The organism is Segetibacter koreensis DSM 18137, assembly GCF_000374045.1.
GTDB lineage: Bacteria > Bacteroidota > Bacteroidia > Chitinophagales > Chitinophagaceae > Segetibacter > Segetibacter koreensis.
The window spans coordinates 1-115343 of the sequence record NZ_KB893319.1 but is presented as its reverse complement, the minus strand read 5'-3'; the positions used below and the strand labels follow the sequence as shown (position 1 = coordinate 115343).

At 37.8% G+C, this 115343-nt stretch carries 98 protein-coding genes (1 of these 98 running past the window's edge); 36 read left to right on the top strand and 62 right to left on the bottom strand.

The genetic code is table 11. The features are described from left to right. On the bottom strand, positions 1-715 hold the 5' portion of the coding sequence (gene mutL, locus B154_RS0107565; protein ID WP_018613094.1) for a DNA mismatch repair endonuclease MutL. It extends 1160 nt beyond the left edge of the window; 715 of the gene's 1875 nt are visible here — the first part of the coding sequence; the start codon lies at positions 713-715; its stop codon lies off the left edge, out of view. 133 nt (positions 716-848) lie between these two features. Here mutL and B154_RS27920 point away from each other — a divergent pair, with 133 nt between their 5' ends. The 5 genes from B154_RS27920 (at position 849) to B154_RS0107540 (ending at position 7064) form a co-directional block, all read left to right on the top strand. Further along, complete coding sequence (locus B154_RS27920; RefSeq protein ID WP_018613092.1) at positions 849-1472, top strand: hypothetical protein; 624 nt, start codon at positions 849-851, stop codon at positions 1470-1472. Between the two features lie 95 nt (positions 1473-1567). Then, positions 1568-4501: a serine hydrolase domain-containing protein gene (locus B154_RS0107555; protein WP_018613091.1), complete on the top strand. Its 2934-nt coding sequence runs from the start codon at positions 1568-1570 to the stop codon at positions 4499-4501. Between the two features lie 272 nt (positions 4502-4773). Continuing rightward, a complete protein-coding gene (locus B154_RS0107550) occupies positions 4774-4986 on the top strand; it encodes a hypothetical protein (RefSeq protein WP_018613089.1) in 213 nt (70 codons plus the stop codon). A 208-nt stretch (positions 4987-5194) separates the two neighbouring features. Beyond that, complete coding sequence (locus B154_RS0107545) at positions 5195-6226, top strand: aldose 1-epimerase (RefSeq protein ID WP_018613087.1); 1032 nt, start codon at positions 5195-5197, stop codon at positions 6224-6226. 19 nt (positions 6227-6245) lie between these two features. Continuing rightward, a complete protein-coding gene (locus B154_RS0107540; protein WP_026260036.1) occupies positions 6246-7064 on the top strand; it encodes an N-acetylmuramoyl-L-alanine amidase in 819 nt (272 codons plus the stop codon). Positions 7065-7155: 91 nt separating this feature from the next. Here B154_RS0107540 and B154_RS30600 read toward each other — a convergent pair whose 3' ends face one another. Continuing rightward, the gene (locus B154_RS30600) at positions 7156-7920 is read right to left on the bottom strand and encodes an META domain-containing protein (protein WP_018613083.1); all 765 of its coding nucleotides are present in this window, start codon (positions 7918-7920) and stop codon (positions 7156-7158) included. A gap of 243 nt (positions 7921-8163) precedes the next feature. Between B154_RS30600 and B154_RS0107530 the strand changes: the two genes are divergently transcribed. The 3 genes from B154_RS0107530 (at position 8164) to B154_RS0107520 (ending at position 11844) form a co-directional block, all read left to right on the top strand. Next, the gene (locus tag B154_RS0107530) at positions 8164-8898 is read left to right on the top strand and encodes a phosphatase PAP2 family protein (protein WP_018613080.1); all 735 of its coding nucleotides are present in this window, start codon (positions 8164-8166) and stop codon (positions 8896-8898) included. Between the two features lie 156 nt (positions 8899-9054). Beyond that, on the top strand, positions 9055-10437 hold the full coding sequence (locus tag B154_RS0107525; protein WP_018613078.1) for a LutB/LldF family L-lactate oxidation iron-sulfur protein: 1383 nt from the start codon (positions 9055-9057) through the stop codon (positions 10435-10437). Positions 10438-10530: 93 nt separating this feature from the next. Next, positions 10531-11844, top strand: coding sequence for a polysaccharide deacetylase family protein (locus B154_RS0107520; RefSeq protein ID WP_018613077.1), 1314 nt, complete (start codon positions 10531-10533; stop codon positions 11842-11844). Positions 11845-11909: 65 nt separating this feature from the next. Here B154_RS0107520 and purH read toward each other — a convergent pair whose 3' ends face one another. The 4 genes from purH to B154_RS0107500 form a co-directional block, all read right to left on the bottom strand. Next, positions 11910-13445, bottom strand: coding sequence for a bifunctional phosphoribosylaminoimidazolecarboxamide formyltransferase/IMP cyclohydrolase (purH, locus tag B154_RS0107515; RefSeq protein WP_018613075.1), 1536 nt, complete (start codon positions 13443-13445; stop codon positions 11910-11912). Between the two features lie 118 nt (positions 13446-13563). Further along, positions 13564-15651, bottom strand: a complete 2088-nt coding sequence (locus B154_RS0107510; RefSeq protein WP_026260034.1) for a ComEC/Rec2 family competence protein — start codon at positions 15649-15651, stop codon at positions 13564-13566. A gap of 61 nt (positions 15652-15712) precedes the next feature. After that, the gene (locus tag B154_RS27910) at positions 15713-16906 is read right to left on the bottom strand and encodes a carbamoyl phosphate synthase preATP-grasp domain-containing protein (RefSeq protein WP_083934933.1); all 1194 of its coding nucleotides are present in this window, start codon (positions 16904-16906) and stop codon (positions 15713-15715) included. Between the two features lie 132 nt (positions 16907-17038). After that, positions 17039-17629: a TetR/AcrR family transcriptional regulator gene (locus B154_RS0107500; protein WP_018613069.1), complete on the bottom strand. Its 591-nt coding sequence runs from the start codon at positions 17627-17629 to the stop codon at positions 17039-17041. 269 nt (positions 17630-17898) lie between these two features. Here B154_RS0107500 and B154_RS0107495 point away from each other — a divergent pair, with 269 nt between their 5' ends. After that, positions 17899-18822 carry a PfkB family carbohydrate kinase gene (locus B154_RS0107495; RefSeq protein WP_018613067.1) on the top strand — a complete coding sequence of 308 codons (924 nt, stop codon included), beginning with the start codon at positions 17899-17901 and terminating at the stop codon, positions 18820-18822. A 505-nt stretch (positions 18823-19327) separates the two neighbouring features. After that, positions 19328-20809, top strand: coding sequence for a regulatory iron-sulfur-containing complex subunit RicT (gene ricT, locus B154_RS0107490; RefSeq protein WP_018613066.1), 1482 nt, complete (start codon positions 19328-19330; stop codon positions 20807-20809). Between the two features lie 55 nt (positions 20810-20864). Here ricT and B154_RS0107485 read toward each other — a convergent pair whose 3' ends face one another. Beyond that, positions 20865-21485, bottom strand: a complete 621-nt coding sequence (locus B154_RS0107485) for an L-threonylcarbamoyladenylate synthase (protein ID WP_018613063.1) — start codon at positions 21483-21485, stop codon at positions 20865-20867. 348 nt (positions 21486-21833) lie between these two features. On the opposite strand from B154_RS0107485, the gene rplM reads away from it, so the two are divergent. From rplM to tsf, 4 genes are all read left to right on the top strand, one after another. After that, on the top strand, positions 21834-22277 hold the full coding sequence (gene rplM, locus B154_RS0107480; RefSeq protein ID WP_018613062.1) for a 50S ribosomal protein L13: 444 nt from the start codon (positions 21834-21836) through the stop codon (positions 22275-22277). Positions 22278-22310: 33 nt separating this feature from the next. Then, positions 22311-22700, top strand: a complete 390-nt coding sequence (gene rpsI, locus B154_RS0107475) for a 30S ribosomal protein S9 (RefSeq protein ID WP_018613060.1) — start codon at positions 22311-22313, stop codon at positions 22698-22700. Between the two features lie 95 nt (positions 22701-22795). Continuing rightward, complete coding sequence (rpsB, locus tag B154_RS27905; protein WP_018613058.1) at positions 22796-23689, top strand: 30S ribosomal protein S2; 894 nt, start codon at positions 22796-22798, stop codon at positions 23687-23689. A 225-nt stretch (positions 23690-23914) separates the two neighbouring features. Then, on the top strand, positions 23915-24754 hold the full coding sequence (tsf, locus tag B154_RS0107465) for a translation elongation factor Ts (RefSeq protein WP_018613057.1): 840 nt from the start codon (positions 23915-23917) through the stop codon (positions 24752-24754). 63 nt (positions 24755-24817) lie between these two features. Here tsf and nagA read toward each other — a convergent pair whose 3' ends face one another. Genes nagA through B154_RS0107450 form a run of 3 tightly spaced genes read right to left on the bottom strand, consistent with a single transcriptional unit; the run spans position 24818 to position 27238 of the window. After that, positions 24818-25915, bottom strand: coding sequence for an N-acetylglucosamine-6-phosphate deacetylase (nagA, locus tag B154_RS0107460; protein ID WP_018613055.1), 1098 nt, complete (start codon positions 25913-25915; stop codon positions 24818-24820). A gap of 20 nt (positions 25916-25935) precedes the next feature. Beyond that, entirely contained in the window at positions 25936-26739 is an 804-nt protein-coding gene (locus B154_RS0107455) for an amidohydrolase (protein ID WP_018613053.1), read from the bottom strand. 13 nt (positions 26740-26752) lie between these two features. Then, positions 26753-27238: a regulatory protein RecX gene (locus B154_RS0107450; RefSeq protein ID WP_018613050.1), complete on the bottom strand. Its 486-nt coding sequence runs from the start codon at positions 27236-27238 to the stop codon at positions 26753-26755. A 436-nt stretch (positions 27239-27674) separates the two neighbouring features. Here B154_RS0107450 and dnaN point away from each other — a divergent pair, with 436 nt between their 5' ends. Both dnaN and kdsB read left to right on the top strand, forming a co-directional pair. After that, positions 27675-28790, top strand: coding sequence for a DNA polymerase III subunit beta (gene dnaN, locus B154_RS0107440; RefSeq protein WP_018613045.1), 1116 nt, complete (start codon positions 27675-27677; stop codon positions 28788-28790). Positions 28791-28824: 34 nt separating this feature from the next. Continuing rightward, positions 28825-29601 carry a 3-deoxy-manno-octulosonate cytidylyltransferase gene (kdsB, locus tag B154_RS0107435; RefSeq protein ID WP_018613043.1) on the top strand — a complete coding sequence of 259 codons (777 nt, stop codon included), beginning with the start codon at positions 28825-28827 and terminating at the stop codon, positions 29599-29601. Here kdsB and B154_RS0107430 read toward each other — a convergent pair. Next, positions 29598-31043 carry a rhomboid family intramembrane serine protease gene (locus tag B154_RS0107430; protein WP_018613041.1) on the bottom strand — a complete coding sequence of 482 codons (1446 nt, stop codon included), beginning with the start codon at positions 31041-31043 and terminating at the stop codon, positions 29598-29600. The genes kdsB and B154_RS0107430 overlap by 4 nt on opposite strands. Before the next feature lie 190 nt (positions 31044-31233). On the opposite strand from B154_RS0107430, the gene B154_RS0107425 reads away from it, so the two are divergent. Next, entirely contained in the window at positions 31234-32310 is a 1077-nt protein-coding gene (locus tag B154_RS0107425) for an iron-containing alcohol dehydrogenase family protein (RefSeq protein WP_018613038.1), read from the top strand. 69 nt (positions 32311-32379) lie between these two features. Here the strand turns inward: B154_RS0107425 and B154_RS0107420 are convergent, their stop codons facing one another. Next, positions 32380-32571 (bottom strand): hypothetical protein, encoded by a 192-nt coding sequence (locus B154_RS0107420; protein ID WP_157580548.1) that lies wholly within the window; start codon positions 32569-32571, stop codon positions 32380-32382. A gap of 178 nt (positions 32572-32749) precedes the next feature. Between B154_RS0107420 and B154_RS0107415 the strand changes: the two genes are divergently transcribed. From B154_RS0107415 to infB, 3 genes are all read left to right on the top strand, one after another. Beyond that, entirely contained in the window at positions 32750-33307 is a 558-nt protein-coding gene (locus tag B154_RS0107415) for a ribosome maturation factor RimP (RefSeq protein WP_018613033.1), read from the top strand. Positions 33308-33399: 92 nt separating this feature from the next. Beyond that, positions 33400-34647, top strand: a complete 1248-nt coding sequence (gene nusA / locus B154_RS0107410) for a transcription termination factor NusA (protein WP_018613031.1) — start codon at positions 33400-33402, stop codon at positions 34645-34647. Between the two features lie 391 nt (positions 34648-35038). Beyond that, the gene (gene infB / locus B154_RS0107405) at positions 35039-38368 is read left to right on the top strand and encodes a translation initiation factor IF-2 (protein ID WP_018613029.1); all 3330 of its coding nucleotides are present in this window, start codon (positions 35039-35041) and stop codon (positions 38366-38368) included. Between the two features lie 268 nt (positions 38369-38636). Here the strand turns inward: infB and fumC are convergent, their stop codons facing one another. The 8 genes from fumC to B154_RS0107360 form a co-directional block, all read right to left on the bottom strand. Continuing rightward, a complete protein-coding gene (gene fumC / locus B154_RS0107395; protein ID WP_018613027.1) occupies positions 38637-40037 on the bottom strand; it encodes a class II fumarate hydratase in 1401 nt (466 codons plus the stop codon). A 133-nt stretch (positions 40038-40170) separates the two neighbouring features. Next, positions 40171-40947: an enoyl-CoA hydratase/isomerase family protein gene (locus B154_RS0107390; protein WP_018613025.1), complete on the bottom strand. Its 777-nt coding sequence runs from the start codon at positions 40945-40947 to the stop codon at positions 40171-40173. 142 nt (positions 40948-41089) lie between these two features. Then, a complete protein-coding gene (locus B154_RS0107385) occupies positions 41090-41509 on the bottom strand; it encodes a cobalamin B12-binding domain-containing protein (RefSeq protein ID WP_018613023.1) in 420 nt (139 codons plus the stop codon). A 42-nt stretch (positions 41510-41551) separates the two neighbouring features. Further along, a complete protein-coding gene (locus B154_RS0107380) occupies positions 41552-43090 on the bottom strand; it encodes a glycosyltransferase family 39 protein (RefSeq protein WP_018613021.1) in 1539 nt (512 codons plus the stop codon). A gap of 150 nt (positions 43091-43240) precedes the next feature. Continuing rightward, positions 43241-44872: a carboxylesterase/lipase family protein gene (locus tag B154_RS0107375; RefSeq protein WP_018613019.1), complete on the bottom strand. Its 1632-nt coding sequence runs from the start codon at positions 44870-44872 to the stop codon at positions 43241-43243. A gap of 192 nt (positions 44873-45064) precedes the next feature. Then, the gene (locus B154_RS27900; protein ID WP_169337650.1) at positions 45065-45478 is read right to left on the bottom strand and encodes a nucleoside deaminase; all 414 of its coding nucleotides are present in this window, start codon (positions 45476-45478) and stop codon (positions 45065-45067) included. Between the two features lie 136 nt (positions 45479-45614). Then, the gene (locus tag B154_RS0107365) at positions 45615-47168 is read right to left on the bottom strand and encodes an OmpP1/FadL family transporter (protein WP_018613015.1); all 1554 of its coding nucleotides are present in this window, start codon (positions 47166-47168) and stop codon (positions 45615-45617) included. A gap of 80 nt (positions 47169-47248) precedes the next feature. Further along, a complete protein-coding gene (locus tag B154_RS0107360; protein WP_018613013.1) occupies positions 47249-47980 on the bottom strand; it encodes a hypothetical protein in 732 nt (243 codons plus the stop codon). A 147-nt stretch (positions 47981-48127) separates the two neighbouring features. Here B154_RS0107360 and proS point away from each other — a divergent pair, with 147 nt between their 5' ends. After that, on the top strand, positions 48128-49606 hold the full coding sequence (gene proS / locus B154_RS0107355) for a proline--tRNA ligase (RefSeq protein ID WP_018613011.1): 1479 nt from the start codon (positions 48128-48130) through the stop codon (positions 49604-49606). 6 nt (positions 49607-49612) lie between these two features. Here proS and B154_RS0107350 read toward each other — a convergent pair whose 3' ends face one another. The 7 genes from B154_RS0107350 to B154_RS0107310 form a co-directional block, all read right to left on the bottom strand. Then, a complete protein-coding gene (locus B154_RS0107350; RefSeq protein WP_018613009.1) occupies positions 49613-50026 on the bottom strand; it encodes a VOC family protein in 414 nt (137 codons plus the stop codon). Between the two features lie 140 nt (positions 50027-50166). Further along, positions 50167-50745 carry an O-methyltransferase gene (locus B154_RS0107345; RefSeq protein WP_018613007.1) on the bottom strand — a complete coding sequence of 193 codons (579 nt, stop codon included), beginning with the start codon at positions 50743-50745 and terminating at the stop codon, positions 50167-50169. Between the two features lie 23 nt (positions 50746-50768). Further along, positions 50769-51158, bottom strand: coding sequence for a DUF7793 family protein (locus B154_RS0107340; protein ID WP_018613005.1), 390 nt, complete (start codon positions 51156-51158; stop codon positions 50769-50771). A gap of 245 nt (positions 51159-51403) precedes the next feature. Beyond that, entirely contained in the window at positions 51404-51910 is a 507-nt protein-coding gene (locus tag B154_RS0107335; protein ID WP_018613003.1) for a VOC family protein, read from the bottom strand. A 160-nt stretch (positions 51911-52070) separates the two neighbouring features. Then, entirely contained in the window at positions 52071-52373 is a 303-nt protein-coding gene (locus B154_RS0107330; protein WP_018613001.1) for a hypothetical protein, read from the bottom strand. A gap of 498 nt (positions 52374-52871) precedes the next feature. After that, on the bottom strand, positions 52872-53714 hold the full coding sequence (locus B154_RS0107315) for a DUF2971 domain-containing protein (RefSeq protein ID WP_018612997.1): 843 nt from the start codon (positions 53712-53714) through the stop codon (positions 52872-52874). A gap of 219 nt (positions 53715-53933) precedes the next feature. Then, entirely contained in the window at positions 53934-55163 is a 1230-nt protein-coding gene (locus B154_RS0107310) for an NADP-dependent isocitrate dehydrogenase (protein WP_018612995.1), read from the bottom strand. Between the two features lie 181 nt (positions 55164-55344). On the opposite strand from B154_RS0107310, the gene xerD reads away from it, so the two are divergent. Further along, the gene (gene xerD / locus B154_RS0107305) at positions 55345-56253 is read left to right on the top strand and encodes a site-specific tyrosine recombinase XerD (RefSeq protein WP_018612994.1); all 909 of its coding nucleotides are present in this window, start codon (positions 55345-55347) and stop codon (positions 56251-56253) included. Positions 56254-56321: 68 nt separating this feature from the next. Here the strand turns inward: xerD and B154_RS0107300 are convergent, their stop codons facing one another. After that, positions 56322-57146, bottom strand: coding sequence for an adenine nucleotide alpha hydrolase family protein (locus B154_RS0107300; RefSeq protein ID WP_018612992.1), 825 nt, complete (start codon positions 57144-57146; stop codon positions 56322-56324). A gap of 287 nt (positions 57147-57433) precedes the next feature. On the opposite strand from B154_RS0107300, the gene gyrB reads away from it, so the two are divergent. Further along, positions 57434-59584: a DNA topoisomerase (ATP-hydrolyzing) subunit B gene (gyrB, locus tag B154_RS0107295; protein WP_018612990.1), complete on the top strand. Its 2151-nt coding sequence runs from the start codon at positions 57434-57436 to the stop codon at positions 59582-59584. 212 nt (positions 59585-59796) lie between these two features. Further along, positions 59797-60003, top strand: a complete 207-nt coding sequence (locus B154_RS0107290; RefSeq protein ID WP_018612988.1) for a hypothetical protein — start codon at positions 59797-59799, stop codon at positions 60001-60003. Positions 60004-60400: 397 nt separating this feature from the next. Here B154_RS0107290 and B154_RS0107280 read toward each other — a convergent pair whose 3' ends face one another. The 11 genes from B154_RS0107280 to B154_RS0107230 form a co-directional block, all read right to left on the bottom strand. Further along, positions 60401-61363 carry an MBL fold metallo-hydrolase gene (locus B154_RS0107280; RefSeq protein ID WP_018612985.1) on the bottom strand — a complete coding sequence of 321 codons (963 nt, stop codon included), beginning with the start codon at positions 61361-61363 and terminating at the stop codon, positions 60401-60403. A 78-nt stretch (positions 61364-61441) separates the two neighbouring features. After that, on the bottom strand, positions 61442-62338 hold the full coding sequence (locus B154_RS0107275) for an alpha/beta hydrolase (RefSeq protein WP_018612984.1): 897 nt from the start codon (positions 62336-62338) through the stop codon (positions 61442-61444). 40 nt (positions 62339-62378) lie between these two features. Beyond that, positions 62379-63179, bottom strand: coding sequence for an NIPSNAP family protein (locus B154_RS0107270; protein ID WP_018612981.1), 801 nt, complete (start codon positions 63177-63179; stop codon positions 62379-62381). 69 nt (positions 63180-63248) lie between these two features. Then, the gene (locus B154_RS0107265) at positions 63249-64112 is read right to left on the bottom strand and encodes a sugar phosphate isomerase/epimerase family protein (RefSeq protein WP_018612979.1); all 864 of its coding nucleotides are present in this window, start codon (positions 64110-64112) and stop codon (positions 63249-63251) included. Positions 64113-64154: 42 nt separating this feature from the next. Next, a complete protein-coding gene (locus B154_RS0107260) occupies positions 64155-64712 on the bottom strand; it encodes a gluconate 2-dehydrogenase subunit 3 family protein (RefSeq protein WP_026260030.1) in 558 nt (185 codons plus the stop codon). Between the two features lie 94 nt (positions 64713-64806). Next, positions 64807-66276, bottom strand: a complete 1470-nt coding sequence (locus B154_RS0107255; protein ID WP_018612975.1) for a Gfo/Idh/MocA family protein — start codon at positions 66274-66276, stop codon at positions 64807-64809. A 127-nt stretch (positions 66277-66403) separates the two neighbouring features. Next, positions 66404-67045, bottom strand: a complete 642-nt coding sequence (locus B154_RS0107250; RefSeq protein ID WP_018612974.1) for a gluconate 2-dehydrogenase subunit 3 family protein — start codon at positions 67043-67045, stop codon at positions 66404-66406. An 83-nt stretch (positions 67046-67128) separates the two neighbouring features. Beyond that, positions 67129-68814 (bottom strand): GMC oxidoreductase, encoded by a 1686-nt coding sequence (locus B154_RS0107245; protein ID WP_018612972.1) that lies wholly within the window; start codon positions 68812-68814, stop codon positions 67129-67131. A 77-nt stretch (positions 68815-68891) separates the two neighbouring features. After that, a complete protein-coding gene (locus B154_RS0107240) occupies positions 68892-69776 on the bottom strand; it encodes a hydroxypyruvate isomerase family protein (RefSeq protein WP_018612971.1) in 885 nt (294 codons plus the stop codon). Between the two features lie 18 nt (positions 69777-69794). Next, positions 69795-71042 (bottom strand): nucleoside permease, encoded by a 1248-nt coding sequence (locus tag B154_RS0107235; RefSeq protein ID WP_018612969.1) that lies wholly within the window; start codon positions 71040-71042, stop codon positions 69795-69797. 326 nt (positions 71043-71368) lie between these two features. Next, positions 71369-72610 carry an MFS transporter gene (locus B154_RS0107230; protein ID WP_018612967.1) on the bottom strand — a complete coding sequence of 414 codons (1242 nt, stop codon included), beginning with the start codon at positions 72608-72610 and terminating at the stop codon, positions 71369-71371. A 691-nt stretch (positions 72611-73301) separates the two neighbouring features. Here B154_RS0107230 and B154_RS0107220 point away from each other — a divergent pair. From B154_RS0107220 to B154_RS0107210, 3 genes are all read left to right on the top strand, one after another. Beyond that, positions 73302-74459, top strand: coding sequence for a Gfo/Idh/MocA family protein (locus B154_RS0107220; RefSeq protein WP_033411306.1), 1158 nt, complete (start codon positions 73302-73304; stop codon positions 74457-74459). A gap of 110 nt (positions 74460-74569) precedes the next feature. After that, positions 74570-75625: a sugar phosphate isomerase/epimerase family protein gene (locus tag B154_RS0107215; RefSeq protein ID WP_018612960.1), complete on the top strand. Its 1056-nt coding sequence runs from the start codon at positions 74570-74572 to the stop codon at positions 75623-75625. Between the two features lie 31 nt (positions 75626-75656). After that, positions 75657-76064, top strand: a complete 408-nt coding sequence (locus B154_RS0107210; RefSeq protein WP_018612958.1) for a c-type cytochrome — start codon at positions 75657-75659, stop codon at positions 76062-76064. Between the two features lie 401 nt (positions 76065-76465). Here B154_RS0107210 and B154_RS0107200 read toward each other — a convergent pair whose 3' ends face one another. The 3 genes from B154_RS0107200 to B154_RS0107190 form a co-directional block, all read right to left on the bottom strand. Then, positions 76466-77749: an alpha/beta hydrolase family protein gene (locus B154_RS0107200; RefSeq protein ID WP_018612953.1), complete on the bottom strand. Its 1284-nt coding sequence runs from the start codon at positions 77747-77749 to the stop codon at positions 76466-76468. A 533-nt stretch (positions 77750-78282) separates the two neighbouring features. After that, positions 78283-79527, bottom strand: a complete 1245-nt coding sequence (locus tag B154_RS0107195) for a glutamate-5-semialdehyde dehydrogenase (protein ID WP_018612951.1) — start codon at positions 79525-79527, stop codon at positions 78283-78285. Positions 79528-79750: 223 nt separating this feature from the next. Beyond that, complete coding sequence (locus B154_RS0107190; RefSeq protein WP_018612949.1) at positions 79751-81622, bottom strand: DNA polymerase III subunit gamma/tau; 1872 nt, start codon at positions 81620-81622, stop codon at positions 79751-79753. A gap of 296 nt (positions 81623-81918) precedes the next feature. Here B154_RS0107190 and ppk1 point away from each other — a divergent pair, with 296 nt between their 5' ends. After that, the gene (gene ppk1, locus B154_RS0107185) at positions 81919-84006 is read left to right on the top strand and encodes a polyphosphate kinase 1 (RefSeq protein ID WP_018612947.1); all 2088 of its coding nucleotides are present in this window, start codon (positions 81919-81921) and stop codon (positions 84004-84006) included. A 4-nt stretch (positions 84007-84010) separates the two neighbouring features. Here ppk1 and B154_RS27895 read toward each other — a convergent pair whose 3' ends face one another. Together B154_RS27895 and B154_RS0107175 are read right to left on the bottom strand one after the other, a co-directional pair. Beyond that, the gene (locus B154_RS27895; RefSeq protein WP_018612945.1) at positions 84011-85378 is read right to left on the bottom strand and encodes a GH1 family beta-glucosidase; all 1368 of its coding nucleotides are present in this window, start codon (positions 85376-85378) and stop codon (positions 84011-84013) included. A 145-nt stretch (positions 85379-85523) separates the two neighbouring features. Further along, positions 85524-86606: a glycosyltransferase family protein gene (locus B154_RS0107175; protein ID WP_018612943.1), complete on the bottom strand. Its 1083-nt coding sequence runs from the start codon at positions 86604-86606 to the stop codon at positions 85524-85526. Positions 86607-87252: 646 nt separating this feature from the next. Here B154_RS0107175 and B154_RS0107165 point away from each other — a divergent pair. From B154_RS0107165 to B154_RS0107150, 4 genes are all read left to right on the top strand, one after another. Then, positions 87253-87855 carry a DUF47 domain-containing protein gene (locus B154_RS0107165; RefSeq protein WP_245542566.1) on the top strand — a complete coding sequence of 201 codons (603 nt, stop codon included), beginning with the start codon at positions 87253-87255 and terminating at the stop codon, positions 87853-87855. A gap of 478 nt (positions 87856-88333) precedes the next feature. After that, positions 88334-89389 carry a UDP-glucose 4-epimerase GalE gene (galE, locus tag B154_RS0107160; protein ID WP_018612938.1) on the top strand — a complete coding sequence of 352 codons (1056 nt, stop codon included), beginning with the start codon at positions 88334-88336 and terminating at the stop codon, positions 89387-89389. 154 nt (positions 89390-89543) lie between these two features. Next, positions 89544-90182, top strand: coding sequence for a DUF502 domain-containing protein (locus tag B154_RS0107155; protein WP_018612937.1), 639 nt, complete (start codon positions 89544-89546; stop codon positions 90180-90182). A gap of 8 nt (positions 90183-90190) precedes the next feature. Next, positions 90191-91156 carry a zinc dependent phospholipase C family protein gene (locus B154_RS0107150; RefSeq protein ID WP_018612935.1) on the top strand — a complete coding sequence of 322 codons (966 nt, stop codon included), beginning with the start codon at positions 90191-90193 and terminating at the stop codon, positions 91154-91156. A 75-nt stretch (positions 91157-91231) separates the two neighbouring features. Here B154_RS0107150 and B154_RS0107145 read toward each other — a convergent pair whose 3' ends face one another. The 3 genes from B154_RS0107145 to tsaB all read right to left on the bottom strand — a co-directional run bounded on the left by B154_RS0107145 (position 91232) and on the right by tsaB (position 93229). Then, the gene (locus tag B154_RS0107145) at positions 91232-91903 is read right to left on the bottom strand and encodes a rhodanese-like domain-containing protein (RefSeq protein WP_018612933.1); all 672 of its coding nucleotides are present in this window, start codon (positions 91901-91903) and stop codon (positions 91232-91234) included. A 190-nt stretch (positions 91904-92093) separates the two neighbouring features. After that, entirely contained in the window at positions 92094-92435 is a 342-nt protein-coding gene (locus tag B154_RS0107140) for an ArsR/SmtB family transcription factor (RefSeq protein ID WP_018612931.1), read from the bottom strand. A 107-nt stretch (positions 92436-92542) separates the two neighbouring features. After that, positions 92543-93229 (bottom strand): tRNA (adenosine(37)-N6)-threonylcarbamoyltransferase complex dimerization subunit type 1 TsaB, encoded by a 687-nt coding sequence (gene tsaB / locus B154_RS0107135; RefSeq protein WP_018612929.1) that lies wholly within the window; start codon positions 93227-93229, stop codon positions 92543-92545. A gap of 247 nt (positions 93230-93476) precedes the next feature. Between tsaB and B154_RS0107130 the strand changes: the two genes are divergently transcribed. The 3 genes from B154_RS0107130 to B154_RS0107120 all read left to right on the top strand — a co-directional run bounded on the left by B154_RS0107130 (position 93477) and on the right by B154_RS0107120 (position 96731). Then, positions 93477-93857: a RidA family protein gene (locus tag B154_RS0107130; protein ID WP_018612927.1), complete on the top strand. Its 381-nt coding sequence runs from the start codon at positions 93477-93479 to the stop codon at positions 93855-93857. A 219-nt stretch (positions 93858-94076) separates the two neighbouring features. Then, positions 94077-94787 carry a UMP kinase gene (gene pyrH, locus B154_RS0107125; RefSeq protein ID WP_018612925.1) on the top strand — a complete coding sequence of 237 codons (711 nt, stop codon included), beginning with the start codon at positions 94077-94079 and terminating at the stop codon, positions 94785-94787. A 114-nt stretch (positions 94788-94901) separates the two neighbouring features. After that, complete coding sequence (locus B154_RS0107120; RefSeq protein WP_026260029.1) at positions 94902-96731, top strand: CocE/NonD family hydrolase; 1830 nt, start codon at positions 94902-94904, stop codon at positions 96729-96731. A 285-nt stretch (positions 96732-97016) separates the two neighbouring features. Here the strand turns inward: B154_RS0107120 and B154_RS0107115 are convergent, their stop codons facing one another. The 14 genes from B154_RS0107115 to B154_RS0107050 all read right to left on the bottom strand — a co-directional run bounded on the left by B154_RS0107115 (position 97017) and on the right by B154_RS0107050 (position 113333). Further along, entirely contained in the window at positions 97017-97601 is a 585-nt protein-coding gene (locus B154_RS0107115) for a DUF420 domain-containing protein (RefSeq protein ID WP_018612921.1), read from the bottom strand. 30 nt (positions 97602-97631) lie between these two features. Beyond that, complete coding sequence (locus B154_RS0107110; RefSeq protein ID WP_018612919.1) at positions 97632-98357, bottom strand: SCO family protein; 726 nt, start codon at positions 98355-98357, stop codon at positions 97632-97634. A 79-nt stretch (positions 98358-98436) separates the two neighbouring features. Then, positions 98437-98883, bottom strand: coding sequence for a cytochrome C oxidase subunit IV family protein (locus B154_RS27890; protein ID WP_018612916.1), 447 nt, complete (start codon positions 98881-98883; stop codon positions 98437-98439). 31 nt (positions 98884-98914) lie between these two features. Then, positions 98915-99592 (bottom strand): cytochrome c oxidase subunit 3, encoded by a 678-nt coding sequence (locus B154_RS0107100; protein WP_018612914.1) that lies wholly within the window; start codon positions 99590-99592, stop codon positions 98915-98917. 161 nt (positions 99593-99753) lie between these two features. Next, positions 99754-100335, bottom strand: coding sequence for a cytochrome c oxidase subunit 3 (locus tag B154_RS0107095; protein WP_245542565.1), 582 nt, complete (start codon positions 100333-100335; stop codon positions 99754-99756). A gap of 30 nt (positions 100336-100365) precedes the next feature. Next, the gene (cyoE, locus tag B154_RS0107090) at positions 100366-101265 is read right to left on the bottom strand and encodes a heme o synthase (RefSeq protein WP_026260028.1); all 900 of its coding nucleotides are present in this window, start codon (positions 101263-101265) and stop codon (positions 100366-100368) included. Positions 101266-101357: 92 nt separating this feature from the next. Next, complete coding sequence (locus B154_RS0107085) at positions 101358-103184, bottom strand: cytochrome c oxidase subunit I (protein WP_018612908.1); 1827 nt, start codon at positions 103182-103184, stop codon at positions 101358-101360. A gap of 47 nt (positions 103185-103231) precedes the next feature. Beyond that, positions 103232-104347, bottom strand: coding sequence for a cytochrome c oxidase subunit II (locus tag B154_RS0107080; RefSeq protein ID WP_018612906.1), 1116 nt, complete (start codon positions 104345-104347; stop codon positions 103232-103234). A 46-nt stretch (positions 104348-104393) separates the two neighbouring features. Continuing rightward, complete coding sequence (locus B154_RS0107075; protein WP_018612905.1) at positions 104394-105629, bottom strand: hypothetical protein; 1236 nt, start codon at positions 105627-105629, stop codon at positions 104394-104396. A gap of 41 nt (positions 105630-105670) precedes the next feature. Continuing rightward, on the bottom strand, positions 105671-106333 hold the full coding sequence (locus B154_RS0107070; protein ID WP_018612902.1) for a c-type cytochrome: 663 nt from the start codon (positions 106331-106333) through the stop codon (positions 105671-105673). 21 nt (positions 106334-106354) lie between these two features. Then, positions 106355-106945, bottom strand: coding sequence for a DUF3341 domain-containing protein (locus tag B154_RS27885; RefSeq protein WP_018612899.1), 591 nt, complete (start codon positions 106943-106945; stop codon positions 106355-106357). Between the two features lie 91 nt (positions 106946-107036). Continuing rightward, a complete protein-coding gene (gene nrfD, locus B154_RS0107060; protein ID WP_018612897.1) occupies positions 107037-108476 on the bottom strand; it encodes an NrfD/PsrC family molybdoenzyme membrane anchor subunit in 1440 nt (479 codons plus the stop codon). Between the two features lie 135 nt (positions 108477-108611). Next, entirely contained in the window at positions 108612-111938 is a 3327-nt protein-coding gene (locus B154_RS27880) for a TAT-variant-translocated molybdopterin oxidoreductase (RefSeq protein ID WP_018612896.1), read from the bottom strand. A 126-nt stretch (positions 111939-112064) separates the two neighbouring features. After that, the gene (locus B154_RS0107050) at positions 112065-113333 is read right to left on the bottom strand and encodes a c-type cytochrome (RefSeq protein ID WP_018612895.1); all 1269 of its coding nucleotides are present in this window, start codon (positions 113331-113333) and stop codon (positions 112065-112067) included. A gap of 241 nt (positions 113334-113574) precedes the next feature. On the opposite strand from B154_RS0107050, the gene purN reads away from it, so the two are divergent. Continuing rightward, positions 113575-114183 (top strand): phosphoribosylglycinamide formyltransferase, encoded by a 609-nt coding sequence (gene purN / locus B154_RS0107040; RefSeq protein WP_018612892.1) that lies wholly within the window; start codon positions 113575-113577, stop codon positions 114181-114183. Between the two features lie 50 nt (positions 114184-114233). Here the strand turns inward: purN and B154_RS0107035 are convergent, their stop codons facing one another. Then, positions 114234-114704: a GNAT family N-acetyltransferase gene (locus B154_RS0107035; protein WP_018612891.1), complete on the bottom strand. Its 471-nt coding sequence runs from the start codon at positions 114702-114704 to the stop codon at positions 114234-114236. Between the last annotated feature and the right edge of the window lie 639 nt (positions 114705-115343).

Sequence of the window (115343 nt, the reverse complement as noted above, 5' to 3'; positions counted from 1 at the left end):
TGCCTACAAAACCATAAATGTTCATATAGTCGGTCTCTTCTCTTACATTTACCAGCTTTGCACTATATGCTGTTCCTAATATCTGTAAAATACGGTGTTTCAGGCTTCCAGCTTCCAGGTGAAATACTTGTTGTCCATTACTGGTAAGGGAAAAGAAAATATGAGGAAAGGCCATTGCCACTCTTATAAACTCGTCAACAATATGACGCAATTCCGCAGCATTACTTTTCAAAAAATTTCTTCTCGCAGGTACATTGAAGAAAAGGTTCTTCATACAGATGTTTGTTCCGGCAGCAGTAGCGCAAGGCTCCTGGCTTTTTACAATGCTGTTTTCGATTTCAATGCATGTGCCCAGTTCTTCATCCGTCTTTCGTGTTTTCAACTCTACCTGTGCAACAGCTGCAATAGATGCCAGGGCTTCGCCCCTGAAACCCATTGTTTTTATTTTAAAAAGGTCTTCGATATTAGAAATTTTAGACGTAGCATGACGTTCAAAAGCCATTCTCGCATCAGTCTCACTCATACCCTTTCCATTATCTACTACCTGTACCAGGTTTTTGCCTGCATCAGTCACTATTAGCTTAATTTCTGTGGCAGAAGCATCCACCGCGTTTTCCAACAACTCTTTTACTGCACTTGCCGGTCTCTGAATTACTTCCCCCGCCGCAATCTGGTTCGCTATGTTATCTGGTAATAATTGTATAATATCCGGCACTTTCTTAATATTTAATAAAATGTAAAATTAGTGTTCTACCCCTGCATTTTCCGTTATCGTAACAATATTTGAATTTTGTTTGCGTTTTCTTTTTATACCCGTCCAAGTTTTAAAGAAGACTTATTCTATGAGAATGAAATTAATTTCTGCAACGATCGCGGTGCTTTTCTTAGCATCCTGCACAAAATCGGTTGACAATATTACAGGTAATATAACCGCGAATGCCAGCTCTACCACTTTTCACAACCTATCCGCTGCCGCTAACAATCAATTAATTGAGTACAAAATTTTAAAGGGGCAGCAGTACTGCGATAAAAGCACATACAAACTTGTCGAATATGCATCCTTATCGTTCGTTGTAAAATTTGACAGTACTGCAATCTATAAGACAACAGACCCGGCTAACCAGGAAGACATTAATAAATTGTTTGGTTTTAGCGATAATAATGCCCAACACCAACAGTATAGCGCGAGATTTGGCTGGAGATGGAGCAATAATGCTCTCCGTTTATTTGGTTATACATATAATAATAGTATAAGAAGCTCAAAAGAGTTGGGTTCAATAGATATTGGAACTGAAAACAACTGCTCAATTAAAGTAAGCGAAAGTGTTTATATTTTTACCCTGAATGGCAAGTCGCAAACCATGCCAAGAGAAAGTAAAACAACAAAAGCAGAAGGATACCAGCTTTACCCCTACTTTGGAGGCGATGAAGTTGCACCTCATAACATTTCAATATGGATGAAAGTACTATAAGAAGTTTCTGAAGAAATTATACAGTTCGAAAAAGGGGGAACACCTGTTGGCATTGCCGATTCCATTATCTTGTGTTGCAATTTTTAAGTAACATTATGATGAAATCTTTGCTAACCGGTTTTATTCTTTTTTTTATTTCCACTACTTCATTTAGCCAGTATAAAAGTAATTTACCTGCCACGGAGTGGGTGGATAGTGTTTTCAAATCTTTAAACAGAAAACAAAGAATAGCGCAACTGATGGTTGTAAGGGCACATAGCAATCTTGGTAAAGAACACGTTGCGTCGGTTACAGAATTAATAAAAAAATACAAAGTTGGCGGCTTATGTTTTTTTCAGGGCGGCCCTGTACGCCAGGCTAATCTTACCAACTATTACCAATCCATTGCAAAAACTCCTCTGCTGATAACCATTGACGGTGAATGGGGTTTGGGCATGAGGCTTGACAGCGTAATTAATTTTCCTCGTCAAATGATGATAGGAGCAGTTCCTGATGCACAGCTGGTAAGACAATTTGGACAGGCAGTCGGGCAACAATGCAAAAGAATGGGAATACAGGTAAACTTTGCACCTGATGTTGACATTAATAATAATCCCGCAAACCCGGTTATTAACGATCGTAGCTTTGGAGAGGATAAATATAAGGTGGCGCTATTTGGTACACAATATATGAAAGGCCTGCAGGACGAAGGGATAATGGCCTGTGCCAAACACTTTCCTGGTCATGGCGATGTAAGTGTTGACTCTCACCTCGATTTACCGGTAATTAATAAAACCCTTAAACAACTTGATTCGTTGGAATTGTACCCCTTCCGCGAACTGATAAAAGAAGGTGTCGGCAGTGTAATGAGTGCACACTTATATATTCCCGCTATTGATACTACAGCAAACCAGGCAACCTCACTTTCTTATAATAATGTTACCGGTTTGCTTAAAAAGCAGCTTGGCTTTACCGGCCTTACCTTTACTGACGCCCTCGAAATGAAAGGTGTAACGAAATTTTATCCTGCAGGGGAAGCGTCAGTTCAATCTTTGATTGCAGGTAACGACCTGCTCTGCCTGCCGGAAGATATTAAGGGAAGTATAAAAAAAATACGAAAGGCTATCAGGAGAAAAAAATTAAAAAGAAGCGATATTAATGACAGGATTAAAAAAGTACTTCTCGCAAAATATAATTTGGGGTTGAATCATATAGAGCCAATAAAAACAGAAGACCTTGTAGATGACTTAAACGCACATACAAACGAAATAAAAAAAATGATTGCCGAAAATGCAATTACTCTTTTAAAACTTTCAAACAAAGATTATATCCCTCTTAGAGCAAAAAAAATTGCTTTTCTGGGTATAGGTGTTGACTCTGCAAACGCTTTTGCAAAAAAGCTTAAACAAGATTATGGAGCATCGTTATATACTTTCAACTACAAGGAAAGTACAGGGGCTGCAGATTCATTGTTATCTGTTTTAAAAAATAAATATGATACTGTAGTAATAGGAGTGCATAATTATAGTCGCAGGCCCGCTAATCAATTTGGTATTTCAAATGCAGCTTACGAGTTAATAAACCAGGTGCAGGCACAAATGACTGCTATAACTTTTGTTTTTGGGAATCCTTACGCCATTAAAAATATTGCAGCAACGGCTTCCAATCTTATAGCTTGTTATGAAGATGATGATATAACGCAACAGGCGGCAGCCGGTATTTTAAAAGGTCAAATAATACCAAAAGGGAAGCTATCCGTAACTGTAGATGATATCCTTAGGTTTGGAACAGGAATTACAGTAAAGAAATATTTTCCGGAGGTTCTGCCTGAGAGTGTTGGGTTACAATCAGCAATGCTCAACAAGATTGATTCAATTGCAAATGATGCTATTGAGGAACATGCCACTCCGGGCTGTGTAGTGTTAGTGGCAAAAGATGGAAAAGTAGCATTTCAGCGGGCTTACGGTTATACCAATTATGATAGTTTAGAACCGGTAACTAAGGATATGATGTACGACCTGGCGTCTGTTACCAAAATATCAGCAGTTACAGTCTCTGTGATGAAACTATACGAAGAAGGAAAATTAGACATTGATAAAACATTAGGCAATTACCTGGCTTGGGTAAGAGGAAGTAACAAAGAAAACATTCAGCTTAGAAATCTTCTGCTGCACCAGGCGCAATTGGTGCCATTTATTCCGTTTTATAAAGAAACCCTTGACAAAGCGGGGCATCCTTTACCTAATATTTATAGCAAAAAACCTACAAAAGAATTTTCTGTAAAAGTGGCGGAAGACCTGTACCTGCGCAATGACTGGCAAGACACAATGTACCACAGAATATTGCTGAGTAAATTGGGCGAACCGCTAAAATATGTGTATAGCGACAACGATTTTATTTTTTTAGGAAAGGTGGTAGAAGCTATAACCGGTAAAAAACTGGAAGATTATGTAAAAGAAACATTTTACGCGCCCCTTGGTATGACTACAACAACCTTTAAGCCACGCGGACATTTTCCGATAAATACAATTGCTCCAACTGAAAATGACACTGCGTGGAGACAACAACTATTACGGGGAGATGTCCACGATCCGGGAGCAGCAATGTTTGGAGGAGTTTCCGGCCATGCAGGATTATTTAGTAATGCATATGATCTTGCTCAATTGTACCAAATGCTTTTAAATCGAGGAGAATTAAACGGCATTCGTTATCTTAAAAAAGAAACTATTGATACATTTACTGCTTACTCAAGCAATATAAGTCGTCGAGGATTGGGCTTTGACAAACCGGAAAAGGACAATTTTGTAAGACTAGATCCATATCCTGCTCTCAGTGTTTCTCCGCTAACTTTTGGTCATACCGGCTTTACAGGTACCTGCGTTTGGGTAGATCCTGCTTACAACCTTGTTTACATTTTTTTATCTAACAGGGTAACACCAGACGGAGAGAACAAGAAGTTGCTGGAAATGAATGTAAGATCCTTCATCCAGGAAACGATTTACAGGGCAATGTTTGAACAATTTAATGAAAAGGTTATCACAAAAAAATAACAAAGCAATCTCATTTAAAAAAAAAAGAACTTCCAATAAAATTCAGCTACCAAAAAGAATATGATTAAAAATCAATTACTGTAGTAAACGTTCTACAGTAAAAGTTGTCTTATGCAAAGAAGGGTTTGTAGAGTCATTACGGCAAAAAATGCTTTTTATAATTTTTTTAAATAAAATAAAAGCATTTGTATAAACGTTATAAGATTCGTGCTTAGTTTTACAAAACAAACCACTCCTCGCCAATCCCGCCCTGTTGTAAAAAATAGTTTTCTATGCAACCAACAACATATTCTGTCGCCGAAATAAAATCAATTATTAGAGCTGTAGATGATGCATCTTTGGCCATTCTGCAGGAGTTAGTGGAAGAAGAAAAAGAAGGTTATACAGCCTGTGAATTAAAAGCTGTTTATAAATTTATAGAAATAAAAAGTAAAGAACTTATATGGAACGAGGTAAATGTAGACTTTTTATTGTCGTTTAATTAATACAGATCCTCCTACTTTTGGCTATTTAATTTGCTACATGTCGGCCTTACAATGGGCGTAAATAAATAATTTTCTAGCTTTTCCTAAAAATAGAACTTTTGTGTAATACAACGGAATTGAGGACCTTCTGTCTTGAAAAGTTTCAAAAATGGTTTTAAGATTTCAATGATAATATTAATTGCAACCAGGTAATTTCGTTTTGTTCCTTATGCTGGCACAGAGAAGCGTAGAAACAAACGAATCAGACAAGAAACTTATAAAAACTCTTACTAATCTTAATTATGCTTTTATGGCTTTTCAGACTATTATATCAGGTAGAGGAGATGATCGCATTATAACTTTAAAAGACTTGTCTAATAATACTTTCGCTGAAATTTATGCTTTTGGCGCTTTGCTTAATAACTTTAGTGCATCTGGCACTCAAGAGGAACTAAATGTAGTTGAAGGCTTTTCAAGTCCCCAGGAAGCAAAAGAGAAAATAACCCCCTTTTTTAGAAGTGCAAAATTATCGCCATATGCATGCAGAATAAAAAATGCAAAGTATAAGTTTGGAGAAAGAAATTATCAGCTTAAAAAATACCTGTCAGACAACGATGCTATTCATGGCGTTCTCTTTAATGCAGACTTTTTAATAACAGAAGATTATTCTGATGCAGATACTGCTTTTGTAGTATTAGAATATGTTTACAATAATATAGAGGAAGGATTCCCTTTTTGCTACAGATGTACCGTTGAGTATAAGCTTGCTGCCGGGAACGCTTTAACGATAAAAACGACAGTTTCCAATATTGATAATAAACTTATGCCTTTGGTTGATGGATGGCATCCTTATTTCACCCTTGGCGATAACGTAAACGATTATCAGCTAGAATTTCAAAGCAAGGAAATGCTTGAGTTCGACGAGACCCTGGTACCCACAGGAAAAGCTTTGCCTTACCAAGAATTTGCCTCTTTAAAAAGTTTGGGAACAACTGCATTTGACAATTGTTTTACTTTAAATTTTGCCGAATGCGAACCTTTGTGTGTTCTCAGAAATCCGAAAAGGAAAGTACAGGTTGAGTTTTATCCGTCAGCCTCGTATCCTTACCTGCAGATTTTCACTCCTGACCATCGTAAAAGTATAGCTATTGAAAATTTGAGTGCTGCCCCCGATGCATTTAATAATGGTATCGGTTTAAAAGTACTTAACCCAAATGAGTCTGCTACTTTTTCTACTAAATTTATTATTAGGTTCTTATAAAATCATCCCAAGCCTTTTTATGGATAAACGCCTTCTCGGTTCATTAGTCATTATCTTATTTCTCGCGATCTATAGCTGTAGCTACCAGCCTTACAGGCAAGCGAATAAAAGCTACAAAAGACAGGCAAAGCTATACGCAAAGGAAGTGAGGCGCACTCCTTCACTGTTTTTCACTACGCAAAATAATCCGCTTTATTGGATAGGCACTACAAATTTCAATATGCGTAAACCGAATTTTGTAATCATCCATTACACTGCGCAAAACAGTTGTGAGCAAACGCTAAGAACATTTACGCTTCCCCGTACGCAGGTAAGTGCGCATTATGTAATCTGTAAAGATGGCTCTGTACACCACATGCTTAATGATTATTTAAGAGCCTGGCACGCCGGTATTGCAAAATGGGGTAACCTTACAGATATTAACTCTGCATCAGTAGGTATTGAGATTGATAATAATGGTTTTGAGGTTTTTACTGAACCCCAGATGAAAAGCCTGTTTCAATTGCTTGATACTTTAAAATTAAAATATTCAATACCTGCTAATAACTTTATCGGCCATTCTGATATTGCCCCATCCCGTAAGGCAGACCCCGGCAAATACTTTCCCTGGAAAACCCTTGCCGACAGCGGGTATGGCGTATGGTACGGCGATACAACAAATGTTGTTGTTCCTGATAGCTTTAATAGTGTACGCGCTTTACGAATTATCGGGTATGATGTAAGAGATTCAATATCGGCTATCAGAGCTTTTAAAACCCATTTTTTACAGGACACCTCCTGCATTTTGACCGAAGCTGACAAGAAAGTTTTATTAGAAGTTGCGGAGAGAAGCCTTTGAGTTTATAGTAAGAAGCAGCTACAATCAGGATAATATAAAAAAGCCGGTAATAAAAATTATTACCGGCTTTTTTATATTAAGATTTGTAAGACTATGCTTTCTTAAACGTTAGCAACAAAGTGGAGCCTTGTTTTAATTCGAGGGTATTACCATTTAAAGTATAATTATCAGCTTTTTTCAAAGCAGAAAGAAATTTTGTTTCATCGTATTCATTACAACTCATTTTAGAAGTAACGATATTGCGGCCAAACTTAATGTCTTTATTGCTAAAATTAAAGCTTCCGCTCATGCTGTTACATCCTGTGTTGCCGGTAAATACAAGGTTAGATGCATTAAGCGTAACTGATGGTGTGCGTGTCCAGTATTTGTATGGTTCAGCCGTGGTGTCAAATGTTGAAGTGGATTTATAATCAAGGTTAAGGCGTGCCTGCGCTGAGTCATACAACGCTTTCCTGTTAATTTTGTTCTTTCCTTTTCCTTTTTTCCCTGTAGTTGCTACAGAAGAAGCTTCAGTAGTAGTAGCTGTTGTATCAGGAGTAACGACCATAGCTGTGTCGGTAACAGTTGCAGTAGTATCTTTATTCATGCTTTGAGTACTTGTCCATGCCCCGTCGCTTCCTGCCATTCCTTCAAGTATCCATGTTCCATTTAAAGTAGTATCATGCTTTGCTGTATAAGCAAAGTCTTTATCTGATGAAGTTAATGAAGACGATGCATTCGCTACACTTGTCATAGTATCATTACGACTTACATTAACATTAGAAATGCCTGGTGACACCGATGTAGCTGCTTTTTTTGAACTGCCGCAAAAAGCAAAAACTACACACAATGGTAAAACAAATATTATTTTTTTCATACTTACAGTTTTTTTATAGCGCAAAAACCACAACCGTGCCAAAAAACAATTTTAAACACTTTTAGCTCAAAAAAACATGGCAATCGTGTTTGGATGGATAATTGTTGTAGAATGTTTAGGGTGATTAAAGAATACCAAACAATGGTAGCACATTTTTATTAATAATTGGCAACGATGATGGTTATCATTATTTAATCTGAATAAATAATAGTAATTAAACTAAATATTGACATCAGGAATACGATGTCTATAAGGAGAAGTAGCAGTATGACCCGGCGTTTAAAAAAAAGTATTAAAAGCTTTTTGGGAAGAATTGGTTGGTTGTCTCTTGAGTTAGCTGCAGCGCTGGCAGCTTTTTTTACTGCTCTTGTTACTTTCGGATTTATTACCAACATGGTATTTTTAGAAAAACGACAAAAATTTGATAAAGACGTATTTCGACTCTTAAAAAAACATGTAAATAACGTTAACACTGACGTAATGCAATTTTTCTCATTTCTTGGATCTCATTATTTTCTAATACCTGCTAATATTGTACTGATCTTATATTTTCTACTTATTAAAAAAAGATGGTTTTCTATTAAAATTCCTGTCATTTCTTTAAGCAGTTTAGTCTTGATGCTTGTGCTAAAACAATTCTTCCATCGCGAAAGGCCACTTGCCCCATTGCTCGAAAAGGCAAAAGGGCTTAGCTTTCCAAGTGGCCATGCACTTATGAGTTTTACTTTTTATGGCCTCTTAATTTATATCTCATCCAAAAGAGTTGAAAACAAAGTAGCACGTTATTCGTTTGCTTTGGTATTGTTATTCGTTATATTCTTCATCGGTCTCAGTCGTATATATTTGCGGCTTCATTATGCAAGTGACGTGGTTGCGGGTTTTTCATTGGGTTTACTATGGCTTGTATTATCACTTGCAGTTTTAAACGAAATAGAACGTATTAATAAAAAAGAACTTCTTCTTACAATCGAGAAGTAAACATTTACCTTTAAATATATCGTACCGCTAACCTTCCTCATTTTATAGTTTCGGGGCAATTTTTACATTCATGTTCACCTTTTGTTTAATTTAGTTAATTCATATCATACATTCAACTATTACTGTTAAGGGTAGTGGCTAAACGACTTTACTATTATGACCGAAACTTCCCAATCGTTTAATGCAAAAAGCACGGTTAAGGCGGCTGATTACGAACACCGACGAAAGATTAATTTTAATATAAGCAAATACAACGCAGTAGTTCCTATTGGTAAGCAGCAGTTTTCTGAATTGATGGTTGCAAGGGAAAGAGCAAAAAATGCAAAATGGCGGGCAATTGAAACGCTTGACCAACAACTGGAACAATTTGAAATGCTGTTTACCAAACGGGGAGGCAAAGTAATATGGGCAGAAACGTCTGAGCAGGCTTTAGATGAAATTGGCAAAATTTGTACAGAAAAAAACTGCAAGACGGTTGTGAAGAGCAAAAGCATGGTAACCGAGGAAATTCATTTAAATAAATTTTTAGAAAAGCAGGGCATAGAAAGTGTAGAAACAGATTTGGGTGAATATATTCAGCAACTAGACGAAGAGCCCCCTTACCATATTGTAACTCCCGCAATGCACAAGAGCAAGGAAGATGTTGCCAAACTTTTTGCTGAAAAACTGGGAACACCTTCTAATCTTACGCCCGAACAAGTAACATTGGTTGCACGTAAGAAGCTAAGAGAAAAATTCATCCAGGCAGAAGTGGGCGTAACCGGGGCAAACTTTATTATCTCAGACATAGGTGGCATTGCTATTACAGAAAATGAAGGTAACGGACGACTAAGCTGTGCATTTCCGAAAACACATATAGTAGTAGTAGGTATTGAAAAAGTCATTCCTACAATGGCTGACCTTGGTTTGTTTTGGCCATTACTTTCTACTTATGGTACTGGACAACGGGTAACTGTATATAATACTATTGTATGCGGACCAAAGCAGCAGGGAGAGACTGATGGTCCCGAAGAAATGTATGTGATATTGCTCGATAATGGGCGCACCAAGTTGCTTGAAAATGCTAAAACAAGAGAAGCGTTGTATTGCATCCGCTGTGGTGCATGTCTCAATGCCTGCCCGGTGTATAAAAACATTGGAGGGCACGCTTATGAAACAACTTACAGCGGCCCGATCGGAAGTGTTATTACCCCGCATTTAAAAGACATGGATGAGTACAAACATTTAAGCTACGCCTCATCATTATGCGGAAACTGTACCGAGGTTTGCCCGGTAAGAATAAACCTTCATGAATTATTGCTTGAAAACCGCCATGAAGCAGTTGAATTTGGGATGGCATCATTAGGAGAAAAAGTTGCCTGGAAAGGATGGAAGGCTGCAAGCCTCAGCCGGAAGATGATGAACATGGGCAGTGGAAAAATGAAGAATTTTGTTATAAATAAAATTTTTAAAAGCTGGACAACGCACCGAAGTAATCTTAATTTCAGTGAGAAAACCTTCAACCAGTTGTGGGAAGAAAGAAATGCAAACGGGAAATAGCTTTTTCGTCAAGCTGAAACCCATTAGTTATACCTTCATAGCATCCCATTCATTCGTTGTTAGTAATTTTAACCGCATCTCTAAAAATTTTTGATGCAGCTACTTGTTTATACCCAAGTTCATTCAACACGGGTAGATTATATTTTTTCTACCTTATTACATGCTATAGGTATTAACGATTATAAGCTTACAACTGATAACACTTTTTTTAAAGAGGCAACAAGCGCTAAGATTAATTATTCTGATATACAAATTTCAGAAGGTGAATTCTGGATAAAGCCTGTCGATTTATTGTTTGAAAAAGAAATAAAAGCACAGAAAATAGATTGTTTTGAAGCAAACAAATCAAAAGCTTTTTTTAAAACTCCTGAAGGTGACTTTCCTTTCGACATTTTCGCGGCATCTTTTTATTTAATAACTCGTTATGAAGAATACCTGCCCTATAAACCAGACGTCTACGGAAGGTATGCGCACGAAAACAGCATCGCATTCAAAGAAGATTTTTTAAAGCTTCCTTTAGTAAACCTGTGGTTGCAATCATTTAAAAAAGAGTTACTTAGAAAGTTTCCTGCTCTGCACCTCACCCCTCAAATCTTTCACTTTCTACCTACTTATGATATTGATATAGCGTGGAGTTTTGTCAACAAAGGCTGGCAACGAAATGCAGGGGGCTTGCTAAAGTCAATGGTAAATAATAAATGGTCAAAAGCACAAGAAAGGATACAGGTTTTGTTAGGAAATAAAACAGACCCTTTTGACAGTTACAAATGGTTAGATGAGTTACATGAGGAACACAAGTGTAAGCCGTTGTATTTTTTTCTATTAGCGCGGCTGAATAAAGGGTATGATAAAAACATTCTTCCCCGAAAAAAAGAATTACAAAATTTAATTCAACACCACAAAGCAAAATATGAGGTAGGAATTCATCCTTCGTGGCAAAGCGGGGATAAACCACAATTATTACAAGAGGAAATAAAAATACTTGAAAAAATTACCGGTAAGAAAGCAAACAAAAGCAGGCAACATTATATCCGCATCACTTTGCCTGACACGTACAGAAGATTAATTAATGCTGAAATTGAAGAAGATTATTCAATGGGTTACGGCAGCATTAATGGCTTCAGGGCTTCCTACTGCCTGCCTTATTCCTGGTACGATTTACAAAAGGAAGAAACTACTTCTCTAACTATTTATCCTTTTTGTTACATGGATGCCAATTCCTATTACGAACAACATTATGGCCCTGAAGAAGCGTTAGCCGAGATGAAATATTACGACAAAATAATAAAAGAAGTAAACGGATTATTTATAACAATCTGGCACAATCACTTTTTAGGAACTGATAAAATGTTTACAGGTTGGCGAGAAGCTTATCGAACAATAATGGAAGAAATTGAAGGATTTTAAGGAAAATTACAATTAGTTCATCATTTCCTTAAAATCCCAGTTCATTCAAAATGCGGTTCAGACAATTAATGCTTAAAATGTCGCATTGCTGTAAACACCATTGCCAGGTTATTTTCCACACAATAATCTATACTGTCTTTATCTCTTATTGAGCCTCCAGGTTGAATGAATACTTCAATACCTTCGGCATGTGCAATCTGCACACTATCGTTAAACGGGAAAAATGCGTCAGAAGCCAATACAGCACCGTTTAAATCAAATTTAAATTGTTTTGCCTTTTCTATTGATTGGCGCACTGCATCAATACGACTTGTTTGCCCGCAGCCTTTGCCAACCAACTGCTTATTTTTTACAAGGGCTATCGCATTACTTTTTAGATGTTTGCATACAATATTAGCAAATTCCAGATCTGCTCTTTCAGATGCTGTAGTGGCTCTGCCTCCCACTTCATTCCATTCTATAAAATTTCCTATATCGCTATCCTGTTTTAAAACGCCGTTTACGACAGATTTAAACTGCTCTTTTGTTTCTACTGAGCCTGTTAATTGCAAAAGGATCTTATTTTTTTTCTTTTTCAATATTTCTAATGCCTCTGGCGAAAAATCATAAGCAATCAATACCTCAAAGAAAATTTCATTAATAGCTTCTGCGGTTGCCTTGTCAATTTCACCGTTACAAACCAGTACACCACCAAATGCACTTTCAGGGTCACCTGCCAATGCCGCGTCCCACGCTTCTTTCACTGTAGCTCGTGATGCAATACCACAAACATTGGTATGTTTTATAATGGCAAACACCGAATCTGCTTGTTCTCCTTCTGTTGGGTATGCCTCAAATTCTTTAATCAATTCTATTGCAGCACCCACATCTACCAGGTTATTGTAAGATAATTCTTTACCATGCAATTGAGTAAAGACTTCACCCAAATCACCTTCAAAAACTGCTTGTTGGTGTGGATTTTCACCATACCGCAAAGACTTTTTTTGTGTTGCAACTTCGGTAGAAAGTGCTTTACCAGGATTGAAATAATTACTGATAGCGATATCGTACTTCATCACAATTTCAAACGCTTTTGCCGCAAACTGCCTGCGTTGCTCAATCGTTGTTTCACCGTTTTGTTCGCCCAGCAATTTCTCCAGCGCTGCATAGTCATCTTTCGCAGCAACAACTACAAGGTCCTTAAAGTTTTTAGCTGCCGCGCGTATCATAGAAGGTCCGCCAATATCAATTTTCTCAATTATTTTCTTTTCATCTGTTGTAGATGCAAGGGTTTCCTCAAACGGGTATAAGTCAACAATTACCAGATCAATTTCGGGAATGTTGTATTGCTTCATTTCCTGCACATCCTGCTCCAGGTCTCGCCTACCCAAAATTCCACCAAATACCGCCGGGTGCAGCGTCTTTACCCGCCCTCCCAATATAGAAGGATAAGTAGTTAAACTTTCAACCGCAACACACCGAATACCGAGATCTTTAATAAATTTTTCCGTACCGCCCGTAGAATAAATAGTTATTCCCAGCTCTTGCAGCTTTCGGGCAATGATGTCCAAACCTTCTTTATAAAAAACTGAAATAAGTGCAGATTGTATTTTCTTTTGCATGATTTGCAGATTGACTAATGAAATTTTTTTGTTCACCAGCAGAGCAAACTCCTGTTAAACATCGTTGCGACGCTCCGTTCAACTTTAGTAATTCTGTTGATGCAGTTTTTACCTTTTATTATAAATTTAATTCAAAGGCACCTTGGTCAGGTGTTGAATAATTTCGCAAATGTAAGCTGTCACAATCTTTTTTCCATTGACTGATTTTCCATGTACTGTTAGAAGCATCGAAAATGAACTGTCTACAATTAAAAACAGTAGCCAGCTCACTAATAGAAATTCGTGGATTACGTGAAACAACTATCGCGTCAAGAAAAATTTTGGAAGGGCTTTTAAATTTTAAAGGTTTATCTATCAACAATATTCTTTTACCTTGAAATTGAACAAAAGGATAACTCATATATAATCCTGTTAAGTTATTTAAAGGTTTTATTCTGTGCAGAGTTCTTGATAGCTTTAAATGAAAATTTTGCAGGTATTCATCATGCAATAAAGTTGTATCACCCACAAAAGCATATTTTTTTCCCGAGATAAAATCAATTGCATTATGCTGAGGTATATTATAAACAATCACTTTCTGCTGCTGCCTTGAAATGAAATTTTCATAAGCATCAACAATAACAAAAACAAGAATTGCGGATAAACCAATAAATAAAGATTGTTTTTTCTTGTACAATAACCAGTAACAAATGCCAATAATAAAGACATATAATAAAAAGGTTTCCAAAAGATTGTTTTGAATACCATCGTAAATGGCAAATGGGAAACTGCTAACCCATTCAATAAATCGATTCATAAAAGCAAGCATGCTGCTTGTTATAAAGCCGATAAGCTTTGCAGCTATAGGCATAAAGGATGTTGTAAGCAATGCTAATTCAGCAAATAAAATAACAGATGATAACGGAACTATTATGCAATTGGTTATTATAAACAGGTTAGAAAACTGGTGAAAAACATAAAAGATAATCGGCACGGTAAGTATTTGCGCAGCAATAGTAACAGAAGTAAGTTTCCAGAAAATATCAAGTATTTTATTTTTTATATAAAACCAGTTATAAACAGGTTTGGCAAATGTTACAATACTGATAACTGCTGCATAAGAAAGCTGAAATCCAACATCCCATAAATAATAAGGATTAATACATAGCATAACAGATGCTGAGGCAGCAAGTGTATTATAAATAGAAGATTTCCTGTCTATCGCTTCACCTAAAACAATAAAAGAAAACATGACAGCCGAGCGAAGAATGGAAGGCACGCCGCCGGCAAGTGCCGTAAAAACCCACAGAACAGACAAGATAAAAATGGGTTTTAACCATTTTATACATGAAAACTTTTTAAACGGCCTGAACATAAAAATAAGGGCACCGTAAATCATACCCAAATGCAAACCAGAAATGGCGATGATATGTACAACACCGGTATTGCTATAAGCCTGCACAAGGTCTTTATCCAAATCATTTCGATAGCCAATAAGAAGAGCTTCCGCAACAGCCGCTTCGCGATCTCCTTGTATATATTGGCGTAATTTTTTTATAACTGCAAATCGCACATTCAACAGCCATTTATTAAAAGCATTTTCCCTGGTTGTGTTTGTTACAACATATTCTGAACTTTTTAAGAAGACCTGGTGATAGATATTCTGAAACGCATTGTACTGTTTGTAATTAAAGCTGCCGGGATTACCGGAGTTTTTAATTTGCTGCGGCGATTTGTAAAACAATACCTGCGAACCATATTTCAAATTGGACTTAATCCCGTCTTTACTGAAGTAAATAAGCACATTGCCCGTTATGTTTTTCCATCCATCCTTACTATTAATACCCTCAACTGATGCTAAAGCTTTGTATGTTTTAGCTTTTTCAATTAATGGCTCCTGCAGAGTCGCTAATACTGAGACACTATCCGTAGTATGGTTTCCTATCCAACCTGGCTTCCTGGTGATATCCTTATTATAAATGATAAATGCGCCAATTATAATAAGTAAGAGATTTATAGAAATGCCGGGCACCCACCTAAGAGTAAACCTTACAGCAAAAGGAAGTAGGAAAAAAACGAAAATTATCAAGACTGCTAACGCTGCTGTAATTAGCAGGTTAAAGGGAGAAAAAGCAAAAATAAATTGAAGTAGTATACCTGCTATTAAAGGAATAATTAGCCTTACAAAAGGTATTTTTTTCCAGAAATATAATTGATAGGCTGGCATTACAAGCATTAACTGTTAAAGCTGTGCCACCTCTTCGCAAGGCAGCACAGTTAAACTTTTTTTACTTGCTTAAATGCATGCTTCTTTCTTTATATAAAGTACGAAAGTAAGGGTCGCGCAGGTCTTTAATGAAGCGTATTGCTTCTCCTGTACTTTTCATTTCAGGACCTAATTCTTTACTAACTCCCGGGAATTTATCAAAACTGAAAACAGGTTCCTTTATGGCGAAGCCGGTTAACTTCTTCTCAAAGGTAAAATCTTTAAGTTTGGCAGCATCCAACATCACCTTTGTAGCTATATTAAGATAAGGAATCTGGTATGCTTTTGCTATAAAAGGTGTTGTACGTGAAGCTCTGGGATTAGCTTCTATTACATAAACCTTATTGTCTTTTATGGCAAACTGAATGTTGATAAGTCCTTTTATATTTAATGCCCGTGCAATTTTCTCAGAGTAATACTCCATAGTTGTAATAACCAGTGGAGTTAAATTAAAGGCAGGTAAGACCGCATTACTATCGCCACTATGAATTCCTGCAGGTTCAATATGTTCCATTACACCCATCACATGAAAGTCTTCACCATCAAAAATGGCGTCTACTTCAGCTTCCTGGCAGCGGTCAAGAAAGTGGTCGATTAATATTTTATTATCTGGAATATGTTTAAGCAGGCTTACCACCGCTTTTTCGACTTCGTCATCATTAATCACAATACGCATTCTTTGGCCACCTAAAACATAGCTAGGTCTTACCAATACCGGGTAACCAACTTTATTAGCCACGTCAATTGCCTCTTCCGCGGTGTAAGCGGTTCCATACTCAGGGTAAGGAATATTTAACTCTTTTAAAAGGTCACTAAACCGACCACGATCTTCAGCTATATCCATGTTATCAAAAGAAGTTCCAATAATTCTTACACCTTTTTTATGTAACTTCTTTGCAAGCTTCAATGCTGTTTGTCCACCTAACTGCACAATAACCCCATACGGTTGTTCCAGCTCAATAATTTCCCACAGGTGCTCCCAGTAAACAGGCTCAAAGTATAATTTATCAGCAATATCAAAATCTGTACTTACAGTTTCAGGATTGCAATTGACCATAATCGCCTCATAACCAGACTCTTTAATAGCCATCAAACCATGAACGCAGCAATAATCGAATTCAATACCCTGGCCAATGCGATTTGGCCCGCTTCCTAATACAATAATTTTTTTCTTTGAAGAAGAAATAGACTCGTTGGACGATAAAGTTTTAAACATTTCGGCGAAAGATTTCGCAAAATTAAGGGTACTGGACAAAAAATAAGGTTATTTTTTAGTTAGGGTTTCAAAAAAGTCAATATCGGCAAAAGGATTTTGAGTTGTTATCAATACGTTCTCTACAAAAATTACTTAATTTCTGATGCCATCTACCAGTATTGTTACAATATTGTCTTCAAGGTCCTGGCTGTCGACTTTGTGTACAATTCTGTGCCATTGGTCCACTGCTCCTATCGCATTTATAGATATCATTACAATTGTGTTCGCATCTATTGGCTTTATTTCTTTTTCATCAATACCCCGTTGTACTATGGCTGCAAAACGTTTCCTGTAGTTTCTGCGCATTTCCCGGTATTCTGACAAGTGAGGCTCTTGCATATTTCGCCAGTCATGATCTGTAACATACACCTCCTCGTAGTTTACCAACATTTCTTTTACATGAAACCTCAATAACTTTTCGAATTTATCAATAACTGTTGATCGTTCGTTTTCAATATTATCTATATTAGAAGTATAACGATTTGCAACATTCATGCAGATGGCATTAAGCAAATCGTTTTTAGACTCAATGTGATTATACAGACTTGCTGCCTCTACTCCTACTGCAGTAGCCAACTCTCTCATACTCGCCGCTTTGAAACCCTTTTCTTTAAAAAGCTTTGCTGCCTGTACAATTATTATTTCTCTCTTACTGTTCTTATCTGTTGTTTTAATCTTAGACATATTCACATTCTCCTTTGTATAAGTTCAAAGATATTAAAAGTATAACTCCTTAATTTTAAGTCTTGTTAACTTTGAATAAAGATTTGGCTTAAAAGCATATAGTAAAAACAGTGGTCTTACCAAAAACAATAGTAGCTAATGTTTAGATAGCACTTCACATACTTCTTTAGACGGCTTTATAAAAAATCCTTTAGTTTCGCGTGCCAATGCCAATTAAGTTTTAATAGGCTTTTTTCGCAAAAAGCAATAATTTTTAAAATATTCTTTTTATGTCATTAGTGGTTGTAGGGTCAATGGCTTTCGATGCTATAGAGACTCCCTTTGGTAAATCAGATAAAATAATTGGCGGTGCTGGAACATATATAGCATGGAGCGCTTCTAATTTCACAAAACCGATTAAACAGATTTCAGTAGTTGGAGGAGATTTTCCACAGGAGGAACTAAATGCCTTGTCTGCCCGCGGAGTGGATCTGGAGGCTGTACAAATAAAAAAAGACGAAAAAACCTTTTTTTGGAGTGGTCGTTATCACATGGATATGAACACCCGCGATACACTTGAAACTCAATTGAATGTGCTGGAAAGTTTTACACCAGTGGTTCCTGACAGTTACCAGGATTGCGAGTTTCTGATGTTGGGAAATCTTGTGCCTGCTGTACAAAAAAGCGTCATACTGCAGATGAAAAAAAGGCCGAAGTTGATTGTAATGGACACAATGAACTTTTGGATGGAGATAGCTCTTGCAGACTTGAAAGATGTACTTACAATGGTAGATGTGCTACTGGTAAATGACAGCGAAGCAAGAGAACTGAGCCACGAATTTAGCCTTGTTAAAGCCGCAAATAAGATTTTAACAATGGGACCTAAATATCTTATTATTAAAAAAGGCGAACACGGTGCTTTATTGTTTCATGAAAACCAGGTTTTCTTTGCACCGGCTCTTCCTTTGGAGGATGTTTTTGACCCTACAGGGGCAGGTGATACTTTTGCTGGCGGCTTTATTGGACATCTTGCAAAAACAAAAGATATTTCTTTTGAAAATATGAAGACTGCCATAATAATGGGCAGCGCTATGGCGAGTTTTTGTGTAGAAAAATTTGGTCTGCAGCGACTTACAGAAATCACGAGGACAGATATTGATAAAAGACTTGATGAGTTTGTAGAGTTGGTAAACTTTGATATTGATTTGGTTTAATCAAATAGAAACCATGACCGGAAGAACAGTTATAATTTACTGTTTTTCCGGTCATTTAAATCAAATGCCGGCCCATTACTTCATTTATAAGCGTCGTTATTATTTGCACAGAAACAGCTAAGTCAATCAGTTCCAATAATGAATTGACCCTTATTCATCTTTTTTATGACTCTGTATAAAATTTAAATCACTATTTTTGAATTTAAGGATTGCCAGAAAGGATTTTTTGGTAAATATGATGAGATTAAAAGACTAGCAGGTATAGTTTGAAGAAGGCAAAAGCTGAGAAATGTAATTTGTGCAAGTACTATTTTTGATTTTTTAATACTTTTTCCTTTTCTATACTATATTATATATCAAGGAAAAAATGTAAGGTTCTGTAGTATTTGATGTTTTACAATTGAACCATGTTATTTTACTGAGTGAGTATACTCTGCTGCTGTCTATAAATCCTCTCTCATAAGCATTGTTTTTGTTTTTTTTTAATCTTTTATGTTTAGATATTATGGGATGCGGAAGCTGTGGAACAGGAAAACCTAACGGTTGTAAAAGTAATGGCGGTTGCAGCACAGGTGGTTGTAACCGAATGAATGTACATGACTGGCTGATGAATTTGCCTTTCAGCGACCCTGAAAGCACTTGTAAAATTGTAGAAGTAAGTTTTAATAATGGCAGCCGAAAGGAATTTTACAGAAATGCGACATTGCAATATTTTGAAAAAGGTGAGTATGTAAGCGTTGAAGGTGTAAGCGGCTTTGATGTGGGTGAAGTTAGCCTTAGCGGTGAGCTTGTTCGTCTGCAAATGAAGAAAAAAGGAGTTGAAGAATTTAGCCCTGAAATAAAGAAAATTTTACGAAAAAGCACAGAAACCGATATAGCTAAATGGGAGGAAAATAAGGCGCGGGAAAAAGAGGCGCTAGTGAGAAGCCGCGCAATGGCACGTAAAATGAACCTCGAAATGAAACTAGCAGAGGTAGAAATACAGGCTGACGGTAAAAAAGCTACTTTCTATTATACTGCCGACGATAGAGTAGATTTTAGAGAACTGATAAGAATGTATGCGAGTGAATTTAAAGTAAAAGTCGAAATGCGGCAGATTGGAGCCAGGCAGGAAGCAGGTAAAGTAGGCGGAATTGGAAGTTGTGGCCGCGAATTATGTTGTGCTACATGGCTTACCGATTTCAAATCCGTAAATACCACTGCTGCGCGTTATCAGAATTTATCTATTAACCAGACAAAGCTGAGTGGACAGTGCGGGCGTCTTAAATGTTGTCTTAATTATGAGTTGGATACTTACCTTGATGCTTTACAACAATTTCCTGATAATGCAGATGTAATACAAATTACACGCAGTTCGGCGTTCCTGGTTAAAAAAGATATTTTTAAAAACCTGATGTGGTACACAATGCCCGACAGTACAAAGCATTATCCACTCACCATTGCTCGTGTAAAGGAAATTCAAAAAATGAATGCGCAGGGATTAAAACCTGATGAGCTGGAGCCTGTGGAAATTGTAAGTTCAAAGCCGAAGGAAGTTGAGCCTGAGTTTGTAGATGTTGTAGGCCAGATAAGTCTTCGAAGTCTTGAAAAGAACAGCCGTCGCCGTAAAGATAGAGAACAGGGCAATGATGGACGAGGCAGTGACAGAAGACCACAGGAATCAAAAGTAAACCAGAGTGGTGCTTCAAGGCCTAACAGGCAACAGCAACAAAGCCAGCAAAAAAATCTTCAGCAAGGCACCCAACAGAGACCAGGTATTAATCCTAATCAGCAAAGGCCGGTTGCAAAACCTGCCAATGTTGCTCAACAGGCAAAGCAGCAAAATACTCCACGGGGAGTAAACCAGCAATCGGGAGTTCAACAAAGCAGGCCTGCGCAGCAAAGGCCTGCGCAACAAAAACCGGGAGAGCGACCAAAGCCACAACCAAGGCCGACTCAGCAAAAACCTCCTCAAAAAGAAAATGAAACCCCACCAGAAGTAAAATAACTAAACTGGCCCTGCAATAGCGGGGCTTGTTTAGTTACAAAATAAAGCCGGATTTTTATACTGAAGAAGTTTCCGTCCATTCGCCCAATCCCTGCCGTACGACCTTATAAGGCTCCTTGGTACAGTCAATAATGGTGGATGGCTTCATACCTCCTGTCCCTCCATCTATAACAATATCTACCAGTTTTTCAAAATTCTGGTACATAAGTTCCGGATCAGTATATTCTTCAACCATCTCTCCTGGTAAAGATGCACTTAATAAGGGGTGCGTCAGCTGTTCAACAATTGTATTTGCGATAACGTTATTCGGCACACGAAGACCTATCGTACTTTTTTTACTTTGTAAAATTTTTGGCACTTCTTTGCTGGCAGGCAATATAAAAGTATATGGACCAGGCAAATAGTTTTTTAATAGACGATACAGTGGAGTTGAGATGCTTTTTGTGTACTTGCTTAGGTCACTAAGGTCGTGGCAAACAAAACTTAGTTGTGCTTTTTGTGGTTCAATATTTTTTATGCGGCAAATTCGTTGAATAGCTTTTTGCTGAAAGATATCGCAACCCAGACCGTAAATTGTATCAGTCGGATATATAATAACTCCTCCGTCAAGCAAACATTCTATAATCAATTTTATTTGCCGTGGCTGTGGATTAACAGGGTGTAGATGAATAAGCATTTATAAAATTAGATAATTATTGAATTATTCCTGTTACTTATAAGATGAAAATGATGATCAAAAAATTATGTTTATTCGTGTTTTCTGAATTTTGTTCTTCCTGGAATAGTATCGCGAGTAAGAGTTAGTGATCAATCGCGAGTTAAACAGCAAGCAAAAAGCAGGGCCACCAAACGAAGAGTAAAATTTAACAACAAAATTTTTATTGAAAATGAATTAGTTATAAGGGTAGGTTGAAAACAATCTATTAAAAATCTTGTTTTTTCAAAATATATACTCATACCTTTGCGCTCATTTTTACAAAACCGGTGGGATAGCGCCGGTGTCATTTTAAATTATATATAAATAATGAGCAAACTACATTTCACAACCAAATCTGCGAACGAGGCTACCGTACAACGCAACTGGTATGTTGTAGACGGTACTAATCAAACCGTCGGTCGCATTTGTGCAAAGATCGCTGCTGTTCTTCGCGGCAAGAACAAAGCATACTACACTCCACACGTTGATTGTGGAGATTTCGTAATCGTTACAAACTGCGAAAAAGTAAAATTTACAGGCGCTAAAATGGATGAAAAAGTCTATTTAAACTACTCAGGATACCCTGGCGGTAAAAAAGAGGAAGTGGCTAAAGATTTAATCAAACGCAGACCTGAGGTAATCGTTGAACGAGCTGTAAAAGGCATGCTTCCTAAAAATCGTTTAGGTCGTAAAATGTATAAAAAATTATTTGTATATGCCGGAGACAAACATCCTCATACTGCACAGCAACCTAAGGAATTAAAATTCTAAAAACCAAGCTATTAGCTACAAGCATATAAAACAATGGAAAAACAAAGAAATGCCGTAGGTCGTCGTAAGGAAGCTGTGACAAGAGTTTTCTTAAACAGAGGCGAAGGCAAGATTACAATTAACGATAAAGATTATAAAGAATATTTTCCGCTGGTTTACCTGCAAAACCAGGTAGAACAGCCTTTTAAAACTATTGAAGCTGCTGATAAATTTGATGTAAAAATCAACGCTACCGGTGGTGGAATGAAGGGACAGGCTGAGGCGGCAAAACTTGGTATTGCGCGTGCACTACTGGAAGTAAATCCTGAGTTACGCCCTGCACTAAAAGCTGCAGGTTTGCTTAAGCGTGACCCAAGAAGTGTTGAGCGTAAAAAACCAGGTAAGAAAAAAGCAAGAAAAAGCTTCCAGTTCAGTAAGAGATAATGAGCTGCGAGAGCTATTAGCTTCCACCCTTGGGTTTTTGCTACAGCTACTGGTAATGCTTAAAAAATATTCAAAACATTCAACTATAATTTACAATGGAAAATAACACTTCACTACAACAACAACTTTTGGAGGCCGGTGTGCACTTTGGCCACCTGAAGAAGAAGTGGAACCCAAAGATGTTGCCTTACATCTTTGCTGAAAAGAAAGGCATTCATATTATTGATCTTAACAAAACAGTAGAAGGCTTGCAGGAAGCTGCTGCCGCAATGAAAAGTATTGCTAAGAGCGGTAAAAAAATTATGTTTGTTGCTACCAAGAAACAAGCTAAAGAAATTGTTACCGAAGCTGCGAAAAAGGTTAATATGCCTTTTGTAACAGAGCGTTGGTTGGGCGGCATGCTTACCAACTTTAATACTGTTCGCAAGAGCGTGAAAAAAATGCAAAGCATTGAAAAAATGCTAAATGATGGCAGCGCTGAAAGCCTTACAAAAAAAGAACGTTTGACTCTTACCCGTGATAAGGAAAAGATGGAAAAAGTTCTGGGTGGAATTGCACAGCTTGGACGAGCCCCTGCCGCTTTATTCCTTGTGGATATAGGTCATGAGCATATCGCTCTTGCTGAGGCCAAGCGCCTTGGTATCACAACTTTTGGTATGGTAGATACCAACTGTGACCCTAATAAAGTTGACTTTGCTGTACCTGCAAACGATGACGCTACAAAATCGGTAGCTATTGTCACAAACTATATTGCTGCTGCTATTGCAGAAGGTCTTGCTGAACGCCAGGCCGCAAAAGATGATGACGTAGAGGATACTGACAACGAAGCTGAAAAAAGAGCAGCACGTTTACAGGCTGAAGCTGAAGCTGAAGCTGCACGTGGCGGAAGAAGCCGTGGCGGAAACGCCGGTCCTGGTGGCCAACCAAAGCGTCGTGTACCAGGTGGTGCCAGTCGCAGGCCTCAAGGTGGTGGCGGTGGTCCAAGATAGTCAGTTAGTGATGAATCAAAGCGCGGTTACTAATTGAACTTTTTTATTGTTATTATTGACCAGCTTAAAAACACTATTCATCATTCGTGCATCGCCCACTTGTACTGACTAGAAATACATTGAAGTCTTTTTATATAACCACATAGGCACAGCAGACACATCGGTTGTCCCTTGTGTCCATGTGGTTTTTCATTTTCAAATTATCTAATTTTCAAATTACATATTATGTCAACTGCAACAATTACTGCACAGGATATAAATAAATTACGCCAGGCAACAGGTGCAGGTATGATGGATTGCCGTAAAGCGCTTACAGAAACGAATGGAGATTTTGAAGCTGCAATAGACTGGCTGCGTAAGCAAGGCCAGAAAGTAGCGGCTAAACGCAGCGACCGCGAAGCAAAAGAAGGTGTGGTTGTGGCAAGAACAACATTTGACAACAAAACAGGTATTGTTTTTACTATCAGTTGCGAAACTGATTTTGTAAGCAAAAATGCTGATTTTGTTGCTTTTGCAAACAGTATTGCTGACGCAGCTATTGGAAACAACGTGAAAAGTGCAGAAGAGTTAAATGAAGTTTCCGTAGACGGATCAAAAGTTTCTGATCTTATAAATGACAAACTTGCTTCTATTGGCGAAAAAATAGGTGTTAGCCGTTTCGAAAGAATTGATGCTCCTTACGTCGCTTCATATATACATGGCGCAAACCGCATGGGTGTATTGGTTGGACTAAACAAAGTTGCTGTAGAAGCTGGGAAAGACGTAGCAATGCAAATTGCCGCCATGAATCCTTTAGCTGTTGATCCTACTGCTGTACCTACTGAAACAGTAGCAAGAGAAAGAGCTATTGTTACTGAACAAATTGCAGCAGATCCTAAAATGGCAGGTAAACCAGCCGAAATGATTTCAAAAATTGCTGATGGCAAACTAAATGCTTTCTTTAAAGAAAATACTTTAGCGGCCCAGCTTTTTGTAAAAGATTCCAGCAAGACTGTTGGCGATTATCTAAAAAGCATTGACAGTGAGTTAAAAGTGCTTGAATTTAAGAGAGTAGCTTTAGGTTAATAAACTTATCGATCATAATTATTAAAAATCCTGGTTACATTAGCCGGGATTTTTAATTATACCTTACGCTGACTTCTCAACTACCTCCAGTTTATCATTCATTGCAACAAATTCAGCTCTATAGCCTTTAGCAATTTTTCCCAGCTTGTCATTAAGTCTCATTACTTGTGCCGGGTATAGGCCTGCCATACGTAAAGCTTCCGACAATTCAATTCCGGCTTTTTCTACTGCGTTTTTAACTGATTTAGACAGAGTTAAAGCAGAGCCGCTCAGTATTCCGTTTGATACATATTTGTCACCCTCTAGATGGTGGGGATAAAGGCCTTCAGTGGTTTCTGTAACAGCATCGGTTATAAAAAAAAGCCTTTCTTTCATAACTTTTTTTGCAATGCTCATCGCGGCAAAGTCAACATGATAACCATCAGGAACAATGCTTGACATTATATTTGAATGCATCATAACAGCTCCTACCATTCCAGGGGCGCGATGCTGTAAGGAACTCATAGCGTTATATAGATGGGTAGCAGCAGAAATGCCTTTATCAAATCCCTCATTTGCCTCCTCAAAAGTTGCGTTACTATGACCAGCAGAAATAATTACTCCGTAGGATTGGATAAGATTAATAACTTCAGTACTGCAAACTTCAGGCGCAATTGTTATCATTGAGATAATACCTTTTCCATATTCTAACAATGCTTTTGCCTGCTTAATAGTCGGAGAATGAATATATTTTTCAATGTGAGCCCCCCTTTTAGCTTTATTTATCCATGGCCCTTCAATATGTAATCCTATGACACCTTTTCCTCCTTTGTTCCAATAATCTTTTACTGCATCTATGCATTTATAAAAGACTTCGTAACTGTTTGTAGCAACAGTTGGTTGAAAAAAATTAGCGCCGCCCGATTTACAATAATCATACATCTTTTTGAGTGTCTCCCACTCTGGCTCTACCGATAAAAGAGAACCATAAGCACCATAAATCTGAATATCTATAAAGCACGGAGCAAGAAAACAGGTTGTGTAATTGATAATTTTTCCAGCCGAAGGAATACTCTCACCAGGAATAATGTCCTTTATAATATTATCTTCGACTATAATTGCATGATTAGAAAGCCACTCGTCTCCTGTAAATATTTTTTCTGCTATATGTACCTGCGTCATCGTTATTGATAATTTTTAAATTAATCCTGCAAAATTTTAAATTGGTCAGCGTCTTTCCAAAACGGCATTTTGTCCCTAATTTTATCGAGTTCCTCTTTTTCCAAAGTGATCGTAAAAATATCCTGATCATCAGCTTTATGATACAAAACTTCTCCCAGCACATTTACAACCATGCTATCACCACTATGTTTAATGCCATTACCATCATTGCCTACCCGGTTTACACCAATACAAAAACTTTGATTTTCTATTGCCCTTGCTTGTAGCAACGTTTTCCACATATGACTTCTTTTTTCAGGCCAATTAGCAACATAAATCAAAACGTCATATTCCAATCTATTTTCTTCTAAAGATTTATTTGATTGCCTTGACCACACCGGAAAACGAAGGTCGTAACAAATGAGTAAATTTATTTTCCACCCTTTTACCGAAGCTATCAGCCGTTTGTTACCGGGTGTATAATGCTTGTCCTCATTAGCATAAGCAAATAGATGTTTTTTATCGTATAACCCCATTTGTCCATTTGGAAGCATCCATACAAGACGGTTATAATAATTACCATTTTCAGTGATTATTATACTTCCCGTCAGAATTATCTTTTTTTCAGACGAAATACGCTTCATCCATTTAATTGTGTCACCATCCATTGTTTCTGCTAACTGTTCCGGTTTCATGCTAAAGCCGGTGCTAAACATTTCAGGCAGTATCACTACTTCCGTTTTTTGTTGTATACGGTTTATCTTTTCCTCCAGCATTTGCAGGTTCAATGCTTTTTGCTCCCAATAAAGATCGGTTTGGATTATTGTAAAAGTTAGAGATGACATGTGTAGATATTTTTTACAGAGACACAGAAGCAGTTAGGTTTTTTAGCACATCACTTATCACTCCCTGCTCGTATCCTTTTTGCAAAAGGTATGCATTTGTTTTAGATTGCCGCACCAGCTTATTCTCATCCTGTAAGGCTTTCCATTTTGCTGCGGCTAGTTTTTGCAACGTTTCAAGGTATTTTTTTTCCTCTAGTTCCTTTAGAGCTATTTTTATAATAAAACTGTTTACCCCTTTTTGTTGTAATTCGTACTGTATTTTTTTTCGCCCCCATTGCTTCATTCTAAACTTTCCACCTGCAAATTGAATTGCAAACCTTTCTTCATTTAGATAATTATTTTCTATTAGTTGAGAAACAAGTTCTTCAACTTCATTTTTCCTCAATCCAAAAGAGTAAAGCTTATCTTTTACTTCCCGGTGACACCGTTCCTGGTAGCTGCAGTAATGTTTGATTTTTTGTAAAGCCTGCTCTTTTGTAAGCCTGTTTCTTAAAACCATTAAGCAAAATTAAGTGCTGAAAAATTAAAGATATCCAGGAAAAGTCTCATTAAAAACGGATATTGTATAAAGACTTTACGTAAATACTCTTTAAAACTTTAAAAGCATTTTGTAACTTAATTTGAGGCTGACTAATGAGTTAATGATAAAGTGATTGCGACGCAACGGTGATGCTCATGAAAAACAAATGCTGGTACAAAAAGAAAATTTTTCATCAATATTTAGGAAAATGGAATTTATTCTGTTAAAACCTCTTATGAATTTTGAGACTTCAAAAACTTGCTCAGCTTTGGCAACAAATGCTGTTGATGATACATTTTTTACAACAATAACTACATGTTATTCACATTACACCAATTGTAATAAACCTGGTCTTTGTGCAATTAACATTTTACTGTAGGTTTGTTTTCTTAAGTATTTAAACCAGATCAAAAACATGAAGTTCATTGTTTCGTCCTCATCGCTATTAAAACATTTGCAGCAGATAAGTGGTGTTATTAACAGTAATACTGTATTACCGATACTTGAAGATTTTTTATTTGAAATAGATAATAAAAAACTAAATATCGTAGCTACCGACCTGGAAACGGTAATGAGGGTACAAATGGAAGTTGAAAGCAAAGAGAGCGGAAGAGTTTGCATTCCTTCCAAAATTTTAATTGACTCTTTAAAGAATATTTCTGACCAGCCCCTTACTTTTAATATAGATAATAATTTTGCTGTAGAAATAACCAGCGATAATGGTAAGTATAAAGTAATGGGTGAAAATCCTGATAACTTTCCTAAAGAACCCAGCTCTGATGATACAACAGCGTTTACTATGCCGAGCAGTGCATTGGTGACTGCAATTAACAAGACGTTGTTTGCAGTTAGTAACGACGATCTGCGGCCAGCAATGACAGGTGTATTTTTTGAACTTAATGAAAACTATATACAGTTTGTGGCTACGGATGCACACCGCCTCGTTCGTTATAAACGTAAAGATGTCGCATGTCCTAAAGCAGAAAGTTTTATTGTTCCGAAAAAGCCTTTAAACCTTTTAAAGAATGTATTGCCTGATAATGAAGATGAATTAACGATAAGCTACAACAGCAACCATCTTTTTGTGACTCATGGTACCACGCAACTTATTTGCCGACTGATAGATGCGCGTTTTCCTGATTATAAAGTCGTAATACCTACAGATAATCCATATAAATTAGTAGTAAGTAAAAGCGATTTTCAGAGTGCATTGAGACGTGTGAGTGTGTTTAGTAACAAAAGCACAAACCAGGTTTCGTTGAGCATCAGTGGAAGTGAGTTGCAAATGGCAGCGCAAGATGTTGATTTTAGCTTTGAAGGAAATGAAAGAATGAATTGCCAATACGATGGAGAAGACCTTCAGATTGCTTTTAATGCGCGATTTTTGATTGAGATGCTCAATGCAGCAGAAACGAGTGATGTAAAGGTTGAACTAGCTACGTCAACAAAAGCAGGTATTATTAAACCAACCGAATCTGAAGACAACGAAGAATTAATGATGCTTGTTATGCCATTAATGCTTAATTCATAAAGCTTGCAAAACCACGATTTATTTTATTTACTGTATGAAGCATGATTTACCTGATCAAAATTCAGAGCCGAATTTAAAAAATCGTGGTTCTGCTGTTGCGCTTATTCCTGCACGTTATGAGGCTACCCGTTTTCCCGGAAAGCTTATGCAGAAGTTAGGTGATAAAACTGTCATCCTGCATACACATGACAATACCCTTGCGACAGGATTATTTGATGATGTAATAGTTGCCACCGACAGCGAGATCATTTATAAAGAAATAACGGGTAATGGTGGCAAAGCGGTAATGAGTAAAAAGCAACACGAAAGTGGTAGTGACCGCATAGCTGAGGCCGTTGCTGAAATGGATTTTGATATTGTAGTAAATGTACAGGGAGATGAACCTTTTGTGCAAAAAGAACCGTTAGAAAGATTGCTTGCAGTTTTTGAAGGCGAAAAAGGAAATAGCGTACAGGTTGCATCGCTGATGCAGCAGCTGAAAGAGCAAAAATTTATAGAAGATCCAAATTATGTGAAAGTTGTTGTTGATGTAAATATGAAAGCTATTTTTTTTAGCCGATCAGTAATACCGTACCCTCGCAACACAGAACTAAAAATACCATATTACGAACACATTGGGGTATATGCTTTTAGAAAAGAAGCTCTGCTTAACTTTACCAATTGGCCAATAACTCCATTAGAAAGCGCTGAAAAAATTGAATGTCTTAGGTATCTTGAAAATGGAGTGTCGATAAAAATGGTTGTTACAGAATATATGGGAGTAGAAATTGATACGCCTGAAGACCTGGCAAGAGCAGAAAAACTTATCTAGGTTCCTAACTTGTTTATTATTGTATCTATTTTGTTTGAAACCTCATCAATTTCAGCGTTATATTTATCAGTTTCTTCATTTATTGATTTATATATTAACTCTGTTTGACGCACCCTCAATTGAGCGTATCTGCTAAGTAATTTTCTCTTCTGCTTAAATTCATCATCGAGCCTGAAGGCATCCGTTTTCATGATCTCCTTCTGAAAATGTTTCCATTGTGGCAAAGCGCTGTCTCGTAAAACCTTTGCAGCCTCCTCGTTTGTTTTTGATTGAAGCTGCTGCATTTGTGTCATTGCTTTCAACTCAATCTGGTTTAACTGCATTATTTCTTTTTCAAATCTCAATGTATCATCTTTTCCGTTTTGCTTAAGGTAAAAAAACACGAGCATTGCGGTGATCAACAGAATTTCTATGCTAATTCTTGATCCACCGGCTCGGGCAAGATTTCTCTTAAAATGAAAGAAATAAAATAAGTAGCCGACAAAAATACCTGCCACCAATCCTCCAATGTTAGTAGCATTATCATTGGCTCCTTCCATACCGAGAAAAATATTTAAAACAGCATACGCAAGTATGCAGATAAGCCAAACAGTAGGAAACTTTTTATTTATATACCTTGTTGTTGCAAATGCAATTAGCACCCCGTACATACCGAAAACAGCTCCAGACGCACCAGCTGTTACGCCTTCCGGCAACCATAGCAGACTTACAAGACCGGCAATAACTGCAGTACACAAGTAGGCAATTAAAAACTTGAAATTGCCAAGGATCGGCTCCACCATCAGCCCTATCCAGTAAAGGCCAAACATATTTAAAAGCAACGGAAGAATGCCAATATGCACGAAAGGTGCGGTTATCAAACGCCACCATTCTCCGCCAGTTACATTCAACTTTACACTTCCACCCCAACCGATTATATCTTTTACTGCAGGGTTTACATAATCAACGCCCTTTAAAACCATTACAGCAAAAATCACCAGCTTTACTGCAATTAGCATAAAGGTCATTTCGTGCTCTCTAACGCCAAAGGTCATCTTTTCGCTTGCAACACGGTTACCTGATCTTATTTGAGCAAGCGTTTCTGCCTTTAGTGCGTTTGCTGCAACTTGCAGCTCTTGATAAGACACTCGCCTTCTTGCTTTTTTAAAAGCAGGGAGCAATAGATCTTCAATATTTTTTTTATTTCGCCCCGCTTCGTACAGTTCCAGGCTTTCACTTTGGCTTTCAAAAATTATCTCATCGCTGTCGACTATTATTTTTATTATTTGCTCGCTTAAAGTCCAGTGAGTGGGGGTGGTAGCAGTGAAGGTTCTTTCGTCAACAATCAAATATTCCCAATCCAGTTCTTTGCACGCCTGTTGCGCAATGCTGAATATTTCCCAATTGCTTAAACCATCTGAGGGTACTCTTTTTTCAAACTGTGTTTTCCAACCGAAAGCCATAACGCGAATATATGTACACTATCATGTTTTCAGAACCGCCGCTGTTGTATTATTTTATATTTATTGAAAATAGGGCTAAGCAAGACAGGAGCATTGAGTAATAATATTTTTATTACTGTTTTCTAATAATCTCCTTAAATCTCTAAATGATAGTAATGAGGATGTAATTTCGCGCGATAAACATTAAAAGATGAGTAAGTTTCGGAATTTTAAAATGGTTGATTATGTCATATATGGCAGAGGCAGTTTTGACCAGCTAGATGAAATATTGTCTCCCAACCGAAAGGACAATTCTCCGATGATTTTTCTTGTTGACCACTTTTTTAAAGGAAAAGCTTTGACAGAAAGAATCCCTGTTCAAGGCAAGGACAAAGTGATTTTTGCAGATGTTACGTACGAACCAAAAACAACCTATGTAGATAAAATTGCCGGGGAACTAAAAGAAGAGTTTGGAACGGTCAGTGGAGTTATAGGCATAGGCGGAGGTTCTACAATGGACCTGGCAAAAGCGGTAAGCCTTATGATGACTAATCCAGGATCGTCTGCTGATTACCAGGGGTGGGATCTTGTAAGATTCCCGGGAGTTTACAAAGTTGGTATTCCTACACTTAGCGGTACGGGCGCAGAAGTCTCGAGAACTACCGTTTTAACCGGACCGACCCGTAAGCTGGGGATGAACAGTGACTTCACACCTTTTAACCAGATTGTTCTTGACCCCGAACTTGCAGCTAATGTGCCTGTTAATCAACGTTTTTATACCGGAATGGATTGTTATATTCATTGCATCGAAAGTCTACAGGGTACTTACCTGAATGAATTTAGTAAAAGTTATGGTGAAAAAGCATTGGAACTTTGCAGAGAAGTTTTTTTAGAAAAAAATACATGGGACAATGAAAGTGATGATAAACTAATGATGGCTAGTTACGCCGGAGGAATGAGCATTGCGTATAGCCAGGTAGGTGTAGCACATGCGGTGAGTTATGGACTTGCTTTTCTGTTAGGAACAAAACATGGTGTTGGCAATTGCATTGTAATGAATCATCTCGAAGAATATTATCCCGAAGGCACAGCCGAATTTAAGCAGATGGTAGAAAAGAGTAAAGTAGAAATACCCCAGGGCATATGTAAAGGCCTCAGTGACGAAGAATTTGATACGATGATAAACGTAAGCCTGGGAATGAAACCGCTGTGGGAAAACGCACTTGGAAAAGATTGGGAAAAAATAATGACGAGGGTAAAGCTGAGAGAACTATATGAAAGATTATAAGACTTCCCTTACTTGAAAAATAAATCCACCAATATTTTATTAATTGGAAATAAAAAAGACAAATAATAATTACTTTATTTCCTCAAAATCTATATAATCTCCTTTAGAAGTCGACGTTTTAGATGTAGTCGTACCAGAAGTGTTATTCTTAGTTGATGAATAACCAGAAGAAGATTGAAAATTATCCATATTTTCATCCATTTCCTTCATTTTAGACCGTACGTTTCTCGTCGCCATTATTACCGGTATTACTACCCGCATTATAAATGTGATTAGAAAATAAAAAAGAATGAACCAAAATAATAATCGTATAAACATAATTTAACGAAGGTAGTATGTAACAAGTACCGGTATAAGAGAAAAACGGGAGTTTTTCACGTTTTTTACAAAAACTTAACTGAAAAATATAAAATTAAAGGACATAAGTAGAAGCAGAAATTTGGATTATATATACTCTTATTCTTACATTTGCAGTGGAAATAAAAACTATGAAGGGAACGGCTACCGTTCCCTTCTCTTATTTAACATGGCTAACGAGACAGTTATAGCAGAAATAGAAGCAATGGTTAATAGCCTTCTTGCATCAGATCAAGGAGATTTTTTGGTTTCAATTAAAATAAAGCCTACTAATAATATTAAAATCTTTATTGATAGCGATGAAGGGATGTCCATTGAAAAATGTGTAAAATACAACCGGAAGTTGTATGCACAATTAGAAGAAAAAGCAATATTTCCAGACGGAAATTTTTCATTGGAAATTTCTTCACCAGGTGTTGACGAACCGTTAAAGATGCATCGGCAGTACGTTAAAAATAAAGGAAGAAATTTGCTTGTTACTTTTAATGACGCTACAGAAAAAGAAGGAAAGCTTTTAGAAGTTACAGACACAGACATCATTATAGAGCAGAAAACGGGAAAAGGTAAAAAGGCAGAATCACATCAATTTGTTATTCCTTTTGAAAATATAAAGACAGCAACTGTACAAATTCAATTTTAAAAAACACATCTCAATTTAAAATAACACATCCGAAAAAAGATTAGTAAATTAGAATTGGGGATTTTAATTTTTTTGGAATTTAAAGAAAAATTATGGCAAGTATTAATCTGATAGAGGCATTCCAGGAATTTAAGGATGCTGAAAACATTGACCGTCCTACACTGATGAAAGTGGTAGAGGATGTTTTTAAAACCCTGCTGAGAAAGAAATTTACCAGCGATGAAAATTTCGACGTAATCGTAAATGCTGAAAAAGGTGACCTCGAAATTATCCGCCGCCGCATGATTGTAGAAGATGGAGAAGTAATGGATCCTCTTGCCGAGATAGCTTACAGCGATGCGATTAAAATTGAGCCGGACTTTGAGGTGGGTGAGGAACTTTATCAGGAAGTAAATATTTATGATTTTGGCCGTCGTGCCATTTTGGCTGCTAAGCAGACACTTGCCAGTCGTATAAACGACCTGAAAAAAAATGTACTTGTTAAAAAATATAGCGAAAGAATTGGAGAAATAGTTAGCGCAGAAGTATACCAGGTTTGGAAAAAGGAAGTTTTATTATTGGATGAAGATGGAAGCGAATTGATTTTGCCAAAATCAGAGCAGATTCCAAGTGATTTTTTCAAGAAAGGAGAAAGTATACGAGCAGTTGTAGAAAGAGTTGATCTAAAAAATAACACGCCTGTAATTATACTTAGCCGTACGAGTCCAAAATTCCTTGCTAAATTGCTCGAAATTGAAGTTCCGGAAATTTTCGATGGCCTGATTGTTGTTCGAAAAATTGTAAGAGATCCGGGAGAAAGAGCCAAAGTAGCCGTAGAAAGTTTCGACGATCGTATTGACCCCGTAGGTGCCTGCGTAGGTATGAAAGGAAGCCGAATCCACGGCATAGTGCGAGAATTAAAGAACGAAAACATAGACGTAATTAACTGGACGAACAACATTAATCTTTTAATACAAAGATCACTTACGCCGGCTAAGATCACCACTATGGATATTGACCAGGATACTAAGCATGCAAGTGTGTATCTAAAACCCGACCAGGTTTCATTAGCTATTGGTCGTCGTGGTGTCAATATAAAACTGGCGTGCGAACTTACCGGTTTCGAAATAGACGTTTATCGTGATAATGAAGGTGAAGTAGATGAGTTTGATATTGACCTTGAAGAATTTAGTGATGAAATTGAGCCGTGGATAATAGATGAGCTAAAACGTATTGGTTGTGATACCGCGCGTAGCGTTCTAAATCTAACAGCCGAAGAGCTTGAGCGTCGTACAGATCTTGAAAAAGAAACAATAGTAGAAATTAGAAGCGTGCTAAAAAATGAGTTTGAAAAGGAATAGTTAAGTATAAAGAGCTTTTGTTACCGGCATTTGAAAAGATTATTCAGCTCCGGTTGCGACGCTCCGTTCGACATTCTATTATCTATTTAGGAGATTTACTCATTTTGATTAACCAAAGCAGGAATGCAAGCTTGAAAAGTTTTTAATATAAAAAAATCTTTATTTAAGAGCTTTGTAATTAAATCTAATCTTTAAAGGTTACATTTACTGTGTTTGATGAATAAAGTTGTTAGTCTATAAATAAAGTTTCTGCTAACCACGAAAACGGGAACAAAAAGTAAAATCCATAACAAGAAAAGCCCTATAAAAAATATAGCTTTTGGATGAAACTTAGGATTACTTTCGGGCAACATTGCAAGAAATGATGCCTATCGACAAATAAAAATATTGAATGTTAGAACTTAAATTACCGAGATTATTAGCAGCAGCCAAAGAGTTTAATGTTGGTCAGGATACCATTGTAGATTTTTTGGTAGCGAAAGGTTTTAACCGTGACGATTTGAAACCTACGGCAAAGCTGAGCGAAGATATGTACCGCTCACTTCAGCACCAGTTTCAAGGCGACAAGGTAGCCAAAAATAAAGCTGACCTGGTTGAGATTCCAAAAGGAGTTCAGCAGGAAGGTCGTAAAAAACGTGACGAAGAAGAAATTCTCTTCAATAAAAGGGATATACCAAAACCCGTTGCCGCTCCTCAACCGGCACCAGAACCTGTTCCACAGCCGGTTGCAGAAACAAAAATACCCGAACCTGTTGCAGAGCCACAGCAACAGCCTGTGCAAGAAGTGCACGAGCCGGAGATACAGCAACCTGCAGAACCGGAAATTAAAGTTCAGCCGGCACCATTACAGGAGCAGCCAATCGCAAATGAAGCCGAGGAAGAACCTGTTATACAGGCCGCCGAACCAATTGCGCCGGGTCCAGTTACAACAGAACCTCCTGTTATACCTGTAATAGCTGAAGAAAGTAAAAATATAGAGGCTCCTAAACAAGAGACAGTTAAGGAGGAACAACGTGTTGCACTTAAAATTGAAGCTCCGGAAATAGAAGGTCCAAAGGTTATTACTAAAATCGACCTTTCTTCAATAGACTCTTCTACACGTCCAAAAAAAGGTGTAAAGAAACCGATAGAGCCAAAAAAACCGTTAACTGAACCAGTTGCAAAAGAGCAAACTGGTCAGCAGCCGGCAACACAACCGCAAGCGCATCCTGTAGCACCTTTTGTTAAACCCCCGGTATCGGTACAACAGGTACAGCCCCAACAGCCAATTCAACCGCAGGCTCAGCCTCAACCGTTGGCTCCGGCTGCATCTTTTGAGAATGCTCCAGTATTATCAAATATAAAAGCTGATAAAATTGAAGGGCCTAAAATCTTAGGTAAGATCCAATTACCTGTTGAATCTGACACGCGTCCTAAGCAAAGCATCCAGGAAAAGCGTAAGCGTAAACGTATACCGGTTGATCGCAAAGGCGCAGAACAGCCAAACAGAGAGGGCATTCAACAACAGCAGCGCTCTGTTCCTGGTCAGTTCCAGGGACAACCCCCAGTTGGAACAGGGCCGAATAACCGTTTTGGTCCAAGGTCTTCAGAATTACCTGGGGCGCAACAACGCGCCCAGGGTGGTGGTCCAGGAAGCTTCAACCGTCCTGCAGGGACCCAAGGCGCAGGTGGTGGATTCAATCGGCCTGGTCAGGCACCAGGATCCGGACAAGGTAACCGGCCTGCACACCCATCACAACAACATGGCGCGGGCAACAGATTTGGTCCTCGATCTTCTGAAAAACGAAGAGAAGATAAAGAAATAGATCAAAAAGAAATTCAGGATAAAATTCGCGAAACACAGGCTAAACTAGCCGGTGGATCAGGACGCGGCAAAAGCTTGAAGGCTAAATACCGCAAGGCAAAAAGAGATGGAGTTGCAGACCAGGCAGGTCATGAAGGAGAAGATAACAAGCTATTAGTAACCGAATTTATCAGTGTAAGCGAATTAGCTAACCTGATGGATGTAAGTTTTGCTGAAGTCATTGGTAAATGTATGGGGCTTGGTATTATGGTTTCTATAAATCAGCGATTGGATGCAGAAGTGATAGAACTTGTTGCAGGTGAATTTGGTTTTGATGTTGAATTTATAGACATGGAGGCCCAGGCAGAAATGGAAGAGGAAGAAGAAGAGGACGATGATGAAAACCTGCAGCAATCAAGAGCTCCGATTGTTACCATTATGGGACACGTTGACCATGGTAAAACTTCATTGCTCGATTATATTCGTAACGCCAACGTGGTTGCGGGAGAAGCCGGAGGGATCACCCAACATATCGGAGCATACGAAGTAAAAACTGCCACAGGTAAAAAGGTGACTTTTTTAGATACACCAGGTCACGAAGCATTTACAGCTATGCGTGCAAGAGGTGCAAAAGTTACTGACATTTCCGTAATAGTTGTTGCTGCAGACGATGCGGTTATGCCGCAAACAAGAGAGGCAATAAGTCACTCACAAGCTGCAAATGTTCCTATGATTTTTGCAATCAACAAAATTGATAAAGAAGGAGCAAATCCTCAAAAAATCTATGAGCAGCTATCAGGTATGAATATACTTGTAGAAGATTGGGGTGGTAAATATCAAAGCCAGGAAATCAGTGCAAAAAAAGGTTTGAATGTTGACCTCTTACTTGAAAAGATCCTGCTTGAATCAGAAATACTTGATTTAAAAGCAAATCCTGAGCGTGAAGCAAGCGGAACTATTGTAGAAGCCTCTCTTGACAAAGGACGTGGATACGTAGCAACATTGCTGGTTCAAAACGGGACTTTGCACCAGGGTGACATTATGGTAAGCGGACAATATTATGGTAAGATTAAAGCTATGTTTAATGAGCGAAATCAAAGATTGACAGAAGCTCCTCCGTCTACTCCTGTCCTTGTGCTCGGCTTAAATGGTGCGCCGCAGGCCGGTGAGAAATTCAGGGTATACCATGATGAGGCTGAGGCAAAAGATATTGCAACAAAGCGTTCTCAAATTTTACGTGAACAAGGTTTGCGTGCAAGAAAACATATTACCCTTGATGAGATAGGCCGCCGTCTGGCTCTTGGTAACTTCAAAGAGCTGAACCTGATTATTAAAGGTGACGTTGATGGATCTGTAGAGGCGTTGAGCGACTCGCTGCAAAAATTATCTACAGAAGAAATTGCTGTAAGAGTTGTTCACAAAGGTGTAGGACAAATATCTGAAAGTGACGTTAACCTCGCTACCGCTTCTGATGCTATCTTAATAGGATTTAACGTACGGCCGTCAAGCCAGGCTGCCAAGGTAGCCGAGAATGAAGGTCTGGAAATTAAGCTATATTCAATCATCTACACAGCCATTGATGAACTGAAGAGTGCAATGGAAGGTATGCTTGAACCTAAATACCAGGAAAAGATAACTGCAAATGTCGAGGTGAAAGAGGTGTATAAATTTGATAAAGCAACTGTTGCAGGATGCCTGGTATTAGATGGTAAAATATTTAGAAATTCAAAAGTCCGTATCATACGTGATGGTATAGTTGAATATCCTAAAGGTGAAGGCGCAAGTGCAGAATTAGGTTCACTTAAACGTTTTAAAGATGATGTGAAAGAAGTTGCTAACAATATGGAGTGCGGTATCACTATTAAAAACTACAATGATTTGAGAGTTGGTGATATAATTGAGGCATTTGAGGAAGAAGAAGTAAAGAGAACCTTGTAATATAGTCTCTCTTAAAGCAAAACAGGCTGTTTCAAAAAATGAGGCAGCCTGTTTTTATTTTATTAGTAATACCAGGAAGAAATTTTAAAAAAGTTCTGATAATATTTGCAGCATCATGATAGAAATGATATAAGATGATTTTGGACAATTAATTAAAAACCACTTCGATGAAAGAAGCGGTTATATATTTTTAATAAAGTCACGTATAATTGTTAACGATGAATATCTACACCTAATACAACTAATGCGGTATTATCCTTCCTCACCGTCATTTCAATTCTCCTACCATATTTCCAGGTATCACCCATTGGTCAAACTCTTCCGGAGTTACATAACCAAGCTTAACCGCCATTTCTTTTAATGTAGTTCCTTCTTTATGAGCCTTTTGTGCAATCTCTGCTGCTTTGTAATAACCAATTTTTGTGTTTAATGCTGTAACAAGCATTAAACTGTTATCTACATGTTTTTTAATATTTGCTTCAATAGCCTGTATGCCTATTGCACATTTATCATTAAAACTTACACATCCGTCACCGATCAACCTTGCACTGTGCAAAAAGTTAAAAATCATGACCGGTTTGAAAACATTTAATTCAAAATGACCCATGGCTCCTCCTACGTTTATAGCAACGTCATTTCCCAAAACCTGCGCCGATATCATCGTTAACGCCTCACACTGAGTAGGATTAACCTTACCTGGCATAATAGAAGAACCGGGTTCGTTGTCAGGAATAAAAATTTCACCAATACCACTACGAGGGCCGGAAGACAACATGCGTATATCATTGGCAATCTTCATGAGGCTAACAGCAATAGTTTTTAGCGCTCCATGAGCTTCTACAATTCCATCATGGGCCGCAAGTGCCTCAAATTTATTTTCAGCAGTTATAAAAGGCAACCCTGTAAGCTGTGCGATATGCTTTGCTACATTTTCAGAATATCCCTTCGGCGTGTTAATCCCTGTACCGACAGCTGTTCCTCCAAGAGCAAGCTCTGTCAGGTGGGGTAAACTATTGTTAATGGCCCTTAAGCCATGGTCTAGCTGACTCACATACCCACTGATTTCCTGACCAAGTGTAAGAGGCGTTGCATCCATAAAATGGGTGCGGCCTATCTTAACCACATGCATAAATTGTTTGCTTTTTTCAGCAAGTGTATCTCTTAATTTTTTTATACCCGGAATGGTTACTTCTGCGAGAATTCTATATGCAGCAATGTGCATAGCCGTGGGAAAAGTGTCATTGGATGACTGCGATTTATTTACATCGTCATTAGGATGAAGAAATTTTTCTTTATCAGTTAACTGTCCGCCTTTTATTACGTGCCCACGGTAAGCAATTACTTCATTTACATTCATATTGCTTTGTGTACCACTGCCTGTCTGCCAAACAACTAAAGGAAATTGATCATCAAGCTTGCCTGCCAGTATTTCATCACAAACCTGGCCAATTAGGTCGCTTTTTTCTTTTGATAAAACGCCGGCCTCTAAATTAGTAAGAGCTGCAGCTTTTTTAAGGTAAGCAAAAGCCTTTATTATTTCTTTAGGCATCCGGTTTATATCCTGCGCTATCTTAAAGTTTTCGATGCTGCGCTGGGTTTGTGCCCCCCAGTAAACTTGCGAAGGAACTTTTACCTCGCCCATTGTATCCTTTTCTATTCTATAATCCATATGACGATTTTTTATGATTAATGGCTTTCAAAGGTAGTATAAAGCAATTCAGAAAGCATTTGTAGAAAATGTATCAATTAAAAAAATTGGGGCATTTTATAATAATTTCCTTTAGTCAAATGGATAGTTGAACTTATTTTCCTGTAAAGTTGGCTTTCCGCTTCTCTAAAAAAGCAGATATTCCTTCTTTCATATCCTCGGTTCCAAAGCAATATCCGAAGGCAGTGATTTCTATTTCATAGCCATTTCTTGTTTCATCAAAAACTGAGTTGGCTGCTTCTATGCACCTGGCAATAGCTAGCGGCGCTTTTGAGTTTATTTCTGCTAAAATTGATTTCGCTTTATTTAATAATTCTTCCTGTGGCACTACATAATTTACCAGCCCGTACTCCAACGCAGTATTAGCATCAATCATTTTTGCAGAAATCATCATTTCTATAGCACGCCCTTTCCCAATTAGTTGAACAAGTCTTTGCGTGCCGCCGTACCCGGGAATTATACCCAAGTTGACTTCCGGCTGGGCAAACTTTGCATTGTCACTTGCTATTCTGAAATGACATGCCATCGCCAGTTCGTTTCCACCACCTAAGGCAAAACCATTTACAGCTGCAATTACAGGTTTAGGGCAATTTTCTATTTTCTTAAAAACGGAATGCCCTTTTTGAGCAAGGCTTTTCGCCTCATCCACTGACAATTCCAGAAATTCGCTTATATCTGCACCTGCTACAAACGATTTAGGTCCTGCACCCGTAATGATCACGGACTTTATTGCCGCATTTTTTTGTACTTCATCAAATACTTCGCTTAGTTCCTGCATCACTGAGTGATTGAGAGCATTTAACTTATCAGGACGATTAATAGTTATAGCAAAAATGTGATTTTCTAAAGAAGTAAGAAGAGTTTGGTACATATGACAGGATTTTGATTATGTAGTGGAAAGTTAGAAGTATTGAATATTAGATGAAAAAAATAGCGTTCCTGCTATTGAACTTACTGCGTCTAGGTCAAAGACGAAGAGTGCTTCAATGAGCGTTCAATACATACTATTCCCTCTAAAATGATCGATGCTCTTTTACCCAGTTCTGAATATAAAAAGCAATTTCACTGGTAGAAGTGCCTGGCGGAAACAACTTTCCAACACCCATTTCATTTAATACCTTTATGTCTTCTTCAGGTATAATGCCTCCTCCTGTAAGCAATACATCATCCATCTGTTTTTCTTTCATCAGTCTTGCCACTTTTGGAAAAATAGTCATATGCGCTCCACTAAGAATGCTTATACCTATAGCATCGACATCTTCCTGTAGCGCCGCATTTACTACCATTTCAGGAGTCTGACGCAGCCCCGTATAGATCACCTCCATACCTGCATCACGTAAAGCAGTTGCAATGACTTTAGCACCGCGGTCATGCCCGTCAAGGCCCACTTTTGCCACTAAAACTCTCAGTGGTCTTTTATTTTCAAAACTCATTAGTAGCGATAATTGATAAGTGTAAAATTAGCACGGATTGTCTTACCGCCTGTATTCATCTTTCTTTTCTTTAATACCTGCTTCAATCATTTTGTTTACCTGTTTGTTCCCGTTTTCATATAAAATTATTTTCACACCACTCTCACGTGCATAGGGAATGTCAACACTATCGATGACTGTATATTTTTCAAATTGCTGAAAAACAAGATCATTTTTCTTCGGTATGTTTTTTCCAACAAAAAGAAGGTCTTTTATATCATACTTGTCAGGCATCCAAAATAAAAAACTGGCATTGTCACTTGTTACCTTAGGCAAGCACTTTCCATAATAAGCTGTAGCCCCAGCTAGAGCATAATTTCTACAATAAATAAGCGTTTTATTCTTTATAGAATCAGGAAGTAGTTTATAAGCCTTTGACACTTTACCGGCTAATTCTCTCCAACTTATCATATCAGCAAAATCCTGAGGTAAAGGATGGTCCTGTAAATCTTCCCACCGTAAAAAACCTGTTTTGTCAAATCCAGTTTTTTTATAATAGTCAGCCAGCTGTTCCGGTTTCCACACAGGAAGAAGCAGAGGGATAAGCGGAATAAATAAAAAGATTATAGTCGCAATAGAAACATAGCGAAACCAAAATCTTTTAACAGCAGTTATTTCCTCTAACCAAACACCTCCTGCTGCAAATAACATTGGGTAGGCACCAAGAGTATAATAATCTTTACCGCTTGAAACCATAAGTAAAAACAAGATGCTTAAATAGGTCCATGCCAGTAATCGATAGGATTTTCCGGCTTTAAAAGATAAAAGCCAGGTTAAGCCGCCATTCCAAACAAAAAAAACAGGAAGGTGCATCAATACCTGGTCGATCAAAAAATCAATGGGATTTATAAATCTTAACTGTGTTTCTCTCAATTCTTTCATATGATGCACGAGAGGCCACTTGTGATTGTACTGCCATATAAGGTTAGGGGCTATAATTAATAAAGCAACCAATGCAGCGAGGTATAAATGTTTTGATGAAAATAATTGCCTGTTTTCTGTCAAAATAATTCCAACAAAGACACCTGCCGCAAAAAAAGCAACTGAATTTTTACTAAGCCAGCCAAGTGCAAGTGAAATACTTAGGTAATAAATATATTTTACCTGCTCGGTATTTATGTATTTTATAAGAATGTAAGCACTTAAAGTCCAGAAGAATATTTCTAAAAAGTTGGGCTGAAAAAGAAAATGAACCCGAAGGTATGCACCTGCAATTAAGCTTAAGCCAGCAATAAATTGAGCAAAAACTTTTCCACCCATCTCCGCTGCCATTGTACAAACAATAAAAACATTTATTGCCCCAAAAAGCGATGGCCAGAATTTTATCCAGAAGAAATTACCTCCAAAGAATAAAGCAAGTTTAGCAAATACGGAAAGCATCGGAGGTACCTCCATAAATCCCCAGGCCAGATGGTTGCCTTGCTGAATATATAACATTTCATCTCTGTGCAACTCATACATTGGATGTTGCAAAATATAAGGCAATAAAAATTTAATAAAGGCTAAAATGATACCGATACGGTTGCGGTGAATAAAAGCCATGCAGTTAATTTGAACTAAGATAAGAATTAGCTTATTTAAAAGTTCCAAATAAAAGCGGCGGATAGAAAAGTTATCCGCCGCTTTTAGCTAACCGCATCAAAAAACTACTAATTATTTAAATGCATGTAAAAACCAGAAAAAGATTTTTATTTATTTGTGTGCAATTTTCTCAAGCAACAGGTATCGTTGCCTGTTTTTATCGGGTTGCACCCTTGTATCAACGTTTATATGCATTACCTCTACAGGACTGCCGACAGTTATAGCAGGCCACGTCGGCACACCTAATCCATTAGGATTTCCTGTTTTGATGAAATTAGCGAAAAAAGCTTCCATAATTTCTGAAACCTTAAAATCTTCAGGTTGCCAGTCATACACTCTGTTTGTTGGAAGATTTCCTAAAGCGTATTCAATTTCTGCAGAATGAACTGCTCCACTTGGAGCAGGCATTTTAACTGCTGTTGAGTCATTACCCTTAATTACTCCTCCAGCCAGTCCTGCAACAGCATTACCCATCTCTGCTCTCATTGCAGGTCTGGGGCGACCATATAAGTAGCGATAAACAGGCTTTCCTCCGGTTTTACTTTGCAAATCAGACCATTTCCACGTGCTGTAGCCAATAAATCTATCACTTGACAGAGCTGTTGCGGCCTTTTCCAATTCCTCATCTGTTGATCCGGAATAAAGCTTAGCGACATCTGTTGCACGATCTCCGTATAACTTTTGTAAAGTCGATGTGAAAGTCTCTTTTGATAATTTATCCTGACCCATAATCGCCCTGTAATTCATTTCTTCCGAGTTCCAACCGACTAGTAAGGGCACATGCGCCTGTTCCCCTTTTGTGAATATTTCTACAGGTGGTTTTGGAAAGAAATAACCGTCGACCGATACAGAAAAACGTGGTGTATTAGGATTGGCTGTAGCTTCGAGAAGTTGCTCGGCAGACATGGCACGAAGTGCAGCTAATGAGTTAGCACCTATGCTATTTCCAAACTTAACCCCTGCCTGTTCTGCTTCAGATAGAGCAACAGGGGGATTTGTTCCAAGTAAAGAACCGCTTTCCCCGATAGCACCAGCAATAAGGTTTTTAGAAAGTGGAGATGCCATCTGGGCACTTACAGAAAATGAACCTGCTGACTCTCCTGCTATAGTCACCCTCTTAGGATCGCCGCCAAAAGCCGAAATATTCTGTTGTACCCAACGTAAAGCAGCGCTCTGATCAAGTAATCCATAGTTTCCCGATGAGTGATGAGTAGATTCTTTAGTTAGCTCGGGATGGGCAAAAAATCCGAAAACAGTAAGACGATAATTGACAGTAACTGTAACAATACCTCTACGAGCCAAACTTTCGCCATCATATCTGGGCTCCGAACCATCACCAGCAATAAATCCACCTCCATAAAAATAAACCATTACCGGTAGCTTTTCGTTAAAAGATTTAGCCGGCGTCCAAACATTCAGATACAGGCAATCTTCACTAACACCGTCAGATCTAAAATTCATGTCTCCAAATACTGCTCTTTGCATCGCCCTGGGACCAAATTTATCTGCTTTCCTTACTCCCTGCCAGTTCTTTACGGGCTGCGGTTCTCTCCAGCGCAGATCTCCAACAGGTGGCGCGGCAAAGGGAATGCCTTTAAACGATTGAACGCCTGATTCATTTGTGCCTTCAAGAGTGCCATTTGAAATCTTAACCATAGGTGCGGAAGATACCGCATCTGATTGAGCCTGTGTTGCGGTCAGTCCTAAAACTGCCGTAAGCAATAAAATAAAATTTCTTTTCATGTAAACAATTTAAAAGTTAGAAGTTATTCCGCTAAAACCTACATTAAACAACGGGTTACTAAAACAAATTACCTGATAGTTTTTGCAACTTATAGCTTAAATATCACAAATAAAAAAAGAGGGAGCAATTATTTTATTAATAGAGAAATCACCTTAATCTCCTCTATAATGGCAACACTTGTAGCGGCTTAATCAGGTATTTGCATCTAAATAAATAACCAGAGGCGCAGGACCCCAATGTGGGGGAACTTCGCTTGTAGTAAGAAGAGGCATTGAAGATGAAGCTCCTCCAAGGTAGCTGGCTTTATTCTGATAAATTACTTTTTTAATTTTATGATACCTAATGGCATATGCACACATGATGCAAGGCTCATGAGTGGAATACAAAACACAATCTGACAGATCATTTGTTTTTAATTGCTGTACCGCCAGTCTTATTGCTTCCAGTTCTGCATGGCAAGTAATATCATTTTTAGTTGTTGCTGCTTCCTCTGCCTCACTTAAAATTTCATCATTTCTTGTTATTAAAGCACCTACAGGTTGATTTCCTTTTAGAGCAGCTTGTTTACTTAAGGTCTCACAACGTTTTATGAAGTAATTATCCATTTCCATATTTATCAAATTTGTTTCTTGTTGTCAGCAATATCTTTCCTCTTGTTGTAAAAATAAAAAATGCCTGTTCTTTTAGTTTAAAAGAACAGGCATTAAGAAGGGTTTTTTTGTATTTATTATAATGTTAGTGCTATAATTTAAATCCAACTGTCATCACTACATTGCCGCGTGTATTTTGCTGCATTGCATAAGTATTTGGCTTATCGGTTAACCGGTAAGGAAAGTTGACGTCTTTATTTAAATTATGAATATAAGTAAGATCGATAAACATACCATGGTTACGATAACCAATGCCACCGCTTACCTGGGCAAGATGTGAGTTTAACGATTTGTCTTTGTATGGATTTGAATAATAAGCTCCGCCGAGCCTAAACATGACAGTATTAAATTTTAACTCGCCTCCTAACCTGTAGTTAAAAGCACTTTTATAGGATTCTTTAATAATACCCTTTAAATCTTCGTAATACTGTTGATCGGCGCTTGTCACATTCTGGCCGTCTGCTTTAAAGTTAGAACCAGGATAACCGACATATTCTATATCTGCGGTAATAAAGCCTCTTTGCCTGCGTATATCATTTACTTCTCTTATAACGTACGAACCGCTAAAGATCGCCTTCCAGGGAGTAGTGGCGGTATATAAAGTTTTGCCCTGCTCTCCATCTGTAAATTGGGTAGAACTGACTTTTCTTACAGGCTGCGAAGTATAATTTTCAGTGGCTGACGTTAGGTCGGTAGTTTGCCTATCAGTTAATGTATAAAATGTTGGTGTATGTACTGCCAGGCCTAACCGTATATATTCCTGCGGCTTAAAAATAAGCCCCAGTTTACCATTAACTCCAAAACCTTTGGTTGTAAGATAATCATTGTATTCGAAATAATCGAAGTTATTGTTTGGATCACCGGAGGGGTCAGATTCCCGGTATTTGGTAAAGCGGGAATAATTGACAATAGGTATGCCAAGGCTACCACCAAGGTAAAGTCTGTCATCCATATTGGCGGCATAGCCCAAGGCCAATTCATAAATGCCTCCTTTGGTATCGATGGTTTTTTGCTGGTCTAACGAAATGTTTTTTTCAAGCAAAAACTCCGGAAGCCCTTTTATATTATAACCGCCATTTCCGTTGGGAAAAGTGTCTATAAGATAAGTATATATGGCCGGAGCAGTTCCGTAGGCAAAGCCGGGGTTATTTAATGCTTCATCAAGGCTTAAACCGCTGTTTCTTAATTCTTCGGTAAATTGTTCTGTGTAGCTGCTTAGATTGTTACTGCCTTTGTAAGAAACAAAATTATTAAAATTAGCTGTCTGGCTTATTCCAAAACTAAATGCCTGGTTTGTCCACTTACTGTTACGGCTGTTAAAGCCAATCACTATACCGCTTGTTCCTAGGTCAAAAGCTGATTTATTTGATTTAGTATCAGTACCACGAAAATTTGCCTTATTATTATTAAACAAAAATCCAGGGCTTAAAACTAATTCTCTTGTTTTATAAAGACCCAGGCCGGCAGGGTTTACATACAGCGCATTTATATCTCCGCCTAAAGATCCCATTGCTCCTCCAATTGCCATGTTTCGTGCACTACCATGTTGAGGAAAGTAACTATATCTTAAAACATCTTCCGGCAACTGTGCCATAGAGGCAAAAAAACCAATGGTCGCCGCCGCAGAAAGTAGAAACTTTTTCATAATTATATGGTTAATAAAAACCGCATTCTGTGAATACGGTTTTTGTTTTTTTGCATTTGTAAAATCCTAAAAAATATTTATTAACGGGGAGGACGTGAAACTCCTCCGCTTGGACGTGCACCACCTGAAGAACTGCCAGATGAAGAAGGCGTATAACTTCTTTCGGGAGCACGGTAAGTGTTATTGTTATTATTGGTATTAATGTTTCTGTTACTATAATTGGTGTTTTCGTTAGGAGTAAACACCCTTTTAATTGAATTACCAAGACCTTGCCTGTTATAGTTTGAGTTATAATTATTATAGTTCCGGTTGCTATAACCTCTCAGTGACGGCCTGCTTACATTAGAAGACATTTTTAAAGGATATTTAGAAATATAGATATTGCTGTAAGGAATGTACCCAAAACCAAGAGGAGAATATCCTCCATAGTAATTATAACCAAGTGAAAACATCGGGTTGTAATAAAAAGGACTCGCCCAGTTATTCCACGCATATGGATTGTTCCAGACGTAAAAATTGTTCCAGTTGCTTCTGTAATAATCAAAAGAATAAGAAGGCATATAACGGCTGTCATTCCAATATTCATAATCGTCAATAGGAGACCACCTGTTTCTGTCTCTTACTTTCATTCGGAGATATTGATCATCCTGTGAACTTAAGTAGTCTTCATATTTATCCTGCTTTGCTACGCTTCTTTCAGCTCTTGCCGGTGAAAAATAGACATCATCGGGAGTCTGGGTTGCTTTATAGGCAGATGAGCAACCTGTAACAAGGGCAGCTATCAAACCATAAAGTAAAATTTTGTATTTCATATTACAAGGGTTAAAAAGTTTTATCTAATTCGAAGTTATTACTTTTGCGCCGCTTACCACAATCTGTTTGATTAATATATTGTCAAAGATTTTGCCAATTGTTTTATAACATTAACGCAATGATTAAGGTAAGAAAAAAATTCTATTATGAGCAAAGAAATCACTTCACGCAGTGCAGATTATTCTCAATGGTATAATGACCTTATCATTAAAAGCGGACTTGCAGATTACAGCGCAGTTCGTGGGTGTATGGTTATAAAACCTTACGGTTTTGCTCTATGGGAAAACATGCGTGACGTGCTCGATAAAATGTTTAAGGATACCGGCCATCAGAATGCTTATTTCCCATTATTTGTTCCTAAAAGTCTATTTGAGAAAGAAGAAGAAAATGCAGAGGGATTTGCAAAAGAATGTGCCGTGGTAACGCACTATCGCCTTAAAGTAAACCCGGAAAAAAAAGGTGCTTTAATGGTAGATCCTGAAAGCAAACTTGAAGAAGAACTGGTAATAAGGCCCACCAGTGAGGCTATTATCTGGAACACCTATAAAAGCTGGATACAAAGTTACCGCGATCTGCCTTTGCTTATAAATCAGTGGGCTAATGTAGTAAGGTGGGAAATGCGCACCCGTTTATTTTTACGTACAGCCGAGTTTTTATGGCAGGAAGGACATACCGCTCATGCTACAGCAGATGAAGCAGTTGCAGAAACCCGCCAAATGCTGGAAGTCTACGCAGACTTTGCAGAAAGTTATATGGCAATGCCTGTCGTAAAAGGCGTAAAGAGCGCTAACGAACGTTTTGCGGGCGCAGTTGATACTTATTGCATTGAGGCATTGATGCAGGATGGTAAAGCTTTGCAGGCCGGAACTTCTCATTTTTTGGGGCAAAACTTTGCAAAAGCATTCGATGTAAAATTTAGTGATAAAGAAAATAAGCTTGACTATGTTTGGGCCACAAGCTGGGGCGTCAGTACAAGACTGATAGGCGCCCTGGTAATGGCTCACAGCGATGATGATGGATTGGTTCTTCCTCCCAAACTTTCGCCAATACAGGTTGTAATTGTACCAATATTTAAGGGAGAAGAGCAAAAGAAAATGATAGATGAAAAGGTGGGCACTTTGGTAAAAGAACTGAAACAGGCAGGAATAAAGGTAAAGTATGATGATAGTGAAAACGCAAGGCCAGGGTGGAAGTTTGCAGAGTACGAAATGAAAGGCGTGCCTGTAAGAATTGGAATAGGAGCAAGAGATATTCAAAATAATGTGGTAGAAGTTGCAAGACGTGACACAAAGGAGAAAAAAAGTTATCCAATTGAAGGCCTCACTCAAAGTATTACAAACCTGCTGGATGAAATACAGCAAAGCATTTATGACAAGGCAAACACTTATCACCAGGAACATATCACAAAAGCGGAAAATTGGGATGAATTTGTAAAGCTGCTTGATGAAAAAACAGGCTTTATCTCCGCTCACTGGGATGGAACAGGTGAAACGGAAGACAAAATAAAAGAACTTACAAAAGCAACAATTCGTTGTATTCCTTTGAGTAATGAGCAGGAAGAAGGAAAATGTATACTTACAGGTAAGCCTTCTAAGGAGAGGGTGTTGTTTGCACGAGCGTATTAATGTGTACTAGGCGGCGAGAGGACGGGCAATTTCCCAATGAAGACCGAAAGGATCAACAAGGCGACCCGTTCTCCAGCCATGCTCTTCACTTACTGGAAAGATTTGAGACGCCCCGGCTTGTAATGCCTTTGCAAAGAACGCATCAGGATCTGATACTGTTAAAATCATTCGGACTGAACCACCTCCAAGATTTTCCGGACCTAAGCTCGGGTTGTCAGAAGCTCCGCTGCTTAGCCAAAACTCTGCACCGTCAACAGAAAGTCTTACGATAAGATCTCCATCAGGCGCTTCGAGGCGATACACCTCTATTGCTCCAAAGGCAGACTTATAAAAATCAACTGCTTTTACACTATCCCTTATTGATAACCAGGGAACGATGGAACTTGGAACTGGCGGAGTTGTAACTTCAATAGTATTCATTTAGATTAAAATTTAAAGGAATAATAAATATAATTGAATGAATCTTATTTATTGCTCTACCAAAGTAAATGCAAAGACTTTACATTGTCTTTATCAATCATTTTCAGCTCCTTTTTTTATAATTGATTTTTGAAAACCTTTTACTTTTTAACGGCCACAATTATTCCGGTAGCCCACGCTTGCTTTGTTAGCAATACATTTTCATTAGCTTCTAAACTTTTAACCAGGTCAATTGCTTTTTGATCATGTCCTTCGGGCCAGTTAGGTTGAGGTAGCATATCGTCAATAATATAAAGACCGCCTTTATGTAACATCGATAATGTTTCATTTAACAGAAGATATTTTCCATGCCAGGTATCTGCAAAAATATAATTAAACTTTTGATGCTTATTCTTGTTGATCCATTCACCTCCGTCGGAAGTGACTAAGTTTAATCGCTCGTCATTTCCAAGGAACTGCTCAGCAATTTCAAGAAAAACAGGGTCATTATCAATTGAAATCAGTGTTGAATTATTATCCATTCCATCAAGAATCCAGGCTGTAGAAAGACCGGTTCCGGTACCCAATTCAAGAAATTTGCCCGAGGGTTTAGAAGCAGCAAGTGTGCGAAGTAGAGAGCACGTTAAAACATCTGACGCCATTGTAAAACCTGATGCTTTAGTTGCCTCATTAATGTCAAGATAACTCTTAGGGAATTGTTGATTTACTTCGTCTGTCATGGATCGTTTGTTCAATTACCGTTTTACAAATACTGTTTTAGCCACTCTTTCGCTTGTTTGTCATCTGTAAAGTTTTTCATTGGTATTGGCGGCTGTTTCAATTTAAAAAGTACATTCATTATTATACTTGCAAGCCCGGGTTTTGAAACCATTGCCATTGCGGTATATACGTTTGGTAATTCTTTTGTCACAAACCTTCGTGTCTCTTTATCAGGGACTGGAGAATTGCTTAAATAAATTAATAAAGGGACTTTTTTGTTGTTAGTGATCTGTCTTACCAATGCAATGTTTTCTGTTATGTTGCCAACCGTTCGCCTTGGACTTTTAGATAGCGAAATAAGAATGCCATCATCATCGAGCCAATAGGTAGCAATTTCTCCCTCGAAAATTTGTCTGTCTGTTGGTGGCGTCATTTATTCGAACTGTTAATCGGTATTAATTTGGTAAAGTAATCACTTTCCACGCTAAGTTCTGAACTTACTCTTTTTTAATTCTTAAAAGTTGTTTCTGTGTAGCGAACAGGCTCAGGAGTAGCCATCGAAGTTAATTTATAGATTATCAGTATCCTTGAAATTTGCTTTTGTTTATTTTTATAAAATATTAATATCCTCTTCATCAAGGCTTTTATGTATTGTACTACCTTACAGTTTTACATTGCTTAGCTCTTCATTTTCTGAACTGCCTTTTCACCGGCTTCTGTAATACCCATTACTTCCGTAAAAACGCCCAGGTCTTTAGTTGTGTCGAAGAAAACAATATTGGCAATCGGGTGATTAACGCTCGTTATTATTGGGAGTCCTTTATTTGCCATTTCGGAAATGACTTTGTCAAGATTAGCAACGGGTATGCTATAAGCGACATGATGCACACCGCCGGCAGGATTTTTATCAAGATAATCCTGAAAAATACTGCTTCCTGAAAGGGGCTGAATTAGTTCGATGAATGTGCCACCCGAGTAAGCCATCGAAACGAGGCTTTCACCATCACATGGCTCTCCATAATATGTCGATTCAAATTCTTCTAAACGAATGATCTCTGCTTTACTAAAATTATCTATGCCCATTGCTTCTCTAAAAAACGTTTGCGCAGCTGTAATATCTTTTACTACCCACCCGATTTGAGCGAAATTTGAAACAAAAGGCGATTTTGACGCTATCATATGCATACAATTGATTTTGGTTTTCAAAAGTAGTCATCAAACATAATTGTTATGATGGTCATTTGAGACATTGTTTAGGGCTGGTTGCGCCAACTTTTGAATTGCCGAACTTTGGGTGGCTTACAGTTTGCGATTTACAATTGTTAATGTGACGCCTGGATAAAAATCAACAACAGTCATGAAGAACACGGTCATGCACAATTACAAATGTCATCCATAACACGACTAGAATTAATAGCAAATTAATAATTGTGAGTGTTGTGTAATAATTTCTCTGAAAATCATTGGACTTGCTAATAATTTTTTTGGCGTAAAACTTAGAAGCAATTGGAATCAGAGCCACTAACAATAACACAATAATCCCCGGATAAAGACCAGTGATTGCAACACCAATAATGCTGAGTACTGCTACCGTAATGGCTAATACCATTGATATGGAGGTAACAGTGGCAAATGTTTTTGCTTCCATTTTGAGAATAATTTAAGTTTTAAAAATTATTGGCGACCTAAAAATATAAAAAGCACTTTGAACCACAAAGTAAATTAAGCCTTGCCGCCAAACTAAAAGAGGTTGGCAGAGGATAGCTTAATTACTTCGTAATGGCAAGTATAACAGGCAAACTTAAAGACGTCGACCAGTTGGGTAAGCAACAGGCAGCACTAATGCATTTGGTACGACTGGAAGAAACCTGAACGCAAAGGGAAAATGTTGTACGCTTAGGTGTAGACCACGCGCCGTTCTTATGCATGCAGCAGAACAAGAATGGGATGACAGCGGGTACACAAAGCCTGATACTGGCAACAACTGTTACCCTGCAAAGACTAAAGAAACGAGGATATGAAACAGTGCCCGACTCTACATTAACGTATCGCCACTACTTAATGAAACGCTGTACGAGGCCGTAAGTACAGTGGTATGAGAGGTGTTCCATGCTACCTACAAGTAACAGTTCCCTCTACTCGACAGTTATTCGCTACCTAGTCTTTCAAATAGTCCTTTAATTAATGGATCAGTACTTAAACCTATAACCCTTGTTTCCTTAGAAAATAGTTCGCCTGGGCAATCCCAATTAATAATTTTGAGAGACTCATCTTTCTTAACAGCAACCTTAAATTCCATTGCATTGGAGACACTAGCCACATCTTTTTTGAATGCTTCAATTTCTCGATTTGTAACCTTCATACCAAAAATGATTCCTTTTAAAAAATTGGGCTCAAAGTCAATATACTCATTATCCAAATCAAATGTTATCATCCGGTATTCCTTCTCATATTCCCAATCCCTGCCTTTCACACAAAAAAGGTGAGCAAGTGCATTTATACGGCTCTCGCAAAAATTAACTTTCTTAAATTTTTTATATTCAACTAACCCTTCTATACCAAGTTTAAACTTCTTCTCATCTTTAAATCTTTCTCCTATAGCTACAGTATTATCGAAAATTAAGCAAGCGCCTAAATGCTTATCGCCATAGTGTGACCATAATAATGGATGATCATTGATCGTAGAGAACGAACAAATCTTTGATCTCTTGATTTTTCCAATTTGAACTCTTTTATAAAGTTCAGCCCAATTAAGCTCTTTTATTCTATCTCCATGTTCGGCCCGTGCTTTTTCTCGTATTCTTTTCTCGTATATCTTAAACTCTTCATCAGTTTTGGATACATCAAACGTGAGTCTTTCTATATTGCAATCGAAAGGATCATTAAAGTCAAACGGCTTTGTAAATTTCAGTTTACCGCCTATAATTATTCTTTTTGCCGAATCTAAGGATGCGAACTTATAAAGACGCTTGATTCTATTTGTTTCCATGTTCTTTTAGTAATTGCAGGCAACACGAAAATATAAGACTTCCACAATATTTTCCTAAAAAATTTAATAACTAAAAGTCAATACTTTTCTTTTTTCCTTTTTCAATAACACTGTCCAAACACGGAATTTTCTTACTTCGGATAAAGAACAGATAAAGCACTTGTAAATCAAAAATGCCGGACAATCATCCGGCATTTCTTATAAATCTAGTTTTGGTTTTTACTTACCCAGCTTCGCTTTCAGATTCGTATCTAACGCATCTAAAAATTCTTCGGTGTACAAATAATCTGTGCCGTGCTCAACTTTTGGTTTTATAGTTATTGCAAGGTCTTTGGTCATTTTTCCGCTTTCAACTGTTTCTATACACACCTGCTCCAAAGCATGACAGAAATTAATCAGTTCCTGGTTATTATCTAATTTTCCACGAAACTCAAGACCTCTTGTCCATGCGAAAATAGAAGCTATCGGGTTGGTAGAAGTTGGCTTACCCTTTTGGTGCTCGCGGTAGTGGCGGGTTACAGTGCCATGCGCAGCTTCGGCTTCCATAACAGTACCATCAGGAGTAACCAAAGTAGAGGTCATTAATCCTAATGAACCAAACCCTTGTGCTACTGTATCACTTTGTACGTCTCCATCATAATTTTTACAAGCCCATACAAAATTGCCATGCCATTTCAAAGCGCTTGCAACCATGTCATCAATCAGGCGATGCTCGTAAGTAAGGCCGGCAGCATCAAATTTTGCTTTAAATTCGGTTTGATAAATATTCTCAAAAATATCTTTAAAGCGGCCATCATATTTTTTAAGAATGGTATTTTTCGTAGATAAGTACAAAGGCCATCCTTTCATCAACGATTGGTTAAAACAAGCTCTTGCAAAACCTGTAATGCTTTCATCGGTATTGTACATGGTCAATGCAACGCCATCTCCTTTAAAATTGTACACTTCAAACTCCTGTACATTTCCGTCTTCACCTTCAAACTTTACTGTCAGTTTTCCTTTGCCTTTGGTTACAAAGTCGGTAGCACGGTACTGATCGCCAAATGCATGACGACCAATACAGATCGGCGCGGTCCAGTTAGGAACAAGGCGGGGTACATTACTCATAACGATTGGCTCACGAAAAACAGTACCATCTAAAATGTTACGAATGGTTCCATTGGGAGATTTCCACATTTGTTTCAGGCCAAATTCCTCTACGCGTTGCTCATCAGGAGTAATGGTAGCGCATTTAATGCCTACACCATATTGTTTTATGGCATTTGCAGAGTCTATAGTAACCTGGTCATTGGTTTCATCGCGGTGCTGAATACCAAGATCATAATATTTAATATCCACATCTAAATATGGAAGAATTAGTTTGTCCTTGATAAATCTCCAGATAATTCGTGTCATCTCATCACCATCCAATTCAACAACCGGATTGGCTACTTTAATTTTTTCCGCCATCGTTATTAGTTTAGATTTTTTTTTAAAAGGTTTACAAAAGTAAGGGTTGATCTTTTATATGTAAATAAAACATTTAGCAAAAGGCGACCATACATAAATAAAATTTGTACAGGATGAAAAATGTAGGCTAATCTCCTGTCAGACAAATTCAAAGAGTAACTTGCAGCTAAACGTTTGATAAATGTGGGAATCGTATAAGAAAGGCTTTAAGGCGTACCTGCAACTCGAAAAATCGCTAAGTGACAATTCCGTGGAGGCTTACATGCGTGATGTTGAAAAGCTAACCACTTTTTTGATTGCAACCGAACAGAAAAAGAGTCCGGCAGATGTAGAAATGAAAAATCTGCAGCAATTTATAAAATGGGTGAGCGAACTTGGTATGACGGCATCCTCCCAGGCAAGAACAATCTCTGGCCTGAAAGGATTTTACAAATATTGTCTTATAGAAAATATTGTAACGGTAGACCCTACCTCTTTGCTGGAAGCACCAAAGCTTAAACGAAGTCTGCCCGATGTGTTGAGCTTTGATGAAATTGAAAAAATTATAGGACAGATTGATCAAAGCAAACCTGAAGGCGGACGAAACAAAGCTATTCTTGAGACGATGTATAGTTGCGGCCTTCGTGTAACTGAGGTTGTAAACCTGCAAATAAGTTGCTTATATCTTGATGTTGGTTTTATAAGAGTAACAGGTAAGGGAAACAAAGAAAGACTGGTGCCAATTGGAGCGGACGCGGTTAAATACATCAAATTGTATAAAGACAATATCCGTGTACATGTACCTTTAAAAAAAGGCTGTGAAGACATTTTATTTGTAAATAAAAGAGGCGGGCAATTATCGAGAATAATGATATTTTACATTATTAAAGATTTAGCGAAAAAAGCATCTATCACTAAAAATATCTCTCCGCATACTTTTCGCCACTCATTTGCAACACATCTTGTAGAAGGCGGAGCAGACCTGCGTGCAGTGCAGGAAATGCTGGGGCATGAAAGCATCACCACAACGGAAATATACACCCATCTCGACCGGGATTTTCTCAGGAGTACTTTGCAACAATTTCATCCCGCTTTTAAGGGCACGCATTAGGTAGTTTTATCCATTTTGTTTTTAATAAAAATATTATTGTTCTCATTCTTTTTTTTAACAAAAAGCAATTAAGATGAATGTGCAATAAATACAGGAACACTATGTCGTTCTATTGTTTTCTCGACAAAACTCTCCTTTAGTAAGTTAGACAAAGCAGAGCGACTGAAAGCACCTGTTACTAATAACGTATCCTTACCCAACTGTATGCTGTCGCTTAAATTTTTAGAGGCTGAAGCATGAAGTTTTTCAATGTTCAGATTTGGGAAGTGACGGGAAGTATATTCTTCAAGATATTCAATATCAGGAATATTTTCGTTCTCCTCATTTTTAATATATATAATGGTTGTCTGAAGATTTGAAAAGGCTGGAAAAAGCAGGGAAAACAATTTTAAGGCAAATAAAGATTGTCGTTTCCCATCATAAGCAATCATTATTTTTTCGATAGGTATATAGTTTTCAGGAATAACCATCACCGGGCACTCTGCGTAATGCATTACCTGGCGCATAAAATGGTTTGGTTGTTCGCCGCCCCAGTTTTTAAAAAACATTTCTTCACTAATAACCAATAAATCTGAAAACCGGGATTCTTTTACGAGGTCAATTACATTCCACGATTGGCCAGCCTCATGCAGTCTATATTCTATGCCGTTTTTTACACAATCTTCTTTAAAGACTTTTATGGTGTTTTCTACATTTTCGTTTTCATCCTCTACCAGGCTTGCTAATGGGGCAAAGTCAGGATAAATGGAGGTTGGTATAAGAATCCGGTAATCTATCGATAGAAAAATAATACCTGTCAGTAATATTTTCTCTGTTTCATTGAGCGATTTAATAAAATCAAAAGCTCCTGTCGAAAAGTTTTTTCCATCGCATACAAAAAGAACTTTTTTCATAATTTTTTTCAGATGATTGTTTAGCTAAAGCTATACAGCTGAAAGCATGGTTATTATGATTTGAAGAAGAGTCTTGTATGATTAATATCAGAAAAAAGTGGCTTTTAGCACATCGCCAGTAAATCTATTCCAAAAAAGAATTTTTCGCTTTTTAAGTGTATTTCCAAACGTTAGTAACAATATTCATTTTAGCCATTTTACATGCGATTTCTTTAACCACTTCTTATAAATCTTTACAGTACAAATATGCGAAAAATATATATTTTCTCAAACGGATAGAATGCTGATTGAAGTTAAAAAAAGGCCTTCGAAACCTTCATTTTTCTGTAGAGTTCACAACTTTATCGCAGGAGCGTAAACATAGGTTAAAACCTTCGTTTTTATGCCTGAAAGACCTTTATTTTTCGTACATTCGCCCACCTGTTGCAATGCAAAAAAAGCAGGATAATCAATCAGTTATGGAAGTTGAAATTTTAAATGATGCCGCAGCGCAAAATCTAAACTACGGAGCCGATAGTATTCAGGTTCTGGAAGGTTTGGAAGCAGTTCGCAAAAGGCCGGCGATGTACATTGGAGATGTTGGTGTAAAAGGATTACATCACCTGGTGTATGAGGTGGTAGATAACAGTATTGACGAGGCCCTTGCGGGTTATTGCAAAAATATTAATGTAACGATACACGAAGACAATTCTATTAGTGTAAGTGATGATGGACGTGGAATACCAACCGGGATAAATACAAAAGAAAACCGTAGTGCACTTGAGATTGTAATGACTGTGTTGCATGCCGGTGGTAAGTTTGATAAGAACACGTATAAAGTGAGTGGCGGTTTGCACGGGGTGGGTGTAAGTTGCGTAAACGCATTAAGCACAACCCTTCACGTTACCGTACACAGGGAGGGTAAAATATTTGAACAGGAATATCACTGTGGTTTTCCCCAGTACCCTGTTAGGGAAATAGGCACGTCTGAAATTACAGGAACAACGGTGCGGTTCTGGCCCGATGATACCATTTTCCAGGAAACTATATTCAAAAGAGATATACTGGAAGGTCGCCTGAGAGAACTTTCTTATTTAAACAGGAAAATCACCATTAACATTACAGATTTACGTGAAACGGATGAAGAAGGAAAACCCTACTTTAAAAGTTTTTATAGTGAAGGCGGAATTGTTGAGTTTGTAGAAATGCTCGATAAAAATGGTCATCGCACTCCCCTTATTCCTACTACTTTGTTTGTTGAGGGTTTTGATGAAGCAAGTATGGTGGCCGTAGAAGTGGCTATGACGTATAATGACGACTTTAAAGAACATATCTTTTCTTATGTAAACAACATCAATACCATTGAAGGGGGAACGCATGTGACCGGCTTCAGGCAGGCATTAACTCGCGTGTTTAAAAACTTTGGTGACAGAAATGGTTTATTTGAAAAAGCGAAGGTTGTTGTAGAAGGCGACGACTTCAGGGAAGGGCTAAGCGCAATTATTTCGGTAAAAGTACCAGAGCCACAATTTGAAGGACAAACAAAAACTAAACTAGGTAATAGCGAGGTTAGCGGTATTGTACAAACCACAGTTGCACGGTCATTAGAAGCTTACCTGGAGGAAAATCCAAGAGAAGCAAAAAACGTTATTTCTAAAATAGTTTTAGCGGCACAGGCGCGGGTGGCAGCAAAAAAGGCGAGGGAAATGGTGCAACGCAAAACTGTCTTAAGTGGTGGCGGATTGCCGGGAAAATTGGCTGATTGCTCAGAAAGGGATCCTGAAAAAACAGAACTGTACCTGGTAGAGGGCGACTCTGCAGGCGGTACTGCAAAACAAGGACGTGAAAGAAGTTTCCAGGCTATACTGCCATTGAGGGGTAAGATACTGAATGTAGAAAAAGCAATGGAGCATAAGATTTATGAGAACGAGGAAATACGGAATTTGTATACAGCCTTGGGAGTAACGGTAGGAACTCCCGAAGACCCAAAGCAGTTAAATCTTGGTAAGCTTCGCTACCATAAACTGATAATAATGACGGATGCCGATGTAGATGGCAGTCATATAGCAACACTGATACTAACTTTTATATTTCGTTATATGAAAGAACTGGTACAGGCCGGTTATGTGTACATAGCGCAGCCACCATTGTACCTGGTAAAAAAAGGTAAAGAACAGGAATACGCCTATTCAGAAGAACAGCGTAAACATTGGGTTGAGAAATTAGGCGGAGGCAAAGACGACTCTGTTACAATACAGCGGTATAAGGGTTTGGGTGAGATGAACTCAGAACAACTTTGGGAAACTACAATGGATCCTGCTCGTCGTACTTTAAAAAGGGTAACTATAGAGAGCCTGGCTACTGCTGATGAAATCTTTAGTATGCTAATGGGAGATGAAGTTCCTCCGAGACGTGCATTTATTGAAAATCACGCTAAATATGCTAAAATTGATGCATAAAGAATAGCTGAAAAGTGAGAAAAGTGGAAAAAGTACTTTTTCTCACTTTTACTTAAAAAAAGTAATATATATTTGATAAATTGTAAAACACGAAATTAAGTTTGAAAACAGCTTTCTCACTTTTTTGGATATAAGTTGTATGTCTTAAAAAATTTGTAGATTGTGCCCTGTTTTTAAAGGTTTTGTATTTACTAACTTAAAAAATTTTAACAATGGATAATGAAAAAATGATTAAAGCCTATTGTTTGAAGACCAAAGAAAAAAATGTTCCTATGCATGATGCTGTTATAACCAAAACCGCAAGAGGTGGTTATATGGCTGGGGGCCATGATGGTAAAGGCAACAAAATGGCGGCAATATTAAGTGAAGCAAAAGCTTTAAAGGCAATTGAAGATGGAGTTGCCAAAAAAGGATTTTAATCATTTATAAATTGTAAACTTATTTACAAAAAGGCCATCTAACATTATTAATGAGATGGCCTTTTCAGTGTACCCGGCTATAGAAAAAGAGGCGCTTGTTTAAGGCGCCTCCTTTTATTTATTTTCTTTATTAACATATGCTTAGTAATCTTTTTGCTCGTTCTAATCGTCTTAATAGACAGCCAATGCAATTTTCAATAAGAAAATCTGTTTTGACTCGTACGATTGTTAATTATAAAATTGCCAAGAAATGTTTGAAGACGATTTTTATGAAGCTATGGATGTTACCTCCATTGGTATTACCCTTGATGAATTATTAGAATATTATCGGGTGCTCAGTTTACAGTAATTAAAGCACACTTCCTTTCACTTATCTTTCGGAAATCATCTTATTTTTTTATAATTGTAATACCTCACCCTGATTAGGAAAAATAAGATGAACCTGAAGAGTATTTAATTCAAATAATTGACTTTTTATTTGTCTTTCGCTATCGCCTGATGGTTTTATGTGTGTTATCAGTACAGCAACATTCTTCATTGCAGCTTTTCCTGTTATTTTCGCCAGGTTTTGCATTTCATTCATCAATAGCCTGGGTGTAAGGTGACCAAAAAGCTGGTTTTGCGGTTGTTGATCAGGAAAGGAAGCTTCTATAAAAATACCCTTCAATTTCTTCGTCTTTACCAACGGCGCAACTTGCTGCCACAACAAATGCAGGTTATTAGTCTTTTCAACTTCGTCAGCGCCGGTATCTCCCAGATAAAGCAAGTAAGCGCTATCGTAGCGAATCAAAAATGCTGTACTTTGATAAGGTTTGGAATGACTTAATGGAAAGGCTTTTACATACATTTCTGTATTTTGAATAGAAGTTTCTTTATCATGCGACAAATAAGTATAGTAATATTTTTTGAGAGTCGGTTTATCACCTTCATTCGCAAAATTTGCCCAGCTTCTCCAGGTAAAATATTTATCTTTTAAGATGTCAAGACAATAAGGCAAGCCGTAAATATTTTTTACAGTGTCCTCTGGTGAGTTTATTATTAGCCCTGAAATATGATCGAGGTGAGCGTGAGATATAAGATATCCTTTAATATAATTTCTTAAAACATTTGAAGTACTTGAATTGAAGATCTTTGCTTTTACTGCTTTCTCAATTCCAAAATGCAGGGTACCGGCGTCTAAGCATATGTAACTATTGCTACCAACGGGAGCAACCATATAGGAAGATAAATTGCTTTCATCGAGACCACCGTTAACGCCAAGAGGAATAATTTTAAAGGTTGGAGCTATGCTGGGTTGGGCATATGTGTTAAAAGAAAAACAAATAAAGGATAATAAAAAGTAACGGAAAAAATTATTCATTGAATAAAAATAAATTATAAGCACAAACTTATTATTTATCTATCGGTTACTGTAATACCATGGTTTTATTTTAAAAAACTACTCATGATTTTTATGGCCAATTGCAGGATCAAGAAAGTTGTTATCAGCAAGCCAGTCAGCCATTCTTTGAGGCCAGGTTTGTAATGAAGCAAGCTTCGACCTGTTGCCCATATTAAAACCATGACTGCCTTGCGTATACAGATGTACTTCAACCGGAACTTTTGCAGCCCGGTAATCTTTGAGAAGACGAACAACCGATTCGGAACAGCAGGCGTCGTTATTGGCAGCGAGTAGGAAAGCCGGCGGAGCATCTGAGCCAATGCTGTCAGGAATACCCAAAGGCCCCGGGTATATAAGCATTTGAAAATTCGGTTTGCCATTTAACCTGTCAATTGGATCTGTTGCTGTTGCATCTCCTTTACCAGGTGCATACGCAACCATTGCAACAACTTCGCCTCCGGCAGAAAAACCAAGCATTCCAATGCGACCGGTATCAATATTGAACTCTTTTGCCCGGCTTCGAACCAGGCGCATGGCCCTATAAGCATCTTCACGAGGATGCTTGTCTATAGAATAAGGAGAGTTTTCTTCGCGGCTGAGCCTGTATTTGAGCACAAAAGCAGCAACACCAAGTTTATTTAGAAAAGTTGCGGGTTCTACGCCTTCTGCGTTAAACACCAGTTCCCGGTGACCACCTCCCGGGCAAATTATAACGGCGGCTCCTGTAGCTTTTTCTTTTGGCGGTAAAAAAACGGTGAGCGAAGGATTATGAATATTTTTCACCCAATAATCTTTTGCCTGCTCAGGCTCATTTCGGCGATTTTCAAAACCAGGGGCTCCATTAGCCCAAAGTGGAATTACCACAGGGTTTGTTTGAGCTATTGCATGTGAAGTAGAAAAGGATCCATAAAAAAAAATTACGGATAGAAAAAGAGTAAATGGGAATTTAATCATCACGATCCGTAATTTTTAGATAGAGATTTAAACAGCTTATTTATAGTTCAGAATATTCTGTGGGTCTTAAAAAGTAAATGTCACTGTGAGAAACGTTTTTTTGATATTCTGGCAGGGCAGACAATGTTTTCCAGGCGGGGTCATCACTAAAAGCTTTCCAGTGCGCCTCCCTTGATTGCATGTTATCAAAAGAAGTCATATACATAAGATTAGGCATCTTGCAGCCAAACATAACTTCACTATAGAAAACAGGATTGAAACCAAGGCGAGAAAAAATATCAACTTCGCCACCCTGGTTAAACATTTTCACCTTATTTCTATAAAATTTTTCGCTAGGTCCTTCATAACTACGAAGCTCGTATACCCTTTCGCTTTTAGGGCCTGTTAATTTTGAAGGTGTTATTGCAGGCATCAATTCGAATGCCTTTAAAAGAATGTTTTCGATCCTTGTAAATGCGGGCTTATCAGAGGGGGCATTAATATATTCATCAGAAGCATTTGAAGATTTATCATCAGAAGAAGACTTTACCGAATACTTTTCCCACTGGCTTAAGGATGAGAAAGGAACAAACACATACATTTTTTTGTCTGCAGCTGTATCATTTGCAATTGCCTTGAAAACCCCAATGTTGGTGATACCAGAAGCATGCAAAGAGGGAATAAATTGCTTTTGAAGATAATTATCAATGATTGTCTCTTGTTGTGTATTTGTATAATGATATACTTTTAATTGAAAATAACGGGAATTTTTTGCAGCAGGGGCTGCATTAGCATTGATGGAAAAGAAAGTAATTGATAGAAAAATAAATAAAAAAGATAATTTCTGTACTAGTTTTTTCATGATAATAGCTGATGTTAATTAAAGTGATTATTTTTTTTTGATTAAGAATTGAAAGATGCTGAATAGTCTTTACACCTTTAAATTTTTCATATATTCTGCGTCGTCCTTAGCAGCGGCGAGAGGTGTTGTTCCTTCATACTGTTCCTGCTCAACAATAAAATATTGCATCCCTTGCTTTTCGGCTTCTTTTAAAATAGCAGGGTAATTAATTGTACCTTTTCCAAGGGTTGTAGTCTCATCACCCTTCTTGTCTTTTACGTGACCCAACCTGAAGCGATTTGGATATTTTTTGAACCATTCAATAGGATCTTGTCCCGCTGCAACTACCCAATACATGTCCAGCTCGAAGTCAACTAAATTCTTGTCAGTATTCTGCATCATTACATCCTGCGGATACTGACCTTCTACTTGTTTAAATAAATAGTCGTGGTTATGATAAGCGAAGCGAAGACCTCTTTGCCTGCATATTTCACCAGCTTTATTAAATCCTTCAGCGGCGCGTTTAAATGCATCAAGGTCTTTTTGTGGCCCTAAATATGGGCAGAGTAGATATTTCATTCCAATAGCAGCGGCCTCGTCTGCTTTCCGCTCAAGGTCTTCTTTATAGTTGCAGTGACTTGATACTATCTGCATTCCCAATTGATCCAGAAAACTCTTAAACTCAGTATTCTTCATTCCCCAATAAATGCCCTGCGGTCCTTCAAAACCTTCTAACTGCTTATATCCAAAGGAGGCTACTTGTGTGAGAATACCTTTAGGATCTTTGGGTAAATCATCACGAAGACTATAAAGTTGTAATCCAAATTTATTGTTATTACCAGTTAATTTAGATGTTGAACCACAACCGGCTAACTGACCGCCTATACCTGTTAATGCTATTCCCGATGCAAATGCCGAAGCTACTTTAAGAAAATTCCTGCGTTTATAATTCATTATATATACCCTATCTGTTTGATCTGTTTTAAAACACTATAATTATGCCCATGCTTTCTCGCCTTTCTTATAAGGGATACATGCATCGTACCTGCCCGGGGTCTGAACATATCTTCTTGCCTGGGTACATCCTATTTCTGATGTAAAATATCCCAACAATGTCAACTCCTTCATCAGCCTGAAATAATGCTTTGGTTCGTTTGCTTTCCATGTTTTCATAGCTTCTTTCTGCTCATTGTCAAGTTTTACCAGCAAAGCATGCCTTTTTTCAGGTTTAATGTCAGTAAACTTGTCGTTATACTCTTTTTCAGAAAGATCCTGTATTTTCTTCATACCATCATGAAAGACTTTCTGATCGTTTTCATCATAACAGTCATTCACCATAACGGTCATAAACTGTCCGACTTTTGCCGCTTTAGCTCCCGGGGTTTTCGTTGAAGGCAAAATAGTATCAGCTATCTCATCTAATAAAGCAACGTCTTTTTCTGTAAAGCTAACCGCATTATTGTCATTGCTTTTACATGCTATAAAAGTATTTGCCCCTAAGATTGTTCCACCCAGCAACAAGCTTATATGTTGAACCGCTTCTCTTCTGTTCACAATAATAAAATATATAGTGATTAATAATTAAAGCTCTTTTTATACTGAATAGTGTGCTATATCTTTATCGTAGAATGTATAAGTCATCTCTTCCTCATGCACCTAATTGTCCAACACTAAAGCCATCCCTGTATTTGCGTTTTACAAATTGATTTACTGTATCAAAATTAGTCACTTTCATATTTTCTTTATCCCAAATAAGTTTGATATCACGGCCAGGATAATCAAAGCCTTTTCCGCCGGCTTTATCTACCCGTATGTCGTGACCTCTTATAGCGAGATTTGCCATACAAAGAGCCTCAGTAAGCGGACCTGCAATTTCAAAAGGCGAACTAAGTTGCATTTTACCATAACCTGCTATGGCTCCTTCCACCCATTGAGCATAGTGACCTTCGGCGCCACCTGGCACTCTCGGATATTTTTGTTTTACATGCACCTGTTCAGTTCTTGATGTTGGTAATAATTTAGGATCAGCTCCGTAGGTGCCACACATCATTTTCCCTTTTGTTCCGATAAATAAAACTCCATTTCCTCCATCTCCAAACACTTCGTTAGGGCCTAATTCGTCTGGCCTTTCAGGCTGTATACCTCCATCCATCCAATGAACTTTTACAGGTCCCTTTGTTTTATCGGTCTTTGGAAAATTCATAGTTACATGACTTGAAGGAGGAACACTTTCAGGAAAATATCCCTGCTTAAACTCATCAACATAAACAGTACCTACGCTTGCCTGAACATCGGAGATGTATTGAAGATTTAATACTCTAAACGCCGGTTCTACAAGGTGACATCCCATGTCTCCCAATGCTCCGGTACCATAATCCCACCATCCTCGCCAGTTGAAAGGAACAAGTTTTTCTACGTAATCTTTATACGGTGCAGTTCCTAACCAGAGATTCCAGTCTAAAGTTTTAGGCACCTCAGCTTTTGTTTCCGGCCAGGGAATACCTTGTGGCCACACCGGCCTGTTTGTCCATACGTATACGGTATGAACATCGCCTATTGTACCTGCGTCATACCATTCCATCAATTGCCTTACTCCGTCACCTGATGCTCCCTGGTTTCCCATCTGGGTAACTACTTTGTAGCGCTTCGCAGCATCGGTTAGCACACGTGCTTCAAATACATCGTGAGTCAGTGGCTTTTGTACGTATACATGTTTTCCCAACTGCATAGCTGCTAAAGCAGCAACAGCATGATTGTGATCTGGTGTTGATACTGAAACGGCATCGAAATTTTTAGATTCTTTATCGAGCATTTCACGCCAGTCTTTGTAATATTTGGCTTTGGGGAAATTTTTTACTGTTGTAGCTGCTCTTACATCGTCAACATCACATAGGTATGCAATATCGGCCTTACCGCTTTTAAAGAAATGAGCTATATCGCTTTCTCCTTTTCCTCCAACCCCAACACTCGCAATGGTAAGGCGATCACTTGGTGCTATAAATCCTTTGCCTAGCACGTGCCTTGGCACTATCATAAAACCTGCAGCAGCTAAAGCTGTAGTTTTTATAAAATCTCTTCTGGAGTTGTCATGTAGATTAATGTCTTTTTCGTCAATCATTTTATATTCTTTACAACTTAAAAGTCTGATTTTTAAATTATTCACTACATATTCTGGTACTTGCACAGTACGTTGAATATGTACCGATCGGTATAATATTATTCTTTATACAGGAAATTAATACAGATCAGGTAAGGCCTGCAAATGCTTTCTCTCCTTTTTTGTAATCAATAACTCCCTGAAACTTTCCAGGAACCGGAGTATACCGCAGACCTTCTGTTCTGCCTTTCTCTGAAGTGAAATATCCGAAGATGGCAAGCTGTTTCAGTTGTTGAAAATAATGATTGGGCATAGTCTGCTTTTTAAAATCATCTGTACTTTTTTCCTGCCCTTGTTTTTGCTTTTCTTTTTGTTGATTCTCAAGATCGGCTTTCTTTTTTATATAGTCATTGGTTTCCTTATCTACTGAAACAAGCAATGCTTTACGCTGTTCCGGAGTGGCCTTCATAAAGCCGTGACCATGCATTTTATTGCATGCATCATCAAGTGTAGTTAATCCTTTATGAAAAATTTCCTGGTCATCTTTCGTATAGCAATCATTTACCATTACCGTCATAAATCTTCCTACGCCGGCAGCTTTAGCTCCCGCTGTATTTGTTTGTGGCAATATAGTCTCTGCTACTTCATCCAAAAAAGCGATATTCTCCGCGGTAAATGCAACAGGAGCGGATTTGGTTTCTGACTTACATCCGGACAATAAAAGTTCTCCACCAATCATTGCTCCGCCGGTAGCAGCTGCGATCATTTTTAAAAGTTCACGTCTGTTCATTTGAAAAGTTTAAAAATTAATTACTCAAAGAATTACTGTTATTATTATTGACACCATCATCTCATCACCTCTGACATCTGAATCTAAATATTTCCTTTTTTCAATTCCTTAACTGCAAAATCAGCTGCCCTGGCTGTCATTGCCATATATGTTAATGAAGGATTTACGCACGATGCTGAGGTCATGAATGATCCGTCGGTTACAAAAACATTTTTGCAGTCCCATACTTGATTATTGCTGTTCAACACAGATGTTTTAGGATCTCTACCCATTCTTGCAGTACCCATTTCGTGTATTCCCCAGCCAGGCTCACAACCTTCATCGTGACCTTTTACATTTTTCACCCCGGCAGCCTCAAGCATTTCAACAGCATCAGCAACTATGTCTTTTCGCATGTTCTTTTCATTTTCCTTGAATTCAACATCAAATACGATTTGGGGCATGTTCCATTTATCTTTTTTATCTTTTGACAAAGAAATCATATTGTCGTGATATGGTAACATTTCACCAAAACCACCTATGCCCATAGTCCATTTGCCAGGTTGCCCCAATGCTTCTTTCAAATCAGCGCCGATACTTAATTCCGCTACCTGTCTCGACCAACTTTCACGACTGGCAGATCCCTGGTATCCAAAACCACGCAGGTAATTTCTTTTTTCATCTCCGGGCAGATTGCGAAAGCGTGGAATATAGATACCATTAGGCCTAAATCCTGAATAATATTTATCTTCAAAGCCTTCCATGTCTCCGACAGCCCCAAGTTTTAAATGATGATCCATTACATTATGGCCTAACTCGCCGCTGCTACTTCCTAAGCCATCAGGCCATATATCAGTAGCAGTTCTCATCAATATTGCCGTAGAGGGAAAAGTAGAAGCACACAGAAAAACTATTTTGCTGTTAAATTCAAGTGCTTCATTGGTTCTTGCATCTACTACTCTTACGCCTTTTGCTTTTTTTGTATCCTTATCATAAATAATATCTGTAACTATCGAAAACGTGCGAAGCGTTAAATTACCTGTTGCATTGGCTGCGGGGAGTGTGGATGACTGGGTACTGAAATAGCCTCCAAACGGACAGCCGTTTGAACAAATATTTCTGTACTGACAAGGTGATGGTCGTCCGGGAATTGTTTGCGTGAGATTGGCAGTGCGCCCAATGATCATTGTTCTTTTATTTTTATAATGATCTTTTATTCGCGCAGCAACAGTTTGCTCTACGATATTCATATCCATGGGTGGCAAAAATTTACCATCAGGCAATTGGGGTAATCCTTCCTTTGATCCGCTAATGCCGGCAAATGTTTCTGCATGATCATACCATGGAGCAATATCTTTATACCGGATAGGCCAATCAATAGCGATACCATCTTTTGCATTAGCTTCAAAATCAAGGTCGCTTAGCCGATAGCTTTGTCTACCCCACATCAACGAACGTCCACCGGTATGATATCCGCGAAACCAACCAAATGGTTTCTTTTCAACGTATGGACTATCTTTATCAACGGCCCAAAAAGAAAGATTGCGTTCGTTTAAAGGGTAATCTCTTTTTAATACCGGGTAATCATCAATCATTTTTTGTGTACGTCCGCCACGGTGCGGATACTCCCACGCAGGCTTATTGCTATCCGCATAATCTTTAATATGCTCTATGTGATGACCACGTTCAAGCATCAAAACCTTTAGTCCTTTTTCGGTAAGCTCTTTCGCAGCCCACCCTCCGCTAATACCGGAGCCAACTACAATCGCATCATAAGTGTTATTTGCCATGACAATCGATAATTAAAATGATATAATGAATTTAATAGTTTAATTACAATATTTAAAAAAGTATAAAACCGATCAGACTATATGTCGCAAAGTTTTACAGCGTCCCTTAAAGAAGCTATCTTATCTTCTTTTGCCGGAATAAATTCCTGCGCCAGATAATCACTAAAACCTGTTGCTTTTATTGCTTTTATAATAGCCGGATAATACAATTCCTGGCTTTCATCTATCTCATGTCTTCCCGGTACACCGCCTGTATGATAGTGACCGAAATACTGATAATTGTTCTGAATAGTTCTTATAACATCCCCTTCATCTATCTGCATGTGATAAATATCGTACAGGAGTTTGAAGTTTTCTGAACCTACCTGTTTGCATAACTCCACTCCCCAGGCTGAATGATCACACATATAATCTTTGTGATCAACTTTACTGTTAAGCAATTCCATCTGTATTACTACACCTTTTTTTTCAGCAAGAGATATTATCTGCTTCAATCCTTCTGCACACGTTTTCAAACCCACCTGGTCATCCATACCCCGCCTGCTGCCACTAAAACAAATTAAATTTTTATAGCCGGCTTTTGAAACAAGGTCAATATGTTCGGTGTAGTTTTTAATTAAGGTTGGATGATATTGCTTATCATTCCATCCTTCCGTCAGGCTGATTTCTGCTCCATTACACATAGAAGAGAAAATGCCATATTTTTTTAAAGTATCCCAATCTTTTGGTCCTACAAGATCAATAGCAGCAAATCCTATATCTTTTACAGTTTTACAAAGTTCATCTAATGAAAGAAAATTGTAAGTCCAGCGGCAAACAGAGTGTTTTATGTTTCCTTTTAGCATGTCTTTATTTTCCGTTTCATTACACGCCGCAATAGATAATCCTGGTGCCGCAACAACTGCAGCACTACCTAACATAATATTCTTAAATACCTCGCGGCGAGTAGTTTGCTTTTTCATTTTTTGTGTTATATATATTTACGTTACCGGACTGGTAGCCAATCCCTTTTCAGCTTCGGACTCTGAAATTATTTTCCTTTTATCATCTCTAAAAAAAACTGCATACAAAATAAAAACGACTGCAGATATTGCAGCAGGTATCATCCAGATGTTCTTCCAATCATGTCCATCTGCTACAGAGTATTTTTCTGCCACAAGACCTGCTACCCAAAAGCCAATAAGCATTCCGACACCATAGGTTGCGAGCGTTATCATACCCTGGGCTGAAGCCCTAAACTTATCTCCGGCCTTATCATTTGTATAAATTTGTCCTGTTACAAAAAAGAAATCGTAACATACACCATGAAGAATAATTCCGGCGTACAACATCCACATTCCGCTGCCTGTGTTTCCAAAACCAAAAAATAAATACCTCGCTGCCCAGGCAGCCATTCCAAAAAGCAACATTTTTTTCACACCTAACCGTACAAAGAAAAAAGGCATTAATATCATAAATACTAATTCTGACATTTGCCCCAAAGCCATTTTTCCTGCTGCTCCCTGCACCTTTAATTCATTTAAAAAAATATTGGTTTCCTGGTAATAAAAAGCCAGGGGAATACATATTAATAATGAGGACAAAAAGAAAATAAGAAAGTTTCTGTCTTTTAATAATCCAATGGCGTCCAGACCTATTATTTCGCCAAAAGTCACTTTAGTTCCAGCTTTAGTAGGAGGTGTGTCAGGTAAAGTAAAACTAAAAAGACCCATTATAAACGAAACTGCAGCAGCTAATCGAAACGTAAGCACCAAAGAATTTGTTTGTTCCCATGCCATCCATCCGATAATTAATCCTGCTACTATCCAACCAATCGTTCCCCAAACTCGTATTTTAGCAAAATCTTTTTCAGGATCGCCTACCTGGTTAAACGAAACCGCATTAATCAGGGCCAGGGTTGGCATAAATAAAATCATATAAATAAGTAAGCCCGGATAAAATGCAGAAAAATTATCAACAATAGTCAAATAGTATAAAGCAGCAGCACCGCCCAAATGTAGAACACCTAATATTTTCTGAGCCGAAAAGAATTTATCTGCAATTAGTCCAACAAAGAAAGGTGCAATAATAGCTCCGAGAGATTGTGTTCCATAAGCAATACCAACCTGAACATCGGTTACACCTTTAATAGATTTTAAATAAGTGCCCATAGTTACATACCACGCTCCCCATATAAAGAAGTTGAGAAACATCATCGTAGAAAGCCTGAACCGTATGGCAGATTTCATTGGCAACTCGTTAATAAATCAGAATATTTTCTCTTTACTTACTACACGAAAAGTACGCAGTGTTACAAGTCCAAAATTAGAAGCCTGACGTTTCGTAAAATTTAAAATAAAGTAAAGAGAACTAAAAGTAGCACTTTAAGAAATACGTTGTGCTTTTGGCTCAAAAAATTTAGCTTCCCGATAAAATTCTTTTACCAAAAATTATATTAAAATAGTAACTAATAATATCCCTTGAGAAGATTTAGCAGAGAATTTGAAAAAAAGGAAAAAAGGTAAAGCGATGAGCATTTACCTTTTTTTATTTAAGTCTATCGTATTTCAAAGCATTAATGAACAGCCATTGTCATTTCGCTTTCTGTAGCTCTCTTCGAATTTTTTTGCCAAACGAAAAATATAATAAACAGTACAACTAATATCGCCGGAAAGGTCATCATATTGCGTAGCGCATGTTGCCCGGTAGCCAGTTCCAGAGCACTTCCTGTAAGACCTTTTGCCGTGTTTTCAACCCTTGCACTATCAATCCAGCCACCAATGATAGGTTGGAATATAGAGGTTGAAAACATACCGACGCCGCCAACAATCGACATGCCGAGGGCACTACTGCGTGGAACTCTATGCGCCACTGAACCAATCATTACCGGCCAGAAATAACAAACTCCCATTGCAAACACTACGGCTGCAAAATATGCCGTAGGCCCGGTTACTGTGCTGAACATATAGATACCTATGGTGGCCAAGATAGCACCCATCAACAGTGCCCCTGTTTGACCTAACGTTCCAACAACCGGCCCGGCAAAAAACCTTCCCACTGCCATAAGACCCGAAGTAAGGGCTAAGATTATCATTGGTTCGGCTCCGCTACTACTTAAAACAACACTTACCCATTGGCCGGGACCAAACTCCGTAATAGCCGTGAGAGCCATGCAACAAAACAGGAAGATATAAACAGGGCTTAGCATTGCTTTAAAGTTTTCAGCAAGAGAGTTTGCTTCTTCCAATTGTGATTTTGGAAAAGTTTTTCCGAAAAACAAGACTGCATAAATAACGGTTGGAACCATGGTAACCCACATCTGCGCTTCCCAGCCCAATCCCATCTTTGTCATGAAGAAGGAAATGAGGGAACCAACCAGAATTCCGCCCGGAAACCACATATGGAACCTGCCAAGCATTTTTTGCATTTTCACCCCTGAATACATATCTGCAATCATGGGGTTACAGGCAGCTTCGGTGCATCCATTACCAACTCCAATTAAAAGTGTGGAAATAAGTAAAGTTGCATATCCACCGGCAAAAATGGTCATTAAAATTCCAATAGTGTGGCATACGAAAGCCACCATCATAATATTTTTTGGCCCGAACGTGTGATAAACGAGGCCACCGACAATCATGGAAATAGGAAATCCTAAAAACCACATCGAATTGATAAATCCCAGTTGTTCGGCAGAAAGGCCAAACGCCTCCCCAAGTTGCGGCAGGATGCCTGCGCGAATAGAAAAAGTAAATGCAGTGGTGATCAGTGCAAAGCAACTCCCATTAAACAAGGCGCTTCTGTTAACGTTTTCGTTCATTAAATTTAAGTTTATAAGTTTTAAAAGTGAAATTATAGGCGACTTAGGATGAAAGCAACATTCGATTATTTTTTTATTTGCTCTCGTTGAACCTGGTTCAGATTGTTTTTATCTGACCATTATTAAGGTGCAATTGCAAACCACTATGGTTTGGTGTCCCGGTCCTGGTTGCAAACAATGAAGTAATTAAAAGAGATGCGTAACTTTCTGTAAATAACTGATTTCTGTTGATAGCTTTCATATGTTTTTTAGTGGTTGATGATGTAAGAAATTGTTTGATTAAAGTAAGTTTCTAAACAAATAATAAATCTTGTCTTAGTAGGGTAAGAGAGTAAATTTTGCATTCGTTAGTTTTTGTACACCGGTTTTAGGCGATAAATGTAGTATTTAAAGACATATGTTTATTTACAATTGAAAAAAAAATTACAGTGAAAACGAAAAAAAGTAAACCTATAAATGAATAACCTATAAATTTGACCTGTTAATTGTAAAAAGTGCATTATTGCTGTAATAGTTTGCAATTGACGAAGAGATATTAGCAGTGAAGACTAAAGATTCGCATCGGTTTTCTGATGAAGTGATTGCGACGCAAGGATGCTGCTATGAAAGGCTGACACCAGTACCTAAAAAATTAAATAAAAAGTTTTTAATAGTTTTTTTCTGATTTTTAATAACCGTTATTTATTGCTATATGAGAAAATTAAGAATGGGTATGATAGGTGGAGGAGCGGGAGCATTTATCGGGGTAATACATAGAATGGCAGCTATAATGGATGGTGAAATTGAATTAGTTTGTGGTGCATTAAGCTCAGACCCAAAGAAATCAAAAGACAGTGGACGAGACTTAAACCTTGACCCTAACCGGGTATATGACTCTTACCAGGAAATGATTTCGAAAGAAAAAGAACTTTCTGATGATGTGAGAATGGATTTTGTAAGTATTGTAACGCCTAATCACGTGCATTTTGAACCGGCTAAACTTGCAATGGAAAACGGATTTCATGTGGTCTTAGACAAGCCAATGACATTTACACTTGCTGAGGCAAAAGAACTAAAACAAGTTGTAGAAAAGACCGGAAAATATTTTTGCTTAACTCATACTTACACCGGCTATCCGTTGGTGAAAGAAGCACGGGTACAGGTAGCAAATGGCAAAGTTGGCAACATAAGGAAAATATTGGTTACTTATCCCCAGGGTTGGCTAAGTTCTTTTGTAGAAGCGTCAAATGATAATAAGCAGGCTTCCTGGCGAACAGACCCTTCTAAAAGTGGAATAGCAGGCGGCATGGGAGACATTGGCACTCACGCCTTTAATCTTGCTGAATATATATCGGGCCTTAAAGTATCGGAAATACTGGCAGATCTGCATATAGTTGTGGAAGGCAGAAAACTGGATGATGATGGCGCGGTTTTATTGAAATTTGAAAATGGTGCTACCGGAGTTTTGATTGCATCACAAATAATGGCGGGAGAGGAAAATAATCTGAACATAAAAATTTATGGCGACAAGGGCGGTGTTAAGTGGTATCAGCACGATCCTAATTCGCTCATATTTGTAGCTCCCAACAAGCCCGTGGAAACATGGCGCGCAGGAACCGGATACCTGAGTGAAGTTGCAAAACATAATACGCGCATAACTGCCGGACATCCTGAAGGATATGTGGAAGCTTTTGCAAATCATTACCGAAACTTTGCTTTGTGCGTAAAAGCGCAATTGGCGGGAGAACAACCAAAAAAGGAATGGCTAGATTTTCCAGGCATTGAAGATGGGGTTCGAGGAATGGCATTTATTGAAAATGTAATTGCTTCATCGACATCGAAGGAAAAATGGACACCATTCAACGTCTGAGCCTTTAAAAACACCCTTTAGAGAAAATTTCGTTTAAATAACTTTATTCTTAACTACTAAAGTTTATATACAAAGCCCTTCGAAGTAAGGAGGGATTAGGAGAATTGCCCATGAAAACAATAAAAGGACCCGGAATTTTTTTAGCGCAGTTTCTTGGTGACACACCACCTTTTAATGATCTTAAAAGTATTTGCCAATGGGCGAAAAGCATAGGGTTTGTTGGTGTTCAAATACCGGCCTGGGACCCGCGGTGTATAGACCTGCAAAAAGCTGCAGAAAGTAAAACATATGCAGACGAGCTAAAAGGTCTTGTGAATGAATGTGGATTAGAAATAACAGAGCTTTCTACACATTTGCAGGGTCAGTTGGTAGCGGTGCACCCTGCTTATGATGCCATGTTTGACTCATTTGCGCCTGAACAATTTCGTAATAATCCAAAAGCCAGAACAGAGTGGGCAGTTCAACAGGTTAAGTATGCTGCCAAAGCATCACAAAATCTTGGGTTGAAGGCTAGTGCCACATTTAGCGGCGCTTTGCTTTGGCATACAATATATCCTTGGCCACAACGTCCTGCCGGTTTGGTAGAAACTGGTTTTGAAGAATTAGCCAAACGTTGGTTACCAATCTTGAACGAGTATGATGAACGTGGTGTAGACCTATGCTATGAAATTCACCCGGGTGAAGATCTGCATGATGGAGTGACTTACGAAATGTTTTTAGAAAAAGTAAATAATCATGCAAGAGCATGTTTATTATACGATCCCTCCCACTTCGTATTACAATGCCTTGATTATCTCTCTTATATAGATAATTATCATGAACGTATAAAGATGTTTCATGTTAAGGACGCGGAATTTAATCCTACAGGCAAACAGGGCGTATATGGTGGCTACCAAAACTGGGTTAACCGTGCCGGACGTTTTCGTTCCCTGGGAGACGGGCAAGTTGACTTTAAAAGTGTTTTTAGTAAGCTGACAGCTTACGATTATTCCGGTTGGGCCGTAATGGAATGGGAATGTGCTCTGAAACATCCCGAAGATGGAGCCAGGGAAGGGGCGATTTTTATTAAAGACCATATTATAAGAGTAACAGAAAAAGCATTTGATGATTTTGCAGGTGCAGGAAGCAATGAACAACTGAATCGCAGCATATTGGGACTATCATAATAATAATTTTAAAATTTAATTTAAAAAGGACATGAAAAAGCTATTTATTATTCTTTCTTTCGGTGGTTTAGGTTTATTAGCCAGTTGTGGTGGCGGAGGAAATGACAAAAACGCGGAAACAGAATCAAGAAAGGACGAAGCAAAAGAGGAAGCAAAAGAAGAACCAGCAGAAAATCCTGACTACGAAAAAGGCCTTGAACTTGTTGGAAAAAATGATTGTTTAACCTGTCATAAAATAAATGAGGCTTCAACAGGACCGGCTTATTCTGCTGTTGCAGCAAAATACCCAAATACACCACAAGTGATAGATACATTATCGAATAAGGTAATTAAAGGCGGTGCGGGCAACTGGGGAGTTGTACCAATGACTCCACATCCAAATTTATCTAAAGAAGACGCTGTGGCAATGGTAAAATATGTGCTGTCTTTAAAGAAATAATTTGTGCATAAATTACTTATGATTATCGACGCTGTCATTATCGGTATCGGATGACGACAAAAATAACAATTATGTCGTCACATGATGTTTGTTTTAACAGCGCGCATGTTGAAAAATATCTAATGATTATTTCGAAATATTCGGTTTTATTATAGTAATCTCATAGGACTTAAGGCTTTTTAGAAATTAATGTACCAGCACTATTATTCCCTAAAAGCAACAATTGAATAGCAGCTATTATATGGCTGCTATTTATTTTTTTATTCAATTGCATTGCTTTCATATAGAAACTGGAGAAAGCAAAAACGTATTCTTTAAAGAACAAGTAAATACCATTGAACGAAAACCTTCTATTATAATAGCTACTTTTATAAATTTTTCAACTCTTATCCATTACTGCCCTAATTACCTACTGACTGTATTATTTTTCCATTTGTGGTACTACTAAGGTCAACTAATTTCTTAGTAATTGGCGGTGTCTGACCTTTTACCTTTTGAACCAGCAAACCAAAACCCTGTACTATTTCAGCTTCTGTAAAAGCACAGTGACCAAAGGCTTTAACAGGTATACCGGTAAAAAGAGAATTTGTGCCTCGTAAAATTGTTTTAAACTCATACAAAGGAAGATGCCAAAATGGTACAATAGGATCGAGTGTAGTATGAGCCGAAACAAGTGGCAATTGTATATTACCACTTGTTTCATAGTACCGTGCAATAGTTCTTAAAGCAGTTTTGTCAGCACTAAATCGTTTCACACGTTTATTCAATTTAATATCTTCCCAAATGCTCCCGCTACCAAAATATATTTTATTAATATTTTCATATGGTTGTCCCCCAAATTTCTTAATTGCATCTCTCGTGGCAAAAACATCATAACGAAGAACTCCTATAGTAGTTACAGCCATGCTACTATCATTTCCAGGTATGTAAGCGGCGTGGGCAGTATTAAGGACTTTTAAAGTAGCAGCAGGATTTGACCTGATAGCTTTTAAAATAGCCGGAACATATTCAGTTTGCCAGTTAGCAATAAGTTGGTCAGGTATGTTTACAACGTTTCCGGGTAAAACACCAGGAAAAAAGTAATCAAACAACACGCGGAAGTCTCCATTATAATCAATTTGCTTCTGAAAATTGCCACAATGGCTGCAGAGTGGCAAACCACCACTAAAGAATTCCGGGTGCCGCTCTATAGCCAGGGTAGTAACAACACCTCCTTCAGAACCTCCCGTCAAATATATTTTGCTTGGCTTCCCAAATTCTTCAATGAATTTTTTTCGTAAATTCAACATATTGTCCACTCCAGATTGGATAGCCAACCCATTTTCGCTATAGCTTGTGGTAGCAAAGGCGTAGCCAAGACTTGTAAACAATGGAACATAAGCTGCAGCCTCGACAGGCAGAGCCAATGGCAAAAATGGAGAAACATACCCGTGTGCGTACAGTATCAATTCTCCATTCCAATTGGCTGGAACACATATTTGATATATTTCTCCAGATTGCAACTTAGTAACGTTGCACCCGACCTTTGTAACATTTCCATCTATAGTAGTAACCCTTTGGTAATTTGTCATTTTTTGTAAAAACAAATTGTTAGGTTCAATACTGGTAGGATATGTATTTAATTCTTTCTTACAGCCGAGGGTTAAAAGGAGAAGGACAATAACTAGTAGAGAATAACTTTTCATAAAGGTGCATTTAAAGTAATCGTCTAAATACAAATAAAAAGAGATACCTCAAAAATTTAAGATCACAAGAGAACGGTGTAGGTTAGAAAATTAAAATGCTTACTATAAGCACTAAGAATAGATGATATGAAACCTGCTCAGAGAAAAATTTATCTTCAATGAATAATTTAAAGATCTATAGCTAATGTAATAAAAATTTTCTGGTAATTATATTAAAAAAAAAATTATTGAATTGTATGAAAAATACTATGATTAGAAAATTGACGATCTTATGGCAAGACCAACAATCAAAAGATATTTAGATAGGATAAACAGCCAGATAATAATGATACAAGAAGTAAAGAATAATGTAAAATAGGGCGGAAGTAAAATTCTTCGTCGTTCTCTGATTATTGTTGTTTAATATGGTCAGACGCCTTTTAAAAATAAATATGAGGAAACGCAAATTCAATTAGTCTAAACAATTACAGTTAAATATAAACTGACAAGCATGCTCCTCGACTTACTTTAGGTTGAAAAACATGCTGGAATAACTATTCCCGCACTTGCCCTTCTCCTCTCACAATCCATTTTTCGGTCGCCAGTTTCTCGAGCGCAAATGGTCCTCTTGCGTGAAGTTTTTGTGTTGAAATTCCAATTTCAGCACCTAAGCCAAACTCCTCGCCATCAGTAAAACGAGTGGAAGCATTCATATAGACGACAGCAGAATCAACTTCCTGTAAAAAACGTTCGCACTGGTTTTTATTTTCCGATACAATTGCCTCTGAGTGTTTAGTGGAATATTGCTGAATGTGCGAAAGAGCCTCATCTATATCTTTAACTATTTTCACGGCACATTTTAAGCTGATGAACTCACGTCCAAAATCTTCAGGAGTTGCCTTGTGCAGGTAAGGATAATTTTTTAGTAATTCGTAAGCAGCTTCATCGGCAAAAATTTCTACTCCATGCTTTTCAAACAATGGTTGCAGCTTTTCCAAAAAATGAGGGGCCACTGCGCTATCAACAAGTACAGAATCAACTGCATTGCAAACAGAAGGCCTTGATACTTTTGCATTTACAACAATATTCACTGCTTTATCTAGTTCAGCATCTTTCTCTACATAAATGTGACATACCCCTGCGCCGGTTTCTATAACAGGTACAAGGCTGTTTCTTCTTACTGATTGTATCAGGCTCTCAGAGCCACGTGGAATCAGCACATCAACGTACTTTGTCGCTGTGTACAATTGCTGCACTGTTTCCCTGTTCGATGGTAAAAGTGTGACGCAATCTTCATCAATATTATTTTCCTTTAGAACATTCTTAATAATCTGGACTGCTATTTTGTTAGAATTTTCTGCCTCACTACTCCCCTTCAGCAAACAAGCATTTTTGCTGCGGAGGCATAAAGTAGCAATGTCAAAAGTTACATTTGGACGCGACTCAAAAATAGCTCCGACAACACCCAGGGGAACGGCAATTTTTTCCAATAATAAGCCATTGTATAATGTTCGTTTCTCAAGTAATTTTCCTGCCGGATTTGGTAGTTTGCTTACCTGCCTTATACTATTTGCAATATTTTTAATTCTTTGTTCATTTAGGCGAAGCCGGTCTGTTCTGCTATCATTAGGATCCTGTTTTGATACATCGATACTATTGGCTTTTAAAATGTCGGCACTGTTGATTTCAACGGCATCAGCCAGCATTTGTAAAGTTTTTATTATTTGGTGATCATCTGCTTTCCGTAGAGACGCCGATGCTTTATATGTTTTCAGAATTAATTGTTCAACTATTTCCATCTTTATATTTTATATAGTAATCCCTTTCTTTAATTGCCGCAGTCAAAATTAGTGTAAACATTCTTCCTTTTTAGGAAGTTGAAGTTTGGAAGAAGCAAAAGGTTTTAATCATACTGATAAAGTTTCCTCTATTTTCATTAAAAAATAAGGAAACAATTAATTGAATAATTAATTCAAAAACGAGTATGCGTAAATATTTCTGCACCGAAAATGCATTAAAAACTCAATAGTCCAGCTCCAACTTCAACCTGTCTTTCAATTCTTTAATCATTGGGTATTGCTCTATTACTTTCTGATATTTTTCTCTTGTAGTTAGTGTTGGTTCGGCTATTACTACTTCTTTAATTTGTTCGTTTACCAATATAGTAAAACCTATATTCCGGTTCTGAAAGCATTCTTTTAAATACTCCAGCAAAGTTGTTTTCTCCTGTTCTATAAATTTTTGCTCGAGGCTGGCCGATACGCTTATAGAAAAATGCTGTTCGTTTACTACCTGCAATTGAGCATTATTGAAAACCGTAACAACCGAGTGCTTGGCCTGCTGCTTAAGCTTATCTTTAAAACAGTTCCAATGTTCCTGTAAGTTTTCTGCGGTTACAGGAATTGCTTCTTTTTTATTTTCGCTTGTTTTGTTTGTTATATGTTTATCTCGTAAGCTTTCAAGTAAAGATTTTTTGCCAGCCGCAGGTATTTTCGCTTTTGGAGGAACAGGCATTTCAGCCGTTTCAGTTAGAAGATCAACATTTTCTTTTATTTTAGGCAAAGCAGTTGCTTCTTTTGCCGCTGGTTTTTTTTCAATTACTGGTTTAGGTTCAGCAACGACTGTCGCGGCAGGAGGTTGAATGAACAATTTGCTTTGCGGAACCGCAGCAGGTTCTGGAGCAGCAGCTTGTGCATTTATTTGAATAGATTGTAAAGGTTCGAATTTTACTGCAACCGGTCCGTTAACCCGCTTTTTTTTTACTAATGTAGAGGTTTGATTATCAAATGATAAATCGATTGCCTGTTGTAAAAAAGTAAGCTTGATCATAGTCATTTCTACATGAAGGCGTTTATTTCTTGCCATCTTGTAGTTTATTTCTGCTTCATTCAATATGTTTAAAGCACTCACGAGGTAGGCGGGACTAACCTTTTTTGCTGTTTCCACATATTTCGGCTGCAAGCCTTCCACAACATCCAATAAAGATGCTGCCTTTGGGTTTTGACTCACCAGCACATTTCGGATAAATTCGGCGTAGCCATTTAATACAAGGTCACCCTCAAACCCTTTTCTGTTTATCTCGTCGTACAACAACATCGCTCCCGCCATATCCTGGTTCAATTGCGTATCGAGCAACTTGAAGTAGTAATCATGGTCGAGAATGTTAAGGTGCTCCAACGTATTCCTATAAGTGACCTCACCATTTGTAAAACTGACAATTTTATCAAGAATACTAAGGGAGTCTCTCATGCAGCCTTCACTCTTTTGAGCTATAACCTGCAGAGCTGCCTTTTCAGCGTGAACATCTTCTTTATCTGCAATTTCCTGCAGATGCTCTACCGTGTCATTGTTTGTTATACGCTTAAAATCAAAAATCTGGCACCTGCTTAAAATAGTAGGAAGAATTTTGTGTTTTTCGGTTGTAGCCAATATAAAAATAGCGTAAGAAGGAGGCTCCTCAAGGGTTTTCAAAAAAGCATTGAAAGCGCTGGCACTAAGCATATGCACCTCATCTACTATATACACTTTGTATTTACCCGCCTGCGGAGCAAACCGCACCTGCTCTACCAGGGCACGAATATCATCAACCGAGTTATTACTGGCCGCATCCAGTTCATGTATATTAAGAGATGTTCCTTCATTAAAAGAAACACAACTATGGCAATGATTACAAGCCTCACCGTCAGGACTGATATTTTCGCAATTGATTGTTTTAGCCAAAATACGGGCACAGGTGGTTTTGCCTACACCGCGGGGACCACAAAATAAAAAAGCGTGGGCTAACTGTTGGTTTCGAATGGCATTTTTTAAAGTAGTGGTTATGTGGCTTTGACCCACAACAGTATTAAAATTCTGGGGCCTGTATTTACGGGCTGAAACAATAAACTTTTCCATAATTTTCTCTCGCTCCAAAAACGGTTGAGGTGCAAATTAGTAAACTTTGCGGTAGTATAATAGCATGATTATTCACAAAGAAGTTGACGTATTGTTATTAATTTTTTCCACCCGCCTGTTTAGGTACTACCTGCAGTTGTTGCGGTTCACACTTGTACCGACTTTATTTAATTCCTCTACAAAACATTTAAAATAATGGTATAATAATTTACTCATCGTTATTGTAAAAGAGTATTAGTAATTATCCTTAACATTATTCACAGCATTTCAAGTATTATATTTGAACAACAATTTTTATGAGCAAACATAAAATTATTCCACGTGATATTAGCTGGCTGAGTTTCAATGCACGTGTTCTGCAGGAAGCGAATGATCATAGTGTGCCCCTTAAATCGAGAATTAGGTTTCTTGGAATTTTCTCAAATAATCTGGATGAGTTTTTCAGAGTTCGTGTAGCTACCCTGAAGCGAATGACGATGCTGGGAATAAAAAATATGCATCTTGAAGAAAACCCGCAAAAGATACTGGAAGACATTCAAACGATTGTTTTGCAGCAACAAAACGAATTTAACCGAATCTGGGAAGGCATTTTGGAAGAACTGGAAAACGAAAAAATTTTTATCGTTAACGAAAAACAGTTGGATATTGAGCAGCAGCATTTTGTAAAAAAATACTTTGAAGAAGAAGTGCGCAGCAACGTAATTCCCTTGCTGGTAGAAAGCATTCCGCAATTTCCTTACTTACGGGAGAAGTCCATTTATTTAGGCGTTGTAATGCGAAAACACGATGATGCCTACGATCAAAAATATGCTTTAATAGAAGTGCCAACACGTGCTGTAGGAAGGTTTCTTCAGTTGCCGTCGAATAATGGTGAGCATTACATTATTCTTCTCGAAGACATTATTCGCTTCAACCTTCCCTCCATATTCTCCTATTTTGGCTTTGACCATTTTGATTCTCATATTTTCAAGGTAACAAAAGACGCCGAAATTGATATCGATAACGACATTTCCACTTCATTAATTCAAAAAATAGAAAAAGGGATTAAAAACCGACGTAAGGGTAAGCCAGTAAGGTTTGTATACGATAAAGAAATGGATGCAGGTATGCTTGAATACCTGATTCGCAAACTTAACCTAACAAGAAAAGACAATATTATTCCTGGCGGCAGAATACATAATTTCAGGCATTTTATGGATTTTCCTGATGTCTTCAATTCAAAAAGTCTTCGCCGCAATGCTATTTTGCACCCGGCCTTTTCCAATAAATTAAGGGTCACTGACGTAATACTGGAAAGAGATGTAATGTTAAATTTCCCCTATCATTCCTTTAATTCGGTTATTGACTTGTTGCGTGAAGCTGCGATGGATATACAGGTAACTGTCATTAAAATTACCGCCTATCGTCTAGCGCCTAATTCAAAAATTATAAATGCCCTTATAAATGCCGCACGTAATGGAAAAGAAGTAGTGGTAATGCTGGAGTTACGTGCCCGCTTTGACGAAGAAGCAAACCTTATGTGGAAAGGAAGGCTGGAAGAAGAAGGGATAAAAGTATTGCTGGGAGTAGATAATATGAAGGTTCATGCTAAAGTGTGTATCATAAAAAAAAGAGTAGCTAACCAGGTCGTTCAATATGGGTTTGTAAGCACCGGAAACTTAAATGAACAGACTGCCCGAGTATATGGAGATCATTGTTTGCTTACCAGCAATCACCATGTTATGTCTGATATCAACAGAATATTTAATTACCTGGAAAACCCAAAAGCCGGAAACGAGCCACTGAAGCTATGTCAAACTCTTATGGTTTGCCCTACAAATATGCGACAGGAGCTGAACGTACTGATTAATAAGGAAATTAAAAACGCAAAATCGAAGAAACGTGCTGCAATTACAATAAAACTTAATTCTCTCAGCGATACAATTTTAATTGAAAAATTGTATGAAGCAGCTCACGCAGGTGTTGAAGTAAAAATGATTGTGCGGGGAATCTTTTGTGCCATAGTTGAAAACTTGAAATTTAAAAAACCTATTAAAGCCATTAGTATTATTGATGAGTATCTTGAACATGCAAGAGTTATGATTTTTCATAACGATGGTAAGGAAAAAGTATATATTTCATCCGCTGACTGGATGGTGCGTAATCTGGACCATCGTGTTGAGGCAGCTGTACAGGTTACAGATAAAGATATTATAGAAGAACTGAAAGATATTATATCAATTCAACTAAGCGATAACGTAAAAGCGAGATGGCTCGATAAGGAGTTGTCGAACAGGTATGTTTCGTCTGCTAATGATGAAAAAAAGATAAGATCACAAATAGAGATTTATAATTACCTGTATCAAAAAACCGTGCAGCTCACTAAAGTTCCTATTGAAACTTAATCAATCAATTTTTTAAGACGGTATTTTCCAGTGCTGCGCTTTGCAAAAATTTACCGTACCAATAACCTGAAGATTTTACTATTCGTTGTTGAGTTTGAAAATCAACGTGTACCAAGCCAAATCGTGGCTGATATCCCTCTGCCCACTCGAAGTTGTCGGTAAAACTCCAGACAAAATAACCTTTTACATTTACGCCTTCCTGCTTTGCTTTAAGCACCTGTGCAATATGTTCGTGTAAATATTTTTTTCTTTTTTCATCATTTACTTTATTATCGATAACAACATCAGGAAATGCAGCCCCGTTTTCAGTAACAATCAATCTATTGAAGTTTTTATAAGCGTTAAATTTATGTAGCATCTGATAAATGCATTCCGGATAAACTTCCCAATTCATTACCGTAGTTTCAACATTTCTTTTTTTGGCTGCAATAATTTTAGCCCATATTAGCGGTGTCAGGTATGACCACGCCACAACTTCCCGCGTATAATTTTGAACTCCGATAAAATCCATATCAAATGCCAGCCTGCTCTCATCTCCGTCTTTTACAAATGGTTCTAAACGTTGCAGTAATTTCAGGTCTTTAATTGGATATCCCATGCCTGCAAGTGGCTCAACAAACATGCGGTTTAGCAATGCATCTACACGCGTGGATGCAAGAATATCCTGCTTTTTGTCTCGAAAAGCTTCAATATAAGAACAGGAAAAGGTAGTCCCTACAATACTGCCAGGCAACATTGAACGGACAATTCTTCCACCCTCGGCCTGACATAGTGCAGCATGATGTGCAGCCGCTAAAAAATTAGTAAGGCCTTTTTTGCCGGGAGCGTGAACGCCTAAAAAATATCCGGCACCCGTAAAGACCATCGGCTCATTTAGTATAATCCAATGCTTTACCCGGTTTCCAAAAGTTTTAATACAAAACTGTACGTAGTCACTAAACCAATTGATTATTTGCCTGTTTGTCCAGCCGCCTTTTTTTTCCAGTTCATAAGGCAAATCCCAGTGGTATAAAGTAATCCAGGGTTCTATACCAAGGTCGAGACAAAAATCAATAATCTTGTTATAAAATTCTATACCCTTAGGATTTGCAGCGCCCCAACCGTTCGGTGTAATCCGGCTCCAGGAAATAGAAAAACGGTAGTTGGGAATATTGAGCTGGCTCATTAAAGCTATATCATGCGCATAACGATGATAAAAATCACAGGCTATATTTCCGTTTTGCCCCAGGAAAGTTTTACCTTTTGTATTTGAGAAAACATCCCATACAGACTTTCCTTTTCCATCTAAATTATATCCCCCCTCTATCTGGTAAGCAGCAGTTGATACCCCCCATTTAAAATCTTCCCCGAAGTCTTCTTTTGTATAGATCATGTCACTTTACCCTTTGGAAGCCATTTCAAACTTTTAAAGCATTTTTTAATGGAAACTAAAGTTTGTTATTGATATGTTGTTGAAGTGATTGCGACGCAACGATGATGCTATGGAAACCGTTGCTCGTATTATTTACAATAAATATTTATAAATGCGCTGCAATTTTTTTTAGTACTACCTGCCTGAATTTTTTTACTGTATACACTTTTTTTCCCGGACGCAGCACTTCATTCATGTTTTCAGAATATTGCTCCGCCAGTATTTTATTTATAATTGTTTCTGTAATATCGGGATAATCAACCTTGATTCTTTTGACTGATTCTATCCACTTTTTTATTTTGTCTGCATGTTTTAGTTTCAGGCTTTTGATTACCGGCACATCCATATCTTTTAAAGCTGCGGCATTGCATTGTTGCTCGTATTGGCCCTTCATTGGTATAACCATTAGTTTTTTATTCATAAACAATGCTTCGGCAGGTGTCTCGAAACCGGCTCCGCACAAAACGCCTTCTGCAGCCGCCATACTATTAATAAAAGCCTCATTACTTATTGGCTGAATGGTTATGTTCTTTTCTTTAAAAGGTTTTTTATTATGTTTTGAAAAAACCTGCCACCTAACGGAAGGGAACTCTTTTAATACTTTTACTATCCGTTTATCTTCGTAAGCAGGAAGGTAAACCGTGTAATGCCCTTTATTTTCCACGGGGTGCTCTCTTACCTGGCGCCTGATAACAGGAGTGAAAATATTGGTATCATAAGCTTTAAAATGGAAGCCGTATTGAGCAGAAGTAGGCGCATATTTTTTTAAAATAGCTTTACCTATTTTATCAGTATGTTTTGGTTTCGGCACATTTTTATTTAATACCGCTGCCTGGTGACTTAAAGAAATGCACTTTTTATTTTTTTGATAGCAGGCCCACGCTGATACCGGTTCAAAATCATTAATTACCAAATCATACGACTGAACAGGCAGACAATTTATCTCTGAGAAAAATACTTTGAGATTGCTTTTCTTATAGCTTTCCAGTATATCTATGCCGCCTTTTTTACCAAACACAAAACCGAGACCATGATATTTGTATTTTACGGGAAAAGGGAGCTGAACGTCTGTTTGCGACCCGCTGATCAGTATATCTACCTCATGGTTTTTTTGTAAAACAGGAATTATATCTCTCGCCCTGCTGACATGTCCATTACCAGTTCCCTGTATTGCATATAATATTTTCATTGTCACCTAATATTAAATTCCTTATATCTTCTGTTATTTAGTTGATTTTGGATGAGCTATTACTTTCATTTTTAACATTGTCAACTTATTATCCATGTAGCGAGGAGTGTTTTAATGGAGAATAAAAATCAGCAAACATTGAAAGAAAAGCTTTAGAAAAAATATTTGCAATAAAATTGTTTATGTATCTGCTAGAATGTAGAAAAGAAGATGAACGCCACCATTTATGAAAGCTACCTGAAGAAGTCCCATTTAAAACCTTTGCAGGATGATTATCTGTAGTCATATATGATTGAATTTAAAAAATTGCGGTAAATCGTTCTACATCACTTATAAAGAAATTCACACTGCAAATAACCATTCTAATGTAAATAAAATGTGATGACAATAAAAACTTACTGTTAACAATTTTCGTATAAAAAAACTCTTTTTCATAAAAAAGCTAGCTGAGCCTTAGGCATTAATATGCCAGCACTGGGGGCAACAACTTAATACTAAATAAATTCATTCTATTGCATATTCTATGTTATCTTATTATTAAGAAATAGTTAAGTGACAAAGGTTGGCGGCATAATTATACTTTTGTGCGAAATAAAAAGCAATGGGATTAAATTCTATCGGCAAATTTTTTATGCCAAAAAATACAATGTTCTATAACTTATTTGAAGAAGTAGGCATTACTGTTCGTACTATGGGAGGTGTACTAAAACAACTGGTTAATGAACCTGATTTTGATAAAAGGGCATCACTTTCTACACGATTAGAAGATCTCGAGCATGAAAATGACGATCATACACATAAACTTTTTACTGAGCTAGGAAGAAATTTTATCACTCCTTTCGACAGGGAAGATATTCATACCCTGGCCTCTGCCCTTGATGACATTGCTGACTACATATATGCAGTGGCAAAAAAAATAATTTTTTACAGGGTTAATCCAAATGACCCGGGCATACAAAAAATGGCTGAATTAATAGAACAAGGCACTATTCACATTCAAAGTGCGGTACAGGAATTACGAAATATGAAAAACCTTAGAAAAATAACAGAGGCCCTGGTAAGGGTTAATGATATTGAGAACCAGGCCGACGACATATTTGATCTAAGCATTGAAAAGCTTTTTAACCAGGAAAATGATTTTAAAGAAGTAATTAAAAGAAGAGAAATTTACCAGGTACTAGAGTTAGCTACCGATAAATGTGAGGATGCCGCAAATGTAATTGAGTCGATTATTGTTAAATATGCTTAAGTTCTAATTATAGCGCTGCCAACTGCAGGAATACTTTAACTGGTTGTTGCTTATTGTTTTGCTTTTTTATTTTTTATGTTAATGGTTTTCATGATTTACCAAAAGCATAGCTACTATTATTTTAACTAAAATGCTTATACCTTCCATGACCTTAGCCGGTAGCTTTATTCATTTTTACTGTCTAGTAATTTGACGTGGTTGACGGGTTACTTATAAAAATAGTAACCCTTCTTATTTTATCATTCCTGCCACTCGTAATGGCGATATTGCTCTTATTGTTATTGCAACTTTTATCACCCCAAATGACTATTCTTTTTAATTTTAGTGCATCAGTAAGGTTATCAGGGACTTGAATATTACCTACTAAAAGAGGTTTTTATATTTTCTTACTGAAAAACTTTATATAACCTAAAAATATTATAGCTAAAATCATTCATTACCCTTAATTTGCGCCTTAAATATCTTTTAATATATATTTATGAGTAAAATCCTGGTAACCGGAGGATGTGGATATATAGGTGCTCACACTATTGCTGACCTTATCGAAAATGGTTTCAATGTGATTTCTATTGATGATAACTCGCGAAGTACACGTTATCTTTTAGATGGCATTGAAAAATTGACTGGCAAAAAAGTAAAAAATTACAAAGTAGACCTAAAAGATTATAATGACACGCGAGCTGTTTTCCAGGAGAATGAAGATATTACGGGTATTATACATTTTGCAGCTTACAAAGCCGTAGGCGAATCAGTCGAAGAACCTTTAATGTATTTTGAAAACAATTTATTTTCACTAATAAACCTGCTGAAGTGCGTTGATGAATTTAACATTCCTTACTTTGTTTTTTCATCTTCCTGCACCGTTTATGGCAGTCCTGATATTATTCCTGTAACAGAGCAATCTCCTATCAAAAAAGCAGAATCTCCTTATGGAGCAACAAAGCAAATGGGAGAAGAAATTATAACGAGTGTTGTAAACGCTACGGAAACCAAGGCCATTTTGCTTCGTTATTTTAATCCGGTAGGTGCTCATCCTTCTTGCCTTATAGGTGAACTACCTATTGGCAAACCTGCTAACCTTGTTCCGGCCATCACTCAAACGGCCATAGGAAAAATACCTTCGATGACGGTTTATGGCACAGACTACGACACCAGGGACGGAAGCTGTGTTCGAGATTACATTCATGTGTCTGATATAGCTCACGCCCATACGTTAGCTATACAATACTTACTCGCGAATAAAAACAAGACCAATTGCGACATTTTCAATCTCGGAACAGGTAATGGTGTAACTGTTTTAGAAGCTATAAAAGCCTTTGAAGAAGTGAGCGGAAAAAAACTTAACTACCAGATTGGGCCACGCCGTCCGGGGGATATTGTAGCTATTTATGCCAATAATAATTATGCAGTAACTACTTTGGGATGGCAAATTAAATATGATCTGCATGAAATGATGCGAACTGCGTGGGCATGGGAACAGAAGATTAAGCAAGATGAAGAAATTATTAAGGATCAAAAGTTTCAGTATAATTAAAGGTTAACTCATACTTTGTTTTCAAAATGCACAATTAATAATAAGAATTGTGCATTTTTTTATTTGCAAAATAATAGCCTGCTTTTACTACCAACGCGATACGGTTGCATGAATACTTCTCTATCTTTTCTTATTTTTCGTTTATTTTGTTCTTATGGAAATTAAAGTAAAGGACCCGTTGCGTTGGCATTGGCGAAACTTGTTAAAATATTTCTTACAGGGCCTTATCATTCTGGCACCGATTATTATTACTGCCTGGGCGGTTTTTTCTCTTTTTAATTATATAGACAATATTCTTCCAAACTTTATTCATTCCCTGTTTCCCGTTTTGTATAAACCTGATGCCGATGGTAATATACACAAAATACCAGGAGTAGGCTTTGTGGTTATTGTTGTTATAATAGTTCTTACCGGGTGGATTTCTTCATCGTACATAGTAGGAAAAGTGGTCGAATTTTTTGGACATGTACTGGAGAGAACGCCGGGGATAAGATTTATTTACACTTCGGTAAAAGATTTTTTAGAAGCCTTTGCCGGCGAAAAAAGAAAATTTGATAAGCCTGTTCTTGTTAGTGTAGACGCCCCTGATGTATGGAGAATGGGTTTTATGACACAGGATGACGGAACAAGACTGGGACTAAAAGATCATGTAGTTGTATATGTACCTCACTCATATGCAGTAAGTGGAATTGTATATATAGTACCGGTGGAAAAAGTAAAATTTTTAACAGATGTATCTTCAACCGAAGCTATGAAGTTTGCTTTAAGTGGTGGCGTTGCCCAGATCAGCTAACCTGTTTCATGAAAAAACTTATTTTGTGTATTATATTCTGTACTTTATACAAACAAAGTTTTTGCTGGGGCTTTTATGCCCATCAGCGGATTAACTATTTTGCCGTGTTTTTGCTGCCACCGGAAATGATGGTTTTATACAAGCCGAACATTCAGTTTATAAGTGATCATGCAGTTGACCCTGATAAGAGAAGATATGCCGTTGCGACAGAAGCTCCAAAGCATTATATTGATATTGACCGGTATGGACGTTATCCCTGGACTGAAGTACCTGAAGGATTTTCGGATGCTGTAAAAAAATATTCAGAAGACACAGTTATAGCGAATGGAATTGTGCCATGGTGGATCGTGATAATGCAACAACGCCTTACAAATGCATTCAAAGAAAAAAACGCTGCAAAAATTTTAAAGCTATCAGCAGAACTTGGCCATTATATTGCAGACTCTCACGTACCATTACATTCAAATTCAAACCACGACGGACAGCAGACCAATCAAAAAGGAATACATGGATTTTGGGAAAGCAGGGTTCCTGAGTTGCTGGCAGAAAAAGAGTTTGATTTTATGATTGGGAAAGCAACATACATTTCTGACATACCGAAATATGTTTGGGATAGAGTGAGGGAAAGTGGTGCAGCATCAGACACAGTATTGAAAGATGAAGCAGGATTGACAAAACAATTTCCTGCCGACAGAAAATATTCGTTTGAGGAAAGGAGTGGAAAAATTGTTCGTCAATATTCCTCAGCATTTACAATCGCGTACAATCATATGCTTAATGGAATGGTCGAGCGACGTATGCGCGTGGCCATTGCTTCCGTTGCCTCTTTTTGGTACACTGCATGGGTAAATGCGGGGCAACCAGATTTGAAAAACCTGAAAAAAACAGCCTTTACAGAAGAAGATATGAAAGAATTCGAAACGCTAAACAATGCATGGAGGAGTGACCGGATAAAAGGAAGACAGCATGAGTGATGTTAAAAATAAAACTTGCTGTAAGCTTCTTATAAGTTGACCATGTTTTATTGCATCTTATTGCGCATGCAAGTATTAATTCAATACAGAAGCATCTTTTTCTGTATCAATTCCCGGCTCATTTTTTATTTTTTCCCAGCCGCCAAGTACGTTTCTAAGGTTATGAATTCCCTGTCGCTTAAGAAGTGAAGCTGCAATTGTACTACGATAGCCATAACCTGAATGTAAGTATAAGTTATCTGTATCTTCTATATTTGCCATGCTCGCTGGATCGGCCATATTGGCCAATGGAATATTAACAGCATCCTTTACGTGACCATCTGCAAATTCTACTTCCTTCCTTACATCTACCACAATTAATCTTTCGTCAAAAGGAATATCCATTGCAAGTTCATCCGTCTCCACATCTATTATTAAATCCGTTTTCTCCCCGACCTGCTTCCATGATTCAAAACCTCCCCGCAGGTATCCTGCTATTTGTGCGAAGCCTGCCTCTGACAATGAAGTTACTGTTTCTTTTTCCTTTCCATTTTCTGTAACTAATATTAACGGTTTATCAAAAGGCAAGATGGTTCCCGCCCAATCAGCAAACTTTCCTTCTAAACCAATAGATATTGAACCCGGTATAAAACCTGTGGTAAATTCTGAGCTTTTACGCGTATCTAGTATAACCGCATCTCTATCTATTTTATTTTTAAATTCTTCAACAGATAATGCTGTCAGACCATTTTCTAAAACTGAATGCATTCTAAAATATCTTTATTTATTAGTTTTTTTGTTTAACCAATCAGCAGTATAAATTGTTTTTAAACATATACGTTGATTTTTACAAAAATAAGGAGAACGAAGAGGTACAGCCTTTGCCCAAGGTTAAGGTTTATAGAAAATACAAAAGGATGCCCAAAAGAACATCCTTTTCAAAAATTAAACTATAACCTTACGCTACAAGATCTTCTACAAACTGGTTTACTTCAGCTACTCTTTCATAATTAATGGCATAATAGATGAACTTCCCATCACGCTGAGTTATAACAATTCCGGCACGGCGAAGGATGGCAAGATGTTGCGACGCTACCGATTGTTCTAATCTCAACTTCACATAAATCTCTGTCACCGTCATTCTTTCACTTTCGTCAAGCAATTTTATCATCTGCTGACGAAGTTTGTGGTTCATAGCTCTCAACACTAAAGCTGCTTTTTTCAAATGTAAAAAATCCAATTTAATAGAGTTACTATTCTCCTTATTAGAAATAGTAATACTCTGAGTTGCTGTTACCATAAATAGACATTGGGGGGTTTAAAAAACAAATCAAACATCAAATATATATACAATATTTAATTTTATAATAAATAAATTTTTAAAATTAATATAATAGCAAAATTTTCTTAATAACTACTTTTAGTTATAGAGTGAAAATCTTTAAAATAAGTTGGCTCACTATAAGATATGTTAGAAAAATTCTTTTTATGAAAAGCTATTTCAGCAAGATGACCAAGGTGCCGGGCATCATAAGATATATCAGCAAATACACTGTTCGGATTTGTTTCTATTTGCATAAACTTTAAACTTCCACTTCCAAAAAACAATATTTTCCTATCTTTCATATAACTGTTAAAAACTTTTTCCTCTAATATCAATGGCCGAGGAGAAAGTATTTGATCAAAATCTGAATTATAAATAGCAGTAAACACCTCCATACGGCGCGCATCGATCATGGGGCAAAACAATGAATCTTGTTCTAAGCTACCCATTGAATCTAAAGCTGCCTTTGTCATCACTTCTAAGGTATTTATTGCAATAAGCGGTTTTGAAAATGCGTAACAAAAACCTTTAGCAGTAGCCATTCCCACTCTTAAACCTGTGTAGCTGCCAGGGCCTGAAGTAACTGCAAAGGCATCAAATTCTTTTAGTTGGTATCCGGTCTTCTGTAGTAGTGTAGCAACGGCTGTATGAACAAAGGACGCATGTTCTTTTTGATATTCATTTTTTAAAAAGGCCAGCGGTAATCCATTGCGGGTTACACTCACTGATGCAATTTCAGTTGCTGTATCGATATTTAAGAGTAGTGGCAAAACAGGTAGCTTTAAAACAAATATTACTAATATAACGATTATTAATATTAATTAAGTATGCAAAGAAATTATTTTCCAGCGATTTAATTCCTTTTAACAAGAATGGTGCTAATTTTTTAAAACCCTCTTTCAGGTAATCTATTCTGTGTTCCTCAGTAACGATTTGATAAATAATGTGTTTTGTTTATCAAATGCAAATTAGGTTTGCAAATGAAGCAAAATTCTGAAATTCATTTATACCATACCCATGAACAAAAAAATAATTAATACGGCGCTGGCTCCCGCACCTATTGGTCCTTATAACCAGGCTGTTATAAGCAATAATATGATTTTTATAAGTGGACAGATAGCTATTAACCCGACCACAAATGAAGTTATCAGTGGCGATATAGCTACAGAAACGCACCAGGTAATGCGTAACTTATTTGAAATACTTCAGGAAGCGGGGATTAATTTCAATCATGTAGTTAAGACAACAATTTTTTTAAAAGATATGTCTCTCTTTTCTAAAGTCAACGAAGTGTATGGCTCTTATTTTTCAGCAGATTATCCTGCGAGAGAAACTGTAGCTGTCAAAGGATTGCCTAAAGATGTAAACGTTGAAATTAGCATGACTGCAACCATGTAAAATTTTAAAACTTATATAAGAAGACAGGTTAGCTATTCATTTTAAAAAGCGAGTACACCGGTTTCTATAATGCTTTTTGGTGCATTTTTGAAATTTAACAGTGCCGCTTTTAAAACAGACAATAAACGTATTCGTATTACGTATTGATCTTATACAGAACAACAATGTTTTTTCAACCATTACTTTTCTTTTTCTTTGCACTTGAAAAATAAATTTTACATGCTTCCGAAATACAAACGAATTCTACTTAAGCTTAGCGGCGAATCTCTAATGGGAAACAAAAGTTTTGGCCTTGACCCTCAAATTATCGCCCAATACGCAGTGGATATAAAACAGGTGGTTGAATTAGGTGTACAGGTAGCTATTGTAATTGGTGGCGGTAACATTTATCGCGGAATGAATGAGGCTGAGACCGGTATAGAAAGAGCACACGGTGACTACATGGGTATGCTTGCTACAGTTATAAATGGTATGGCATTACAGGCTGCCCTGGAAAAAGTTGGTGTATTTACAAGATTACAAAGCGCAATTGTAATGGAAAGAATAGCTGAACCTTACATTCGTCGTCGAGCTATTCGTCACCTGGAAAAAGGACGGGTCGTTATTTTTGGCGCAGGTACGGGTAATCCTTACTTCACGACAGATACAGCAGGCTCATTAAGGGCAATAGAAATAAAAGCCGATGTTATTTTAAAAGGTACACGCGTAGATGGTATTTATACCGCCGATCCTGAGTTAGACCCTACAGCTTTACGGTACGATAAAATTTCGTTTGCTGAAGTTATCAATAAAAACCTTAAAGTTATGGATATGACTGCTTTTACACTCTGTAAGGAAAACGGTCTTCCCATAATCGTTTTTGATATGAATACACCGGGAACTTTACTACAGGTAGTTGAGGGCATGGATGTTGGAACGTTTGTTAGCTAAAAAGGTATGGATGTAGTACAAGAATGAGACTTTAGTGAGGCGAGACAAAGCCTTAATATTACATTACACAGAATGATACAACTTCGATAACCGACGGAATTCCTTTTATTTATTATGAAATATTTTGTCTCATTCTTATTGCTGTTACCCATATCTCTGCAGACTTGGGCGAAGCCCGGTAAAATCAGCTTTACCAAGATAGAAAGAATGATCCCCATGAGGGATGGGACAAAGCTTTTTACTTCGATTTATTTTCCGCATAATGTATCAGGAAAATTTCCGATACTGATGGAAAGAACGCCTTACTCATGCAGTCCCTACGGAGAAACTAGGTACAAATCTCAATTAGGGCCAAGCAAACAATTTTCTAATGAGGCCTACATTTATGTGTACCAGGATGTGAGAGGGAGATATATGAGTGAAGGAAAGTTTGAAGAAATGACCCCGTACATCAAACATAAAAGATCAAATAAAGATGTAGACGAAAGCAGTGACACTTACGATACAATTGAATGGCTTCTTAAAAACGTCAGTAATAACAATGGAAAGGTTGGTATTTATGGAATATCTTATCCCGGCTTTTATGCCACGGCCTCTCTTCCGGGCGCTCATCCCGCTTTGAAAGCCGTGTCGCCGCAGGCACCCGTTACCGACGAGTTTGAAGGTGACGATGCGTATCATAGGGGCGCTTTTTTCCTAATGGATAATTATAGTTTTATGAATGATTTTGATTATCCAAGAGATTCCCCATGGACATCCTATCCGGCTTTTTGCACCCAATTTATCAGTAATGCTTATGCTGATTATCTCCAAATGGGAAGTATCAAAAATGCAAATGACTTATGCTTTAATAATAAAAGCAAAATTTGGAATGAATATCTTACGCACAATACAAAAGACAGCTATTGGCAAGCAAGGGACATTAGACGACATCTACAAAATGTAAAACCTGCCGTATTGGTGGCAGGAGGCTGGTTTGATGCTGAAGATTTATTTGGGTCTTTGAATACTTACAAAACAATAGAACAAAAAAACACTAAAAATAATAATCGGCTCATAATGGGGCCATGGACACACGGTGCCTGGGCAAGCGGCAAGTGGAGTAACTTTGGGACTTATGACTTTCGCTCAAATACGAGCGAGTATTTTCAAAAAATAGAGCATGATTTTTTTGCATACTACTTACAGCAAAAAGGAACCTTTAATCACGCGGAGGCTACCATATTCGAAACAGGAACCAATGAATGGAAAGAGTATACAGCATGGCCTCCTAAAAACGCCAAAACAGTTAGCTGGACGTTAGGAAGTAATAGAAACTTTTTTTTAAAAAAAACATCTTCTACTGGATATGATCAATACACTTCCAACCCTACAGATCCTGTTCCTTATTTAAATACGAAAAGCGCGAGCCGCGTCAATGAATATATGATCGCCGATCAGCGATTTGCTTCACAAAGAAAAGATGTGCTTAGCTATGAAAGCCCGGTATTACAAAGAGATGTAACCCTAACGGGGCCTGTCACCGCAGATTTATTTGTTTCCATTTCTGGTACAGATGCTGATTTCGTTGTAAAATTAATTGACGTATTGCCAGATGACGAAGCAAACGAAAATGGCGAAAATGTAGCCGGTATGCAACGCCTGGTGAGAGCAGAGGTTTTGAGAGGCAAATTCAGAAATAGCTTTTCAAAACCAGAACCTTTTGTTGCCGGTAAAATAACGAAAGTAAATTATCAGCTAAATGATATTGCGCATTGTTTTAAAAAAGGGCATAAAATAATGGTTCAGATACAAAGCAGTTGGTTTCCTCTCGTTGACAGAAACCCTCAAAAATTTATGAATATCTCTACTGCAAATGATAAAGACTTTACCCCTGCAACTATAAAAATATATCATGATGCAAAACATCCTTCTTCTATAAAGGTTTTGCAGCTGGAAAAATAATTATAATCTAAACTATCACATCATCAAATATAGAATGGCACTCACTTTGCTTAAGCTTACATTTCAAAAGCTTCATCATTTCCTTTTTTTATCATTTCTAAATAATTAAATTAAAGGAAATAGCCTTTTCGATACTATTTAAACGCTGTGCTTTCTTATAACAGATATCCTGTAGAAAATGTAAGAAGCGAATAGATTGCATTGCAAAATGGAGACGCGGGAACAAACAATTTCTGCGCAATATTGCTCAACTTACCTTTTTACCTGTTTATAGTATTTAAAAACTTACGAATAATAAGGCCTAATTAAAAAATAAACAATAGGCCCTGTAAGAGCGACGTACAACCAAAGAGGCCACGTATATTTTGCCAGCTTTTTATGTAACTGCCACTCGGAAGTAAGCGCCCGATAAGCAGTAAACAGAATGAAAGGCAGTATAACAGCTGCAAGAATAATATGTGTTGCAAGCAACAAAAGATAAAAAACCCTTAGCCCACCTGCCTGCAATTTCTCGTCGGCGCTTAAAATACCATCATGGTTGAGGTCACCAAACCTTGCTTCACCGGCGAGAAGATGGTGAGCTATATAGGATACAAGGAATAGAACAGATAGCAACATCGCCGTTATCATGATATTCTTATGTAAAATATACTTTTGATTTTTTACAGCAATAAGTGCAGCTATAAGTAAAAAGGCAACAGCACAATTTACAAAAGCGTTGATTTTAGCGAAGATGTGTACATCAAAACCTGGTTGAAAGCCGAGTTTAAATTTTCCGAGGGCGACAACGGCAATAAATACAACAAAAGAGAAAATGCCAATAAGCCAGTATGCTCTTTTATCGTTTTTTTGTATAGTAGCTTGTAACATTGATTATAAAATAATTTAAAATAAACTTTCTTATTGTGGCTGAAAAATATTAAATTTTTTCTTCCTGTCTTTTTCCAGCATTAATAAACCGATGTCTTTTGCTAAGGCAGCAAGGGATGTAGTATCGAGGCCATTATAATATCCTCTGACAACATAATCTTTATCAAGTAAAACAAATTTTTGTGTGTGTATAAACGAAGAATCAACACCTTCGCCATCTACTAACCCGAGTTTTAATTCATTTAATGCGAAGTCATAAATCGTCTTTTTATTGCCCGTTAGCATCCACCAGTTATCATGATCAACTCCAAACTTATCTGCATATTTCTTTAAGGCCAAAACTGAATCGCGCTCAGGATCAATAGAAAAAGAAAGAAACCTAACAATGGAAGAATCTATTACTTTTCTCCCTTCATTATAGTGAGAAAAAGATTGTTGAAGCTTAGCCATGTTTTTTGTAAGAAGAGGACAAATGGAAGGACAACGGGTAAAAAAGAAATCTGCCACAATTACCTTATTTTGAATATCATGCAGACTTACTGTATCTCCCAATTGATTCACTAAGGTAATATTTTCAGTCTTATGCCATACGGTATCAGTGGTAGTTTTACCATCCACCGTTTTTGTTATCACGGAATCAACATAAAATCTTCTTGGCATTACCACAGCCTCGTCACTTGCTGCCTTTAAAACATAATAACAAATAACAGGAATTAAAAGGGCAATACAAAGGGCTGCTACAGCTTTTCTATTCATTTTCTTATTTATAAAAGAAAACCATCGCCGGAAAGCGATGGTTTTCTTCAGGTTTTTATTTTTCTAAAAATTATAACACTTATTCCATCGCACCAGTTCTCTTTTCTTGAGGTTTACCTTTTTCATCTGCTTTTACATCCGTAGACATTATATGGCTCCTTTCTCTTTTATAAGGATCGTATGTATTCCTGTTATTTCTATAAGAATTTCCTTCATAAAGAAAAGCAATGATAGCCCATATCAGTAGCGCCAGGGGAACTAATATTGTCATAATAAGGTTTCTTATCTCAGATTTAAGGTGCATAAAATAAGCAACTATATAAAAAGCTTTGGCTAACATTAAAATAATAATGGCACCTTTTAAACCGAGACGAAGTCCGTGGCTTTCAACTCCAATAAGTATATAACCTAATATCAGTTCAACTATTGTAAGTCCCAATAATATCCAAAACGTTCTCCAGATTTCTTTAGTTCCTCCGGGATTATCATGAACCGCATTTACTATCCCGATATCTGTATTTTCCATAAAAAAGTTTTAATTAAATTATATATTAATATTAAAGAAGATAAAAACACGTAAATACAAATACCCATACAAGGTCTACAAAATGCCAGTACAATCCAGCCTTTTCAATCATTAGGTAATGGCCTTTCTTTTCAAAAGTGTCCATCGCCGTCATAATTAGCATAATGATATTAATCACGACTCCTGAAAATACATGAAAGCCGTGGAAGCCGGTGATGGTAAAAAAGAAGTTGGTAAAATTGGTTGAAGATGCAGTACCATCAGAATTAGGAAAAGGATTTCTACCCCACCATGCGCCTTCATGAAACAAGTGATTCCATTCCCAGGCCTGGCAACTTAAAAATGCAAGTCCGCCAAGTATTGTCCATGCAAGATAAGTCATCACACCTTTTTTATCTCTCTCGTGGCCAGCATGCACAGCAAGTACCATTGTTACAGAACTCATAATCAGAATAAAGGTCATAATACTTACAAACACTAAAGGAGCGTTAATTTCTCCTGACCCTGGGTAGGATCTGAATACTTCATTGGGATTCGGCCAGCCATTACTTGAAAATCTAACCGTACCATAAGAAATAAGAAAAGCGCCAAAGGTAAAAGAGTCACTCATCAAAAAATACCACATCATCAATTTCCCGTACTCTACATTAAAAGGACTTTTACCCCCGTTCCACCAATTTGTGTCTGCTGCAACTGCTGTTGTTTCCATGTGTTCTGTTTAAGTTTGGTATGCAAATTTATTAGCGCATATTGAAACGGCATTAAAAAAAACTGATTTTTTTATTTATTTCAAAACCAATTTAGTTGACCATAATCCCCTGTTCCAATATTAGCTGTGTCCTCACATTTTAAAGTTTATTACACCGCTTATTACCCGCTTACAATATTAAAAAATATAAAGAGGTAAATCCATATAGCATCGACAAAATGCCAATAAGTACTAGCAACTTCTATCGGTACTAAGCTGTAATTTTTACTGCGTCTGTTAAAGGCTCTTATAAACATTACAATTAATACTATTACTCCACCAATTACATGAAGCATGTGTACCCCCGTAATTACTCCCAGGAAAGACCCTGAAGGATTACTTCCGCTTCCTATCAACTTAACTCCATGCTCCTGCAGGTACTTGAAGCCCATTGTTTGAAGTACAACAAATAACACTCCTAATACTGCAGTGACAGTAATCAAAATCCTATATCTCACCATATTACGCGCCTTAAAAGACCTGCCTGCAAGGTACATAGTAAGACTGCTTGCTAAAATTACCGCAGTTGAAAATGAAAATACAGGAGGAAGACTAAATTGTAACCAATTACTATCATTCCTTTTTACAATATATGCACTTGTAAAACCGGCAAACATCATTAAGATACTTGCCATCGCTACCCACAATGAAAATTTATGTGGATGAAGTCTTTTTCGTTGTTGTTCACTCACAGTTGCCATCATCTCTTGACTTTTTTATTTATAGTAACTTAATCAATTTATTTTATCAACCAGCAAAGCCAGCAAAACAATTGGTAAATAAATATAACTGCTAAACATAACCCTTCTAGCTGACTTTACATCCATCTCTATATACAACCTCACACATTGTACAACCATAAAAATATTACACGCCATCACAATCCATAAACTCACGGCGCCTGACATGCCAACATAATAAGGAAAAATACCGAAAGGAATCATCATTAAAGAATACATTACTGCCTGCATAGCAGTAAATTTCGTTGGCCCTTTATCAGCAGGCAACAGTTTAAAGCCTGCTTTACTATAGTCATTGTGCGCCACCCAAGCAATCGCCCAAAAATGTGGAAACTGCCAAAGAAATTGTATTCCAAATAATATCCATCCGCCAGCGGTAAATTCTCCTGTACCTGCTACCCACCCTATAAGGCACGGCAACGCACCAGGAAAAGCGCCCACTAAAACTGCGACAGAATTAACCTTTTTAAGAGGGGTATAGATAAATGCATACAAAAAAAGACTAAAAGCAGATAAAATCGCAGAGGCTAAATTGAAGAACTGCCACATCATCAAGACACCCAATAGTCCCGTTAAAAAAGCAAAAGTGTAAGCCTCCTGCTGACTCATTCTACCATTAGCTACTGGCCTTTTTCCTGTTCTTTTCATCAAGGCATCAGTATCTTTTTCAACCGCCTGGTTTATAGCATTTGCTGCTCCTGTAACCAACATTCCTGCAACAAATAACAGCACTACCATTTTTAAATTATAAGTAATACCTGGAGCTAACAAATAACATATAACACAGGAAAAAACAACGGTAAAGCTTAAAGTAAACTTTATTAATTGAAAATAATCCTTCACCTTGGCAGCAAAACGATAGCTTGCTGATATCTCTTGTACAGTGCTCATCATAACCTCAACCTACATTTTAGTAAAACCAATGCCCTGAAAACTCAGGGCATTTTTATTATTATTTTCTGCTCTATCATTTTAGCAGATATTTTTTAATGAGTTACAGTTTCTTCTGCCCCTATCGGTGTTGTCTGAGCTATAAAGTCTTTACCGTCTTTACCATAGTCATACGGCCAACGATAAACTTCTGGTATTTCACCAATCCAATTTCCGTGTCCCGGATGAATAGGTGTAGTCCATTCTAAAGTAGTAGAACCCCAGGGGTTTTGAGAAGTCACTTTTCTTCCTTTAAAAATGGAATAGAAGAAATTGAAAAGAAATAAAAGCTGAACAGCAAAAACGATAATTGCAACGATAGTTATAAACAGATTTAAACCAGCAAACATTTTAAAACTCTCCCAGTTTGTATAATCATAATACCTTCGAGGCATACCCGCAAGGCCTTCATAATGCATTGGCCAGAATATCAGGTATGCACCTGTGAGGGTCACCCAAAAATGTATGTATGCAAGTGTATTGTTCATATATCGTCCGAACATTTTGGGGAACCAATGATAAATACCGGCGTACATACCAAATATACCCGCAACCCCCATTACAAGATGGAAGTGAGCAATAATGAAATAGGTATCGTGAAGGTGGATATCTAAGGCAGAATTACCAAGCCAAATGCCCGTTAGTCCTCCTGAGATAAACATACTCACAAATCCTATAGAGTAAAGCATGGCAGGGGTGAAACGTATATTACCTCTCCATAAAGTCGTTAACCAATTAAACACTTTTATAGCTGATGGAACAGCAATGAGTAATGTAAGTAATACAAAGAAAGATCCAAGGAAAGGATTCATGCCCGAAACGAACATATGATGGGCCCAAACAAGAAAAGCTAATACAGCAATAGCAAACAAGGAGCCGACCATAGCCATGTACCCAAAAATAGGTTTACGGGAATTTGTACTTAAAATCTCAGATACCATACCCATACCCGGTAGAATGATAATATAAACCTCCGGATGCCCCAAGAACCAAAACAAGTGCTGGTATAAAATTGCACTTCCACCTTCGTTAGGAAGGGCGCCAACACCATTTACGAAAATATCACTCAAGTAAAAACTTGTTCCAAAATTTCTATCAAAAATAAGAAGGATGAAGCCTGATAAAAGTACAGGAAAGGATAAAACTCCTAAAACTGCGGTAAAAAAGAAAGCCCAAATGGTCAAAGGAAGACGAGTCATGCTCATTCCCTTTGTTCTCATATTAAGTATAGTGGCAATATAGTTAAGCCCGCCCAATAACTGCGACACCACAAAAAGAGCCATACTTATCAGCCACAGGTCCATTCCTGTTTTAGAGCCCGGCGAGGCTGAACCAAGAGCGCTTAAAGGTGGGTAAGCTGTCCATCCCCCGCTAAAGGGACCATTCTCCACAAAAAGCGATGACATCATTATCACACCTGAAATGAAGAAGAACCAATAGCTCAACATATTCATAAACGGTGAAGCCATATCACGAGCCCCAACCTGCAAGGGAATAAGAAAGTTAGAAAAGGTTCCACTTAATCCAGCAGTTAACACAAAAAACACCATCACAGTTCCGTGAGTTGTTACAAGAGCATAATATGCATCAGCTGAAATATGTCCTCCTTTCGCCCATTTATTGCCAAGAAGCGTCTCAAGAAAAGGAAAGCTTGTGTCAGGATATGCAAGCTGAATACGGAAAAGTACCGACATTAAACCACCTATAACTGCCCATATCATACCGGTAATAAGAAATTGCTTTGCAATCATCTTATGATCCTGGCTAAAAATATACTTAGTTATAAAAGTTTCATGATGATGATGTCCTGCATGCTCACCATGATCGGTATCATGGGCCAAAATGGCCGAAGCGCCTGTATGTAAAATCTGTTCGTTACTCATACCAATCAAATTTACTTAATCCTTTATAGGATATTTTATAACATCTCTTATTTTAACTTATTTTGATTTCCGCCTAAAACAGCACTTGCACTTGCTGTTTTAACAGGAGCTGCGCTATCAACTTTAGAAGGCGTTGTCATCGGAGCAGCTGAAGGATCTTTGTCAGGAAAAGCAGAATAATAGTAAGGTTTTTGCTTTGCCATCCAAGCATCATATTCTTCCCTTGTAACTACCTCAATAACTCCTTTCATCGAATAATGGCCATTTCCGCACATCTGGTCACAACTAATTTCATACTGGAAATTTGCATTTCCGGTTTTTTCCCTCATTTCTGCAGTAGTATACTTTGGAGTAAACCATAAAGTCGTTGGAATACCAGGCACTGCATCCATCTTCATTCTAAAGTGCGGAAGACCTACGTCATGTATAACGTCTCTAGAGCCTATGATCAACTTCACAGGTTTGTTTTTAATTACATACATTGTTTGTTCCTGTACAATATCATCATATGCAGCGGGATCAGCCTTCTGATTAAACTCTTTGTTATCTGCCCAAACAAGACCTAAGGAATTTGTTGAAGGATCAATATTTCTAAAATACTTTTTACCAAATTCTTTATCTTTTCCTGGATATCGGAATATCCAACCAAATTGTCTACCGGTAACTTCAACGACAAGAGCGTTCTTCGGAGCATCACCGGTAAAAATGAACCAATTTCGTAGACCGATAACCACAAGAACTGAAAGAACAATGGCCGGAACAACTGTCCAAACAACCTCCATCGTATTATTGTGAGGAAAAAAGAAAGCTTTCCTGTTTTCTTTCTCCTGAAACTTATAAGCAAATGTGAACAATAAAATCTGAGTTATCAAAAAAACGATCCCCGTTATCACCAGGGTAATGTGCAGCATCTCGTCCACCTTTTCGCCTTCTTTTGATCCACTCTCACCAAGAACCCTTCCTCCAAGAATATGATGACAATAATAAACGCCAATTAACCCTAACACAAGAAAAATAATCATTAAAAAACCATTAATCTTATTGTTCTGCTTTCTTGAACTTTCCTCTCCCTTTAGTATAGATACATACTCACTTGCTTTGGCAATCTGAAAGATGACCACAAACACTAAAACTATGACCGCGATAACAAAGTATGTTGACATGATTGCTTCTAATATTTTCTATTCTATAAAAAAATCTGGTACAAAATTAAGTATGATGGATAATACTTTCTTTTAAGAAAGGATTATTTTTAGCAACCAAAGGAACTTTTGCTAAAGCTCTTCCAACAAAGAAGATGATCATACCTGCATACAAGGCCATTATTCCAAAATCGAGCAAACTTAATGTTACCTGGTCTCTTGAAATACTTGCCATTACCATCTGATTAAAATCTAGCCAATGACCAAAAAGGATAAGAATTGCCATAAAAGTCATCAACGTATAATTTCTTTTAGAACTTTTGGTCATTAAGATCAATAGAGGACAAACAAAGTTTATTACAAGATTAAGATAAAAAATCCCCTTCCACACTCCATGGTTTGTTCGTGGTTGAAAATAAGCAGTTTCTTCCGGCTGATTAGAATACCAAATCAGCATGTACTGGCTAAACCATAAGTAAGTCCAGAATATTGAAAAGGCAAACATAAATTTACCAAGATCATGCAGGTGTTCATCGTTAGTATACTCAAGATAGCCCCTGTTTTTTAGATAAATAACGAATATTGTAATCAATGCAATACCTGATACAAAAGCACTTGCAAAAGTATACCAACTGAACATGGTACTATACCAGTGCGAATCGATGCTCATCAACCAAAACCAGGGAGTGGTTGAACCTACTGTTAAACCGAACCAAACAGTAAACAACGAAGCAGTAACGGTGTTTTTCCACACCCACTTTTTACTTTGGTCAAGATTCATCGGAGACTCATCACTTTCGCGAGATAAAGATCTCATTCTCATACCCAAGTAACTCCACAAACCTATAGACAGGATAGTCCATACAACAAAGAAAACCGGGTTCAAAAATCCACTTTTCTTTTCAAGAATTTTATCTCCCTCTGGATTAACCCAATGATAAATAGGATTATGACCGCCATGATTTAGACCAAAAACAATATAAAACATAATAAACATAGCTATGACTCCAAAAATAGGAACCACGGCAGAGATAGCTTCCGGCACCCGTCGAAATACTACCTGCCAACCGCCATGTGCCAGAGTAGTAACACAAATAAAAAACATGCTGGCATTACAGATCAATAAGAAAAATACACTGTTGTATAATAAAGTTCCCCAAAATATGGCCTGCTGCTGTTCATCACTGCTCAAACCCTTTGTTATAAATCCGATAATGAAAGCGAGTAGACCCACGCCAATTAATCCCATTGACCAGGTTCTCATTTTTCCTGTTGTTTCAAATTGCTCTGAGATAGATGCCATTTTACTATTTTTTGCTTACTTACAGTTTATTTCCTTAATTACTATTTTGCTGTTCCAGGGGCAGCCGCAGCCTTGCCTGTAGTGCTTGTGCTGTCAGATGCTCCAGTGCTGGATTCATTTCCACCTTTAGCAGACTGTTGTTTCATTTTTATATATTGAGCCACCATCCAACGCTGCTTACGATCTAACTGAGAAGCATAGCTTCCCATAAGGTTTTTACCATAAGTCATTACATGATAAAGTGTGCCTTCAGGCAAACCCTCAATCTTAGGATCGCCAACTAACACCGCAGGTTTCGCTGCAAAAGGACCATTACCGCCCTTATACAATGGACCATTCCCATCTAATGCAGGACCATGACAAATAGCACAATTAATTAAAAAAAGTCTTTCTGCTTCTGTCATCTCTGCCCCATTTAATTTAGGAAGAGGATCAACAACTGATGCACTTTGCGCATATCCGGTGCTGTCATTTGGCAAATGATAAGGTAGTTCTTCCCCACGGCTTACCGTCCCTACCACAGGGCGGTTATTGTAGTTAATAGCCTTGGCCGATAAATTAGAATGGTCAGCATATGTCTCATAAGCACGACTGTAAGCCATATCAGGCATATAAACTCTTCCGGGCTTGCTGTGATCGTTACCACAACTAATCACTAAAAGTGCTGAAAAGGCAGAAAATATTATTATTGCTAATTTCTTCATTTTGTGTTATTCTTAAAAATTCTAATATCCGATAGAATGCGGTTCTGCATATAAATCCTGCTGTTTGTCGTACCTGCCAAACCACCAGCCAGACTCGGCAACCTGGTAATCAACTTCGACTGCTCCTGCATTGGACACGAAAGCCTTTAGGTCTTCTACATTTGTTCTGTCGGTACACTCTATAGCCATTACAAAAAGATCATCTGTAGCGCGAGGGTGAAAATGATGCTTTTTTACAAATGGGGCTAACTGGCATAAATAACAGAATGTATAAAACATTCCTACAGCAGAAAACAATACAGTAAGCTCAAATGTAATAGGTATAAAAGCAGGCAAAGGAAAATTCGGTTTACCACCAATGTTCATGGGCCAATCCTGGGTAAATATCCACCCCATACAAGAGAGTGCCGTAGTAGTTCCGGTAATGCCATAAATAAATCCGGCAGTATGAAGGCTTGTTTCTCTCATACCTAAAGCATGGTCGAGACCATGTACAGGAAATGGAGTATAAACATCCTGAATTTTATAACCTGCATTTCTAACCCTTTTAACAGCAGGAAATAAAACCTCTTCATCGTCAAAACATGCAACTACATATCTTTTTAGTGCCATAGTTTTTTAGCTTTAAACTGTCGGCCGTCAGCCTTACAACAGTCTTTTATTTATTTACAATTCACCCTTATTCTACCAAGGCAAATTTGAATTAATGAGCATACTCATGCGCAAACTCTTCCACTTGCTGATCTTCGACCTTGTCCATTTTCTCTTTCTGACTTTCGCCGGATGTTTTTAAGACATACTTAATCTCAGCAACTGCGATAGTTGGGAAGTATTTCGCAAAAAGGAAGAAGCAGGTAAAGAATAGACCAAATGTTCCTACATAAAAACCGATCTCCCATATAGAAGGACTGTAGTAGTAACTCCAACTACTTGGTAAGTAATCCCTATATATTGAAGTAACAATAATTACAAAACGTTCAAACCACATTCCTATGTTCACTATCACGCTCATAAAGAAAGTAAATGCGATATTACGTCTCAGTTTTCTGAACCAAAATACCTGGGGAGATACCACATTGCAAAACATCATTCCCCAATAGGCCCAACCATATGGACTTAAAATATTCGCACGACTATAAAAGAATGCGTATCCTTCATAATCATTTTTACTATACCATGCCATAAATAACTCAGTAAGATAAGCGCAGCCAACAATAGAGCCTGTCAACACGATTACTTTGTTCATCGCTTCTATATGGCCCAATGTTATATACTCTTGAAGGTTCAAAACTTTCCTTACCACTATTAAAAGTGTCTGCACCATTGCAAAACCAGAAAAAATAGCACCAGCCACGAAATAAGGCGGAAAAATTGTAGTATGCCAACCTGGAATTACAGAAGTCGCAAAGTCAAACGATACAATTGTGTGTACAGACAATACCAGAGGAGTTGCCAAACCTGCTAATACTAAAGACAATGCTTCGTGTCTTTGCCAATGTTTTGTACTTCCTGTCCATCCAAATGATACAATACCGTAAAGCAGTTTACGCAATTTTGTTTTTGCGCGGTCACGCACAGAAGCTAAATCCGGTATAAGTCCTGAATACCAAAATAACAATGACACTGTAAAATATGTTGAAATCGCGAACACGTCCCACAGCAAAGGAGAATCAAAGTTCACCCAAACCGGACCACGAGTATTTGGGTAAGGCAAAATAAAGAATGCCAACCAAACACGGCCCATATGAAATATAGGGAACTGACCAGCACACATAACGGCAAAAATCGTCATAGCTTCCGCTGCCCTGTTCACACCTGTTCTCCATCCCTGCCTAAAAAGTAGAAGGATTGCGGAAATCAAAGTACCGGCGTGACCAATACCCACCCACCATACGAAGTTAGTAATATCCCAACCCCAGCCTACAGTCTTGTTCAAATTCCATTGCCCCACGCCGTACGTCACTTCACGATAAAGACTGTAAACTCCAAATAAAAGCATTGCCACAGAAATAAAGAAGCCCACATACCACAATCGCCCCGGCTTTACCTCAATAGGACGAATTATGTCTTCTGTAACCTGGTGGTAATCTTTGTTCCCATCTACCAATGGTTCCCTGATTTGTGATTCGTACTTTAAATGCATCTGGTTTAGTTTAGAATCAGCTACCAGCTGATTTTAAATAATTTATTTAATCTTTTGACCTAGGCTATTAATCAACTATTTAACCTTCCGAGCCTTTTTATATCATTCTTTAGTCTAACTTCTTATTCGCCGGTTTTATTTATTCACAGGCTGCCCCTGACCTTCCTCTTGCTCTTCTTTTTTACCTTGTTTTCCGCCAATTGTTTCCTGTGTTTCTCCTTCTTCCGGCTTTAGGATAGTGTCATTATTTCTAACCTTAGCAAGATAACTTACATTAGGAAGTGTATGTATCATTTCAATAACATAGAACAACCTGTCCTGGTTATTTTCGCGGTGCTGATAAACCGCACTTTGTTTATTATTTACATTACCAAAAACAATAGCATCTGTAGGGCAGGCTTGTTGACAGGCAGTTTTCACATCAAACTCCCCGTTTTCTCCTGATTTTAATGGACGGCTTTCCTTCTTAGCTTTTAATTTACCATCCTGTAATCTTTGTACACAGAAAGAACATTTTTCCATTACCCCACGTGAGCGAACAGTAACATCAGGATTTAATACCATACGGGTTAAATCATCATTCATTATTAAAGAAGCGTCACTTAATACTTCCTTTTGGTTATCAGGGAAACTATCTGCTCCCATATAATCAGCCCAGTTAAATCTCCGAACTTTGTAAGGACAGTTATTGGCACAATACCTAGTACCAATACAACGATTGTATGCCATCTGGTTCAAACCTTCACTACTGTGCATAGTTGCGGCCACAGGACAAACGTTTTCGCAAGGAGCATTATCGCAGTGCTGGCAAAGCATCGGTTGAAATATGACATTAGGATTTTCAAGATCACCGCTAAAATAGCGATCAATTCTCAACCAATGCATATCATGAAATCTCGCTACTTCATTTTTACCAACAACAGCCACATTATTTTCTGCTATACACGCTACCACACAAGCCTGACATCCCGTACAGCTATTCAGGTCAACACTCATGCCCCATTTAATCCCCGGCTTAGGGAATAACGGATATAATGTCGCATCTCTTTCATAATTGTTGGTCTTTGGCGCAAAATCCTTATGCAATTCCTCTCTTCTCTCAAGAAACATCTCTGGCTCTTTCCGTAACGTTGCAAGAGTCGTTTCTAAAACCACTTCTGTACGATCTTCGTACGTTTGATGTGTCTGAGTTTGAGCCACTTTATATTTATAACCAGCAGCCGCAACATTAACTGAAGGAACAAAATAATCTCTTGTGACTCCATTAAACTGGACAAATGGAAACGCATTTTTTCCTGTTGCACCACCCGCCTTACCGATGTTTGTACGGGCTTTATCTATTTGAACTTTTCTTTTATCTTCATCATCTCCGTCTGAAGCAGCGTCAGCACCACGTCCATAGCCTAAAGCAACAGCAATTGTATTAGGGTTAGTACCAGGAACAATGATAACAGGTAGTTCAAGTACTTTTCCATTAACTGTGATTCTTACCACTTCCTTTTCAGGATGAACTTCATAATCATCTGAATCGCCCTTTTTCTGAAGGTCTATATTGAAAAGGCTTTTGGCTAAAGCGGGGGAAATAATTGCATAATTATCCCATGTAGCTTTTGTGATAGGATCTGGAGCTTCGTGCAACCATGGATTGTTCGCCTGTTGTCCTGCACCAATTGTCACCTTTTGGTAAAGTACAAGTTCTGTGTTACCACCTTTTTTCGCTGAACCTATAGCTGCTGCAGCCTGTGCAATAGGGCCGTTGTTAAAACTTGTTTTTCCTCCTCCTACATTTAAATCAATAATGGGAGCATTTGCACTTCTGGCTGTATCAGGAGAACTGGATGTTTGACTGGTAAGAACTGTCCTGGTGCTTACGCCTCCATGTATAACTCCATCCTGAAGGGCTTTGTCCCAATTAGCTTCACTTCCCAATTTTCCAATCCAGTATTGCTTCAAGAAAGCAAGATAATCAGTGGGAGCAGAGCTCCATTTCAACAAGCTATCCTGCCATTGCCTTGTTTTAAATAAAGGACTTATTGTAGGCTGAATTAAAGAAACGTAACCTGTTTTAGGTTCTGCATCTCCCCAGCTTTCAAGGTAGTTATGATCAGGAATAACATATTTACACAATTCGCTTGTCTCATCCATTTTTGTGTTAAATGACACAGCGAATTTCACTTTCTTTAAACCATCTATAAAACGTTTGCTATCGTAGTAGTTGTAAGCAGGGTTCGCTTCGTGAATCAACAATGCGCCTATTGTTCCCGCATTCATATCATCTACCAGCTTAAACATTTCTGCATCAATGCCTTGTTTCGTGTTATAGGTGGAAGACCAGCTTATAGTTGTTCCATTTGCTCCTATAAGCTCATTAATACCATTTATGATAATTTGGATATTCGGATCATTGCTGCCAGCCAAAACAATTCCAGCTCCTTTATTTTTTGACAAAGTTGCTGCTGTTTTCTGTACTGCCTGTTGCAAAGCTGTATCTAATTTAGGAGCAGTAACAGCGCCACCTAACGCCGCATACAACGCGAGAGCGACAGCGCCTGTATCAGATGGGCGGTGATGATATCTTTCATCTGCATTCGCTCCGGTCATGCTCATCATACTTTCGAACTGAATATGGCGACTCATTGTCGGATTCTTCATATTCAGCTTCCTTCCAATTCCGTATTGCCTGTTCATTTCAACAGGATTTACTCCGGAAGCCAAAAAATCTGAGCTTAAACTTACTATCACCTCAGCAGCAGCCAGATTCAAAGAAGGGATAGCCCGCTTACCATAAGTAGCTTCATTTGACAGCAACATACCGCTGCAACTAACAGCGTCATACGTAACATGACGGCTACCTGGATACTTAGCTAAAAACTGATCAATAACCAACCTGGTGGTAGGAGAAGTAACAGAACTAGTAAGTAATACGACCGGCGCATTTCCAATTCTGGCGAAGTCAGCGGCAACCAATTTATCAAAAGCATCAAAAGTGCTCACTTCTTTACCGTTTGCCATAGGATAAGGCAAGCGGCTTGTATCATACAAATCAAGTACTGAAGCTTGCATTCTTGGAGATGTACCACCAATTGTTACAGGTGATAATTCATTCCCTTCTATTTTTATAGGCCTGCCGTCTCTAACCTTAGCAATAGCAGGTGTAACCTCACCATCCTGCACAAACGTGGTTGCATAATAATTAGCAACCCCTGGTACAATATCTTCGGGTTTGTTTACAAATGGAATAGCTTTTTTAACGGGAACTTCGCAACTAGCCGCCACAGCAGCTGCTGCTGTGCTGAACCCCAAATATTTTAAAAAATCCCGGCGGGGAGTCTTAACTTCTAATAAACCTTTGTCATCAGCCTCAAACGGCAATTCTTCCTGGAACTCGTCTTGAGCAGCGGATTTGTAAGCGTTTGTTTTGTTCAGCTCTCCAAAACTTTGCCAGTACTTTTTTTGCTCCATAATTTATTTAAGTTGACAGTTGGCAGTTGACGGTTGTCAGTACCACCTTTTCTACATTATTTTTTAATTCTTCTAATTCTTTTATTGTATCACCTATACTTCTACTTCAAGAGTCGATAGCAAATATTAATAGTGACATTTCTGGCACTCTGTTCCTCCAATCTTCTCAACTGTAATACCTTTCGTGCTATCTATTCTACCATTTTTAAGGTCGTCATGGAACTTCTGATATATGCTATAAAATCCATTGTCTTTAAATTGAACTTGCGTTGTACGATGGCAGTTGATACACCATCCCATACTTAATTCTGCAAATTGATAGGCTACATCCATTTTCTGAACTTCACCATGACAGGTCTGACATTGTACTTTACCTGCTTTAACGTGCTGAGAGTGGTTGAAGTAAACATGGTCAGGAAGATTATGAACCCTTGTCCATTCAATAGGTTTTGCTTTATTAGGATCCCAAACTTTGGAAACAGCAGGATCAAAACCAGCGTATTTATATAACTTCTTTATCTCGGCACTTCCATCAACCTCTGTTCCGTCTTCTCTATAAATCTTATCCTTACCGGTATATTCATTAATAGCCATGTGGCAATTCATACAAATGTTTACTGAAGGAATATTTGCATGCTTGCTATCCTGCGCACCACCATGGCAGTATAGGCAACTTATCTGGTTTGTACCCGCGTGTACTTTGTGCGAGTAATAAATAGGTTGCTCAGGATGGTACCCTTTGGTACGTCCTAGCCCAATAGCTCCTGTCACCGTCAGGTAACCACCGATGCAAAATAGTAATATAGATAGAAGCGCTATGTAAGCTTTGTTTCTCCAAAAAGGAACTGGTTCCAAAGCAGGCTGTCCTTCTTTCTGGTCAGATAGTTTCTTTAAATTGCTGTTTACCTGTAACAGTATCAAAGCAACTACAGCGAGGATTAACGTAAGAATGCCAAAAAGCAATGTGTTATCTCCACCCTCAGTACTTGATGCAGCTTCAGCAGCTCCACCTCCTGCAGCCGCTCCTGGTGCAGGAACAGATTTTACATAAGCGAGAATGGCGTCTATTTCTGCATCCGTAAGATTTGGAAACAGGTTCATTTGCGTTTTGTTGTATTTTAAATACAACTCATTGGCGTATTTATCACCTGTCTTCAGAAATGCCTGGTTGTTATGTATCCACGCATGCAATTTCTTTTTATCTCCACCCCACCGCTCTTCTACGCCAGCAAGAGCAGGACCTGTCAGATCTTTATGTACCGCATGGCATGAGGCACAATTTGCAGAGAATAAAGCCTGGCCGTTTGCCTGGGCAGATATTTTATTACCAAATGAAGAAAAAATAACTAATACTAAACTAACTAATGTTTTTGCTACTCGTCTATGCTGAATCATATACACAAAAAGTTGTGCTTTGATGTGGAAAAATCTCCGGGAATGGGTGCAAAAATAGGGCACGATATTGACATATTATCAACATGCAAAAAAAAAATTTTTCCTTATCTGGTGCGGGTTTCAAGAGATTCGGTAAAAATTGATATAGTGATTGTCATTATTTTGTAACCAGATTCTTGTTATTTAAGTACCTCTAAAGCAAGGCTTTTTCTCACTCAAAAATTTGCTACATCTTTACATTATGCAAACCAGAACAAACTCACAAGAGAAAAATATCGGTTTTACAAAAATTGCAATATTTGCATCTGGAGCGGGCAGTAATGCCAAAAAAATTATTGAGCATTTTGGAAACAATAATCAAATAAGTGTAGGCCTTGTAGTATGTAATAAACCTGAAGCCGGCGTTCTTGATATTGCCGCAAAAGCTCATATTCCTGTTTTGATTGTCGATAAAGAGCAATTTTTTAGAGGCAACGGTTATGTGGATGAATTAAAACATAGTGGTATTGATTTTATTGTGCTTGCAGGCTTTCTTTGGAAAATACCGCAAAATTTGATTAATGCTTATCGCAATAAAATTATTAATATTCATCCGGCGTTATTGCCAAAATTTGGTGGAAAAGGAATGTACGGCTCAAAAGTACATCAGGCCGTAATAGCCGCTGGTGAAAAAGAAAGTGGTATCACCATTCATTATGTCGATGAGCATTATGACAACGGTGATATTATATTTCAGGCTTCATGCCCTATATTGTCCGATGATACGCCTGATACTTTAGCGCAAAAAATTCACAAGCTTGAGCATGAAAATTTCTCAAGAGTCATAGAAGAGTGTGTGAAAAAGGTTTGACGTTTATAGAAGGGTATTTGCAGAATTGATAATAGGAGATGTTGTTGGTGCTACAACACCTTCTGCATATATACAACATTTGGTAAAGGATTTTTATAATACGCTGATGTATTTTCAAATCCATGTTTTACATATAGTCTAATGGCCGGTTGCAGTCTTTCTAACGTATCCAGTACCATTTTGTTGTATCCTTTTTCTTTTGCTGCTGCCAGTAGTGCCTGCACCAGCAAGTCGCCCAACCCAACTTGACGAAATTGAGGACGTACATATAATCTTTTCATTTCACAAATGCCCTTTTCGCTTAACGGCTGTAATGCTATACACCCAGCTGGTTCATCATTGTAAAAGGCTAACAGTAAGCTGCCAGAAGGTGAACCATATTTTTTAAGGGGATTTTGTAATTCTTCATCAAAACTCTGGAAACAAAGATTTTCATTTAATTCCTTTAAGTATTCCTCAAACAAATCTCTAATAATGCTCAGCTCATTGCAGTCTTTTAATATAGGTTTTATAGTAATCATGAAAACTTGTTTTCTTGCCAATCAAAGGCTTTTTTATAATTACCTATTTTTAAAGTTTCCCGCTTTTTGACTTACAGCTGATTTTTGAGAAAATTTAAAAAATCTGGGTAAATTATTGTTCACAGCTACTATCAATATTTTATTATCACCGCCTTTTATTTCCTTTACATCTCTTACTGCGCCTCTTACATTTAACCCACTTTGCTCAGCTTTATTTGCTGTAAAACTGCCTTTGCCATTTCCTTTAAGAAAGACACCATAACTGGCATCATAGATACCCACTTCAGGTTTTGACTCATAAAAGTTCCCTCCCATTATGATGTCTGTTTTTCCATCTTTGTCAAAGTCTTCTGCTGCTATGCCATACATCGGCGAAAACTGTGCTTCGGCTGGCAAGGCCTTTTGCCTGAATGTTCCGTTTGTATTGTTGATAAATACACTGCTTTGCATCGTATATGCATCCAGCTTTANGGCTTTNCTTAATTGCTCNGGTGTAAATATATCCTGCACGGTCTGCTCTTTATAGCTTTCGTACTTCAGGTATTTCTTCTTTAGCATTGGAAGCACGCTTACAAGATCGTGTCGTAACACCATCGGGTAGGCGCTGTCTTTGTTGTAACAGGTCACTACCTGTTCTAT

Excerpts from the sequence above, each read along its gene's own strand:
- B154_RS0107555 (WP_018613091.1), top strand. The coding sequence starts at position 1,568 with ATGATGAAATCTTTGCTAACCGGTTTTATTCTTTTTTTTATTTCCACT.
- B154_RS0107035 (WP_018612891.1), bottom strand. The coding sequence starts at position 114,704 with ATGATTACTATAAAACCTATATTAAAAGACTGCAATGAGCTGAGCATT.
- galE (WP_018612938.1), top strand. The coding sequence starts at position 88,334 with ATGAGTAAAATCCTGGTAACCGGAGGATGTGGATATATAGGTGCTCAC.
- B154_RS0107075 (WP_018612905.1), bottom strand. The coding sequence starts at position 105,629 with ATGGCATCTATCTCAGAGCAATTTGAAACAACAGGAAAAATGAGAACC.
- B154_RS0107115 (WP_018612921.1), bottom strand. The coding sequence starts at position 97,601 with ATGTTACAAGCTACTATACAAAAAAACGATAAAAGAGCATACTGGCTT.
- tsf (WP_018613057.1), top strand. The coding sequence starts at position 23,915 with ATGTCAACTGCAACAATTACTGCACAGGATATAAATAAATTACGCCAG.
- B154_RS0107310 (WP_018612995.1), bottom strand. The coding sequence starts at position 55,163 with ATGGCGGAAAAAATTAAAGTAGCCAATCCGGTTGTTGAATTGGATGGT.
- nrfD (WP_018612897.1), bottom strand. The coding sequence starts at position 108,476 with ATGCATTTAAAGTACGAATCACAAATCAGGGAACCATTGGTAGATGGG.
- B154_RS0107150 (WP_018612935.1), top strand. The coding sequence starts at position 90,191 with ATGAAAAAACTTATTTTGTGTATTATATTCTGTACTTTATACAAACAA.
- rplM (WP_018613062.1), top strand. The coding sequence starts at position 21,834 with ATGAGCAAACTACATTTCACAACCAAATCTGCGAACGAGGCTACCGTA.
- B154_RS0107340 (WP_018613005.1), bottom strand. The coding sequence starts at position 51,158 with ATGACGCCACCAACAGACAGACAAATTTTCGAGGGAGAAATTGCTACC.
- kdsB (WP_018613043.1), top strand. The coding sequence starts at position 28,825 with ATGAAGCATGATTTACCTGATCAAAATTCAGAGCCGAATTTAAAAAAT.
- purN (WP_018612892.1), top strand. The coding sequence starts at position 113,575 with ATGCAAACCAGAACAAACTCACAAGAGAAAAATATCGGTTTTACAAAA.
- B154_RS0107300 (WP_018612992.1), bottom strand. The coding sequence starts at position 57,146 with ATGAAAAAAGTTCTTTTTGTATGCGATGGAAAAAACTTTTCGACAGGA.
- B154_RS27890 (WP_018612916.1), bottom strand. The coding sequence starts at position 98,883 with ATGGAAAATACAGATATCGGGATAGTAAATGCGGTTCATGATAATCCC.
- rpsB (WP_018613058.1), top strand. The coding sequence starts at position 22,796 with ATGGAAAATAACACTTCACTACAACAACAACTTTTGGAGGCCGGTGTG.
- B154_RS0107385 (WP_018613023.1), bottom strand. The coding sequence starts at position 41,509 with ATGAGTTTTGAAAATAAAAGACCACTGAGAGTTTTAGTGGCAAAAGTG.
- B154_RS0107165 (WP_245542566.1), top strand. The coding sequence starts at position 87,253 with ATGTTCTATAACTTATTTGAAGAAGTAGGCATTACTGTTCGTACTATG.
- B154_RS0107050 (WP_018612895.1), bottom strand. The coding sequence starts at position 113,333 with ATGATTCAGCATAGACGAGTAGCAAAAACATTAGTTAGTTTAGTATTA.
- B154_RS0107250 (WP_018612974.1), bottom strand. The coding sequence starts at position 67,045 with ATGAACAGACGTGAACTTTTAAAAATGATCGCAGCTGCTACCGGCGGA.
- B154_RS0107290 (WP_018612988.1), top strand. The coding sequence starts at position 59,797 with ATGGATAATGAAAAAATGATTAAAGCCTATTGTTTGAAGACCAAAGAA.
- B154_RS27895 (WP_018612945.1), bottom strand. The coding sequence starts at position 85,378 with ATGATCTATACAAAAGAAGACTTCGGGGAAGATTTTAAATGGGGGGTA.
- B154_RS0107525 (WP_018613078.1), top strand. The coding sequence starts at position 9,055 with ATGACCGAAACTTCCCAATCGTTTAATGCAAAAAGCACGGTTAAGGCG.
- infB (WP_018613029.1), top strand. The coding sequence starts at position 35,039 with ATGTTAGAACTTAAATTACCGAGATTATTAGCAGCAGCCAAAGAGTTT.
- fumC (WP_018613027.1), bottom strand. The coding sequence starts at position 40,037 with ATGGATTATAGAATAGAAAAGGATACAATGGGCGAGGTAAAAGTTCCT.
- B154_RS0107455 (WP_018613053.1), bottom strand. The coding sequence starts at position 26,739 with ATGTCATCTCTAACTTTTACAATAATCCAAACCGATCTTTATTGGGAG.
- B154_RS0107095 (WP_245542565.1), bottom strand. The coding sequence starts at position 100,335 with ATGATGGCAACTGTGAGTGAACAACAACGAAAAAGACTTCATCCACAT.
- B154_RS0107100 (WP_018612914.1), bottom strand. The coding sequence starts at position 99,592 with ATGGAAACAACAGCAGTTGCAGCAGACACAAATTGGTGGAACGGGGGT.
- B154_RS0107550 (WP_018613089.1), top strand. The coding sequence starts at position 4,774 with ATGCAACCAACAACATATTCTGTCGCCGAAATAAAATCAATTATTAGA.
- B154_RS27885 (WP_018612899.1), bottom strand. The coding sequence starts at position 106,945 with ATGGCACTAAAAAGATATGTAGTTGCATGTTTTGACGATGAAGAGGTT.
- B154_RS0107210 (WP_018612958.1), top strand. The coding sequence starts at position 75,657 with ATGAAAAAGCTATTTATTATTCTTTCTTTCGGTGGTTTAGGTTTATTA.
- B154_RS27910 (WP_083934933.1), bottom strand. The coding sequence starts at position 16,906 with ATGTTTAAAACTTTATCGTCCAACGAGTCTATTTCTTCTTCAAAGAAA.
- B154_RS0107390 (WP_018613025.1), bottom strand. The coding sequence starts at position 40,947 with ATGTACCAAACTCTTCTTACTTCTTTAGAAAATCACATTTTTGCTATA.
- B154_RS0107485 (WP_018613063.1), bottom strand. The coding sequence starts at position 21,485 with ATGCTTATTCATCTACACCCTGTTAATCCACAGCCACGGCAAATAAAA.
- ricT (WP_018613066.1), top strand. The coding sequence starts at position 19,328 with ATGGGATGCGGAAGCTGTGGAACAGGAAAACCTAACGGTTGTAAAAGT.
- B154_RS0107120 (WP_026260029.1), top strand. The coding sequence starts at position 94,902 with ATGAAATATTTTGTCTCATTCTTATTGCTGTTACCCATATCTCTGCAG.
- B154_RS0107530 (WP_018613080.1), top strand. The coding sequence starts at position 8,164 with ATGTCTATAAGGAGAAGTAGCAGTATGACCCGGCGTTTAAAAAAAAGT.
- B154_RS0107245 (WP_018612972.1), bottom strand. The coding sequence starts at position 68,814 with ATGGCAAATAACACTTATGATGCGATTGTAGTTGGCTCCGGTATTAGC.
- B154_RS0107365 (WP_018613015.1), bottom strand. The coding sequence starts at position 47,168 with ATGAAAAAGTTTCTACTTTCTGCGGCGGCGACCATTGGTTTTTTTGCC.
- B154_RS27920 (WP_018613092.1), top strand. The coding sequence starts at position 849 with ATGAAATTAATTTCTGCAACGATCGCGGTGCTTTTCTTAGCATCCTGC.
- B154_RS0107255 (WP_018612975.1), bottom strand. The coding sequence starts at position 66,276 with ATGATTGACGAAAAAGACATTAATCTACATGACAACTCCAGAAGAGAT.
- B154_RS27900 (WP_169337650.1), bottom strand. The coding sequence starts at position 45,478 with ATGGATAATTACTTCATAAAACGTTGTGAGACCTTAAGTAAACAAGCT.
- B154_RS0107200 (WP_018612953.1), bottom strand. The coding sequence starts at position 77,749 with ATGAAAAGTTATTCTCTACTAGTTATTGTCCTTCTCCTTTTAACCCTC.
- B154_RS0107520 (WP_018613077.1), top strand. The coding sequence starts at position 10,531 with ATGCAGCTACTTGTTTATACCCAAGTTCATTCAACACGGGTAGATTAT.
- dnaN (WP_018613045.1), top strand. The coding sequence starts at position 27,675 with ATGAAGTTCATTGTTTCGTCCTCATCGCTATTAAAACATTTGCAGCAG.
- B154_RS0107420 (WP_157580548.1), bottom strand. The coding sequence starts at position 32,571 with ATGCGGGTAGTAATACCGGTAATAATGGCGACGAGAAACGTACGGTCT.
- ppk1 (WP_018612947.1), top strand. The coding sequence starts at position 81,919 with ATGAGCAAACATAAAATTATTCCACGTGATATTAGCTGGCTGAGTTTC.
- B154_RS27880 (WP_018612896.1), bottom strand. The coding sequence starts at position 111,938 with ATGGAGCAAAAAAAGTACTGGCAAAGTTTTGGAGAGCTGAACAAAACA.
- B154_RS0107215 (WP_018612960.1), top strand. The coding sequence starts at position 74,570 with ATGAAAACAATAAAAGGACCCGGAATTTTTTTAGCGCAGTTTCTTGGT.
- B154_RS0107240 (WP_018612971.1), bottom strand. The coding sequence starts at position 69,776 with ATGAAAAAGCAAACTACTCGCCGCGAGGTATTTAAGAATATTATGTTA.
- B154_RS0107085 (WP_018612908.1), bottom strand. The coding sequence starts at position 103,184 with ATGAGTAACGAACAGATTTTACATACAGGCGCTTCGGCCATTTTGGCC.
- nagA (WP_018613055.1), bottom strand. The coding sequence starts at position 25,915 with ATGACGCAGGTACATATAGCAGAAAAAATATTTACAGGAGACGAGTGG.
- B154_RS0107230 (WP_018612967.1), bottom strand. The coding sequence starts at position 72,610 with ATGAACGAAAACGTTAACAGAAGCGCCTTGTTTAATGGGAGTTGCTTT.
- B154_RS0107425 (WP_018613038.1), top strand. The coding sequence starts at position 31,234 with ATGAGTAAGTTTCGGAATTTTAAAATGGTTGATTATGTCATATATGGC.
- B154_RS0107070 (WP_018612902.1), bottom strand. The coding sequence starts at position 106,333 with ATGAAGAAATTAGCAATAATAATATTTTCTGCCTTTTCAGCACTTTTA.
- B154_RS0107380 (WP_018613021.1), bottom strand. The coding sequence starts at position 43,090 with ATGGCTTTTATTCACCGCAACCGTATCGGTATCATTTTAGCCTTTATT.
- B154_RS0107175 (WP_018612943.1), bottom strand. The coding sequence starts at position 86,606 with ATGAAAATATTATATGCAATACAGGGAACTGGTAATGGACATGTCAGC.
- B154_RS0107510 (WP_026260034.1), bottom strand. The coding sequence starts at position 15,651 with ATGCCAGCCTATCAATTATATTTCTGGAAAAAAATACCTTTTGTAAGG.
- B154_RS0107130 (WP_018612927.1), top strand. The coding sequence starts at position 93,477 with ATGAACAAAAAAATAATTAATACGGCGCTGGCTCCCGCACCTATTGGT.
- B154_RS0107330 (WP_018613001.1), bottom strand. The coding sequence starts at position 52,373 with ATGGAAGCAAAAACATTTGCCACTGTTACCTCCATATCAATGGTATTA.
- B154_RS0107110 (WP_018612919.1), bottom strand. The coding sequence starts at position 98,357 with ATGAATAGAAAAGCTGTAGCAGCCCTTTGTATTGCCCTTTTAATTCCT.
- B154_RS0107495 (WP_018613067.1), top strand. The coding sequence starts at position 17,899 with ATGTCATTAGTGGTTGTAGGGTCAATGGCTTTCGATGCTATAGAGACT.
- B154_RS0107140 (WP_018612931.1), bottom strand. The coding sequence starts at position 92,435 with ATGGTAACAGCAACTCAGAGTATTACTATTTCTAATAAGGAGAATAGT.
- B154_RS0107545 (WP_018613087.1), top strand. The coding sequence starts at position 5,195 with ATGCTGGCACAGAGAAGCGTAGAAACAAACGAATCAGACAAGAAACTT.
- nusA (WP_018613031.1), top strand. The coding sequence starts at position 33,400 with ATGGCAAGTATTAATCTGATAGAGGCATTCCAGGAATTTAAGGATGCT.
- xerD (WP_018612994.1), top strand. The coding sequence starts at position 55,345 with ATGTGGGAATCGTATAAGAAAGGCTTTAAGGCGTACCTGCAACTCGAA.
- B154_RS0107345 (WP_018613007.1), bottom strand. The coding sequence starts at position 50,745 with ATGACAGACGAAGTAAATCAACAATTCCCTAAGAGTTATCTTGACATT.
- B154_RS0107275 (WP_018612984.1), bottom strand. The coding sequence starts at position 62,338 with ATGATTAAATTCCCATTTACTCTTTTTCTATCCGTAATTTTTTTTTAT.
- B154_RS0107145 (WP_018612933.1), bottom strand. The coding sequence starts at position 91,903 with ATGCATTCAGTTTTAGAAAATGGTCTGACAGCATTATCTGTTGAAGAA.
- B154_RS0107360 (WP_018613013.1), bottom strand. The coding sequence starts at position 47,980 with ATGAAATACAAAATTTTACTTTATGGTTTGATAGCTGCCCTTGTTACA.
- B154_RS0107315 (WP_018612997.1), bottom strand. The coding sequence starts at position 53,714 with ATGGAAACAAATAGAATCAAGCGTCTTTATAAGTTCGCATCCTTAGAT.
- B154_RS0107350 (WP_018613009.1), bottom strand. The coding sequence starts at position 50,026 with ATGAATACTATTGAAGTTACAACTCCGCCAGTTCCAAGTTCCATCGTT.
- B154_RS0107430 (WP_018613041.1), bottom strand. The coding sequence starts at position 31,043 with ATGGCTTTCGGTTGGAAAACACAGTTTGAAAAAAGAGTACCCTCAGAT.
- B154_RS0107280 (WP_018612985.1), bottom strand. The coding sequence starts at position 61,363 with ATGAATAATTTTTTCCGTTACTTTTTATTATCCTTTATTTGTTTTTCT.
- B154_RS0107155 (WP_018612937.1), top strand. The coding sequence starts at position 89,544 with ATGGAAATTAAAGTAAAGGACCCGTTGCGTTGGCATTGGCGAAACTTG.
- cyoE (WP_026260028.1), bottom strand. The coding sequence starts at position 101,265 with ATGATGAGCACTGTACAAGAGATATCAGCAAGCTATCGTTTTGCTGCC.
- B154_RS0107540 (WP_026260036.1), top strand. The coding sequence starts at position 6,246 with ATGGATAAACGCCTTCTCGGTTCATTAGTCATTATCTTATTTCTCGCG.
- B154_RS0107450 (WP_018613050.1), bottom strand. The coding sequence starts at position 27,238 with ATGGTTTTAAGAAACAGGCTTACAAAAGAGCAGGCTTTACAAAAAATC.
- rpsI (WP_018613060.1), top strand. The coding sequence starts at position 22,311 with ATGGAAAAACAAAGAAATGCCGTAGGTCGTCGTAAGGAAGCTGTGACA.
- B154_RS0107270 (WP_018612981.1), bottom strand. The coding sequence starts at position 63,179 with ATGAAAAAACTAGTACAGAAATTATCTTTTTTATTTATTTTTCTATCA.
- B154_RS0107500 (WP_018613069.1), bottom strand. The coding sequence starts at position 17,629 with ATGTCTAAGATTAAAACAACAGATAAGAACAGTAAGAGAGAAATAATA.
- B154_RS0107190 (WP_018612949.1), bottom strand. The coding sequence starts at position 81,622 with ATGGAAAAGTTTATTGTTTCAGCCCGTAAATACAGGCCCCAGAATTTT.
- B154_RS0107195 (WP_018612951.1), bottom strand. The coding sequence starts at position 79,527 with ATGGAAATAGTTGAACAATTAATTCTGAAAACATATAAAGCATCGGCG.
- B154_RS0107265 (WP_018612979.1), bottom strand. The coding sequence starts at position 64,112 with ATGAATTATAAACGCAGGAATTTTCTTAAAGTAGCTTCGGCATTTGCA.
- B154_RS0107375 (WP_018613019.1), bottom strand. The coding sequence starts at position 44,872 with ATGAAAAGAAATTTTATTTTATTGCTTACGGCAGTTTTAGGACTGACC.
- B154_RS0107220 (WP_033411306.1), top strand. The coding sequence starts at position 73,302 with ATGAGAAAATTAAGAATGGGTATGATAGGTGGAGGAGCGGGAGCATTT.
- B154_RS0107335 (WP_018613003.1), bottom strand. The coding sequence starts at position 51,910 with ATGCATATGATAGCGTCAAAATCGCCTTTTGTTTCAAATTTCGCTCAA.
- proS (WP_018613011.1), top strand. The coding sequence starts at position 48,128 with ATGAGCAAAGAAATCACTTCACGCAGTGCAGATTATTCTCAATGGTAT.
- B154_RS0107080 (WP_018612906.1), bottom strand. The coding sequence starts at position 104,347 with ATGTCAACATACTTTGTTATCGCGGTCATAGTTTTAGTGTTTGTGGTC.
- purH (WP_018613075.1), bottom strand. The coding sequence starts at position 13,445 with ATGCAAAAGAAAATACAATCTGCACTTATTTCAGTTTTTTATAAAGAA.
- B154_RS0107235 (WP_018612969.1), bottom strand. The coding sequence starts at position 71,042 with ATGAAATCTGCCATACGGTTCAGGCTTTCTACGATGATGTTTCTCAAC.
- B154_RS30600 (WP_018613083.1), bottom strand. The coding sequence starts at position 7,920 with ATGAAAAAAATAATATTTGTTTTACCATTGTGTGTAGTTTTTGCTTTT.
- pyrH (WP_018612925.1), top strand. The coding sequence starts at position 94,077 with ATGCTTCCGAAATACAAACGAATTCTACTTAAGCTTAGCGGCGAATCT.